The organism is Mariniradius saccharolyticus AK6 (genome assembly GCF_000330725.2).
GTDB lineage: Bacteria > Bacteroidota > Bacteroidia > Cytophagales > Cyclobacteriaceae > Mariniradius > Mariniradius saccharolyticus.
On the sequence record NZ_AMZY02000005.1, the window covers coordinates 1 to 115,343 of the forward strand.

A 115,343-nucleotide genomic window follows, 5' to 3' on the forward strand; every position below is an offset into this window, starting at 1 on the left:
GGGGGGGTACGGCTAAGTCTCGGAAATTACCACCAATTTTTCCGTTGATTGGCTTTGATATTCTCCGATAACTTAGTTTATTGTGCTTGGATTAATTCGGTCGATATGCGAAGTAGCGTGGTAGTTTTTTTGATGACGGTTTTACTTTATTCCTGTGAAAAACCTGCGGAGGACTCCCAAGACATCCCCCTCGAATCTTTCCGTGCCGAGGTCACTGCCACGCCGGTTAAGGTGGGGCAGGCGGAGCGGAAGTCCTTTGACTACCTGATCCAAGCCTCCGGCAAGATGGAAGCACTCGAGCAGGTAGCTGTCGTGGCCGAACGCGCGGGATTTCTCGAATGGCTCAGCGTCAAGGAAGGAGACTATGTCGAAAAAGGGAATACCATCGCCCGATTGGATGCGGCCGACGCGGCACTGAAGCTGGAAAAGGCAAAAATCCAAGTCAAAAATGCCAAGGCCAACTTTGACTCGGACCTGCTGAGCTTCGAAACCCTCCTCAAAAGCGGGGACCAAGACAAGATCGCCCAAGTCACAGATCAGCTCAAGGCAAAAACGGGCCTGTACGCGGCAGAGATCGAGCTCAAGGAAGCGGAGCGGGACTTGGAGAAGACAGCCATCAAAGCTCCGATCTCCGGACGGGTTGCGGACCTGAAACCCAAGCAGGGGAGTCTGGTGAATGGCGGCGACGTGCTTTTCGAGATCATCAATACCTCCTCCCTCGAACTCAAAGTCAAAGTGCTCGAATCCGATATCGAATGGCTGAGTTTGGGCCAAAAAGCCGAGATCACCGCGATCGGTTCCTCCCAAGTGCTCACGGGAAGCATCCGCAGCACCAATCCCAAAGTGGATGAAAACGGCCTCGTGCAAGTGGGTATTTTGGTAAGCGGCGCCAAGGGACTACTTCCCGGGATGAATGCACGCGCCATCATCCGTGCCCCGCAAAGCAATAGCCTTGTCGTCCCCAAGCAGGCTTTGGTCTACCGCTCCGGCAGGCCGGTGGTCTTCACCGTGGAAAAGGAGGAATCCAAATGGAACTACGTCGAAGTCGGCAAAGACAACGGCGAAGAGGTTGAAATCCTTTCCGGCATCGAGCCCGGATCGACGGTCATCACTTCCAACAATCTCCAACTGGCCCATCAGGCTCCCGTCCAAATCGTCAAAGAATAGGCCATGGTGAGGTTTTTGCTACAGCGGCCGGTCGGCGTCTTGATGACCTTTATTGCCTTGATGGTTTTTTCGGTCATTGTGATTCGGAGTCTGCCCGTGGCTTTGCTACCACCGATCGACGTGCCTCAGATTTTGGTCAAAGTCCAATACCCCAACGCCTCTCCTGAGGCAATCGAACAAAACGTCCTCGCTCCCATTCGGGAAAGCATGCTGACGATGGCTGGGCTCGAAAACATCGAGAGCCAGGCGGGTTCCGAGACAGGTACTATCCGGCTCACCTTTGATTTCGGGACCAAAATGGAGCTCGCCTACATCGAAGCCAACGAAAAGATCGACCGCCTGAGCAACAGCCTTCCGCAAGATCTTCCCCGTCCCCAAGTCCTTCGCATCAATACCAACGACATCCCGGTGATACGCGTGCAGGTCATTCCCAAGGCGGGCATTGACTTGGCGGAAATCAGTCTGCTGACCGAAAATTTACTCAAAAAGCGCCTCGAACAGTTGGAGGGTGTCGCACTCGTGGATATCAACGGCAAGCAGGAAAAAATCATCTCCGTCGCGCCGGACCTGCCTGTCTTACGGGCATTGAATATGACCGAGGAAAACCTCATCCAAGCCATTCGCTTCGGCAATGAAGAACTGCCCGGCATCAGCGTGGAGGACGGTCAATTCAGGTTTTACCTCCGCTTGGCGACACGGGTAAGCAGTCCCGAGGATATCCTGGGCCTTCCGGTTCGATCCAAAGACGGGGTCACGGTCGACTTGTCGAGAGTGGCCAAAGTACAATATGAAACGAAGGAACCCTTGGGATTCCATCTTTTTGGGAATCAGGAAGCGCTGGTGATTACCGTCCACAAGCAGGCTACCGCCAAAATGAATGACTTGGTGCCACAGGTCTATGCAGCCGTGGACCGATTCCGTGGGGACTATCCCCAAGTGGATTTTGACTTCAGTCAGGACCAATCCATCTTACTCAAGGCCGGCATCAGCAACCTCCAAGGCAGTTTGCTGTTTGGGGGGATTTTTGCCTTTGCGGTACTTTTCCTTTTTATGGGCGACTACCGGACGCCGATCATCATCGGTTTGAGTCTCCCGATTTCCTTGCTGATCAGCTTTTTGGTCTTCTATGCGGCTGGCATTTCCATCAATATCATTTCGCTCTCGGGTCTGGCTTTGGGTCTCGGAATGCTGATCGACAACGCCATCATCGTATTGGACAATATCGTCCAAAAGCGTACCGAGGGTATTTCCTTGTTTGAAGCCTGCGTACAGGGCGTCAATGAAGTCATGTCCGCTTTGATAAGTTCGGTGCTGACGACACTCGCGGTATTCGTGCCATTGGTATTCCTGAGTGGGATAGCGGGGGCACTATTCCTGGACCAAGCCTTGGCGGTAACCGCCATCTTGGGCGTTTCGCTACTGGTGGCTTTTATCTTTTTGCCAATGCTCTACCTGTTTTTTTTCAAAGGAAAAAGTCAAATTATCAACCACTTGGAAGGCGATAGTAAGATCTTCATTTGGATCAAAAAACAATACAAAAAGCTGTATTCCCCAATTTTTAGCCATCCCAAGTTGAGCATGGCTGTCTTTCTGCTCCTTATTCCAGTCAGCCTTTTGTTGGTGAAGTTTGTCAATGTAGAAGGTATGCCAAAGGTGGAAAAGCTTGACGCCGTCGTCACGATCAATTGGAATGAACCGATCCCTGCGAGCGTCAATAAATCCCGGACGCTTGATTTGTTGCAAAACTTGGAAAAAACCTATTCGAAAGCAGAGGCAGATGTGGGCGTCCGACAGTTTTTGCTCTTTGATGGAGAAGGTTCGATCCAGGAATCCAACTTGTATTTTCTTTTTGAAGAGGCTACTTCGAAAGAAGCATTCCTGAGCGCATTTCGCCAAAACCTCCAAACCCAATACCCTCGGGCGATTGTAGAGACCATGGACGCGCCCAATGCTTTCGATCAATTGTTTGCCAGCGATATGCCCTACTTTGAGGTCAGGTGGCGGGATTTGGTGGGCAAAAAACCGATTCCAGTGGGCCAAATGGAAACATGGCTCAAGGATTTCCCTGTGAAGGATTACAGCCTGGGCTTGGGATTGCAACAGGAGCCTTCGGTCGTTTTCGAGCTGGATGCGGCGAAGATGGCGCTTTACGGAATCGCGCCTGAGTCGCTGATGCAGAAAGTCAGGCAGCTTTTTGGTACTTATACGATCACCGATATCCGGCAATTTGGGGAGATCACGCCCATCACGTTGCGACAAGACCAAAAGCAGGTCGACGAGCTTTTGACCTCAAATGCCGTGGAAGGCAAGGATGGGCAATCGTATCCCCTTTCGCAGTTTATCCGCATCAATTACCAAAACCACTACAAATACGTGACTGCCGACAAAGGCGGATTGTACCAATCTGTCGCATTGGAATCGGATAATCCGACGGGTCACACGAACACCATCAGGGAATGGGCTTTGGACAAAAACCTGGGGGTCGCTTTTGTAGGGCAATTTTTCAAAGACCAAGAAACGATCCGCGAGTTGACAGGAATTCTGCTGGTGGCCGTGCTCCTGCTCTATTTCATTTTAGCTGCCCAGTTTGAAAATTTCGTCCAACCGATGATCATCATTTTCACTTTGCCTTTGGGAATCGGCGGTGTTTGGATACTGCTCTTACTGACAGGAAGCAGTCTGAATATCATGTCCGCCATCGGGATGGTGGTGATGCTTGGCATCATGGTCAATGATGCCATCCTTAAGATCGACACCATCAACCGCCTCAGGCAGCAGTATGCAGCGGATTTGGATCCAACAATTGCACTTCGCAAAGCACTGGATGTTGCCGGTGAGATTCGGCTCAAGCCGATCCTGATGACCTCCCTGACGACGATTTTGGCCTTGCTGCCGGTCATCTTCAGTGGTGGGATAGGGGCGGATTTGCAGCGGCCATTGGTATATGCCGTCATCGGTGGATTGACGATAGGCACATTTACCGCGCTGTATTTTGTGCCTTTGGCATATTGGTTTTTGGCGAAAAGGGGGAGGTAAGATAGGAGATAGGAGATATGAGACACAAGACACAAGAGGCGAGAGACGAGAAGCGAGAGACGAGATTCCTAGCTATGGGCTATGGTCTATCTACTCAATAACCAATTTACTGAGACACAAGACGCAAGAACCAAGAGACGAGAAGCGAGAAGCGAGATTCATAGCTATGGGCTATGGTCTATCGACTCAATAACCAATTTACTGAGACACAAGACGCAAGAAACAAGAGACGAGAAGCGAGAAGCGAGAAGCGAGAGACGAGATTCCTAGCTATGGGCTATGGTCTATCGACTATCAACCTAACAACCAGTAACTCAATAACCAATAACTCAATAACTATTAACCAATAGCCCGCTATCGACCATGGTCTATCAACTATTAACTCAATAACCAATAACTCAATAACTAATATGCACCACTATGGACTATCGACTCAATAACAAACAACCAACAGCCACTCTCCAATTCATACTTCTAATTTCTTACTTCTAACCTCATTTGTCTCCCTTCCGCATCATCATATCGTTCATTGTGCTGGCGATCATCGGGTTTGCCCTGGTGCCGCAGCTTTCGGTGGATTTGAATCCTCGGGAGCGGGAGCCTGTGTTGACGATCAGCTATGGAATACCGAGGTCTTCGCCTGATTTGGTGGAAAAACTCGCCACGGCACCGCTGGAGGGTGCTTTTTCACAGCTTGCGGAGCTGAAGAAAATCCAGTCCGTTTCCAATTACGACCGCGGATCAATTACGCTGCGGTTTGACAAGAAGACCGATTTGGAATACAAGAAGTTTGAAGTATCCGCGATCATCCGGCAGGTCTATTCCTCGCTGGACAGTCGGGTATCCTACCCCTTGGTCACCCAATCCCCCCAACGCCGCAATGAGCAAAAGACGCCGATTCTCACCTATTCGGTCAATGGGCCTTTCGCCTCCTTTGAAATCAAAAAAACCACCGAGGATGTCCTGAAATCAGCCCTCAGCAGATTGGAAGAAGTCGAGGAAATCCTCGTCCGTGGCGCCAACGACCTGCAGCTGTACATTACCTACGACCTGCTGAAAATGCAGGCGCACCAGCTTTCCAAAAGCGATATCGAAAACGTCCTGCTGAGCTCCTTTGGGCAAAGCTATCCGGGTATGGCGATCACTGACCGGGGAGAAACGCTGTTTATCCAAGTGGACCGCTCGCTCCGAGATATCCGCCAACTCGAAAATCTGCCCATCACTACCCAGGCGGGCAAAGAAGTCTACCTCAGAGACCTGGCCAAAGTCACCTTGGAAGAGGAAGAGCCAAGCTCCCTTTACCGAATCAACGGCAACAATTCCGTCACGCTTTCGGTCCTCAGCAGGGACGGCGTCAACAAAGTCCTATTGGCACAAAAAATCAAGGCCCTCGTCGATGAATCCAAAACGCTGCTGCCTGCTGGCATGGAGGTGCGATTAGAGAACGACGATACGGAATTTTTGGCCGAAGAACTCTCCAAAATCTACAAGCGCTCAGGGCTCTCGGTGTTGATTTTGATCCTGTTCATTTTCCTCGTCAACCGCAACTTAAGGTATCTTTTTACCCTGTTTTTGGGGATTGTCGTCAACGTCAGCCTAACCGCAATTGTTCTCTATGCCCTCGGCGTGGACATACACCTGTACACCTTGGCGGGATTGACGATTTCATTTGGGCTAATCGTGGACAATGCCATCGTGATGATGGACCATTTGCACAAGCAGGGTAACCGGAAGGTGTTTCTGGCGCTTTTTGCGGCTTCCCTGACCACGATCGCAGCATTGATGATCGTGTTTTTCCTGCCCGACGAAGACCGGAAAAACCTGACGGAGTTTTCGGTGGTAGTGGCTACGATGCTGGCAGTGTCCTTGGTCGTCGCGCTTTGGTTTACACCGGCGATGTACGCCATGTTGTTTGGCAAATCAGAAAAGGGATATCGGTCACTTGGCATCCGCCAACTCAGGACCCGGGTAAAGGCATTTGATCGCTTTCACGGCTTTATTGGCTTTCTGGCTAGGTACCGAAAATCAATGGCAACATTTTTTATCCTGCTATTTGGCTTGCCGGTCTTTTTCCTGCCAACCAAGTGGGAAGGTCAAGATTGGTACAACAAAACCATTGGCAGTGATACTTATCAAGAGAGTATCCGCCCACATGTAGATCGCTGGTTGGGTGGCTCTTTGCGGATGTTTGTCCGGGGCGTGTTTGAGAAATCCTCCTACCGCGAGGCGGAAAAAACCCGCCTTTATGTCTCCGCCCAACTTCCCTATGGCAACACTTTGGAGCAGATGGATTTCCTGATGAGGGAATTCGAGGGCTTTCTCAAAGGCGTGGAAGGAATAGACCAATTCGTCACTTGGGTACAGTCCGGGCAATATGCCCAAATCACCATTACCTTCAAGGAAGCCTATGAAAAGTCCGCGCTTCCCTACCAACTCAAGGGCCGCCTTTCCGTCAAATCCACCGACTGGTCGGGCGCCCGATGGAATATCTACGGGGTTGGTCAGGGATTTTACACCGGGGCAGGCGGAGAGGGAATACCCTCATTTCGGGTGACGATGAAAGGCTATAATTACCAAGAACTCGAAAGGCAATCGGAAGTATTGGCGGAAAAACTTCTCAGACACAAGCGCATCCAGGAAGTCAACACCAACGAACGCCTAGGCTGGGACGAGCAGAAAAACGAGGAATTTGTCCTCAGACTCCGGCAAAAGGACATGGCATTGTCACAGACCAACCAATTTGAGGTACTGACAGCCCTTCAAAATGTCACCAAACCTACCGGCATCGACGCTTCCCTCACCCTTGGGGACAAGTACTATGGTGTAGTCGTACAAGAGCGGAATTCGGGAAAATATTCGAAGTTTGATCTGGAAGAAAGAAGCCTTGCGACGGGGCCGGAGCGACTGGTGAAGGTGCAGGATTTTGGCAGCCTGTCCAAAGAAACCACCACCAATGCCCTCCACAAGGAAGACCGTCAGTATATCCGCATGGTGGCCTTCGAATACTTGGGTTCTCAAAAGTTTGGCAATGAATACCTCGACGAGGTGCTGGCGGAACTGAAAACGACGATGCCGATCGGCTATTCCGCGAGCAAGGAAACCTGGTCTTGGGATTTTGGCAAAACCAAGAGGCAGTACAGCCTCATCCTCGGGCTGATTTTGGGGATATTCTTCATTACAGCGGTTTTGTTCGAAAACCTCAAGCAGCCGCTGTACATTATCTCCGTGATCCCGATTTCATTCATCGGGCTTTTTCTGATCTTTTCGCTGTTTGATTTTTATTTCGACCAAGGGGGATATGCCGCCTTCGTGCTGTTGGGCGGGCTATCGGTCAATGCGGGGATTTTTATCGTCAATGACCTCAACAACAAGACCCGCGGCTCCTACAACCTGAACATCATCAAGGCACTTGGCGGGAAAGCAATTCCGATCCTGCTGACCGTGCTATCGACCTGCTTTGGCTTGGTGCCATTTATTATGGAAGGGCAAAATGAGATTTTTTGGTTTTCCCTCGCGATCGGTACCATCGGAGGATTGGTGTTCAGTTTGGTAGGGGTGTTTGTGGTGCTTCCAGTGCTGTTGTGGAAGAGGGGCAAAGGACTTAAACCGTGAAAAATCTTCCAAATCTCCGTTTAAATACTCTTGGACCATAAAAACAAAAAAAGCCCGCATCACTGCGAGCTTTTCGTACCCAGGGCCGGAATACAACCCGGCTTTTAATCCCTTGATTGTCAGCATAATTTTTTGGACGTGTGAAAAATCGGACTTAGAGGCCTTGATTTTGTAGGCGTTCCATCAGCAGCTTATTGTGGATCTCGAGTAGCCGGTAATACTTTTCCCGCCACTGGTCCCGCTCCAGGACCACCTCAGAAAGTGTCTGCGTGTAGTTGCCATACTTTTCCGTAGGCTCTGACCAAGCAGCCATTTCCTCCTCCATTTCGGGATACTCCATGCGGAAGTCATGCCCCATGGCCTTCCCGTACTTTCGGATGATGTGGAAAGGCAAATCCTCCTTTTCGAAGTGCCGGTAGATCGTCGCTTGATTGTAACCTGCCTTTTGGGCCACAGCCGAAATCGTGCTGCCTTGTGCTGCGCAGTACTTATCGACTACCTCCCTCAATATTTTTCCTCTGTGTGTCAACATGTTACAAATCACTCCAAAAAAATTATTGCAAAATGCAGTAACTACTATTGCATGAATACTGCATTTACTGTAATATTACTGCATAAATACTGCACATGCAGCAAAAGCACAATACCAGAAAACTAGTATGCTGAAACCGGAAGAGTTGACAAGGTTAAAAAAAAGGCTTCCAAGGGGATATTTCAAGAAAACCCTGGAGAAAGTGGATCTGAGCGAGCGGAGCGTGGCCAAGTTTTTCTCAGGCGAAGCCTATAACATCGAAATCCACCAAGCTGCACTCGACGTGGTCCAGGAGTACGAAGCGCAGAAGCAAGCAGTGATCAAGCGACAAAAAGAACTCACCGATGCGAAAATCTAGCCTCATTTCCGCCATGAAAACATCCGTGGCCGGCAAGCTTCCGGCAGGGATACAGGACCGAAACGTCGAATTCTTCGCCGGGGAGTCAGAAGTTTTCGCACTCGTGCAAGGAAAAATGCTGCAACAGCACGAGTGGCCGCAGTGGCTAATCGATGCCGTGCTAGCGGACATGGAGATTCATCCCAAGGCCGTCGAGTGTCTCGTAGATGCGGACATCGTCAAAGAATCCGACATGATCAGCCAGTATGTGCGCTGCCGATACAGCGCCCTGGACAACGAGGCCGACGTGATCGACGGCAAGCTGCAGCAAACCGAATTTGTAGACTGTGCCCTGCGTGGCACTTGCCCTTATGAGGGCCGACTTTGCGAGTTGCTTAAGGCGCCCTTCGGGACGCTCACCCACAGGGAGATTGAAGTGCTCAGGCTGATCCCGGAGGGATTGCTGGACAAGGAGATAGCGGATCGCCTGGGCATATCTCCCCTGACCGTCGGGGTCTACATGAAAAGTCTCAGAGAAAAGACAGGGTATAAAAACAAGGCAGAGCTCGTCCGCTTCGCCTACCAAAAGAACCTGATATGACATTCCCGGTACGTTCCCCATGCATTTAGATCGACTATGATTGAGGACAGGTCCCCCTCTGCCGGGAGGGGGGATTTTTCAAAAACCTTTAACCCCTTACCCATGAACACCGAAATCGCAAAACTCCACGCCCAGGCGCTTTCCAACAAGCGGAAATGGCTACAGGAAAGAAAAAACCTGGGAATGCTACTCGCGCTCCGGACTGATTGGATGGTGCTCAAGTTTACCAGGCTAGAGCAATCCCTTCGGGAACAGATGTACCTCATTGCCGATACCGAGATATCCAATAATCAGCTTTACCATGATCTTGATCTTATCCAACAGCAGGGCGCATGAGTACCTCGCCACCATCCAGTTTATCCAGGATGAAATGATGGCCAGCCGCAAGGAACTGGCGGAAGAGAAAGGGAAGGATCCTGAGCTCCAAGATGCCAAAAAGATCCAAACCCTAGAGCACGAGATCGAGCTGCTCGAAATCGGCGTCGATCGCTACCAAAGCAAAGTAAACCTCCTCAAGTAAGATGCAGGCAACAATCAAAAAAGGCACCACCCACGACCAGATAGGGTGTAGCCAAGAGTACTTCGACAGATACCTCAAAGGCAAAAAACTCAACATCGTCTATGAAAGCAATTCAGGTTACATCCGGGTCATCGACCAAAAAGGCGAAGAATGGGGCCTCTTCAAAGCCCAATACGTCAGGGAAAAGCAGAAAGGAAAAGCGCTACCAAAAAGCGAAATACCTCAAAAGCAGACTGGTTCACCTGGTTCGGGTCGACATCCCAAACCGGACTATTCATGGGCCATTCCGGTCGATAGAGGAAGTGCCGACGCCTGAGCGGTACTACTTCCGCCAACTGATCAAAATGGGCTTCAACAGCCAGCTATCACTTTTTGACTGACCGATTAACCCCTTACCCGAATGTTCATAGACCAGCAGCGCCTTCTCGATGAAACGGATGGCGGACTCAAAATTATCCTCTATTACTATCCCCAGGCTGCAGTGGCCATTGACAACCACCGCAAGAAATTCAAGCTGCGGGATACGGAGAAAACCGCTTCGGCCACTCTCAAGCGCCTACCTGACGGCACCTATGTCGTCACTGACTTTGGCGGAGACCAAAAGCCCAAAAACGGCATCCACATCTGCATGGAGGAAGAGGCGCTGGAATTCAAGGATGCACTGCAGGTGCTGGGCTCACGATATGGGATTTCCGGGGAAGACAACAGTTTTGAGCTGCTCAAGCCGCTGATCAGCAAGAGACCGGCTGAGACCAACGAAAATGAAGGCGAGTGGTTCTTCGAGGTACGCGAGGGATTCACCGAGCTGGAGATCAAGACCGTGCTGGCTGAAAAGGCGATCCCGATGAAGTCTACACCTGCCGGCAAGATCATCGATGAGGACAAAATCCAGAAGGTATTCCGGAAGTATAATTTTTACTCGCTGATCAGCTACAGCATTGTGAAAAACCGCGAGGTGATCACGATAGCAGCGACCGACACCTATCCCATCATGATGTGGGACGAAGGCAAATTCAAAAAAATCTACCAGCCACTCAGTCCGGACAAGAGCCGCCGATTCATGTACTACGGCAAGCGGGATGCGGAATTCCTGCACGGCTATGAAGCCTGCCTGCAGGCGCATGCCAAGCTCAATGAAGGCGGAGAAGATATTGATACCGACACCGGGGAAATCAAAAACAGCAAGGAAAACAAGTTGCCTGAGATCATCTACTGCTCAGGCGGATCGGACGGGATGAACCTCGCCATGATCGGCTATGAGGTAGTCTGGGGCAATTCGGAGACCGCTACGCTATCCAAAAAGCAATTCAATGCATTGGCCAAGTTGGCGGACCGGGTGATGAACATGCCCGACATCGACACGACGGGCAAAAAGGAAGCGCACCGCCTGGCCATGGAGCATCTCGAGCTCTACACGATCGTTCTACCCGAGGAGCTGAAGGATAAGCCCGACCGCCGCGGCAATCCCTCCAAGGATGTGCGCGACTACCTGAAATGGCACGGGCCATGGGATTTCAAAAACCTTGTCGCCACAGCGCTGCCCTACCAGTTTTGGGAGGCCTACTACACCGAGACAAAGTCCGGCTCCATCAAAAAGGCCTATAACGTCAAGAATACCAGGATGTACAATTTCCTGGGCAAAAATGGATTCTATCGCCTGCAGTCGGACAACGACAAGACGGGATGGATCTACATCAAGGTCACGCACAACATCGTCCAAGAGATAAAAGCCAACGAGGTCAAGTCCTATATCAACGACTTTTTCAGAGACCGCTACATGGACGAGGAGCTGCGGGATACATTTTACCGCAGCACGCAAGTCAATGAAAGCTCGATGTCCAACCTGCCTTTAGTCGATATCGACTTCACCGATTACGACAAGCATACCCAGTATTTCTTTTTCCGAAACAGGACCGTGGAAGTCCGCGCCAACAGCATCCGGGATTACAAGCTCGGGGAGATCGACAAGTTTGTCTGGGAGGAGGAAGTGATCAAGCACCAGTTCAAGCTGCAGGAGCCGCATTTCCGCACTTCGAAGCGTGCCGATGGCAGCCTTGATATCGAGGTGCTGAAGCATGACAACATCTTCTTCAACTTCCTGATCAATACCGCCCGGGTGCATTGGCGCAAGGAACTCGAGGAGGCTTTCGAAGGAGCTTCCGCACTCGAGGAAGCTGAGTACTTCAAGAAGCACCAATGGGATATCGCGGGGCCTAACTTGGACGAAGGGGAGATCCGTGAGCAAAAGAACCACTTGCTCAACCGCATCTATACCATCGGCTACCTGCTGCACCGGTACAAGGATCCATCACGGCCTTGGGCTGTCTTTGCCATGGACCACAGGATCGGCGGCGATGGAGAGTCGCACGGCGGATCCGGCAAGTCGCTTGCCTACAAGGCTGTCCGGCTCTTTATGAAAGCCGTGTCGCTGGATGGACGCAATCCCAAGCTTACCGATGACCAATTCATCTACTCCAACGTCACGAAGCATACCGACTTGATCCTGGTTGATGACTGTAATCAGTACCTCAACTTCCAGTTCTTCTTCGCGCCGCTAACTGGTGATCTGACCGTGAACCCGAAGCAGACACAGCGCTACGAGATCCCGTTCAAGGACGTGCCAAAATTTGTACTCACCTCCAATTTTGTCGTGCGCAACCTGGACAGCTCGACCGAGCGCCGCCTGATCTACTCGGTATTTTCCGACTACTACCACGAGAATTCCAACAACTTCTACAAGCAAGCCCGACAGCCCAAGGATGACTTTGGGAAGAATATCCTGGGCAATGAATTCACCCAGGACGAGTGGAACGACTTCTACAACTTCATGCTGCAGTGCTGCCAGTTCTACATGCAGCATGAGAAGATCAATCCGCCGATGAACAATGTGGTGCAGCGAAACCTCATCAGCATCATGACAGAGCCTTTCCTAGAGTGGGCCGAGGTGTATTTCCACGAGGAAAACAACGGGCTCAACAACCTGGTCGTGAAGGCCGACGCCTTTGAGGATTACAAGAAGTACGCTAAGGTAACTTGGCAGATGCAGAAGTTCAGCAAGGCACTGAAGGCCTTCTGCGAGCTGAAGGGCTACGTGCTGGATCCCGAGGACTTGAAGAATTCCGACAAGCGCATCATCCGCAAGGTGACCCGTCCGGACGGCAGCTCCAAGTCCATGGAAATGATCTTCATCAAGACTCACGGCCACTCGATCCCAGAGACAGCGGCCGCCCCTGAAGTACAGCCTCCCGGTGGGACTTTTGACTGGGAAAGCCACATGAACGAAGAGGACCTCGAAGCCAAATTCTAAGCATATGATCATCGAAACCGAAGTCAAAAAAGCACAAAGCATGCGCGAGCTGATGGATCCCATCACGATGCGCAGGAGGCTGGGGCTGGTGTACTACCAGCAACTCGAAGGCGGGGGCATCATCCCCAGGACTGTGTCGGCTGATACCGATGCGGAGCATGTCAAGACACTGATCTCCCAAGGGAGACTGTATATACCAATTCAAACAATAATCGCTGAAACAAAATGAATGACAAAAACCTCGTGACCGTGGAGCTGTCGCTGATCAAGATGATCAAAGACCTCCGTGATGAGCAGAAGAGATTCTTCCAGCTCACCGTCGATGCCAAAAAGACCAATCTGGCCCCACTGTGGGCAGAGCGGAAAAAGTGTCTGGAAACCTGCCGGCAGCTCGAAGGTGCCGTTGACCAGCACCTGGACAATATCCTGTCCGGACACGGCCTGCCGGCCGACCAAGCCCTCGAGCTGATGAAAGCACAGTTGGGTCTCTTTTCAGGAGAAACCAGGAAGGAGGTGAATCATGGCTAAGTATATAATGTGGAGAGCAAAAGACTTCAAATTCACCGTTTGCGATAGCCATGAAAAGCATGCGGCAATTTTGATTGAATTTGATAACAAAGAAATGGAAATGGGATTTTCCGTGGACCTCGAAGACCTAAAAGGAATAATTGAAGTCCTCAACGATGTCAGGTTCGAAATGCAAACAAATGAAGAAGACAATTTCAAGGGAAAGGAGGATAACCGTGCTTAGTTACATCGAGATTTTAGTAAGCCTCATTTTGATGGCTGTGTTTTTCTTCGGGGTACAACGTTTGGTCAATGCCGTAAAAGATGAAGTTGAATCGAATAAAAAACTGTCTCACTCATTGGATCAGCTCTCCGAAGAGCTGAAAAAAAACAGTAAAGACTATTCTGAGCCTACGGGATGGAAGGAACTAGAAGACTTCGAGACCTCAGAGATATTTGAGGAGTTGAAGGATCGCTGGATTTCAGCCCAAGCCAACTCGGATAAAAGCGTCCCATTTCTTGAATGGATTGCGAAGGAGGTGAATCATGGCTAAGCGACTAGTAATGACTATCAAGGTCCATATTGATACCAGGCGGGACAACAGGTTCACCATGGATATTCAGGGGAATAGGCAGATGCCAGCCCGGCAGCTATCAGAGGTTCTCTCTACACTATGCTCCGGTCTGGATCGAGAAGGCACCGTCTTCGAAGTACTGAAAATCAAATCAGAAAAGGAGGTGGTCAATGGCTAAGCTAACCTACACCAAGATTTGCAACAACGGTACCGGACGCTATGACCTGATGGTCAATCACAAGGTAAAGGAGCTGATCGACGGCCTTGGCATTGCATCTCTGCTGGTATTTCAGCATGAATGGAACCACTGGAGCGCCGCCCAACCCAAGCGCAATGCCTTTCATTTTTGGAACGCATACCGGCTGAAGGTTGAGAAAGGCGTCGGTCAGATATGGAAGCACTTCTCGGGATCCGACCGTGACCCGGTCCTTATCTACGAAATCAGGGAGGAGGTGAGTAATGTGTAGCAAACCAAAAATTCACCGATTAAAAGTATGGCCGCTCTATTTTGACGACATCGATTGTGAAAACAAGGGTTTCGAATTGAGGATCAACGATCGTGGATTTGAAATCGGTGATTACCTAGTCCTTCTAGAGTATCAACCAGCAAATGACGAATACACCGGCCGCGTAGCTGTGAGAACTGTGGACTATGTACTTGATAATCATCCGGGACTGGTTGATGGATACGTCGTCATGTCTATATCCCGTCTCTACGGGGAAATGGATGAATGCCTCATTTGTGGGTGCACCGAGAACGATTGCCATCAGTGTATCGAAGAAACCGGCCAAGCTTGTTCCTGGGCTGATGATGATCACACTATTTGTTCGGCCTGTTTATTCAGCGATGAGGGAAAGGAGGTCACGAATGTTTGAATCAATCGCCATCATCAACGTGATCCTTATGATCGTCCTGATCCGGAGGCAGAACAGGCAGGGCCGCAATCTGCGGTATGTATCGGGGCGCATGCGTGAACTGATCAATCATTTCAGAAAGGAGGCAGGCCATGGAGGATCGTAGCCATCAAGTCTTCATTAAGGTGACTATCGTTGTGATAGTCATCTTTTGGGTATCTGTGTATCTACTCTTGACCGCCTGAGCCATGCATACAGACACACTGATCCACATCGTCCTCGCATCCCAGGTACTGGCCAGTTTCGGCCTTCTGGCTTGCGTCATCATCTACCTGAGATTTGTAATCAAGACAGATCGAAAAAGAGACAAATCATGAAAAACACATATCTCACAGCCACAGACCAATTTTGCGGAGCGGGAGGAAGCTCCCAAGGTGCCCGCAAAGCTGGCGTGGAAGTCAAGCTCGCCCTGAATCATTGGAAGCTTGCCATCGAGACGCACAACAGCAACTTTCCTGATACCCTACATGATTGCACGGATATCAGCGCCTGCGATCCGAGGCGCTATCCCAGCACCAATATCCTTATCACTTCACCAGAATGCACGACACACAGCCCTGCAGGCGGCAATCGCCATCGAAAGGTGAAAGAAACGCTGGACCTATTTGACAAGGGATTGATCGATCCGGCCACTGAACGAAGCAGAGCTACAATGTGGGACGTATGCCGATTTGCAGAATACCACAATTATGAGATCGTGGTTGCAGAAAACGTGGTCGAGGCCCGTACGCAGTGGGTACTTTTTGATGTATGGCTCGCGGCGATGCACCGCCTGGGATACAACCATAGGTGCCTATATCTGAACTCCATGCACTTCTGGCCTACACCACAGAGCCGGGATCGGATGTATGTCGTCTTTTGGAAGAAAGGCAACAAGGCACCCGATCTGGATTACAGGCCGCTTGCCTATTGTCCGTGCTGCGGGAAGAATATACATGCCGTGCAGACTTGGAAGAATCCCGGAAAGAAGTTTGGAAAATACCGCTTCCAGTACGTCTATTCCTGCCCGGCAGATGGAACCGTCGTCGAGCCCTACTACTACGCAGCATTCAATGCGATCGATTGGAGCGACCTTGGTCAGCGCATCGGAGACCGAAAGAAATCCCTTTCCCCCAATACCATCAAGCGCATCCAATGGGGCCTTGATCGGTACGGTGTGGATCCGCTCCTGATCCAAACCCGACAAGTCAGCGGAATCTCCGGCAGGGTGAGATCCGTTATGGACAATCCGATAGGCACCCAATGCACGGATGTGAGCCACTCGCTTGCCACGCCATTTGTGGTCAAGGGGGAGCATACTTCGCTACCAGGCTATGCCCGAAAGGTGACGGAGCCATTTATGACGCAGACGGTCCGACAGACTTCCGCCTTGGTAAGCCCTTGGATCATCGAGATGAATAAGACCGGCGAAGCCAAGCCAGCCACCGACCCTATGTCGACGATCACCGCAGGAGGTATCAACCATGCTATGATGGGAGTGCCGCTCATCGTGCAGAACAAAGGCAATTCAATGTCAAAACCAGCTACTTATGCAATGCCCGCCCAAACCAGTATGATCAACAATGGCATCGTGAGCCATGAGGCTTGGAGCAGCTTTATCCAGTATTACTACGGCCATCATCAAGCGTCCAAGTTGACAGAACCGATAGGGACTGTGAACACCCGCGACCGTTCCTACCTGGTCAACTACCAAAAACCGCGCTTGGAGGACTGCTTCTACCGCATGATCAAGGCCCATGAGGTCAAAGCTTCAATGGCATTCGAAAAGGACTACATCATCCTAGGGAGCCAGAAGGACCAAGTGAAACAGTGTGGCAACGCAGTCACGCCTCCCGTGCAGGAGTGGATCATCGGTCAATGTGTCAAATCTTTAACCTAAACAACAATACAATGAAATTAAAACCAATCATTCCACTAAAAAAAGGTCCCAGCCCACAAAGCCCTTCAATCACTATCAATGGAAGCGGCACACTCACCATCAATACGGCTGCAGTCGAGCGATATGGATTCAAAGAAGGATCGCATATTGCTATCCTGCAGGACGAAGACAAACCGAATGACTTCTATCTGATTGAGACCAAGGATGCAAACTTCCCAAAACTCAAAAAAGCTGGCAAAGTTTCCCTCAAAACAGGATACAGTGCGGCCAAGGAAGCAATCGACACCCATTTTGGCATTGAAAACAAAGCGATCCGGCTCAATTTGGCAGGACAGGTCAAGACAGAGCTTGGTACGGCGATCGTCCTGATCACCACATCACTCAAAGATCTAGCCCATGCCAAAGCTCAATAAATTCTTTACCTTGGAAGTCACCGTGGAGCAGTTCGTTAATGCCTGCTCCGCGGCAGAGCTTCATGAGCTTGAGATCCTACTGGCCAGTCCAAGGGTGCAAGCTAAGATGAAGCAGGAAGATAAGTTCAAGTACCCAGAGGTTACGACGGAATTTCAAAAGACCTTTGCCAAAGCACTAGAGCAAGTAAAAAACAACTTGGAACCATGACCAACCCCAACTGCGCCGACTGCGGGAAATACGCCCGTAAAAAAGATGAGTTTTACATGCTCAAAGACGAGCTGTGGCAGGCGCATGGCGTGGGGAAAGGTCTCTTGTGCATCCCATGCATGGAGCGGCGCCTTGGCCGTCCACTGCAGCCGGATGACCTCCAGGACGTGCCGGCCAATACCCTTGGCAATCCATACACCAGAAAGATCCTTGGCCTTCCCCCCTTGCCCCCAAAGAAGCCCAGGGATCTGTAACACTGTACCCATGTAACTGTCTCGCAAGACGCGCTAGAATCGCCTGTACGCTTCCAAGTACGGGCGATTTTGTTTTATGCGATTCTCAGGGCCTTCATTTACGTCACTCTGAACGCAGTGAAGAGTCTCCTCAATAGGAGATTCTTCGGTCGTCCCTCCCTCTGAATGACGCTCCCATCCATCGTACTGCAGACACAAATGCCCCCGATCCTCAGGTCGGGAGCGCCGCTTACTCATACCCAAGCCTTGGCGGCTTTTCTTCTCCGTTTCCTCTCCCTAAAATCTTACTAAATTTTTGTAACTCTGTAACTGAAAAGAAAAACTATGATTAAAACCCCTGAAAATCAACTGTTTGGAAGGTTACAAAATCAAAATTTCATTTGTAACCAAATAGCCTCGGTTACAAAGTTTTTGTAACCCAATTTTTTGACCTTCTCCGGTTACAAAATCTGTAACCAAGAGTTACACTTTTTTTGAAGATTTTGTAACCAAATAACTATTTGAAAATCAATAGATTAGAGTTATAAAGTTACGAGGTTACACGGTTACACTTTTTCTCCAAAAAAATTGAGTCACAACTTCATGCGATAGAAAGGCAGTAATCTTGCAGCATTCATGCGAAAGGATTAATTTGTGGAAAAATACCTGCCATGAAACTATTGCTCAACGTCACCAATCCCTTGTACCGGGATTATTTCCGCTACCTCTTTGAGGAGCAGTCGGACGGCATCTTCCGTATCAGCCGGGAGTCGGACGTCGGAAAGTTCATCTGCTCATTTGTCCGCTACTCGGACCGTCCGGTCCAGCAGCCCAAGACAGAGGAAACCCTCGTGCTCTTACTACCCAATACCGATGTCTTGAAGGATGCACTCTACAATCACGTATATCTCAGCAAGACGGACCAGGCGCAGATCAATGACTTCCTCCATGTGTTTTTCAACATCGATCTGGATCGCTACTATCTGAAAGGCATCAAGCAGCGCATGCGGCAGAAGGATATCATCGAGTCCTTCATCGTGTCGCGGAAGCTGACCAACTTACTCCAGGATAATGAGACGCTGAAGAAGCGGCTGTATCGGGAGGAGCTTGCGGTATTGCAGGAGAGGTTTGAGTCCCTGCGGAAGCGGACTTGGTACCGCAACCAGAAAATCGAGTTTGACCCGGAAAAATATCTGGTAAAATAATTTCAAAAATCGTTTCGTAAGATTTTCCAAAACACGTCAAAAATTACGATGGACAGCAAGATCAATTCGATATGCAAGGTAGAGTTTGCGAGGCTGGGTGAGATATCCGACTACCAGGAGTCTCCCAATGGGACGGTACTGGTGACGGCGGCATGGCAGGTGCTTCCGATCGCCAGGCCTCCCCGCCTTTCGGTGTCGGAGTCGCTCACCAAGGGTGGGAGGGTGTTCGAATCCAACTTTTCGGCGCAGCTCAATTATAAGGTGATGAACAAAGACCTGCTGATCGTCCGCATTTCCTTCAGTGATGGCGGCCAGCCGCTGATCATTGGCAACCGTGACCTGCCGGTAAGGTTCCAGGAAAGCCATGAGCTTGCCGCCAAAACGCTTACTTTTTCGCATTCTTCCTGGCACTACCCCTACCGCGAGGCTGATATATAGTCCTTTCTATGGCATGATGGCCTAATTATCATTGTATTGAGGTTTTAGTACCAAACCAAAACACAATGACCAAGCTCGCGGCCAACTGGCCATATTTGTTGATTTCCCAGATCGTCAAAGGCAAATTTTTCCTGAGGCCTGAAATCGCCTTGGCGATGGGTCCGCAGGTAGGCCGATTGCTCTCCGAATCCGGAGGCAGTACCGGCGCCGTCGAAGAACGGGAAATCCAAATCCTCTGCATCGATCCCCAGGGAAAGGAGATCGCAATGATGAGGGAAGACGGGCAGGATCCAAACGAAACCATTTCTTCACTTTATGATGAGGCTCCTGAAGGCAGCGTGGCTTTGATTCCGATCAAGGGCACCATGCTGAAGTACGGGACCATGTGCGATTACGGCGCCACGGAGCTGGCGGAGTTCATCTCCGGGGCGGCCAATCACAAAAACATCGGCTCCATCGTCCTCGACATCGACAGCGGTGGCGGGGCGGTGGATGCCGTTGCTCCACTTATCCAGGCTATCGGAAGGTCGCGCACCAAAATGCGCAAGCCGGTAGTGGCATCGGTCGACATGGCATGCTCGGCGGCCTACTGGGTCGCATCGGCCACCGATCAGATCATCGCGGACAACAATATATCCTCCGAAGTAGGATCCATCGGTGTGATGATGAGCTTCTACGACGTGCGAGGATACTATGAAAAGGAAGGAGTGAAGTTCCACACCATCTACAGCAACGAATCCCCCGACAAAAACCTGGCATTCCAGAAGGCGCTCGATGGCGACTATGACATGATCAGGGAGGAGGAACTCGATCCGCTGGCGAGGAGCTTCCAAGCCGCCATCCGGGAAAACAGGAAAGGCAAGCTGCTGGACAAGACGCCAGGCATCCTGAGTGGAAAAACCTTCTTTGCCGATCAGGCAAAGGCAGTCGGTCTGATCGATCAGATCGGCGACAACACGCGGGCCATTGAGTTCGCGCTACAACTGTCTCACGCAAGAAAATCAATATTTAACCTCTAAAAACGCAAGCAGAGATGAAAAAAATGATGTCTGTTGTCTTGGCGATGCTCGGGATTCAATCCTTTGCTCAAAAAGATGGCAAACCATCCCTGACAGATGAGCAGAAGACTCAGCTGCAAGGGCTTCTCGGGGAAGACTTCACGGCCAAGTTCGAGAAGTTCCTATCCGAAGGAGAAGGAGAATCCGATGCGAATGCCGGCGTGCAGTTGGTCACCAACCTGCAAAGCCAGCATCAAGCAACGGTCGCGGATCTGCAGTCGCAGCTACAGCAGAGGGAGCGGGAAAAACAGCAGCTACAGGCGCAAATCCTGAAGCTTGCCAATGAGCCCGAACCTGAGCCGGCTGCGACTGTGGTACAAATGCCCCGCAAGGAAGGCAAGAAGTCCATCATGAAGGTGGATCTCAACAAGCCACATTACAAGGCGGTGCAGCATTTTATGCAAAACGGAGTGATGGCATCAGGTGCCACGATCGACGTGGCCGACCTCTTGCAGGAATTCGGCACCTACCTCAGCCAAGGTCCAAACAACTTTGCGATGTTGGATACCATTTTCAATGGATTCACATCCGCCAAGTACTTTACCGAGGCACCGGCAGTGACGGAGAGAAGGGCAGTGCAGGCGCTGATCACTTCGGTATCGCAGCAGTTCAGCAACAAGTGGACGCCATCCGGCAAGACTCAGTTCAGACCGCTGACGATCCCCAACAGGAGACACAAGATCAACGTGCCGATCGTGCCATCCGAAGTCTTGACTTCGTATGTGTTTGACTTGTACCGGGAGAATCTCGCCGTCGATCAGATGCCGATCTTCTTCTACATCTGGCAAAACCTCATCTATCCACAATTGATGCAGGACATCGAATTGAGGATGGCATGGAAAGGTAGCTTCACTGAGCTCAACTGGGGCGGTGTGAACAATGGCGACCCCGGACAGGCTCCGGAGCTTTCCATGGATGGTATCGAAGTGCAGGTTTCCAAGAACCTGGCAGCGGGCAACCCGAACAACTTCAGGTACTTCGATGGTGGCAACTTCAATTATGAAACTGCCACAGACCAGGAGATCTTGAACTTCGTCCGTGACTTCGTGAAGTGGATGGCACCTGTATTCAGGACCATGCAGTTCCCGATCCTGACTTCTTACGAATTCAGGATGAGGTACCGCGAAGCGTATAAGAACAAGTGGGGTGCCGGTAGCGGTACAGAAAACCATGAGTTCGGGTCAGACCGCATCGACTACTCCAATAAGATGTTGGCAGAAGTGGACGGTATGTATGGATCTCCGATCCTTTTGGCTACGCCAGCTTCCAACCTGCGCAAGTTGAGGCATATCAATGCCGCACCTCAGGTGATCAACGACGTGCAGAAGCAGGATTACGAAGCCAGGATCTTCGGTGAATACTGGATGGGTGTTGGGTTTGACTTTGGCGAGGCCGTGTTTGCCTTCTGCCCTGCAAACTACAATCCACACGCTTTGGTGACTTCTGTGTACGGTGCCCACACCGACTACCAGCAGTTTAAGGGAACTAACCCTAACAAGTCGGTTGAGTTTGGCAGCGGTAGCGCAGGAGGAGGACTTTAATCTAAAAGGAGCAAGCTATGAGCTATACGCAAGTATCCATTCCAAAAATTAAGACGGGGGCAGGAGCCCCCCGTCCTAAGAAACCAAACGTGCACTTCATCCTGGCATCGGATGTAGAGACTATGCCCACTACCAACGGTGTGGTATCTACTACCAACTTGGTATTAAAGGCCAACAAAAAGGCCGTTTCTGTGTACCTGACGCCAAAATCCATCAATCGCTTTGATGCTTCCGAAGGGGAGACTTCCAACGAGATGGGTGGCTGGCTCAGCAACTTCACAGGTACCAGACCAGGTGATGACGAGTTCTTCGCAGCATGGCTTCAGGAGCACCTCAATGAGGGATTCCTGATCATCAGTGAAGAATGTGGCGACAACAAAGGCACAAGGCTGCAGGGAACCCCTTGCAATCCTTTGTACATGAGCGTGGAAGCGCAGGACAACGAAGAGGGCATCATGAGCAACCTGACTTTTGTCTCAAGCCAAAGGTCTGCCAACAAGATGATCCATTATCGTGGTACGCTACCGACCGCATATGACCCGGCAAGTGTGGTCGAAGGATCAGCCGGAGGAGGAATCTAATCCATTTGAAAAATGGCAAAAACAGCCAAGAAAACAGTCTCGGAGCAATCCGGGACTGTTTCTTCTACTACCAAATCCAAAAAGGCCGCTGCAATAGCCCCAGCGGAAGCACCCGCAAAACCATCCACCCAGGAAACTGCCGAAGTGAAAGGCATCCAGGATATCATCGCAGAGCAAATCACGGAAATGCCTGATCCCGGCATCACTGTAGTGATCCCGTTCAAGGCATCAGCCGCCAAAGGCAACGAGCTGCAGTATGCGCTACGTGCCTGGGACAAACATTTTCCCGGCTGCCGGATTGCGATCATCGGCGATAGCTTGCCGTGGTTTGGCAAGGAAATCCTGCACATCCCAATGGATACCGTCAGTGACAATCCACAGATCGATGTCGCGCACAAGATGGCCGCAGCCATCGCCTCCGATCTGATCCCGCAGGATTTTATCTGGTCCAATGATGATATCTACACCCTGTGCCCAATCACCTTGGCTGATATCGTCACGCTGAAAGCGCATGGCAAGCTCAGTGCAAAAGGCTTGGCGGAGGGTCTATATCGAAAAAATGCCGATCGTACGCTGAAGGCGCTGAAGGAAGCAGGGATCGATGAACCCTACGACTTCGCGACGCATACTCCGGTCGCCCTGGGTAAGAATCTGCTCAGCGAAGTGCTGCACAAATTCAAGTGTCTCGATGAGGGTCATTTGGTGTACAGCCTCTATGCCAACTACTTCTTTGTACAGGCAGGCTACCGGCCGACCATCACCTACAATGATGCCCGCGGATCGATCGTAGCCGCCGTCTATCGGGCAAATCCTGACGCGGATCTTCTGAAGAAAGCCTTTGAAACCCGAAAGTGGATCAACAACAATGATGGCGGATGGAAAGCCGTGGAACCTTACCTGCAGAAGTTGTTTCCAGATAAGTGCAGGTTCGAAAAATAAGATTCAAGACACAAGACGCAAGACGCAAGACAAAAGAGCGTATGCAAGAAGAAACGGCCAAATGGCTTAAGTCGGGTGCACCTGTACAGGAAGGCATCCGGCTTTTTTGTTTGCGATCGGGTGATAAGCATCCCTTCGTCAGGCTGGCCAATGCTTTTCCCAGGCATACACAGCCAATCCTGATCCAAGAGCTGTGCCGGCGCGCCGGTATCAGTGAGACTGAGAAAAACAGGCTGATGGATAAGCGCGGCGCGTTTCGGGACAATTGGCCGTTTCTCCAGGATCCCACTTGCCCACCTGAGCTGAAGATCCTTGCAGCCAACAAGATCACAGCGTACTGGAACTATGTGAATGCCCACAGGCGGCTTTTTGACTGCCGCAATCCCGAGGAGCAACTGGCGACCGTCAAGGAGGTAGTCGAAAACTACATCGAGAACAGGATGATCATCGCTGAGTTTCTGCACTTCCAGCGGCACGGGCATGTGCTTGGTCAGCATCCGATATTCCAGGAATTCAAGAATTACCGCAACCTGCGCAAGATGAATCCGATCGAGCTGATCAAGCGCAAGACAGCACTCGAACACAATATCTGGCGGATAGAATCCGAGCTGCGGAAAAAGGGCAAGGAACACTTGAAAGTTGACCGGGAGCGGAGACTGCAGCGGAAAAGAAACGAGCTCTCCGAAGTGGACAGAATCATCGCATCAATCAAATAAGCTATGAGTGAAGATCATATTGTTATATCTATAATCGGGGGTTTTTGCGCTCTCTGGCTTGGCGTGTGGTCCTACTTGGTCTACCGGTATGACATGGCCAATTGGAGAAAAATACCCTATCCTCCAGGCGTGCCCCGCATGAGCAATCCTCCATCTCCGCCTAGAAAACGCAAAAAACGGAATAAATGAAGCTGTTTAGCCTGCGGGAGCTTTCACAGGCGAGCCAAGAGCCTGAAGGGAATCCGGACAAGTCGGAAATCCTCAGGACAAAATTTGTCCAGGCACACTGCGAAAAAGTCGTCTCCCTCAAAAACCTGATGGGCAGCTACCCGATGCCAGGTGAAGCCTTTTTCCTCTTTACCCTCAGCAGCTTCAATGCCTTCACCTTTATCGTGTACATCATCAAGCATGTGGGCACAATCGATGAACTGACCTTCTCCACCTACTCACTAAATGAGCGGATCCTCAACAGCCTGGTCAAGTGGTATGACAAAGGCGAGATCAAGCAAGTCAACCTATCGATATCCGATTCGATCCGGCACCGCATGCCCAAGGTCTATGATCAGATCGAGATCCATCGCAAGGAGCGGAGATTTGGCGTGCGCTACTGCTGGAACCACAGCAAGGTCACGCTGATCAGCGCGGGAGGGCACTACTTCACCATCGAGGGATCGGGCAACTTTTCAGAGAATGCCATGCATGAGCAGTACCTATTCATGAATGACAAGACCGTCTATGAGTTCCGCCGTCGCTGCCTCCTGTCCTTAGATTGAGGTGTAAATATTCTGAAATTTGGATATATGGAAAGCCTGACATTTACCTTGGATGATGAGCGCAGCCAAGAGCTCGAGCGGCTCTCGGCGCTTGGCTATACCCATGAGGAAATGGCCGTATATTTCGATGTGGACAAGCGGGTTTTCCTGCAGCTCGCACTCGATGTGGAATCCGAGGTCTACTACCGCATCCAGCGCGGCAAACTGATGTCGGCAGCCAAGGAGCAATTGAAGCTCCTCGAAGCTGCCGAAGGAGGCAATATCTCTGCAGGGGAGCGCCTGTCGGATATCCGCCGCAATCGAGGCTGGGAAACCAGCAAGCTGGATATTTTCGGGGCCTTTGAGGATAAGCGCCTGATCGAGCGCCTGCAGGACTATCTCGAGGGTGGCAGCGTCAATAAGCTGTCTGCCGAAGAAGCGATCTACATCGATGCGCTGACGCTTTTCAATTCACTCGGTCGGAAACTAGGTCGACGCAATACTGTAGCCTTCTTCACCAAGGCACCTTTCAGCCTCTCCTACAGCCGTGCCTCGGAGATGTATGATGAGGCCATCAACCTATTCTATCGTGATCGTGGTGTCGAAAAAAAGGCCATGAGGCACCTGTTTGCCGACGAACTGCAGGAAGCTGCACGGATCGTCAAGGATAACGCCATCACCGCCAGGGATTGGGAGGTGTTTGGTGACCTCAAGATGAAGGCGGCCAAGCTGCTGGAACTGGATAGGGAAGATCCGCCGAAATTGCCCGCCGATGCCTACCAAAAACCCGTGCGCGTCTACAGCCTCGAGATTGAGAGCCTTGGGCTCCCATCGATCAACCGGCAACTGGTCGCCTCGCAGATCGAGGAACTCGATATCCCTGAGCGTGACAAGATCCGCTTGAAGCAGGATTCGCGTCTGCTACCCATCAACCTGGAAGAAAAACTGCATGAGCTGGAGGAAGAAAGTAAAGGAGAACAGTAAAGGCGTACAGACGGTTTTTGCCAACTGGCTCAGTCAGCTCACGATGCTGCTGATGCCGCGATTCCTGTACCTGGTATCCGGCAGGGCATCTGCCAAGACTACCGATATCCTCGTGGAGCGACTGATCGAGATGGTCTATGACATGCCCGGTGCACCGGTCGTATGGGTAGCGGATACGTACAGCAACCTGCAGAAAAACGTCTTGCGGACGGTTTCAGAGGGATTGAAGGCCAAAGGCATGGTTGAGGGTATCCACTACGTCGTGGGACGCAAGCCGCCCGAATACACGGCCGCACAGAAGGCCGATCTGCCGCCTGAGATCCGGGAGCATTTTTGGCAGCCCTACAACAACATCGTGAGCTATCAGCACACGATGGTATTTTTCACGGGATTCAACATCACCTTTGGATCACTCGACCGGCCGGCATCGCTGGCAGGTGGTAACTATGTGCATGTCTTCGGGGATGAGGCAAAGTATTTCCGCGAGGATCGGATCAGCAACCTACTGAAGGCCATCCGGGGATACAGGACCAAGTATGGCAACTCGGTATTCTACCGCGGCCACACCTTCACGACGGATATGCCCAATCCCGGGCAGATCGGTCAATATGACTGGATACTGGACCGTGGCAAGAAGATGAAGACAAAAGGCCTGCTGCTCGTGCTGAAGGCCGCCATCATCGTGAATGAATCCCTGCAGGAATACCTCGCAGCATGCCAGGAAGGCAATACCGAGGAGCGGATCAAAAAGAAGCGCGTCTGGCAACGCTGGGTAGAGCGCTGGATCGCTGCCAGGATGCATGCGGATGCGCATACCTTTTTCTACATCGCTTCCTCGTATGTCAATGTGGATGTACTGACTCCGGAGTGGTTTGAGGATGCGTTCAAGGACGATTTCAGCGACGTGAAGACCGCTATCCTATCGATGTATCCAAAGCTGGAAAAAGGGCAGCTATTCTATGCCAACCTGTCTGAGCGGCACTTCTACATGAATGGAAACGATCCCGTATGGGCCGAACGCTTTGGACTCAATGAGGATGAGGACTGTCGTATCCTGAAATACCATGACCTCGCCAAGGCCATCGATGCCGGGGCTGACTTCGGCAACATGATCAGTCTAAGCTTGGCACAGGATATCCAGGGATATTATCGGGTCAATAACTTTATATATACCCTCAGTCCCGAGTGGATCCGCGAGCTGGCGGATAAGTTTCTGGCATTCTACAAGCCACAGAAGGAGAAGACGCTGAATCTATACTATGACCGCGCGGCCAACAACTACAAGAAAGCCAAACAGGATCTGGCCTCTCAGCTGAAGCATGCCATCGAGAAGGATGCGGATGGCAAGCCGACCGGCTGGAAGGTGCTGCTGATGTCGGAGGGTCAGGGCAATATCCCGATGAATGAGGAGTATGGATTTATGATGGAGCTGCTGGGTGGCGGGAATAAGCGCATGCCGAAAGTATTGATCGACTTCTACCGCTGCAAGCCGCTGCGCTGCTCCCTAGAGCTGGCACCTGCCAAGATCAAGGAATCCGGCAACAAAACGATAGTGGTGAAGAATAAAAAGTCCGAGAGTCTTCCGATACATCGCCTACCGCTCGAGTCCACCAATCCCAGCGACAGTTTCAAATACCTGATGATGCGCAATGCCTGGCGAAAGCTCGTGCACCGCAGGGAAGTGTTTACGGGCAGTGCGAGCGTGAGGGGTTAGGGAAAACTTTTTTTGAAATCAATGCGTTCTTGATGTGTAATACCGTTAGAAAAAAATATTATTGAAAATATTTATAGTTGATTGTGTTTCAGAAATGAACCAGATATAATTGTAAATATTTTTACTGTCAGCTCAACCCTCAATATGTCTAATCTGTCATTCAAAGGTGACCTCCGTACTGGTGGCACCGGGATCAAAACCCAATTATCTCTAATTCATTTTATTGAGGACAACGTTCACATCATTTATTCTCCTGCCTTGGATTTGACGGGATACGGGAACAATGAGGTCGAAGCGAAAGATTCCTTCCAAGTTGTTTTGGGTGAATTTATGACGTATGGCCTTAATAAAAAGTGCCTTTTTGAAGAGTTGAAAAAATTAGGCTGGAAAGTGAGAGGCAGCAAGAAAAAACCCAAAGTGGAAAGTCCTGACATCTCAGATATGATGAAAGTGAATGCTGATCTGGGTGAAGTGATCAACAAAAAGGATTATACTAAATATCATCAGGAGGTACTGATCCCTGCCTATTAACTTTTTTTGATGTCGACCAATAGGCTGTCAAACGTATCCCTAGCAGATTACATATTGTTCCTCAACAAAGCTGGCTGCAAGGAAATCAGGAGAAATGGGGGGCATATAATCTTCTCAAAAAAGGAGCTTACCCGACCGATCGTCGTCCAATCCCACATAGATCCTGTTCCCGAATTCATCATCAAAAATGCCCTGAGGGCGCTAGGATTGACAAAAAAGGATTTTTTCGAGATTCTGTTTAATCAGTAGCCATAACCTAAAAAACTCGAGCGAAAGATCGCGTACCAAAAAGAAGAATTCACAGGCAGTTCTAGTATGAATGAGACTAGTTATTCGGGAAAAAATCTTTAGGAATCTGGTATTTTTCAGACGGGTAAGTGTTTCCAAGTGTGTCGGTTAGTTCAAAATAAAATTTGAAAGACGGTATCTCTTCTATACTCAGACCTGACAAATCAACATAGATAGTTTTCTTTTTTTTCTCTCCTGGAGGGTAATTGAACCTACAGTCTGAATCAAAAATTGCGCTCTCTTTGCGCCTTATCAATTGATTGGGACCAGTTTCAATGACAATTTCAAGTCTTTCGAGAATAATCAGGTTATCTGATACATTCGTAATCGAAAAGTCAAACGGAACCTTGTCTATTTTCCTAACCAGCTGATCATAACCAAATCTTTGATTAAGCTCCAATTTTAGTTTAAAATCCCTTTTTTCTTTTTTGGCTTCAAGGTCCTTTTGAAAATTCAAAGCTTCTTGCGCGATCCTGGCTGATTTTTCAGCAATTTCATTTGACTTCACTGCAATCCTGGCTGATTTTTCAGCAATTTCATTTGACTTCACTGCAATCCTGTTGGCAGTATCACTTTTCCGGTTTGCCCTAATCGCGACCACCAAAGCCACAATAGCAATTAATACAGTGACAACTTTATCCCAGGAATTAGTAAGCCAGTTAACTATTTCAATTGTTTCCATTTTCGAATATACGAATTAGTTTATAATCCTGTCCTTTCCCTCTTTCTACTGGCTTGCGAAATTGGTACCATGAGCCAATTGACTGTTTTTGAAGCCATCAACGAGATGCGGAAGCTGTCTGCTGATGGGCTTTCTTTTTCTTTTTCATTCATGTCGTACGAGCGCAGCAAGCAGACTACGCATGGCATCGTGGAAGTGAGGAATGCCCGTCTGCGCAACAAGTCGCCCATGGTAGCCTTCGAAAACTCGGAAATGATCGAGCCCTACTATGACCTGGACACCAACGAGCCCAGGCGATTCTATCAGCCTACATTGATGACATTCAACGGCCGGCAGGTCACCTTGATATGACGGACACCTTGCAAAAAACCAAGTTGGGAGATACCCGCATCCTGCAGCTGGACGCGACGGCTTTTGTCGTCGGCAGCAATCCCTTCCAATCCTTCGATTCCTTTATCGGACTGCAAAAGAACATCGACTGGGAAGCGGATCCCACAGTCGTGCAGGGCGTGAAGCTCGTGCCGCATGGTCTCAACAATGACCTGCCCGTGATCATCCGCGACATCATGGACAAAAACAACCTCGCGCCCGGCATCGTCGAGCGTGAGATTGGCCTGCTCTATGGGGATGGTCCACACCTGTACAAGTTGGTATTTGAAAACGGATTTGCGAAGCGCGAATACGTAACGGATCCCGAAGTGCAGGCTTGGCTGGATACCTGGGACTACAAGCGGTACATCGACATGGCCATGGTCGAGTTCAAGTACATGAAGGGAGTCTATACCAAGGTTATCCGCAACCGTGGCCCAAGGATCGGCAATGCCGGCAGGATCAATTACCTGCAGGTCGTGCCATCTACTGATGCCAGGCTCGAATGGCCCGAAACGGGCCCCAAGCGTCTTGAATCCGTGAAGCGGATATATGTAGGTGACTTCCAAAACCACTGCCTCTATACCGGTCTGACGGGATACCCTGTCTTTGATCCTTATGATCCATTCAAGTATCCGATCAGTATCGGGTATGACAACAAGTACAGCTTTGGCCGCAACTTCTACAGCGTGCCGAGCTACTACGGTTCGCTGAACTGGATCATGCGCTCCTCCGATATCCCGGACGTGCTCAAGTACCTGAGTGAAAACGGGATCACCTCGGCATTCCATATCCACAGTCCCGCCGACTACTGGAAGGATAAGTCCGATAAGCTGAAGGAAATGTATCCGTCCGAGACAGACCAGGAGCTGCAGAAGCGACTGGAAAAGTTGAAGGATGACACCTTTGACCAAATGTCCAAGGTGCTGACCGGCAAACGCAACGCGGGCAAATTCATCGAGACGGTCGACTTCTACGATGTAGATGGAAATCTCTGCGCCTGGAAGGTGGAAGCGATCGATCAGAAGGTAAAGGACTTCATCGAGAGCCAACTGAAGATCAGCGAAAAGGCGGACAGTGCCACTACCTCCGGGATGGGATTGCATCCTTCCCTCTCCAATATCATCGTCAACGGACAGCTCTCCAGCGGCTCTCAGATGCTCTACGCACTGAAGCTCTACATGGCTTCGGATACGACAATCCCAGAAGAAGTGGTATTCCAGAAGCTGAACCAGGCGATCCGCGCCAACTTCCCCAATAAAGGCCTCAGGATGGGTTTCTACCATCACAGTGTAGCCAGGGAAGAAGACGTCAATCCGGAGGGAAGGGTGATGAATTCGGCGGCGGAGGAAAGGTAGAAAGAGACACAGGACACAAGACGCAAGACACAAGATGTTGTTCAACAAATCAAATAACGGCGCTGAGGAACTGCGGGAGCGGACCGGGAGCTACTATGCCAACAATGACTTTGCGCGGATCTCCACGGATGTAATGCTGGCTGAGGAGGAAATGATCAAGCTGGTGGGCAAAGCTGTCTACAACAAAGCCCTCGACCACTACAAGAGCAGCTCTTACAATCTGGCCAACCCGAGCGCCGATCAGGCGAAGCTTGACAAGCTTGTCAAGCTGCTGCAGATGCCGATCGCCTACAAAGCGACTTTCAACTACTACCAATCGAACTTGGTCAGCCACCAGGACAGCGGCCGCAAGGTCTCCATCGACAACGAAAACGAGAAGATGGCTTGGGAGTGGATGCTCGACCGGGACGATGAGGCGCAGCTGCGCAAGGTCAATCAGACCACCGATCTCCTGATCAACTGGCTGGAATCGGAAAAACTGGCGGAATGGATGGACTCCGACAATAGACGGACAGCCAGGAAGCTATTCGTCAATTCGGAAACGATCTTCCAAGATGGCTATCCGATTGACCAATCACCAAGGTTTTTCTATACCGTGCTGCCCTTCAACAAGGAGATTCAGCAGCGTACGATCAAGAAGGCCCTTGGTGCCCAATACGAACATCTTCTCAACTACTGGATAGCTCTGCAGTCAGATGCGGGCGAAGCCGGCAGCGGATCCGGAAGTACTAACGGCGGCATCCCATCCGCTCCAGGGGATGCCACACTGGAAGCGATCCTGCCACTTGTGCAAAAAGCCATCCCGCTTTTGGTAATGTCCATGGCTGTAAAGCGACTGGCACTGCAGGTGCTCCCTGAGGGCGTGGTCCAGCAGTACAAGTCCGACCGGGCAGCCAGGGCAGGATCCAAGCCGATCGAGCTGCGCGAAATCATCGACTGGCATGTGAAAAAGCTGCAGGACGATGCCGATACACACCTCAACGACATCAAGGAAATTCTCCGGGCATCCAATCCCGAGGCTTCCACCTATCAGCTATTGCCCAACAACAGTGAGAGCAACAAGTATTTCCGTACATGAACACCGTCGAGATACCCGAAAAATCCATCAAGCTCGAAATCCCCTCCCACTGGGATGAGATGAGCGACAGCCAGCGCCGCTACTGCCTCAAGCAGGCGGTATGGGCGAGCCTTGGGATTATCGGCGTACAGGAGGCTAAGGTGCGCTGTCTGTACCATCTGATGGATATCGAGCGCGACAGCCGGTCGGTGATGTGGGACCGGATCAGGTCTGAGGCGCAGGTCAGCGATAAGTACAGCAGGATTTTTCTCCTGTGCGAGGAGCTGGTGACCTTCCTCTTTGCGGCCAATGAAAAGGGCGAGTTGGAAATCAATTACGATACGGTGTACAATCATTTCCCTGAGTTGCGCGCGAGCAAAGTCACACTCTACGGCCCTGCGCACCTCTGCGCTGATCTGACATTTGGGGAGTTTCGCGCTGCCATCGAGTACATGGAATCGAGCTTCCAGTCCAGGGATGATATGGACATCTGCAGGATGATCGCCTGCCTGTATCGACCTGAGCGGCAGGACTACGATATGGTAGCGCATTCGGAAAGTTGGGATGGACAGCGAAAGCAGCCCTTCAATCGTGCCTTGGTACCTGTTAATGCCGGGCTTGTGGCCAAAATCGGCACCGTGTACCGGACGGCTGTGCTGCTGTGGTTCAGCTACGTGGTCAAATACATACAGACCGAAGACCTGCAGATCGGTGGTGTGACGGTCAATTTCTCCCCGCTCTTTGGCGGTAAGCGCAAGGCCATGGACGATGATGCGCCCCGATCGGGATCCGGCTACGGCTGGATATCGGTACTCAACGCGATCGCCAAGGAAGGTCCCTATGGAGATATGGACAAGACGGAGAAAGCGGGGCTTTTTGACGTGCTGCTCTACATGCTCGAGATGCATGAGCAAAACGAAAAACTCAAACAAAAATCCAAAAAGAAATGATCGGGATCAGGGAATATGCCATCTACATGCAGCAAGTCGTGGACGAGATCCCGGCGCTGAAGGAAATGATCATGGTGGCCGAAGACAATCACGCTATCAACAGGCTGAAGGATAAGCCTGGGATGATCCTCGCGGCCGTCATCCCCAACAGCCAGGGCACTGGCGATGTGGGCATGTCCTCCGATAAGCAGACCGGGTATCTATTTGTAATCGAAAAACGCAGCAACGATGCTACACAGCAGAAAGAAATCGATCAATACGGCCGCACGCAGGATGCGATGCTGGCGGTCAGGTCCAAGATCGAGGAGGACGCCGAGGATGGGTGCTCGCCATTTACCAGACTCGAGATCAGCTCCATCGGCATCGAGCCCGAGTTCAACATCTTCGGCGGATGGAACGGGTGGAGCATGCTGTTCACATTCTAAGACCGGCAGATACAAGAGCATCAGCCCATGGAGTGGCTTTGTGACCGAGGTCTGGTGTACCAAATGCAAACGGGTGATATTTTTTGAGATAGATTGAAAGGCACCGGCAGGAAGGGTAATCCTGCCGGATTTTTTATTTATATGTAAATATTCCAAAATATTTATATAAAAAATTTGCAAAGCTGGCGAATGATCCTGAAATTGGCTCCTGCTAAAACATCAAATGGATATGGAAACTATCATCACACTTGCCAAAAGAAAGTCGCTCAACGAGCGTGCCATCGCAAAAGGTCTATTTGCAGACCTGGAAAAACCCTTCAAATTAATCATTGCTTCAAATGATCCTTCGGACATCTTCCGGACTGTTCATCTCAAGAATGACAAAGTAGTATTGGAGCTGATTATCGAGGATCCAAAATTGGGAGATCAAATCCGTACCCAGGAAATGGGTAAGGAATCATTTTGGGCGGCTCTTGCCGTGGATCCCATGGAGCATATCGCCTCTAACAGAGAAGTTTGGTTCGAATTTACGGGAGGATTTCCCGAAGGAGATTACGAGCTCGAGCGCGAAGGCTACGTGATCGGCAACAAGTACAAGGGGATACTGCATCCCGAGGCGGCAGGCGGTGCCGGTCAGGTCTGGACCGTGGCAGCATCCGGTAATGACTGTGTGTTTTATGTGGGGGAAAATTGTAAAGTGCTTTAGTGATGGGATCTCGGGTCAAGAAAAAAAGGCACGTGCCCTATCTGCTGACACTTTACATCAGGATGGATGTGCATCAGCGGATCGCCTTCAAGGCATATCTGCGCTGGTATGGTAGGCAACGGATCACACTCCAGGAATACCTGAAGGGATGGAGTATCGTCCAGGAATATCACGGTCCACTTACAGTGTCATCTATCACAGAGCGAGGATTGCAGCTATCAGGAAAGGAATGGTCAGTTTGAATGGTCGATAACGCGGAGACTGGGGATGGTCGCGATCTCCCCAGTCGGACGTTATCGGGCGTTTGTTATCTTTAAAGAAAAATCATGGCGGCAGCACTGAACAATATCATTATACTTACCTGCGGGGATTTGCGGGAATTCTGGACCAGCCTGGTGCTGCTGTGCGAGGCGCATCCGGAGTTCTCGTACCACTACATCAAGAAAAACAAGTTTCCCTTTGAGTACAAGGGATGGACCTTTGAAAAAGAACCTGTAAACGTAAAGAAAGGCAATGGGGAGTAAGAAGCAAATCAAGGAAGCCAGGGAAAAGATCGCCGTGGCCGGCAAGCGAGTAGGTCAAATGGCCAGTGTGGTCCAGGGGATCAACTTTCTGATCGACAAGAAAGCGGTCGTCATCGATGGCAATACCGTGTATCTGTATCGGGAGCTGTGGGGATCCGATCCGAAGACGCCAGATGCCTGGATGAAGAATATGTATATCTATATGCGGCTGCAGCAGCTCTGCGAGGAAGGCCAGACGATCTACTTCCGAAATATCGAGACCGATGAGCTGATTGGGAGGTATGAAAGTGTTTAGTAGGTATTTGATTTTTTGACATCGATTGATATCTTAGTGGAAACTAATCGTCGATCGAATGAAAAGGATATTTTTTATCATCTTTTTGGTAGTGGTACATGTTGCCCAAAGCCAAGCCCAGGAAAAGTATGCGACCTATTTTAATTCCTTTCTCGAAAAGGATCTGGAAATCGAAGCAACTTTTGATGACCCAAAAATGACTCTATACATCAATGGGTATTCACTAGAGCGAGCCTCCGAAAGAGGTGGATTTATGGTTTCTGAAAAAATGCACGCCGGATTTCTTCATGACCTCAAAGTTGCGAGAGATAAGTATGTCGAATGGAGAAATGTAGCGATAGAGAATGATGTTCGGGATCTTAGGAAAGATGTCGAACTACAGCCTCAACGAATAAACGGGTACTTCAATTCTGGGTCAAAATGGTACTTTGATTTTTCTGTAGTTCCAACGTTTAGATTTTTGATCTCCGAAGATGAAGGTAAAGTCACCTACCGAATGTTTATGATGTCGGGTAAACTTCAGGCTTCAACAAATGAGTATATCGATACCGATGGATTCATTATTCCATTTTCGACGATCGAAGAGTTTGATGAATTCATTGACTTGGTGACTATGGAAAAGATAGAGGAGTTTAAGCGGCAGAAAAAAGACAAGTCAAGCCTTTTCAAAAATTAGTATCTATGAACCAAAAGGAAAAACTAGCGTCCCTATCGGACCGTGAGATTCAGGAGAGAATCCTTGTCAACCTGGAAAAGATCAGCCAAAAGACCGGCACAATTTCCACGATTGTCACGATTTATTTTGTTGTTTCTCTCCTTGGCGTCATTCTCTATTTGGTTGCTGTTATGCCTCGTGTGTAAGGGATTAACATTTTCACTGCTTCCCTGGTATCGTATTTTTAGTGTGTGCCGGAAGCAGTGAAAAAGTAGACAAACAACTGATTTTTTCAGGTGCGCCGGATGGGAAGACGGTTTTTGAGCAGCAAAAATACCCGGAACGGGTGACGCACGTGAAAAAATGCCGCTTCGAGCGCGCGGAAACCACTACCAAAGTAGTAGTTTCCTTGCTGGGCATCAGCTCCCAAGGCTACCCCTTTTCGCTGGGGTCTCGGCGTTCTCTTTCAGATTGTACTCGGGCGCATTCTCAAAGGAACTTGCAAACGAAAACTAAGCCCTGCGCATTGTCTTTAGTCTATTTCCACTGGTTTGAGGGCTGCCAGTTTGGCCTCTTTTGTCTCTCTCTCCTGCTTTTCGGTTTCCTTCCGCTGCTTCTCCGCTTCGAGTTCCTCGGCTGTGATTACCTGCTTATCTGAAAACAGGTAACAGATGGGGAAATACTCGTATTCGCTGTCGTCCTCTGCTGGCTCCCCTTTGGCCTTGGCTTCCTCTGCCTTTTGTCGGCCGACCGGCTGCCCCCAAACCAAAAAGGCGGTGGATCCTTTCTTGATCGTGGCTCCCTTCGCTTTCCACTGGTGGAAGGTGTTAAACTCGGTCGCTCCGTCCGTGTTGTGTATGTGGTTTAGCAGCATGTAATTTATCGTCCTACTCGACCAAAAAAGGGCTTCATCGAGCGTTTCCGCTCCCTCTGCCATATCATCCCGCAGCTTTTTGGCCATGTTGGAAAGGTTTACCAAGAAATCCCTTTTGGGATTCCTTGGCTTCTTTGGGGTTGTGTCCTGCTTTTCCATGGCTTAGGCGTTGATTTGGTTTTGGAGTTCGTGTCTTTTGGTGTCGATGCTACCTAGCGCAAAGCGGATTACCTCGGCGATCACCTTGGGATTACGCATTTTAAGGACGTCATTTTCTGAGCTGTACCCCTGTTTTTTGGTGACCTTGAGGGTAAAGTTTTCAGTCTGGAAGGGGTCCGCATCGCTTTCTTTGTCGACCTCCGTCACTATGGTAGCCAGCGAATCGGCGTACTCGTCAAGTGTTGCCAGGCGTTTCATTAGTACCTGCTTGTTTTTGAAATACTCGATTTTCTCCTCTAGGCTTTTTGGCTGCGCCTCGATCAGGGCTTGCAATGCTGCGACCTGGTCTTTGAGAATTTGGATTTCTGCAGATTCGGGCGTCTGCTCGGCTGTTTTTTTGGCTTGCTCTTTCATGATGTTTTAGCGTTTTATTGAATTATTTATATATAAATATACTAGTATATTTATATAAAATCAAGCCCTTTTCATTTGTAAATCACTCATAATCAGGCGTTTTGATCATAGATTTTAGATTTTTCACAGGTTTTTTGGTGCCATTCAAGCGAAAAATTTTTTTACCTCGTTTTTCTCAAAAAAACCCGTTTCGAGCCTTAAAAAGGCTAAAATCAAGCCCGCTATTTAGAATGAAAATAAATTAATCATCTCAAAATCAGTGGTTTATCTGTTTTGGGTTTGTTCAGGCTTTGCCTTCACTGAAGATTGACCCCGACTCCGCCCTCCGCCTAAGATGCAATTGCAATCCCTGCACCTGACATGGATATATGATAGACTATTTAGTTTTAAATGATCAACTACAAAAAATCACACCACTCCACAGCTAATCCCCTGGGATTAGGCCATTGATTTTTTTACTACCTTAGCAGTGCTAAAACATCAAATGAATACCTGTATTTGTCATATCATTCATGGTCGGAGTCGGTTACCCGTAAGGGCCCGGGGTTTTATCATTCATTTGATGTACCTAGCAGCTCCGGCCACCATACCTATATTACAATGCCAGCTAAAACATCAAATGAAAAGTTCTATCTCGTCTTTGAGGTAAGGGAGGTAGATCGGGAGGGTCTTAAAAAACTACTCCTTGAGATTGAGTCCGTGATGGGCATGGTTCCCCTGACCATCTTGGACGAAAGCGAAAAGCCGATTCAAATGGACTGAAGGTAAAAGCTCTATCCCCACAGGATAGGGCTTTTTTCATGTCCTTTCTCCAGGTATGCTCCGCAATTAGCTTCGTATCAATTAGCTGCGAAGCCTGTGAGCATTATCAAAAAAGAGTTTGTCAGAAGGATTTTGAAAGACGAGGCTGAAAGGTTTGAGAAGAATCAGGCCTTGCAGATGCGTCGTGTGCTTACTTTTCACACCGGTACGCTCGAACGCGAGCGATTCTTTTCCGTCACCTCAGACGATTCCATGGATGGTAAGCTCACATTGAAGCACAAAGCCTACCAACGTTTCCTTGATATCAAGAAGAAAGTAAGGAGTAAGAACTCTCGCAGGCTCAAGCAGCGCAGGCTTAACATCCATAATCGATTCGTGTTTGGACACTTTTTCAGCATAGCCAATAGGCTTATGTACGGCTTCACCGAAGAGGTGGCAGAGGGCATCAAACGTGATCTTCAAAATTAACGGCCATGGGAAAAAAACTCAGGGAAGAAGATCTCATTCTCAACATCATCGTCAATGGTGACCGTGGTAAAAAAGAAATGGGCGAACTCGAGCGCGCCATCAAGGACACTAACAATGAGCTTCGATCGCTGGAAAAGCAGCAGAAACAAATGCTTCTGGCTGGAAAAAAGGAAACTGAAGAATACAAAGCAGTAACCCAAGCCATCAAGCAAAAGAATGAAGCCCTGGTAATGGCGGAATCCCGGTTGAAGCACCTCAGATCCCAAGTTGATATCAGTAAGATGTCCCTTTCGGACCTCAGGCGGGAAATGACCCGTGTCAAAGGTCTCCGGGATATCGCCGCCCCCCTATCTGAGGAATGGCGAAAGCACGACGAAAGACTAACTGCTGTCACGACCAGATATAGGGCTCTCTCCGGACAGGCGCAAGCCACAGGCGCTTCAATCCAAAATCTTGCCTCAAAATTCAACCATTACATTGGGGTTATCACCGCGGGATTTGCGACGGCCTTCGCTGCTATTTCAGGCGTGAGGAAAGCAATCAGTGATTTTGCGGAATTCGATGACAAAGTGGCTGATGTAATGAAAACCACTGGCCTCTATCGGGAGCAAGTAATTGAGCTCAATAATGAGTTCAAAAAGATCGATACCCGCACCGCTCAAAATGATCTTCTTGGCCTTGCTCGTGTTGCGGGTAAGCTAGGTATCGAGGGCCAGGAGGACATTCTTGGATTTGTCCGCGCCTCTGATCAGATCGGGGTAGCGCTATCTGAAGACCTTGGAGGCAACGTCGAAGATGCAATTACGGCTGTAGGTAAACTCGTCGATATCTTCAAGCTTTCCGAAGATCTTCCGCTCGAGCAAGCTCTTTTGAAAGTCGGATCCACCATCAACGAGCTCGGCGCCTCGTCCACAGCCAATGAAGCCTACATAGTCGAATTCACCCGTAGGATGGCTGGTGTAGGTCCATTGGCCAAAATGACCATCACCGACCTGATGGGGATGGCAGCGACACTCGATAGCCTTGGCCAGACTTCCGAGGTTTCTACCACCGCACTGAGCAAGCTATTCCTGGAGATGGCCAAAAACACGGATGTGTTTGCCAAGTATGCAAACATGGATGTGGAATCATTCCGCCGATTGCTTGATTCGGACGCAAACGAAGCCTTTTTGAAGGTACTCGAAGGCGTTGGTAATAGCTCTGAGGGACTTACTTCCTTGGCCGACACATTGGGCGATCTCGGCCAAGATGGCGGCCGGGTGATCGGCGTTTTGGGTTCTCTTGCAAACAACGTGGAGAAACTCCGCGAACAACAAAAGCTGGCGAACACAGCATTTCAGGAAGGAACTTCGCTTGCCGTAGAATTTGGAACCAAAAACGAATCTGCTCAAGCCAAATTGGAAAAGGCTCGCAAAGGGCTTCAAAACATGACCGTGGAACTCGGTGAAAAGCTCATGCCGGTCATGGAGCATTCGATATCTGGCTTCTCGCTTTTTGTCCGGATTCTTAGTGTATTGCTCGACTTTTTCTCAAGAAACTGGAAAGGTATCACCGTCCTCACGGGTGCGCTTTTAGCCTACAATGCGGCTCTTTTCATTAGCAATATCAACCTGAAAGAAAACATCGTCCTCAGCAAAGCCAAGGTATTTTGGGACAATGCGTCTCTCATGGCTACTCAGTTACTTGCTGCAGCGCAAATGCTCCTGGCCGGCAACCTGAAAGGCGCAGCACAGGCCATGCGGGTGTTTAATTCGGTTGCGATGGCCAATCCATGGGGATTGATTGCGGCCGCTGCGGTTGCAGCCGGAATAGCCATCTATCACTATACAAGAAATCTAACCGCTGCCCAGAAAGCGCAAAAGGCTCTTGCAGATGTCCAAGGCGAAGCGCTTCGAAACGTGATCGATGAGCGTCTGGAAGTCGAGCGGCTTTTGGCTTTCGCCCGTGATGTGAATAATAGTTATGAGGACCGGCAGGCGGCCATCAAAAAGCTCAACGAGATTTCTCCCGAATACCTGGGGAATCTCAACATGGAAAACATCCGCACGGAGGATGCTACCAAAGCCACAGACGCTTACATCGAAGCATTGCTGCGCAAAGCCAAAATGGAAGCGGCATACAACAAAGTGGCCGAGATCGAGCGCAAGCGTCTTGACCTGATCATGGAGGGCAAAGGCTCCGAATTGACTTGGACACAGTGGTTAGAGACTAGTTTTTTCAAAGCCATTGGAGCCCATGACAAGGCGCTCGCTGCCTTTGCGATCAGTCGGGATAAAAATTCCAAGGCACTCAATGAAGACCTCGATGCCCAGCGTGCCGCACTGGAACAGTTCATCAAGGATAATCAGCTCATCGAGCAGCAGGTGAAAGGTACCTCAGGATCCGGCACTCCCGATGCTGCTGGCACCCCAAGTGGGTTAACGACAATTGAAGACCTGAAAAATCAACTCAAGGCTCTCCAAGATGAACGAGAAAAAATTGACATTCGAAATAAAGCCAAGCTCCTTGAAAATGAAAAGGCTCAGATCGAAATTCAAAAGCGTTTAGCCGAACTGGATATCAAGTCTCATTCAGACAAAAACAATCGGGCAAAAACCCAAGCGGACAAAGACGAAGAGGCACGAGAAAAAGAACTCGAGCGTCAAAAAGAATTCCGCCAAAAAGTCCTCGAATCCAACCTTTCCCTGATCAACCAAGAAAAACTTGCCTATCAAAAACGGCTTCAGGAAGCTGGAATTTTTGGCAAGGAACGGGCACAGATGACGGAAGAGGAACTTCAAGTCCTCGCAATCCTCCAAAAACAACACTACGCCAATCTCGATAAACTGGATGCTGACGCTATCAGTAAAGCCATCCAGGATGATCAGAAGGCATTCGACGATCGTCTGCGTGATCTTCGCATTCGTCAAAACGAAGAATTTAAATCCATCAAGACTTTCGAGCAAGCCAAAGCGGTCCTTCAAGGTGAATTGTCGGATGAAGCCTTGCTGGGTCTCCGCGATATGCGGGATGCACAGCGTGAGCTGGACAAAAAATACCGCCGAGAAGAAGAGGCGATGGTGCGCGACCATTTGATGGCACTGCAGGCACAACTTGAAGCCGCCATTCAGTCAGGATCCTTTGCGGGTGTCAATCTCGCTGATGAAGTGCTGTCCGAGGAAGAAAGAGCGGTTCTAGAAGAACGCCTGGCAAGTATCAAACAATTGCTTTCCGAACTCGGCCTTGGTACTGGCACAGAGATCGCCGAAGATAGAGGCCTCCGGACTTCCAATGTTGACCTGCTCGGCTTTGCCAAATCGGATTGGGATGTCTTTTTCGACAACCTCGAGAACGGTCGCCTCGGTATCGAGGAAATGGTATTCGCTGCCCAGGCATTAAGCCAAATGTGGTCGCAATACAATGCCCTCGTGGCTGCCGGTGAACGTCGCAAGCTTCAAGAAGCTGAGCGGACTTCAAGACTGCAGCAGTCACAACTCAAATCCCAACTAGACGCCAACCTGATCACTCAGGATATGTACAATCAGCAAGTTGATAAACTCAATGCTGATCTGGACCGCAAGAGGGCAGTATATGAGCGCAACCAAGCGAAGCGTGAGCGCAACGTTGCTCTTATGTCTGCCATCGTCAACACGGCAGCTGCTGTCGCCAAGGCGCTGCCCAATCTCATTTTGGCCAAAATCGTCGGTATCGCAGGCGGCCTGCAGATCGGCACTATCCTCTCTACTCCCCTCCCCGACATTCCAGGTGCCGAGGACGGCGGCCAGCTTGCCAATGTGGTCCGCTCCCAAGATGGCAGAATGTTCCGCGCCAAGGTAAACCCTACCCGTCGCGGCTATGTCGACCGGCCGACAGTGATCGTGGGCGAGGATGGCTCCGAGTTTGTCGCCAATAACAGGGCCGTACGAAATCCCACCATCCGCCCGGTACTCGACGCCATCGACACTGCCCAGCGAAACGGTAGCATCGATACACTCAACCTATTCAAGGTACTTGAGCAAAACCGCATGCTCCGCGCAGCCATGCCCGGGAGACAGCGGGGCGGAAGGCTCTCGAGAAATGCAACACCGGCAGCGGCCACAGCTCCCACATCCGGCAATACGCCTGATGACTTGCGTGGCCTGCTGCAGCAAAATCTCCGTGTCATGGCTCTCCTTACCGAGCAGCTATCCCAACCGATCAGCGCCGAAGTAGTCCTGACCGGCCGCCGTGGACTGAACGAGCGCCAGCGTGAATTATCCGATATCGAAAAATCAGCAAGCCTCTAATGTTCTGGATCAAAATCAATAAGCAGAAGCTGCAGCTTCCAGATGACTTCAAGGTGGACTTGATCATCGAGCAACCGCTGACAATGCAGGACAGGATTCCCGTGCCCTACACGACCTCTTTCGATATCGCGCCCACCCCCTACAATCGCAAGCTGCTTGGGCATCCCGAGCGCGTCAACAAGCGCAATACAAAGTACCTGTTCGAAGATGCGGAAATCGGATATGGTGCCGTGCGCATCTACCGTGGATCACTTCAGGTGAAGGAAGTCGCCGGGCGGATATCTGCCTTTTTCCAGGCATCGGATGACCTGGACAAAATCCGCCAAAACATGAACGAGATAGACCTCGGTCGAATCGAGTTTGGGGTACCGGTGACCTTACTGCGGACATACTACGAGATCAGGACCAATCCCTATTGGGAGATAGACCAGCCCAATGCGTTGGTTTTCGATGCCGTAGCCAAAGCCTACAAGGACGAGTGGCTGGCCGCACACGACAACCTCCGGGAGTACGCCGCCGCGCCGATCAGGGTCGAAGGATCCTGGCCGACACAGTTTTTTGATGGGGATTTGTTCCATATGAACACCCAGGCAGCCACCAACCTGTTTTTCAATGGTAACCTGTCCCCGATCAAACTGAACATCGACGGGATTACCATCGATGAGTGGGCTCATGCGGTAATGTTTCCCCAGATCCGGGCTTCCTACTTTATCGAGAAGATCCTCGGCATCGAGTCAGCGGACAATCCCTTCCGTGTCGGTGAACTTAATAAGATCGTCATCACTTCCTATCATCATCCCAATTTCCGCCAAGACATTATCAGCAAGTGGAAAGGGATGTTGCTGGAAAACACCTACCCGGTAGAATCCACTCCTGCAGAGCTGCTTTACCTCGATCTCAAATCCTACCAACCTGCCATCCCTGCCAATGAGATGCTGAAATCATTGCTCAACCTCGTGTGTGGCACCATGTTCCGCATCCGGGACAGCTATGTTTTGAAGTTGAATAAGGATGTCTTCGCAGACAGCAGCTTCGAGGATTGGGATAAAATACTCGGATCCCGTCTGCAGCTAGGTCGGGAGGATGCGCAAGCCTACATCTACGGATACAGCGATATGAATGAGGACGAGCCAAAGATTGATACCAATATCACTTTGGCCGATATCGAGGCATTGCATGCTGCAGACGTTGATGAGGTCACCGGTGAGCAATTGTACTACGTCACATCCACCAACCAGATCATTCTCAAAAAACTCGCTCCCAAAGCCTCCGGCTCTGATCCTGATGAATTCATCTATGAGGTCAAAGGCAACGGAGTTTCCAAAAATGATTCTTCCAGCGGCTATACCGTAATCCCACAGTTTGGACCACTCAAGATGGCGCCGGTACTGGATATCGGGACCTTCCGTATCGTCCAGCCTCGGCCCACACAGTTCAAGTACATGCCAATCTGGAACGGTACCCGCGATTCCAATTTCAGACCGCACCTGATGATCTACTGGGGACTGATCGAGAACCCGCTGATAGTAGGATTTGAGCAATACCCATACCTCAGCTATCACAACTACGGACCGGATGGGACGCGCCTCGGCGATCTGTCCCTCGCTTGGGATGGCGATGATGGACTGATCCCCAATTACCACCAGGCCTTCAAAGACTGGATCGAGACCGACAAGCTCACTGCCTACGGGGAATTCATCCTTTCGCCGAACAGACTGAAGGATCTTGACCTCAGCAAAAAGGTCAATGTCCGCAACAAGCTCTGGTACATCAAGAAAATGACCGTACCCCTTACCAAAAAGAAAATCGAGCCTGCCCTCGTGGATCTCGTCGAAGCGGATCCATTCAGGCCTACAGGAGTATTTGACAGCACGTTTGACAACACATTTGAATAGCCATGACATTTGAAGATCTTTTAGCCCTTGCTACCGTCGTCCGGGATGAGTCCACGGACGAAGCAAACACCGCCCTGCGGATCGGATCACTCTTGCTGAACATCATCAACAAGATGAGCGAGATCGAGACTACACCTGGTGAAAGTCCAGAGCTGCGGACCAGTGGCGAATTTGTACAGACCAAACTCCCCAGCGGCGTATCATGGATCAATCTCTACAATAAGAATGTCGCCTTCCAAAAAACCGACACCTATATCCAGTGGAAGTTTGGGGATGGATCTTGGGTGAATTTGGTGGCGTTGAGTGAGATTACAGGTTCAAATGGACTATCAGCCTACCAGATCGCGCTGCTCAATGGCTTTGTGGGAACTTCCGAGGAGTGGTTGGAAAGTTTGCAGGGTCAAGACGGCAGTCCGGACACTGCCGCGCAGATTCGCGACAAGATCAATACGCTCACCGGAGAGGATCGTCTTGCGGTGGCCGTACTGAAGGACTTTGTGACGGCGGTGCTGGGGCAGATACAAACGGAGGTTCCCGCAAGAAGTTCACAATTTTCATCAGGTCCTATTGCTGAACTTGAAACTTTATATCTGAACTCGACGCAATTCACGATTACTTTTGAAAAGCATAGAATATATGGTTCTAGAAACCTTCCAATCTACGCTCTTTTGAATATCGTCTTTACCGACGCAAAGCCAACTATCAAAACAATAGTCACACACTCAGGCCCGTGGTCACCATCCATTTTTGCAGACGTGTATGCAACATCTTCCGGCAACTATTCAAGTACATCAGCAATGTTGGCGGATCAAGCAAGCCAGACAGTCAATTTGATCTATCGTGTCGGAACTACTTATTGGAAGTATAGGGGCACTACTACGGGTATTCTTGAAACTGACTACAAACAAATAAGAATCGTTTATAAAGGATCAGCATATCTCACAGGACTAGACAATGTAAATGTCCTCACATTTGAATACAAAGACACACATCAGGAAGGAGGTGAAGTAATTACAGACGTGGTCGTGGTGGAAAACATAGCTATCACAAACGGGAACCTAGACCCCGCAAAGCCAGATCTTGATAATATAATTAGGCTCGGATTTAACGATAATCTTAACAATACTTCATGGTGGGCAAGTCATATCAATCTTGAAATAACTGATGATGCTAGTTCTGATTTCATAGACTTGGGCGGTGGGGACTTTTCTTTTAGGACCTGCACAAATAACAATAACTCTACTGGAGGAGTAATTATTGCTACAATAAGTGATCAGCTAAGAGAGGCAATGGCTAACGCATCAAGGATCACTGTGCTTCTACGGGTCAGGAGGGTGAGTCCTACTTCCGCTACAACTGTTTTTCATTTTGGTATTATGAGCCCAGATGGTTCCTTGGGGCTGCGAACGGAATTTGACATTACCAATTCACGCCTTGGCACAAGAATCAAAGGAGGTAATTACAGGTCTGCCTCATCGTCTCTTGTCTTTCAACAAGCAGAGTGGATAGAAGTGGCTTTTCAATACGACCCAACTCTTGGCAGTAATCACATGAAATTTTTCGCAAGGGCGGCCGGTTACAGCCCAGCGATACCGATGAGCTTGATTGGTCAAGTTAATGTCACACAGCCACGGCCATTTTTTGAATCTGGTGTAACCAATATTTATTTCAATGTCGAAGCAAACGGAATAGGGCGTAGAAACAACGTCGAATACGATTGGTGTGACGTTATCCTGAACAAAACGATGGCATTGGCTGACATTGAAGCAAGATTTGACGCAAATAATTCAATCTAATGGAGGCTATTAAAATCACGCCAAAAGCGCAGGGATACGGAGCGTTTGCCACGAAAGCAGGCAGGGAGGGTGCTGTGTACATCGCAGATAGAACTATTCCCGGCAATACAGGAAACGAAACGACTCGAGTAGGTTCTTTGGAGTGGTGCTTGCGAAGGCCAGGCCCAAAGATAATTTTTTTTCTGACTGGCGGCGAGTTTGACATGACGCACACATCACTTGTAAGTCTTTCTCAAACTTGGCAGCAAGGGTTCACCGTGTTGGGCCAAAGTGCTAACGGCGATGGTGTCACAATTAAGGGGGCTATCAGGTTGACTTCTGGATTTTCTGACTTTTCCTTCCAGCACGTAAGAATTAGGGCGGGTCAAAATGCAACCAGCAGGGATTGCCTATCTGTGACAAATGACTCCAGAAGATACTATATCGGAAATTGTTCTTTTTCGTGGGGAACTGATGAAACAGCCTCCTTTGACGGGACGGAAGCATCGGTAGTCAATTGCATAATTGCGGAATGCCTCAATAATGATGACAGCGCAGAATCGTCACCCAACACAAGTTATGGAACCCTTACATCTGGCAGGCAATTGTCCTACTACGGTAATTTATGGATCAACAACAACGACCGTAACCCAAGGCTAGGAGACACTAACACTGCTGGGGTACTTGGACCTAACATTCTTGATATTACCAACTGTGTGATGGTTAACTGGGGTACAGGTAGTATAAGTGCATCTGGTATTCTGCCCGACAGGGAAGACTTGTATCTTCAAGTAAGAAATTCATTATTCATCCAAGGGCCAGCTACATGGTTTCGATCTGCCGTGCCAGACCATACTATCTACGTTGGAGGCAGGATTGATTCGACAAGGCGATATCACAGGATCCACCTATCGGGCAATAGGCTGATAAGGAGGGATGGCACATATAGTTCAATTGTTGATGGGAATAATTTCAATGCATTCAATCTGATTAACATTCCAACTGGAAGTAATCTAGCGGCTGAAAAGGCCAACGTTTGGTCCGCAACACCATTTCCACAACCACAACCTAGCTACGATGAGATACGAACCGCAGACCAAGCCTTGACCTACATTGTAGCTAATTGCGGAGCAAATATTTTTCGGGACTCAGTCGATGATCGACTGATCAATGAAGCAGTTACAAGGCAATGGACAAGGCTTCTATTCAGCGGTGATACACCTCTTTTTGGCGGCGTTCCACAGTTACTTAACAACACCGCTGTCTATACGACCCAAAAAACTGGTTCACATCCAACTGACGGCACCTATGGCGGTCACATAGATGATGAGAGCGATGTTGGCGGGTCTCCTACAATTGCAACAGGATCAGCAAATGTATCAACTGCCGGAGATGGATTGCCTGATTCATGGAAAGCGTCTAAGGGGCTAGATATTAACGTTGATTACGGAATCGCCGGAACGCCAACTTCTCACCCATACCTTTATCACCCGAGCGGGTATAGGTGGCATGAAATATACTGCCACGAAAGATCAGGTGAGTGGGTAGAGTTAGAAATTCACTCTCTGTCAATAGTAATACCAACCAACGGAACGGTCTCAAATGCAGCTGGAAATTATGAAGCAAGCACACTGATACCTTTGACGGCTCAAGCAAATGAGGGATATGAATTTAAAAAATGGATCAACAACGAAACGGGCCAGACGGTATCCCTGATTCCTGATTTCAACTTCATTATGCCATCGGCGGACATTACGTTGAGTGCTGTTTTTGAATTGATTCCAGCACCACCAATAGACCCCATAGAGGGGCCAAGAGCCCCATTTACAATATCAACAATATCAGAACCACTTGTCTAGCCCATGTCCCGCCAAACTTTCGCCGAAGACCTTTAGGCTCAGGGATAGAAGCGGTATCCTCCGTAGCCTGCGGAGGAGATACAAGCGGATAGCCCGACCGAGGAACGAGGGGAGCCCCAAAAAATCCTCCATCAAATAGGCTTCCCTTCCCTGTCCTTTCTGCCTCTTTACCCTAAAGTATTTTTGGGTATTGTTCACGGCAACCACAATGCATATCCGCATGCACCATCTTGATTCATTTGATTGGACGGTCATTCTATCGATCGGCGCCTTCGCTATGTCCAACGTCGCTATTTTCCTCGTCGACCGCACGGCTATGGAGCTTATCTCCGCGGTATCTGCTATCCTGCTTTGCCTGACGGCTTTCGTGAAGTTCGTCGACCTTCTCTATGACAAGTTCCAAAAGTGGGGCGTCGCCAAGATCCCCGGTAAATTCATCAAACTATGGCAGAGTCTACGAAACAAAAAATAGTCCGCATGACGGTCTATGCGGCCTTTTTCGCTGGCCTCGGAACTTTCCTGGCATTCGTCCTGCCGCCGGAGCCGCTCCGTGAACTCTTTGCGCTCTTCCGTGACATCATCATCAACCTACTGGCCACATCATGAGACTTTCCGAAAACTTCCTCTTAAGTGAATTTGCCTCCAAGGATGGGGCGGATTTCCCACCTGCAGTAATCGAAAATCTCCGCAGGCTCGCACAGGCACTGGAGGTGATACGCGCCACGATCAGGACACCAATCACCATTACATCAGGCTATCGGTCCCCCGCCCACAACAAAGCCGTCAAAGGCGCTCCAAACTCCACCCATATCGAAGGCATTGCCGCTGACTTTCGCGCCGTAGGCATGGCTCCCAACGCTGTCGCAGCCATCATCGAGCGTTTGATTTCTGAAGGAAAAATTCCCCAAGGTGGACTGAAAGCCTACGCCACTTGGGTCCACTACGATATCCGCGGTACCCGGGCAAGATGGTAACCAACACAGCTATGAAAAGAATCTCTGAACCTCTCCTCTACCTCACACTGCTGCTTTTCGCCTGCAGTTGCGGATCCAAAAAAACACTCGTCACGAATGATCGCTCCACGGTCGACTGTGTCTATGTCGTCGAGCGGCCTGTGATGGTCAATGTCCCTGGCGCAGTCGTGCAGACCCAGTCGATCAATATCGACAGCTTGGCGACGCTCCTCAAGTCCGGTGTACCTCCCCAGGTGATCAACCGCACGCTAGTCAAGGAAGATCCAGAGACAGGCCTGCGGCTTGGGGTTATCATTGACGAGCTGGGAAATCTTTCCGCCCTCTGCGAGCAACAGGACCGCATGATCCAAATGATGCAAACCGAGATAAACCGGCTACGGCTGGAGCTATCCGAGACTACTACCGAAGTGGTCAAGACTAGGCTTCCGAATTGGTTCATCGTGGCGTGCATCATCGCCGGGCTAGCCTTGATTGTTTACGTAGCCCTCAAAATTTACCCATTCCCGCGCTTCTAGATGGATATCCTGCAGCAGCCTTCCGCGCTTTCCTTTTCTGGGAACCTCCCTGATATCATCATCGAGACGGAGGAGCCCAAGATTCGTTTCTTCCTATCGGTAGAGAGTACGCAGATATTTTCTGAGACTTACATCCCTGATTCGGATGGTCGCGTCAGGATCCCGATCAAGGACCTGATCGAGGAATACCTCGAGATCGTGATCCCCAATACGGAGCTCTTTGAGCAAGTCAAGGGCGCGCGGGACTTTACGGCCACTATCGAGGATGATGTCAACGATCCGGAGATTATCAGCTTCACAGCGATCAAAGGCGGTGTGGATAGGAAGGATCTGGTTACCGCTGATTTTGTGGCCGCCAATTTGCTTACCTGGCAGCCGCAAGTCAAGACGGTCAAGTGGAACGATCTGAACTACCTCAGCTACTACGCTCAGGAAGTTTCCAGCATCAAGGTCAAGGCATACTTCCCCGGTGGCATCGATGAGGAAATCACGCTACACAATATTGGCACTGCAGGTCTCTATTCTTTCGAAACCACTTTCTCCAAGATCAGGGAAGAGTTTGAAGACCAGCCCATCTACTTTGATATTTGGGCACAAAACGAGCCGACACTTCCCGAGGACATTGTCGAAACCTTCCGGCAGCGCTACATTTTGACGGACAAGGTTTACGAATATGACGATCATTTTGTCTTTGAAAATAGCCTCGGCGGATTGGATTCGGTACGCTTTACAGGTGAAAAGAAACTCGTCAATTCGGCCAAGTTCGACCTTGCACTCTACTTCGATCAGATCTCCGACGAGTATCAAGTCAATCCCAACAAGGCCTTTGAAAAGAATACTGGCTATTTCCAGTCCAAGGCGCATTTGCTGTGGGCGCAGGACTTTTTCAACAGCCGGCAAAAGTACCTGCAGGCTGGCGAGTTGCTGACCAGGATACTCACACGGGATCCGGAGTTGACCGGCACCGATTACCAGCTCACGGCATTTGATTTTGAGTTTTTGTTTACGGAGCAGACACGCTTCCTCGACATCGATCGAAGTGTGGATCTCGCAGATATTCTAGTCATCATCGGTCCGGATGAGGAGCAATACTACCTCGTCCCCAGGTTGTACCTCTTTCCGGAAATTACCGATCCTACCAAAGCCATCTTCCCCGTCCAGGAAGAAGGGCAGCCGGGTTGGAAGATCCTTAGTTTCCAGACTTTGATGGCATTGTTTGTGGGTGGGTCATCACCATACATCAATGTCGATGATTTTGGAGCTATCGGAGACGGAACCACAGATGATACCACTGCATGGAATGCAGCTGTGACCGCAGCTCCAGCCGGTTCGGTCATTGTCGGCACTAAGGGTAAAACCTATTTGGTAACCACAGTGGCGACGGATAAGGAAATCACTTTTGATCTGACTGGAATTACGGTTCGACGCAGTACCAATATCGCGGTGGGAATGGAAAGCCATATTTTCACAAGTTCAACTGGTGCCTTTCCCGTCACTGTAAGGGGCGGGAAGGTTGAATTCACAGGAAGTATGGATGATGCCGTTAACGGTAAAATCAACGGCCTGAATTTTCAAAATGACCGTGTTTTTGTCTTGGGTACGGAAATTACCGGTTGCTCATGGTGTGGGATTCAGGCTGCATTGACTGTAAAGGATGCCACGTTCATTGCGGTAGAATCCCACGATAATGGCTATGCAGGAATCTGGGGTAAAGGAAACAGGGTTATCGGCGTCGCTTGCCTTACCCATCGAAACGGAGGGTACAATGGCATTGACGGTTATGGTTTTGTCGTTACCCATCAGACGGAATCCGAAGATGAATACGTCAGCATGACCGCATGCCAGGCCTTTGGCAACATGACAAGAGGTCTCGACTCACACAGCTCAAGGGGATCAGTAATCATCACCGCAAGTCACGCCGTCAACAACGGCGCGCCTGATCCAAAATGGGGTAACGTTGTGGCCCCCGCAGCAAGGCAAATACATTGCGTGAATCGCTTCAATGCCTGTCAAATCAAGGATAATTATGTCCGGTCAGAATATGCAACTGGCGCACTGATCAACGTCACTGCTGAGGAATCATTTACTTTTGGTCTGAAAAAACTGGATATCCAAGGCAACATCTGCGACGTAGTTAATTCAAATTCGACCTGCTACGGCATATCCGTGCAGTTCAAAAAAACCGAAAAGCTTGTTATTTCAAACAACACAATCAACCACATCGGTACCGATCAAGTGTATTCGATTGTGGTGGAGAGCGTCCCAGGTGCTGATGGTTGGTTTAAGGATGCCATTATTTTCAATAATATCTGCGATCGTGGAATATTCTTCCGCTGTGAGCAACCTGTGTCTGGAGGTCATCGGCTTTTGTTTTCAAATGGCACTTACTCGACTGGCATAATTCGGTTTTCCTCTTCGACTGCGGTTGCCAGTATCAAGATCAAAGATATCATCATCAAGGAAAGACAGCTTTCAATCCATGGTCATTCCAACCTGCTGAGCTCAGTGGAATGCGATGGTGTAGATGTTGATTCTATTGCTGATAGCAGCGCGTTTGAAGCCGGGATACACTTGCTCAACCTTAATGGAACGATCCGAAACAGTGTTTCAAAAAATGCCTGGGCACAGGGGATTATCGGTACCGGTGGCCGAATCGATGCCTTTGGCTGTCAAGTAATCAAGCCTAATCGAGGCAAACTTTCCGCATCCCATGCCGGTATCGATACCACTGGATCCATCGATAATTGCTACGTCGACAATGAGGATGTCGATATTCCTGGGTCTGCCTATGGTTTTGGATTTAGGATTTCCGCTTACGACTTGAGCAAATCGTTTTCAGGAAACTCAATAAAGATTTCAACGTCGAATTTCCTGCGCGCGAATATGTCGGCGATTGGCTTAGGTACAAATGATATTTTTACCCAAGGTATATTGTTGACCCCTGCAGATCGAAGGTTTAGGTTTGACTACACACTCAATCCACGCGGCATCTTCAGATTCCTCGATGAGGTTCAGGATGACAGTCCCAACCTTACGGATGGGCACAGCAATGTTTGTGTGTTAGCTATTGATCGAACGCTAACGAGTATATCAAACGCCGGTTCCACCAATGTAAACGTGTCTTCCACGAGTTTGGCAGTGGGTGACCGAGTGGGATTGCTTTTGGATGACAACACCTATCATTGGACCTGGATCACCGCCATTCCTGACGGATCAAACATCACGATCCAAGATGCGATACCGGTAGATCGCTCAGCGAACGGAGCGGTGTACTTACGCAGATGGAGGGGGTATGGCTTCAGTAGGAATAATTTTCCAAACCTCACCGCATTGCTCAGTATCACGGGTGAAGCCGGAACTGGCAATGCCTTGCCTACTGGCGTGAATTACGTCAATGTAGTCGATGGTCTTTCCAACAACTATCCATCTGCAATCGGCACATCGCTGATTGTAAAGATTAACAACAACCGAACCTTTGAGATTTTCGCGAACACAGAAGGTGTATTCTGGATGCGCTCGCTTCATGGAGATGCGACTGACAACGTCTGGCACAAGTTGCTTCGCGACGGAGATCCTCCATCCGCCCACACCCACACTTGGGATAACATAACTGGCAAACCAACGCAATTTACCCCAACGGCCCATAGTCACGCTATTTCAGACATCACTGGTCTTGAAGCGGCTTTGAAAAAAATCCTCCGCGTAACTTTCCACGCCGATGCAGGCGCAAACGGTACATTGACCAATGCCGCCAGCACCGACCAATTCCTTGCAAACTCGAATAGAAATATCACGCTGACTGACTTGGCTGGATATACCCAAGTGCGATTTATTGTAAGGGTAGTGACCAATTCAGCGTCCGTCAATACACCACGGCTTGAATTGGCGTACAAGACGGGCGCATTCAGCACCACGGTCGGCGATTACCTGCAGATAGGCACATCCGCAGTTGAGTGCTCACTCGCCGCTACCGGATTGATCAATTCAGGTTGGATCGATCTAGCAGCTGGCGCTATTGCCGACAACATCCTTTTGACCGTCAAACAAAAAGGCGGAGATGGAGCTGCGGATCCTGCAGTGGGTATCGTCGTTGCGGAATTTAGATAGACCTTAGATTTCAAAGACAACTTGCGAGATAGATTTATTGTCTTTATTGACTGAATAAGAACTTTTAACCCTTGACGACTAAAAATACCCTAAACAGGTTATTTTGGTCGTCTATTTTTTGTTGTATATATGCATTATTCTACGTTTCACCCAATTCAACTATTATGAGCAACCTAGTAATTGTACTTCCAAAGGGGAAGGCTGCCCACGTGTCCCCTATTCTTTCATTCTTTGAGCGCAATCCGGACTATGATCCTGAAACGATCGCAATCGAATTGCAGCATCTTCGTGAGTGTCTGGTGCTTCATGCCCCAGATGATTGCTCGATCAAGGATATCCAAGGTACTTACAAGTTGCTTACCGAGCTGATGGTCACCTTCCGGGAAATGTAGCTACTCCATGAGTGCCATTTGCTGTCGAAGCCTGGATATATCGACATGAGCATAGATCATCGTCGTGCTGATCTTGGAGTGCCCCAGCAGCTTCTGCAGCACCTCGATGTGTCCGCCTCTCCGGAGAAACTCCGTCGCAAACGAATGCCTGGCCACATGTGTGGTCAGGTTTTTTCGTATGCCGCACCGGAGCGCGATATCCTTTAGGATCCTGTTGGTCGGCTGCTCTTTCATGCAGTTAAATAACAAGCCCTTTTGGTTCTCGATGTAGGAAAAAGCCTTTGCGGTCAGCGGCACACTCACGCGCTTCTCAATGTTGCGGGTTTTGTGGGGCTCAAAGTCCAGGATATCATCCACGATCTCTTTCCAGCTCACGCGCTGGATATCCGAAAACCGCAGCCCGGTGTTGCAGGCAAATAGAAACTGCCCCAATACACGCCGATGGCTGGGGATGATATCCTCTTGTCTATAGTAATGCTCGAGAGCCTGCAGCTCACGCGGATTGAGGAAGATGATCCGCGCCCGTGTGGATGGTAGTCTGTAGGCTGCCAGACTGGTCGTATCTACGGCGATTCCCTGTTTTGCGGCACGCTTCGCAAAAGCCTTCACCATCTTGAGGATGCTCCAGGCGGAATTGATCTTAAGGCCTTGCCGTGAACGCAGCCAAGCCTCCATATTTTCCATGAGCTCCTGGTTGATCTCGGAAAATCGGATTTCCTCTTTCCAGGCTGCAAGTTTCCGCAGTTGGCTTTTGGTGTTTTTATAGGTCTGCAGTTCGACTTTGCCAGCCTGATAGCGTTCGTCGTTTTCGGTATCGGCCCAAACCAAAAAATCCTTTTTGGCACCGTATCGGGAGTATTCCTTGTGAAACTGCTCCACCGTCAGCTCGAAGTCAGAGTGCCGGTAGAACATGAAGATGTCATTCACCTTCGCTTTTTCCTTTTGGACGAGCATGTTGAAGTCCTGCGCTTCCTGGTCATGCTTTTGGCGTGGAAGAAAAATCCCCGACTTGTTGTCAAAGGAATCCACCGGCCAGCTCACCTTGAGTGGGATTGTTGTCCGCTGGGAATTGATGATGATTTGAAGGTATACGGCCGCCATCCCGCCGTTGGTCTTGCGGTCGGTGCGGATCCTGGCTTCGACGCTAGCGCGCATCTTTCCTCCTTTCCTTGTGTGAAAAATCGGAGACATACGCCCGCTGCCAGGCTTGTCTGGAAACAAATAATGCATGGTGTTCTGATTTCGTGTGAAATAGAACCCATGCATTTAGATCGAATTTGGGGCATTTCTGCCCGATTTCGTACCCAGGGCCGGAGTCGAACCGGCACGAGTGTAACCTCATTGGTGTTTGAGACCAACGCGTCTACCGATTCCGCCACCTGGGCATGGTACGCGCCTGCCTACCGCAGGCAGGCCTGATGTGATCAGACTTGGTTTTTTCCGTCGCTTTTCGAACGGGATGCAAATATGGACAAAGATTTAATTCCCCGCAAGGGCAATCAAGGCAGTTCCTCGATTTTTTTGGCACTGAAAGCCATGGGTTTTGCAGCAAACAAGGTCTTGGTATAGCCCCAAACCGTTTTAAATAATTCAGAATCACGGTATTGGTTGAGAGCTTCCTCCGATTCCCAATGGCTGTAGGTGATAAAAATATTTTTGTGGTGCTCATCCTGCCACAGCTCCAGATACCGACATCCGGGAAAATTTCTGATTTTCTCCTTGTTTGATTTGAAATTTTGCAGGAAATCATTTACCCGATCTTGCTGGAAAGTCATCCGTACCACACGTAAGATCATGCTGTCGGGCTATCAAAATGAATAAACACGGGGCTATCATGCCGAAGCCCCAACAGATCCGCTCCATGGCCTTGGTTGATACCTATTTCGAGCAAATCAACGCTGTTAAAAAACGCGAAGCAATCCCCCGCCTCCACATTGTCGTAAGTTTGGTGCAGGGTTTGAAGGCTTTCACGTCCAAATTCCAAGGAAAACTTTCCCGGATTGAGTTTTTCGAAAACATCCCTAGTAATGTTGGTGATCAGGTTTCCGTAATTGTCCACTCTGATTACATGCCCGATGATTTGCTTGCGACTGGCTTTGAATTGCCGTGGGATCATCTTTTTCAGTTGTGGAAGCGGGCTACCAAAGTCATGCAGATCCATCCCGGAGGCAACTTTGGCTGCAATCGGGGCCAAAACGTCCTTGACGGGAAATGTACTTGCCCTCACGTGGGCTTCCGAAAACCGAACCACAATCCCGGGATCGACATCCGAAAGTAGGCTCAACACGCCATTGTTTGGACCGAGGAAGATATGCTCATCGAGTTTGATCCCCACATAGCCATCGGTATTTGCACTTGTGCTGTTCATCGCCAAGAGGTGCACTGTACCCTTCGGAAATTCCTTGTATACTGACTTGAGTACAAAGGCAGCGTGGGCAAGATCGTAGGGGTCTATCTGGTGACTGACGTCCACGACGTTTAATTGCGGATTGATGGACAAAATCCTTGCTTTGACCGCCGGCACATAAAAATCCCCAAGTCCAAAATCCGAGGTGAATGTGATCAGCGCCATGGAAGCAAGTCTGTTAAAATTTTGTATTTTTGCGATAGGTGTGAACAAAAATAGGAATTTTATCCTTTCACCTTCATCAGGCTTCACAATTCAACTCCAACAGATTGGTAGAAAAGGTCATAACTTTAGAAAATATTCCGCTTCTCGATTTTTTGGGTACCGAGAATGAAAACATCCGCCAGGTGGCCGCTGCTTTTCCCCAGTGCAAAGTGGTGTCCCGAGGCAATGAAATCCGCATCCAAGGACGCGCTCCCGAGATTTTACGGATCAACGACGTGATCAATATGCTGCTGCAGCATGTGCACCGATTTGGGCATATTACCCCAGACCAGATCAAAGAATATATCAATCTTGAAAATGCGCCCTTTGTCGAAAGCCAAAATGATGACGTGATTCTTTTTGGCAACAAAGGATTGGTCATCAAACCAAAATCCGCCAACCAAAAAAAGTTGGTAGACGCAGCGTTCAAAAACGATTTGGTATTCGCCTTGGGTCCTGCAGGAACTGGTAAGACTTATATCGCAGTGGCTTTAGCCGTGAGATCTTTGAAAAACAGGGAGGTAAAGCGCATCATCATCACCCGACCTGCCGTGGAAGCGGGAGAAAACCTCGGATTCCTTCCAGGTGATCTTCAGGAAAAACTCGACCCATACTTGCGGCCGATTTATGATGCCCTTTCGGATATGGTGCCGCCGGAAAAACTGAAATTTTACCAAGAAACCCGCGTGATCGAAATCGCCCCCTTGGCCTACATGCGCGGCAGAACGCTTCATGATGCTTTTGTGCTCTTGGATGAAGCTCAAAACACTACAAGTGAGCAGATCAAAATGTTTTTGACCCGGATGGGCCCTAATTCAAAAGTGATCATCACCGGCGACCAAACACAGGTTGACTTGCCCAAAAGACAAAAATCCGGGTTGCGCGAATCCCTCCACGTCCTCCGTGATGTCAAAGGAATTGGAATCGTCAACCTCAGCGGCAAAGACGTCATCCGACACAAACTGGTCAAATCCATCATCGAAGCGTACGATAGGCATGATGCCCAAAAAGATGAAAAACGAGAAAACAATCCAAGTCCAGAAAATCAATAACCCGGAGCAATTGCAGACAGCATTTGCAATCCGGGAAGAAGTCTTTGTCATCGAGCAGGAGGTGGACCCAAGCGAAGAGTATGACGAATTTGAGGAAATTTCCGTGCATTTTCTGGCGACTGTAGATGGGAAGCCGGCAGGTACGGCCCGATGGAGGTTTACGGACAAAGGCGTGAAGCTGGAGCGATTTGCAGTCCTGAAGGCGATGCGGGGAATTGGGGTTGGATATGCGTTGGTAAAGTCAGTAGTCGAGGATATCGCGGAGCACCCAGAAAGTAATGGCAAGAAACTGTATATGCATGCACAATTGGACGCCATGCCACTTTATGCGAAGTTCGGGTTCCAAAAAGTTGGCGAAATGTTTGAGGAATGTAACATCCAGCATTACAAAATGGAGCTATATTTGTGAGTTAAATTTAGTTTTAAAATAGATTCCGTATGAAAAAAATTGTTTTAGGATTGTTCTTTTTCCTAGCGTTTCAATTCTCGACACAGGCACAGGCCCTCGAAGACCCAAAAGGGGAAGTTAGACTTAACTTTCTGAATTTAATTCTGCTGGGTTCAGTCGAACTTGGGTATGAGTACTTCACCAACCATGACCAATCTATTGGTGTTGAATTGCATCTCAACGACCGATTTGGATATAACTTCCCAGACGACAACCAAGACTTCTCTGCCACGTCCCTCCTGTTTTCCTATAATTTCTATTTCGCTGGCAACGAAGCAGGGAAACTCTACATTTCACCCTATTTCAAATATCGATTTGGGGAATTCACAGAAGTGGAAAACAATAGAACAGTGACCACCAGCATGAACGGGGCATCTATCGGTCTTATCGGCGGATACCGTTGGAATTACAACAATTTTGCCTTTGGTCCATTTGCAGGAATCGGCAGAGGCTTCAACCAAACCGTCAATGACCGATTCTCCCCTGTGGAATTCAAGGCCGGATTTAACGTCGGCTACAGATTCTAAGCCGTTTGAAACGCTTAATGTCTTTTAAGAAGGGGCCCACAAGCCCCTTTTTGTGTTTTTGTGCATAGATTCAGAGAAAAGCATTGCCACATGGTTTTTTCTGAATTTCCATTTGTTCGTTATACCCTGTTCATGATTCTCGGGATTTGCAGCTACCCGATTTTTCGAAAAATAGAATTGCATTGGCTGGTATTAGCGGTATCTATCCTTTATCTGGTCTATGCGTTATCAGTGATCGTCAACTGGTATCGGCATCGATTTCAATTCCGGGTTTTGATTCCAATATTGGCGTATGCGCAACTGTTCGGAGTCGGCATCCTGGCCTGCCACCTGAGCGACATTGGTCAATCTGAAAAAAACTTGATCAATCAAACTGGCAAGCCATCCTATTTCCTCGGTACAACCCTTGAATGGGATGAGCCAAAGCCTCGGTCAAAAATGAACAGAATCGCGTTGAGGCAAGGAATCAACGACGAAATGGGCGAAGCCCAAGGCGAAATCGTGATTTATCATCAATTCGACAGTCTTCTGCGACCAGGACAAGTCATACTTATCTCCGGCAATCCAAGCCTGATAGAGCCTCCAGTAAACCCGGGGCAATTCGACTACCAGACCTTCATGCGCCGCCAAGGCATCTCCCATAGCCATTTTGCTGGAAAAAACATCCATATCCTAGGAGAAGTCAGCAGCCAACCGATCATGGATTTTTTCTCAGCCATTCGGATGACTTTACTCAAAAAGATCGAAGAATACATCCCCGACCCCAATTCAAAGCAAATTGCCAAAGCACTACTCCTTGGCTACAAAAAACAAATGGATCCAGAAATCAGCCAAGCCTATTCTGCTACTGGAGCAATGCACATTTTGGCCGTTTCGGGTTTACATGTCGGGATTATTTACGGATTCTTTTTCCTATTTGTGAAGCCTTATCACCTCAAACGGAGGGCCAGGGTAGCCTACCTTCTACTGCTCATTCTGGTGATTTGGAGCTATGCTTGTATCACGGGCCTTTCCCCCTCAGTTCTCCGTGCCGCGACGATGTTTACCTTCATTGCTTTCGCACAAATGCAATCCAGAAGCCCTTCCATTTTCAATCCGATCGCGTTGTCCGCAATGATCTTGCTACTTTTTGATCCCTTTTTGCTTTATGCGGTTGGTTTCCAATTGTCCTATTTGGCACTGCTGGGCATCCTGCTGATCCAGCCGCTTTTGGTCCGGATCTGGCTTCCGCCCTATCGCTGGCTGGAATACTGTTGGCAAATCAGTACTGTCGGGATCGCTGCACAGATCGCAACATTTCCCGTTTCCGCCTATTACTTTCACCAGTTCCCAAGCTATTTTATCCTGTCAAACCTCGTCGCGATTCCAGCCGCTTTCTTGATCATGGCGGTTGGCATTCCATTCTTGTTGCTGTCTCCCGTACCGATTGTTTCCTCGATTTTAGCTTGGTTGACCGATTGGCTGATTCGGGTGATGAACTTCCTGATCTTTTGGATGGAGTCGCTACCGGGTGCCAGCGTGAAAGACATCCATTTTGATCCTTCGGAAATCGGCTTGTATGCCTTGACGGTCGCAGTCGGGATTTACCTTTGGAATTATCCGAAAAAAACAACCGCCTGGGCCTTTGTCTGCCTTCTGGGAATCATGGGCGGTGCACGAGTCGTCAATCTCTTTATCAGAAGCCAAAACAACGAAGTCACCTGGTACGCGCTTCAAAAAGGAAAAGCCATCGACATCAGTGTTTCCGGCCAACTTTGGACCTGGGACACCGGCAATGCCAAGGAAATCGAATTCAACGTCAAACCCAACAGAAGCCGAACCGTCGGCGGCACTGTGTATCCCCTTTTGAGCTTTGAAAAAGATGGAAAATCATACCTCTTCGGCCCAAATGGCATGGGAATGATTGAACCTAGTCCCGATTTTGTGCGGAAAAAGAACAAAATTTTCATTTGGGAAAATGGTGCTTGGGTCCCGTTTCGGGCAGACTCGGGAACAAAACCCCATGCTGCCCTCAAGGCCCAACTTTGAGGCTAGTTTTGGTGGTAAGCGATGAGTCCTCTATCTTACCTTTGCTTTTGAAAACGCTCATTTGGACCCATGGAACAGCAACCAGTTTTGATCAAGATCGACAAGCGCATCGGCTATATCACCCTCAATCGACCGGAAAAACGCAATGCCCTCAATGAAGAAATGGTCGATTCGATCAAAGTGGCATTAAACATGTTCGAAAAGGACGAAAGCGTAAAAGTCATCATCCTGAGGGCAGAAGGAAAGGCATTTTGTGCCGGGGCAGATTTGGCTTATTTGCAGCAATTGCAGCAGAACTCCTACGAAGACAATCTTGCCGACAGCCGAAGCCTGAAGGATTTGTTCCAAAAAATCTACACCTATCCCAAAATCATCATCGCCCAAGTTCAGGGTCATGCCCTTGCGGGCGGCTGTGGATTGGCTTCAGCCTGCGATTTTTCCTTTGCGGTCCCCGAAGCCAAATTTGGCTACACCGAAGTGAGGATCGGTTTTATCCCCGCGATCGTATTGGTTCTGCTGCTCCGCAAATTAGGAGAAGGAAAAGCAAAACAGCTGTTGCTGTCCGGCGAGACCATCACCGCGGCGGAAGCCAGGGAAATGGGCCTGATCAATTGGATTGTCGAAGAATCCAACCTGTCCGCCACCGTAGAAGCATTTGCCCAAAATCTGATCACCCAAAACTCCGGCGAAGCCATGGCCCTCACCAAGGAAATGATCGGTCGGGTACAGGACCGTGACCTAGAAGATGCATTGGAGTACGCTGCCTCCATGAATGCCAAGGCGCGGGGTTCCGAGGATTGCCAAAAGGGTATCGCCGCATTTCTGAACAAGCAACCGATCCAATGGTAAGTTGAAAGAACAAGCACTCCATATTCTCCAGTCCGTTTTTGGCTATCCGGAGTTCCGGCCCGGGCAGTTGGACATCGTCCTTTCGGTCTTGGAGGGAAAAGACACCTTGGCCCTATTGCCCACCGGTGGCGGAAAGTCGATCTGTTTTCAGGTACCTGCTTTGGCCAAAGAGGGAATTTGTTTGGTTATCAGCCCGCTGATTGCCCTGATGAAAGACCAGGTGGACAATCTGAAAAAGCGACGAATATTGGCAGCAGCGATCTATTCGGGGATGGGCAAACGGGAAATCGACACCATCCTGGACAATTGCATTTATGGAAACTACAAATTTCTGTACGTTTCCCCCGAACGTCTAAAGACCGAGATTTTCATCGAGCGCTTTAAGAAGATGAAGGTCAACCTCATTGCTGTCGACGAGGCACATTGCATTTCCCAATGGGGCTACGACTTTCGCCCACCCTATCTCGAAATAGCAGAAATACGGACGCACCATCCCGCCGTCCCCTGCTTGGCGCTGACGGCTTCCGCCACGCTGATGGTAAAACAGGATATCATCGACAGGCTCAAACTACAGAAGCCCTCTGTTTTTGTAAGATCATTTACGCGAAAAAATCTCAGCTACGCCGTCCGTATGGCGGAAAACAAACTCGAGAAAGCCATTGATATCCTCCGAAGAATCCCTGGATCGGCGATCGTATACGTCCGAAGCAGAAAGGGCACCAAGGAAATCGCGACCACCTTGCAGCAGATGGGCATTTCGGCGACTTTTTACCATGCAGGCCTCGACAATGCCAGCCGTGAAGAACGGCAAGCGACGTGGAAAGCCAACAAAGTCCGCGTCATGGTGGCCACAAATGCTTTTGGAATGGGGATCGACAAGCCCGATGTGCGCATGGTTATCCACATCGATGTTCCCGAAAATTTGGAAAATTACTACCAAGAAGCGGGGCGTGCCGGCAGGGACGAAAAAAAGGCCTATGCAGTACTGTTGACCAACAAACAGGACCTGGAAGTCCTGGACGAACGGGCACAGAAAGCCTACCCGCCCATAGAATATCTCAGACGCGTCTACCAATCCCTTGCCAACCACTACCGAATGGCCGTAGGCAGCGGCGAAATGGCGAGTTTCGATTTTGACCTTCCCCAATTTGCGGACCAATACAAACTGGAGCCTGTGACGACTTACAACGCCCTGAAAGTCCTGCAGGAAAATGACTTCGTGGAACTCTCCGAGAGTTTTTTTGCCCCTTCTACCATCCACTTTTTGGTCAATCAAAGCAAGCTGTACGAATTCCAAATCAGCAATGAAAAGCTCGATCCCTTGATCAAAACCCTGTTGAGAACCTTTGGCGGTGAACTATTTGTCGAATACATCTCTATCCAAGAATCCAAATTGGCCAAATATGCCGGAATCCCCGAATCAGAGTTGGTCAAACAACTCAAATACCTTGACCAAGTAGGTATTTTGGCCTATCACCCAAGGAAGGATACTCCGCAAATCACCTTCCTGACACCAAGGTACGATGCAGGAAAGCTGCCACTCGATGTGGCCTGGATCGAATCGAGGAAGAAAAACCACTTAGACAAAGGCAAGGCCATTCAGGACTACGTCGCCAACTTGGTCCTTTGCAGATCCCTGCAAATCGCGGCCTATTTTGGGGAAGAAAACGATAAAGCCTGTGGCATCTGTGACGTCTGCCTATCCAAAAAATCCAAAACGGCACTGCAGCAGGAAAAGATCAGGAAAAGAATTCTCGAAACCTTGGGCATGGGAAAGGTGTTTACCTTGCACAATGTCTCCGAGGTATGTGGCATCAAACCCGACCCGCTGATAGGTACGCTGCTGAGGGAGTTGGAGGATGAAGGAATTGTGGCTACGCTGCCCGACGGGACAATCAAAATTCAACATTGATGGCTTCATTTATCGAGGATCTGTTCAGTAAACTGTTTCCGAAAAAGTCCCTGCCGTTTTCCCACAAAGAAAACTTCAACCAAACCACGGCAGATTCCGAGGAATTGGAAAATTGGCTGAAGGGCGATGAAGCGAAGGATTTATTGGGAATGATTTCCAAAAACTACCATTTCAAAAAATCCGGAATCCAAGCCCATCCTGAAATCCATATTCTCAACTCGCCTTACGCCAACGGATTTGCTGTCAGTTTTGAAAATCCGCTGACTTCCAAAACTTTTTCCCAACTTTTCTTTGCTTTTGGACTGCGAATGTTAGATTTGGGATACCATCGCGTCAGTCTTGACCGGAAGATGGAGGAAATCAACGAACAGGTCAAGACCACCGAAAAACAGTACTTCAAACCGCCTTTGTCAAGTGCTGATTTTTCCCAGAAAATTGACCAACTCTATGGAAACGTCAGCATAGAAAAGGTCAGCATCAACGATAAACCCAGCTTTTTGAAGGTTTTGGTAACTGTCTACTCAGATCACCTGTACCAAAAAGCCAAACCATTTGACGAGTTTATCGAAGCATTATTCCAACATTAATCCGCTATGGACCGCAAATCACTCAGAGAATCACTCGAAAATTACCGTACGCCTTTCGAAGAAGAAGCCACTTTCCTGGAAGACTTCATCCAATTGACTTATGACGAGAAAGCCTACCTTCGGGAAAGATTACAAGGCCACTTCACTGCCTCTGCTTGGATTGTCAACAAGACGCGGACACATACCCTCCTCACGCTTCACCGCAAACTGAATCGCTGGCTGCAGTTGGGTGGACATGCGGATGGTAACGAAAACCTGCTTGAAGTCGCCATGTTGGAAGCCCAGGAGGAAAGTGGCCTCAGTTCGCTCAGGTTTGTGGATCGACGGATTTTTGACATCGACAGACACATGATACCCCAGCGCGGTGATGTACCCGAGCATTTTCACTACGACGTTCGGTTTTTGATCGAAGCAGAGAGTGATGAGCCCTTGCAGATTTCTTCCGAAAGTATGGATTTGGCTTGGATGCCATTTGATGCAGTAGAGGACTTGGTCGGCAACAGTCCTTCCATCCTGCGTATGCTGGAAAAAACCAGCAAATCAGAAATCCTCATGTAGTTGGTACAATCCATGAAAAAATATTCCCCAGAAGAGGTTCAGGCCTCTTTTTCTTTTTCCGTCCCCATCCAAGTCCGTCTGTCGGACATCGATGGCTATATGCATGTCAACAATGGAATTTACTTCAACTATTTGGAACACGCCCGGGCAATGTACCTGTACCAAGCCTGTGGTTGGGATGTGATGGATATCGGGACCGTAGTAGCCAATATCCAAATCAATTACCGGAAGCCAATCCACGCCGAAGACAGTCCGATTGTCTTCGTGACCTGCACGGAGATTGGGCGAAGTTCATTCGTATTGGAACAGGTAATTATGGGGAAAGATAAGGAAGGAAATCAGGTGGTCTTCGCAGAGTCGACGACGACTATGGTTGCCGTGGATATGAAGACCATGCGCCCAGTTCCTGTCCCGGAAGCTTACGCCGCCAAATTGCGGTCCAGCTAATTTCCCTATCTTTGCGCAAAAATCCCCATACCGTGCGCAAATCCGTCTTATTTGTTTTCCTTTTCGCGATGATCTTCGCTTGCAGTCCTTCCGAACAGGAGCTGATGGACGAGGGCATCAAACTATTGGAAGCCTCCGAACTCGAGAAGTCAATAGAATTTTTTGATCGAGTCCTAGAGAAAAACGCCAACAATACGACTGCCCTCAACGCCAAAGGTGTGGCACTTTACCAATTGAAAAAATACGATGCTGCGATCGAAGCATTCACACTTTCCATATCTGCCGACAGCACATCCTACAAGCCTTTCTTCAACCGTGGCAACGCCTACCTTGAAAAAAAATCATTCAAGGAAGCCGTGATGGATTACAACCAAGCCAATGGACTGGATCCGAGCGTACTCGATGTCAATTACAACCGCGGGCTCGCACTTCTCGGCATGGAATCCTACGAAGACGCCATCTTTGATTTTGACCAAGTGATCCAACAAGACCCGAATCGCGCTTTGGCTCATTTCAACAAAGCCAAGGCCCTATTGGGCAACAACGACCCCGTGGCCGCCGCCAACTCGCTCGTGGCGACCGTAAACCTGGACAAGCAAAATGGCCCGGCATACTATCTGCTTGGTGTCACGCAGATGAGCGCTTTTGGGCAAAAGGAAGAAGGCTGCGCCAACCTGAAAATGGCATTGAGCTTGGGCTTCTCCGAGGCCAAAACTTGGATCGATGATTTTTGCAAATAATAATGGCTCAAATCGGAACGGATATAGAAAAGGCAAAAGCTTTGCTCGAATCGGGGGAGTTGGTTGCCATCCCGACTGAAACGGTATACGGACTGGCTGGCAACGCATTGAATCCTGATGCGGTTGCCAAAATTTTCTCCGTGAAAAACCGCCCGAGTTTTGACCCCCTGATTATCCATACCGACAGCCTCGAGAAAGTCCGCAAATTCACACTCGATATTCCAGCGCCACTGGACAGATTGGCAGCACATTTTTGGCCGGGACCTTTGACGCTTCTTTTGCCAAAAAAAACCATTGTGCCCGATCTCGTCACGAGCGGCTTGGATACCGTGGCCGTCCGAATTCCGCAACATACACTCACGCTGCGCCTATTGGAAGCACTTGATTTTCCCTTGGCTGCACCGAGTGCAAATCCCTTTGGCTATATCAGTCCCACCACGGCAGCACACGTGCAAGACCAATTAGGTGACAAAATCCCCTACATTCTAGACGGCGGACCCAGCCAAGTCGGCCTCGAAAGTACGATTGTAGGTTTGGAGAACGGTGAAGTTACCGTTTATCGCTTGGGGGGATTGGAAGTTGCAGCCATTGAAACAATAGTCGGTCCCGTCAAAATCATGGCCCACTCCAGCAGCAATCCCAAATCTCCCGGAATGCTGAAAAGCCATTATGCCCCAAAGGCTTCCTTTGTCTTGGGGGATTTGAAAACACTAGTCCCGATGTATCAGAAAAGCGAAATGCCATTTGGTATTCTTTCATTCTCGAGGAAGTTCAAAGACATGCCTGAGCAGTTCCAAAAGCAATTGAGCAAAAAGGGTGATCTTGCTGAGGCGGCGAAAAATCTTTTTGCCCACATGAGGGCTTTGGATAGCGTGGATGTTTCCGTAATTTTAGCGGAGCTTTTGCCGGACGATGGTTTGGGGAAAGCGATCAACGATCGATTGAAAAGGGCTGCGGCGGGGGAAGACTAGACTTAATCGTACGAAGTACCAAGTACAATGTACCAAGAATTTCCCCTTCGCAATTGGACAGAGTCATGAAAATCTAAGGCACTAACTGTGGACTATTGACCATAGACTCCCCAATAACTCAATAACCTATAACCAATTTACCAATTCCGCTTTCAACCTTTTAAACATAATAAACCATGAGTCAACGCATCAAGAGTGTGGCGCAGATCAATTTTAAGGGAAAAAGAGCCCTCATTCGGGTGGATTTCAACGTTCCTTTGGACGAGAATCTTCAAGTCTCGGACGATACCCGGATTTCCGCAGCCATGCCAACCATCCAGAAAATCCTCCAAGATGGAGGTTCGGTCATTTTGATGTCCCATTTGGGCAGGCCAAAAGACGGGCCGACCGATAAGTATTCCCTTCGGCATGTCATCAGCAACCTTGAAAAACTTGTGGGCACCAAAGTCAAATTTGCCACGGATTGCATCGGAGAAGATGCCAAGTCTTTGGCTGCAGGACTTCAGCCTGGAGAGGTACTTTTGCTGGAAAACCTGCGATTCTACAAGGAGGAAGAAAAAGGTGATGAGGCCTTTGCGGAGAAACTCTCCAAACTCGGAGATATCTACGTCAATGATGCGTTTGGTACTGCCCACCGTGCGCACGCATCCACAGCAGTAATCGCGAAATATTTCGATACCAAAGCCACGGGCTACCTGATGCTTTCCGAATTGGAAAATGCGGACAAAGTCCTTGAGCATCCAGAAAGACCTTACACCGCCATCATGGGCGGCGCGAAGATTTCCGACAAGATTTTGATTATCGAACGCCTCTTGGACAAGGTGGACAACCTCATCATCGGCGGAGGTATGTCCTACACGTTCTCAAAGGCACAAGGCGGAACGATTGGTGATTCACTTTGCGAGGCAGATAAACTCGATTACGTATTGGAATTGATGGCAAAAGCCAAAGAGAAAGGTGTGAACCTGATTTTGCCATTGGATACCGTGATTTCCACCAAGTTTGCCAACGATGCAGAGCAGGGATTGGCCAAAGCCGGGCAAATCCCTGACGGATGGATGGGCTTGGATATCGGGCCTGAGACCAGGAAGCTTTTCGCCGATGTGGTCAAAGCCTCCAAAACCATTCTTTGGAATGGCCCAATGGGCGTATTCGAAATGTCGAGTTTCGTACACGGCACGATCGCCGTGGCGGAGGCTATTGCCGAAGCAACAGAAAAAGGCGCCTTTTCCCTCATCGGTGGCGGCGACTCCGCAGCAGCAGTCAACAAGTTTGGATTCGGGGAAAAAGTATCCTATGTATCGACAGGCGGCGGTGCTTTGCTCGAACACATGGAAGGCAAAGTCCTCCCCGGTGTAGCAGCTTTGGCTGAATAAAAATTTGGGAATGTTCATAAACGAAAAAGGACCGGGAGATCGGTCCTTTTTTGTTTATAAGAATCTTAATTAAGCTGGGGCTTCTTGTATAAATACCTCAACTCGGGAGATACTGCTTGATATACATTTTTCTTTCAACCAATACCTTCTTTTTTCCTTTAAAAAGCATATCGATGTGATCCTCATACCCTGTGTTTTCATTGTAGATTATCGAGAGCATCAAGGTGGGATTTGATAGGTCGGGGTTGAAATCCAAGACAGACAGAATTTGAGGAGGAATTTCCAAAATCTTAAAGTTACGTTCCTTTGAGAGTACCTCCCAATAAATCCTCCTGTACCCAGGTAGGCCAGGATTTATCTTGAACTCAAAATTCTGTTGCTGATATGTAAATGCCGTCGGTTGAATGATTTGAAAGTCTGTTAATTTTTTGCTGCCAACCTCTATCTCCCAATCATACGTCAATTCGATCATTTCTGGTGCTTTGTTCCAGTTTTCATAGCTATAACTTTTTACTGTACCGCCGGGTGCCAGACCCTCCATTTTGATTCTCCCTCCTATATACCAATAGAAATAATCAAATGCCTTCGGAAAAGGAATTGTTATCGTGCTTGTTGTTTCCTCACCATTATGGATTAGAAAAGTCTTCCTGAAGTCAGATTCACCCATTTTTTCCAGTGCATACACCGAACTTACTATCGAACCTTCTTTTGGTGGGTCGACTTTCAAAACCCTATCAAGAGGTCCGGAGTATTGCGGAGGGTACTCTTGTTGATCCCCTTTGTGTTCAAGTTCCCATGTACTATTAGGGTCAATTCCCGTATAGGTTATAAACGAATGGTTCATATTCCACACAGACCATGCGAAAGTGACATTTACGAGTTCATTTTTCGGTAAAACAAACTCAGTGATGGAATTGACAGATGATTGTTTGAAATCAACCAAGCTGCCGTCCATCTTGTGAATCATGATCCAGAATTTCCCACTACCAAAAACAGCATAGTTCTTGTTAATAAATTTAAATACAGTTTCATTTGGTCCGATTAGGGGGCCCTGTTCTTTAGGTTCATCTTCTTTTGGTTTTTCAGGGATAGGCTCTTCCTTTTTTGGATCTTCCAGTATAGGGTCCTCAATCGCGGGCTCTTCAGTGGATTGGCAAGAAAGAGCAAATGCAAAGAAAAAAATGAGTAGAATCTTTATTGGAGAACCTTTCATAATCTAATTGTTTATCCAAATTAAGACAAAACTAGGTAATGAATCAACTAATGATGCCTATATTTTTTTGGATATTTTTACCTCATCGTTTGATGTTAACGAAGGCATGCTTCTAATTGACTTTTTCGCTTGTTGACCTCTTAACTCACCCACAACACGTATTCTTTCACCCGTTCCCACGATCCTTGTTTGTTCACATAAAGCACGATTTCTTCCTTCGCACACAAAGGACCACAGAAATAGTAATGCTGGATTAAAGCATACTTTCTTTCCGTATCGAAAACCGGTTTTGAAAACTGGTGAAAGCTGTTCGGCAGCTCAGCTGGCAATTCATTTTCAATTTGGGACACCACTTCCTCCCAAGCAGAATGTATTTCAGAGATCTCTCTTGGAGTAAGGCAATTGTACTTCGGTAGTTTTTCAGAATCCCAAAGCCAGGTTTTGAATACAATTCCCTCAAGAAGCTCATTCCGTTTGGAACTAGGCAGTATCGACTCATCGACCGATCCTAGAAAGGCGTCAACATCGCTATGGAACTTTCTTGTATTGATCTGAAGATGTGGAAGAGTTTCGCTTTCGGCAATTTCGGGCTTTATCTCCATCAGAAAATCATACGCTATCTTATCATCGATTACTTCAAACCTAGCATGCGTGAGGACTTCAAAAGCCTCATCGTCAAGGCGACTCTCCCAAAAATTCCCATAAACAAAAACAGCTGCAGCGATCAGAACCAAGAAAACAGCACCGATAAGGGAAAAACTCCTGCCATGAAGGGCGCTTTGGCTTCTCGACATTCGTTTAATTCTTTTTGTCATAGGAGAAATCGGGAAACACGATACCTAAATATATAAAAATGATTGTATACATTTCTCCTCATAGAAAAAATCCCTCTCAAAATCCTGCCATGACAAAAAAATTTACATAACATCACGTACTACAAACCTTCACGAAGCTCTGAAAAAAGTCAACCTGATGTAAATGGTCTCCGTCACATTTCCAATTCTTTCTGTTTGAGAATACCTAAAATTGCTAACTTTGACCGACTTACATCTAATTCAATGAAAAAGTTACTGATTCTCATTGTCGTCATCGCATTGTCTTCTTGCTCGGACATAGACGAGATCAGCGAACCCTGTATCGTCAAATTGAGGGACGGCTCCTCGATCGTGATTGAAACCGATATCCGTATAAATCAACGCACTGGCACCATTACCTATCGCAATGCGGACGGAGACTTGAGGTCCATTTTCCAGGAAGACTATGAAGACTATCGTTGTGGCGCCAATTAAGCACAATAGGCGATTTGAAAAATAAAAAAAAGGCGGGAGTTCCCGCCTTTTCTATTTTGTTTGCCCCGGCCTTTTGAATTTTTCGGTCCGGGAATCATTGATAACTCCTTTCCAATTGAGTCCAAAACCAAAATCATACGTGTTGCCCGCCTCATCCACATGGCAGACCATATCATGCGGCACGTCTTCCATTTGGACTTCCACGGTAAACATGTCCGCAGGCATCTGTACGGGCAATAGGGCGCTTGGCTCAGCTTTTCCCGTAAGAATATCCATCACCGCCTGATCCTGTACCCCAAAGTGGAGCAGAATGCCATCGACGGATTTTTCAAATTCATTGAAAACCATGCTATTCCCGGCTGTCACCACCACGATGACCGGCTTGCCGGCCATTGCTTTTCGGGTTTCCAAAATGATCTCCAACTCTTTCTGGTTAGCTGTAATAGCTGTTTTGCCCTTGTAAGATCTATTGGTAACAGTTGGCGCGATTACAGGATCGCCTGCCGCGATACTTTGTTCACGGGCGTCCTTGGCAAGGTAGGGTCCATATTGCAAGCTGATCGGCACGTAGCCATTTCCACCCGATTCGCGGTCTGAGGGCTCATATCCTGTCCCCGGCATCGGTGCTGATACGAAAACAATCCCAACCTCTGCCGCTTCCGGGCTATCCACCACTTCGAAATATTTACTGGCAATTCCTAAGTTGATAGGGTCTACCCATTTTTCCTCGGACTTGACACCCCACCAGTTTGTGGTGGACGGAATAAATTTCTTGGGCAAATAGACTTTGGTTTTCTCTTTCAGCGGCAATACCTGCGCCTTGTTTTTCAACATTACGATCGACTTCAACTGTGCTTGGTAACCTTCCTCCATAAAAGCGGGATTCCCGACTGTTTCTTTGGTTTTTACAGGATCTAGATAGGGGTTTTCAAAAAGCCCGGTTTGGAAAATATTGCGCAGCAATCTTACGCCCGATTGCTCGAAGCGCTTCCGCATCCATTCTTCCCCATGTTCCTTCACGCCCATTTGGTAGGCCTCCAATACTGGTTTGATGTCATTGTTGCCACCAAACTGATCTCCACCAGCCATCAGCACTTGGTAGTGCCTTTCGGCAATGGTCTTTGTTTCCATACCCCATGGCTTGCCCCTGAATACTTCCGGAGTGGGACCTTCGTCGCCGGTGACGCCCCAATCAGTACACACTACACCATCATAGCCATACTTCTCGCGAAGCAAATCTGTGATGAGGTATTTGCTGTAGGCATTTGCCACATTTTCGTTATTGACCAAATCCTGCCCGTAGGAAATTGTATAGTAAGGCATGACCGCAGATGCGGACTTTGTTTTGCCTGAAAGCTTAAATGCCCCCTCGGTAAACGGCATCAGGTGGTAATCAAACAATCCACCCGGATACACGCCAAACTTGCCATAGGCAAAATGCGCATCACGTCCGCCTTCACCCGTGCCTCCCCCCGGCCAATGTTTTACCATGGCATTGACGCTGTGGAAGCCCCAGCCTGATTGGATTTCGTTTTCACCACCAGAGGTTTGAAAACCATCCACGTACGCACGCGCCATCTCCGTAGAGAGTTTCGGATCTTCCCCAAAGGTGCCTCTCACCCGATTCCAACGTGGATCCGTTCCCAAATCAATTTGAGGAGAAAGTGCAGTCGTCAGACCCAAAGCCCGATATTCGATCGATGCCACTTCTCCGAACCGCTGCACCAAAGCAGGGTCAAAGGTTGCTGCAAGACCAAGGGATTCCGGCCACATGGAAATCGTACCTCCCGCACCGGCATTGTATTCAGCGCTCGCGACTGCGCCGTGCCGCGGATCAGAGGAATTATTGGCGGGAATACCAAACCCAATTCCCTCCACAAATGCCTGGGCCTCGTTGTTCCACTTGGCTGCGACCTCGGGGCTTTCTACACGCGTAATCAAAACATGGCGCAGGTTATCGGTTTCGAGAAACTTCTTTTGCTGATCACTGAGCGAATGGCTAGGGAGACCACTTTCGGCCAGGGGTTTGCCCCCATAAGTGCCCGCACCGAATCCACCCGGATTGGCTGGGATGGACTGGTGGGAACTGTATAGCATGAGTCCCGCGATATGTTCTACCGAAACCTTCGATGCCAAGTCTTTAGCCCGTTCATCGACGGAAAGCCGCCAATCCTCATACGGATCAAGCGAACCATTTTTGTTGAGATCTTTGAATTTCAGCCCACCTTCGTCCAGAATGCTGATTCCCGAGGCTTTGGAGTAGCCCAATGTAGGACCCTTGGATTGCTTGAGGATGACGATCTGCTCATCAATCGCCGTTTCCGTTACCTCGTTTTTTTCACAGGAGAAAAACATACTGGCTGCAAACAGCAATAGTACTGTGGAGATTTGATTCTTTTTCATAACCGTATTTTGAAGTAATCTTGACTTTCAAATAGAAAAAACAAAAGTTGGACGGAGGGGATAATCCTGCCCTAGCCCGATTTGCCGCATTGCTCTAGGCAAAGACCGGATAATCTTTCTCCAATTTCGGTCGATTTTTCCCGAATACATATCAAAGATACCCCAAATTGTAAAAAATACACAATGAGTTTTTTTTCTGCTTTGAAAAGCCAATTTTTGGAAAATATTTCCCTAAATGCCAGTCCTAAGGAGTATTTTCCATTGCTGTGAATCTGAACTAATTATAAACCACAATTCCTTATCTTCCCCGAAATTCTACAACCTATGATGACCAAAAAGTACCTGACAAGGTCTTTGATGACGGCCTTGGCTTTAGTGTTAGTATTTGCTTCCTGTAACAAGAGGAGCGGCAATCCAAAAGTTTTGGTATTTAGCAAGACGGCTGGGTTTTACCATGAATCCATCCCGGATGGCATCGCGGCCATCATGAAGATGGGGGCAGAAAACGGCTTTGAAGTGGATACTACCACCAATGCAGAGCTAATCAAGGAGGAAAACCTCCAGCAATATTCCGCAGTAATCTGGCTGAGCACGACTGGAGATGTGCTCAATCATTACCAAGAGGCGGATTTTGAGAGATATATCCAAGCGGGAGGTGGCTTTGTAGGCATACATGCCGCGAGCGATACCGAATACGAATGGGGATGGTACAACCGATTGGTTGGCGGGTATTTTTCCTACCATCCAGGAATCGGCGACCCGCATCCTAATGTGCAGGACGGCAAGCTGAACGTCACAGATCGAAAGCACCAAACAACCCGCTTCCTGCCGGAAATTTGGAACAGAAGGGACGAGTGGTACCATTTCAAAAAATTGAATCCAGACGTCAACGTGCTGATGGACATAGACGAATCCAGCTATCAGCATACGAAACCAATGGGCTTCCACCCAATGGCATGGTACCACGAGTATGATGGCGGACGTGCCTTCTATACAGCAGGTGGCCATACCAAAGAATCCTACCAAGAGGAGCTTTTCTTGCAGCATGTATTGGAAGGGATAAAATATGCCATTGGGGACAATAAAAAGTTAGACTACGCAAAGGCCAAGACACAAAGAGTTCCCGAAGAAAATAGGTTTGAGAAAACAACATTGGTACTCGGCGAATTCACCGAGCCCACGGAAATGACCATCCTCCCCAATTTGGACATCTTGATAGCACAGAGAAGGGGTGAAATACTGTTGTATAAAAATGGTGACTCCACCGTTCGTGAGGTGGCCAAGCTTGATGTCTACTGGAAAACCGACATTGCCGGCGTAAACGCCGAGGAAGGTGTGATGGGTCTCCAAAAAGATCCGAATTATGCCAAGAACGGCTGGGTCTATGCTTTTTACAGTCCTACAGGCGACAAGGAAATCAACAGGCTGTCTCGATTCAAATTCCAAAACGACACCTGGGATATGGCCTCGGAGCAAATCATATTGGAACTGTATTCCCAAAGAAATATCTGTTGTCATACAGGTGGCTCCATCGCTTTTGACAAGGACGGCTTACTTTATCTTTCTACAGGCGACAACTCCACGCCGTTTGACCAATCCAACAGCAAATTTGTGAATCGGGGCTATTCGCCCGTTGACAACAGGGCTGGAATGGAGCAATACGATGCCAGAAGAAGCTCCGGAAACGCCAATGATCTGAGGGGAAAAATCCTCCGCATCAAAGTCAATGAAGATGGAAGCTATGAAATCCCCGACGGAAACCTGTATCCAAAAGGCACTGAAGGCACACGACCGGAAATCTACGTCCAAGGACTCCGAAACCCGTACAGAATCTCCGTTGACCAAAAAACAAACTTCCTTTATTGGGGTGAGGTCGGACCGGACGCCAGTACGGACAGCCTCGAAACACGGGGGCCACGTGGCTACGACGAAGTCAACCAAGCGAGAAAAGCAGGACATTTCGGCTGGCCGTATACCATCGGCAACAACTTCGCTTATGCGCAGTTCGACTACGAAACTGGAAAAGCTGATTTCATCTTTGACCCTGCCAAGCCAGTCAATAACTCGAAAAACAACACGGGCATCAAGGAATTGCCTGCCGTCGAGCCTGCATTTATCTACTATCCGTACGCAAAATCCAATGAATTCCCACAATTGGGAACAGGAGGACGAAACGCAATGGCAGGTCCGGTTTATTATGGAGACATGTTCCCGAAAGATACCCGCTATCCAGCGTATTATGACGGCAAGTTGTTTATCTACGATTGGGTAAGGGGCTGGATCAAAGCCGTGACCATGACCCCAGCAGGTGACTATGACAAGATGGAGCCTTTCATGTCGACGACGAAGTTCAACGCACTGATGGACATGGAAGTGGGTCCTGACGGCAAGTTTTACATCTTGGAATATGGCAATGGCTGGTTCACCAAGAATCCTGATGCCGCACTTTCCAGAATCGACTTCAATGCTGGAAACAGGACGCCTGTTGTTAAGTCAATCAAAACTGACAAAACCTCCGGTGCATTGCCTTTCAAAGTCAAATTCACGGTAGATGCTGCCGATCCGGAAAAAGATCCGCTTACGTTCATTTGGGATTTGGGAAATGGAGAAACGGTCACAACGAATGAACCGGTATTGGAACACACCTTCAATAAAATAGGGGACTATGACGTACGTGTAGCGGTAAGCGACCCTGGTAAATTGACTGCCAAAAGCGGTATTGCTTCGGTCTATGCGGGCAATATTGCTCCAGAAGTCACCATTGCGGTAATGGGCAACCAGTCCTTTTATTTCCCTGGGAAAAAGGTAGCCTACGAAATCACGGTCAACGATCCAGATGATGTTGAAGCAGGCAAAGACCTTTCCTCGCTTTTTGTAACTGCCAATTACATTTCGGGATTTGATCAGGCCGAAGCCGCAAAAGGGCACTTGGTCATGACCGAGGCAATGGCCGGAAAGAGCATTATCAGCTCATTGACCTGCAAGACCTGCCACAAGGAAAATGAAGCTTCAATTGGCCCGGCCTACACGGAAGTAGCCAGAAGGTACAGAAGAAATCCCGACGCCGCTGCTTATCTGGTCAATAAGATCCAAAAGGGTGGCAGTGGCGTATGGGGCGAAACGGCCATGCCTGCCAATCCGGATTTGAAAAATGATGATGCACGTAAAGTCGTCGCTTATATCCTTTCGCTCGGCCGAAGACAAGAGGATGTGCCGACCCTTCCTGCGTCCGGTACTGTAGATCCGACGTTCGGCAAGCAGCCTTCCAACAACGGTGCATTTGTACTCTCGGCCAGCTTTACCGACCGTGGTGGCGAAAACATCAAGCCACTCGTGGGCAGCAGTTCACTTGCATTGAGGCATCCTGTTGTCGGCATGGACCAAGCCCGCGAACTCAATGGCTATACGACCATGGTATTCAACGGGCAAACTTTGGCCTTGATTCCAAGTAGCGAAGCCACCTTTGGGTTCAAAGGAATCGATCTAACGGATATTGGATCGCTGATGCTGATGGGGGGTGCACAAGAACCTACCAAAGACGGCTTTATCGTAGAAGTGAGACTTGATTCACCGACCGGAACCAAGATCGGCGAGTCGGTATTCCAAGTCCAAGGACAAGCCCAAGGTGGATTTATCTTTGGTATGGGCATGGTGGGAATCACACCTGTCACAGATGGCAAGAAGCATGATGTCTATTTTGTGACACGTCCAAAAGCAGGTGAAGAACCCAATGCGGCGATCTTCTCCGTAGAGTTCAAAGCCAAGTAATCATTCCGAATGATATGTAAAAAACCCCAAGCCCTGATGAGGGCTTGGGGTTTTTGTTTTGGGGAAAACTTGGTTTCAACTTCCTGAGATACAACGGTGTAACTTTTCTTTCACCTAATAACAGTGATTATTCAATTATGAGCTATTTTCACTTTAGTTATACCCGCCAATACGAGTTGTACAGCACCTGCGAATTCCGAGCTGGTGAGGCGTCATTGACAGAAGCCCTTTGACGAGACAGTTTAGTTGGCGCTGATTTCTTGGTTTTTGGCTTCTGATAAGAACCTATGAATTCTGAATAAATGAAATAGAAATATGGCAAGAAACAAGATACTTGACGTAAAGGGAACGGAGATCACAATTTACACAGGTGATACTGAAGACTACTTGTCGCTTACAGATATTGCTCGGTATAAGGATGTTACCAATACGGATGATATTATCAAAAACTGGCTGCGGAACCGAAATACTATTGAATTGCTGGGCTTTTGGGAACAATTATATAATCCGAATTTTAAACCCGTCGAATTCGACGGGTTTAGAAAACAAGCTGGCCTCAACAGCTTTGTATTGACACCTAAGCGATGGATCGAAACCACCAATGCCAATGGAATTACTTCAAAGTCAGGGCGGTATGGCGGTACGTTTGCACACAAAGACATCGCATTTGAGTTTGCCTCATGGATATCCATAGAGTTCAAACTATACATGATCAAGGAGTTCCAGCGCCTCAAAGAAGAAGAAAGCAAGCGCCAAAAACTTGACTGGAACCTGCAACGTACCCTCGCAAAGGTCAATTATACGATTCACACCGATGCGATCAAGGAAAAACTAATCCCCGATAAGCTCACTTCCAAGCAATTCTCATTGGTTTACGCCTCTGAAGCAGACTTGCTTAACATGGCTCTTTTTGGGAAAACCGCTGCCGAATGGCGAGCTGCAAATCCAGATTCCAAGGGAAACATGCGGGATGATGCCACACTCGAACAGCTTGTGGTTCTGTCAAATTTAGAAAGTATCAATGCCCTGATGATTCGGCAGGGACTTGTTCAATCAGATCGTTTGGAACAATTGAACCAAATTGCCATTACCCAGATGACTTCTCTGGTCAATAACGCAAAGCTGAAAAGACTCAAATAACTGCTGGAAGAAAAACCGTTTAGGCCAACACCTGCTTAATCTTCAAGTTGATTTGTTCTAGATTCCTGCGGATGATCTCACGTGCCAAAGCGTCTGCGGGAGAAAGTGGGGGTGCCAAATGGGGCTCGCAGACTTGGAAATGGTAGAGGCTTTCCTTAATTCCGGCGATGTAGCCTGAGTGTTTGGGATGGACTGCGAATATTCGCTGAGAAATCTCCTGTACCAAGGGCTGCATTTGGTTGACGCGCTCTACAAAACCCTTCTTGGCAGCTTCGTACAATTTGACATAAAACTTTGGGAAAATATTCCCCCCGGCATTCATACCGCCGTCCGCACCTGCCATCACCACTTGTGACATCAATTCATCAGGTCCCATCATCACGGAGAAATTTGGAAATTCCCGCTTCACATACATCAGTTTCTGAAAATACACTCCATTGCCCGAACTGTCCTTGATGCCGATGATATTGGAATGCTTTGCCAACTTCATCACGGTATCCATTTCGAGGTTGCACTTGGTCATCGCTGGGAAATTGTAGAGGAAAACCGGTAGCGGGCTTTGGTCGGCGAGTTTGATGAAATATTTGTACAAATCCTCCTGATCCAGCGGATAAAAGTAGGGCGGTGCCGCCACGATAGCAGTTGCCCCATTTTCCTTCGCCTGCCTTGCCAGCTTCAGGCTGATATCAAAACAGCTGTGGGTCACACCCACCAAAACCGCCGTATGCCCCGCTGCTTCTGTGCAGGTAATTTCGATCAATTCCTTTTTCGTCGAAGGCTTCAGGCTCGTGGCCTCACCTGTAGTCCCCAGGATAAAAATCCCCTGCACACCACCATCCATCATGTGATGTACCAGCCTTTCGGTTCCTTTCTTATCGATTTCGACATGTGAAAGCAGTGGCGTGGCCATGGGGACAATGATTCCCTCGAGTCGCATTTCGTTGATTTCCATTTTTCAGAATATTGGTCGTGCAATATAAGGCAAAGCAGCAAAAAACATGAATCAATCCGCTATTCGCAGACTATCGTTTTGCGGCTTGCATCAAATCCTCGATCTCCTCAGCCTCCACGGGAATATTTCCCATCAGGTCAAAATACCCCGACTCTTGGATCAAAATGTTGTTTTCCAACCGAACGCCCATGTTTTCCTCAGGAATGTAGATCCCTGGTTCCACGGTGAAAACCATCCCCACTTTGATCGGTTCGTGCATCGTACCCACGTCATGTACATCCAACCCTAAATGATGGGAAGTTCCATGCATAAAGTATTTCTTATACGCAGGCCATTTCGGGTCCTGGTTTTTGACATCTGTCTGATCGATTAGGCCCAGCCCCAAAAGCTCCGACTGCATAATCAGCCCTACTTCTTTGTGGTAATCTTGAATGGTCACTCCCGGCCTCAGCATCTTCGATGCTTCCCTTTTCACCCTCAAGACAGCATCGTACACTGCGCGCTGCCGGGTACTGAATCGGCCATTGACCGGAATCGTCCGGGTCATGTCGGCATTGTAGTTGCCATACTCGGCAGCGACATCCAGCAAAAGTAGATCACCGTCCAAGCAGGTATCCTTGTTTTCGATGTAATGAAGGACGCAAGCGTTCCGTCCAGTTGCAATTATGGGCTCGTAAGCGAAACCCTTGCTTCTGTTTCTTACAAACTCATGGATCAACTCCGCCTCGATTTCATATTCTGTCACGCCGGGCTTTACAAATGACAAGAGCCTTCTGAATCCCTTTTCGGTGATATCGCAGGCAATCTGCATTTGGCCGATCTCCTCAGATTCTTTGACAGCACGAAGGTCATGCATCAAAGGCGCCACCCGGCGGTATTGATGGAGCGGGAACCTCTCCTTGCAGTACCGAATAAAGCGCGCGTCCCGAGTCTCCACATGGATATCGGCACGTAAATGCTCGTTGCTATTGAGGAAAACTTGCTCGCTGAGCGCCATCACAGTATGAAGCGTCTTGTCAAAATCCTTCAACCATTTGATGTTTTGAATTCCTGAGGCTTCCAAGGCTTCTCCCATGGTGTATTTGTGGCCTTCCCAAATGGCGATATGCTCGCTTGTCTCACGGAGAAAAAGGACCTCACGCATGGCAGGATCAGGAAAATCCGGGCAAACAAGCAAAATCGTCTCTTCCTGATCGATTCCCGAAAGGTAAAAAAGGTCATTGTTTTGCCTGAAACGCATCGTGCCATCCGCATTGGTCGGCATGATGTCATTGGCATGGAAGATGCAAAGCGACTTTGGTGGAAGCTTCTTTACTAGCTTTTCCCTGTTTTTGATGTAAAACGAGGAAGGTAGAGGTTGGTATTTCATAGGGTTTTGGAAATTTTCTCGATAAATCAATTACTTATGGAACCTTGAATAGGCAATAAAGCCAAATCATTTGCTGCTTAGATCGTCAAGACAAAAAACACCAAAGCAACTGCCAAAACCACAATCATTTTCTTGGCCTTGTCCTGAATCTCTTCGGGATTTTTTCGCTTGCGCAGGACCATCACTGCGATACTCAACCCAAACATCTGAAACAGCAGGCCCACGCCTTGAAGAGGAACCATCGGTGCCTGCAAAAACTGAAAATAGGCGTTTACGATTGGAATCAAGCAAAGAACAATGCCGGTGATGCCAAACAAAAACGAGCGCTTCAATAGAATACTGTTGTCTTTATCGCTCCAACTCATGATTTTTTGATTGAATTTTTTCGTTGCTGGAGGTAAGTCTCCATTTCCTTTAATGACAGCGCGTTGAAAGTCATATCCTTGGTCAAGCCGCCTTTTCGTCCTGCAATTACTCCATATCGCATATCGGCGTATCCCTCCATTTCATGCGCGTCGGGATTGATGGAAAGCTTGACGCCCTTGTCCATTGCCTCTTGAACCCACCTCCAGTCCAAATCCAGCCTCCAGGGATTGGCATTGATTTCAATCACGACACCGTGGTCGGCACAGGCCTGAATAATCGCCTTGTGGTCGATTGGATAACCGCCCCGGCGCAGCAATAATCTTCCCGTCGGATGCCCGAGGATGGTCGTGTACGGACTTTCTATTGCTTTTAAAAGGCGCTGGGTTGCTTTTTTGACATCCATATTGAGGCTGGAATGGACAGAAGCAACGACAAAATCAAAAGTCGAAAGCACGTCCTCCGGATAATCCAAGCTGCCATCGATGAGGATATCACTTTCGATGCCCTTGAAAATTCGGAAAGGCGCTAGTTCCTGGTTGAGCAAATCGATTTCGCGGTGCTGCTGCTGTACCCGCTCGATCTCCAATCCACCTGCGTAAAACGCGGTCCGCGAATGGTCCGAAATTCCCAGGTACTCATATCCCAAATCCCGACAATGCTCGGCCATCTGCCGCAGTGTATGCTTGCCGTCACTGTAAGTGGAGTGGTTGTGGAGGATTCCTCTCAGGTCGTTATCAACGACCAGATGATCTATTTTACCGGACTTCGCCAGATCAAATTCTATCAGGCCTTCCCGAATTTCCGCCGGAATCAGCGGAAGACCAGCCTTTTGGTATGCTTCGGACTCATCGTAATAATGAGGTTCCTCGCGAATAATCTCCACCAGTGATTTATCTCCTTCCACATGATGTAAAAGGTGGGCTTTGGAGGCAGTCCGAACGATCTTTTCCAAAACCAAATCCGCAGGATCTGTAAAGTGAAACGCCATCTTGACCTCGGGTGACTTCAACTTGCCCCGCCAAGTAAATGGGCTGGAGATTTTGCGATCTTGAAGCAGCGAATCAATATCACTCAGCGCACGGATAACCTGTTTCCGGTCATCGGTGGCAATGAGCCATTCTACCTGTTCGATAATTTCCATTTTTCGCCCATACTCACCTACAGGAAAAATGTCTACCACCTTGGAGTGCTTCTTTATGACTTCAGCCAATTCATCCATGGACAGTTCCAAATCGGCATACAGCCACTTTCCTTGGTTGGCTTCCTTGAACTGAAGGGATTGGATGATGCTTTCCTGTGTTTTTTCGCCAAAGCCTTTGATTTTCGCAACTTGCCCAGATTGGCAGGCTTCCATCAGTTCATGCGTAGAGGTGATGTTGAGTTCCTCCCAAAGTGCCTTCACTTTCTTGGGCCCCAGGCCTTTGATTTCAAGGACTTCCAAAATCCCACTGGGAGTCTTGGCCAGGAGTTCATCCAATCCGGGAAAACTTCCTGTCGCTTGCAAAGAAACAATGGTATCGGCTAGGCTTTTGCCGATACCATGCAGGTTTTGGAGTTCTTGGGGACTTTTACCTTCGATATCTATCTCGCCTCGGTCGATGTTATTGACAGCAGACTGGAGGCTTCTGATCTTGAAGGGATTTTCATCATGAAGCTCCATCAGCTTGATGGTAAGCTTCAGTTGGCGTAAAATGTGATCTGCGTCCAAAATATTTAGATTCTTTGCTCCTGACTAGGACAAATGTCAACAATAATTGTTTTATAATAAAACACGAAGCCTTAACTTAAACATTCTAAACAACAGGCGATGATGAATTATTGGCTGGTTAAATCCGAACCTTCAGAATACGGATGGGAAGACTTGGTTGCAAAACAGGAAGACATTTGGGACGGCATCCGCAACATCCAGGCAAGAAACTACCTGAAGGAAATGCGCCTTGGGGATCAAGTCCTATTTTACCATAGTGGGAAAAACAAAGAAATCGTAGGTGTGGCGGAAGTCTCATCCGAAGCATTCCCTGATGCCAAAGATACCGAAAACCAAGGCTGGGTCGCAGTAAGCCTAAAGGCTTCAAAAGCATTGTCCAAGCCTGTGAGTCTCGAAATCATCAAGGCCGACGACAGATTGGGCAGCCTTCCTTTGCTAAGGCAATCACGGCTTTCGGTCATGCCGGTAGAGAAAAACGTATTCGATCTGATCATCAAAATGGGGTCATGAAAAAAATCATCCCTCTTTTTGTTTTGCTGCTGTTTAGCTTGGCAAGCCAGGCCCAAGTGATGTTTGTGAACCGTTTTGAAATTGAGAGTAAATTTCAGGACAACAATTTTACCATTGTCAAGCGTCCGGGAGGTTTGGTGGGTTTTCGGGTGCAGCCGGACAAGGGTTTCAACCTCAAATCAAAGTTGCAGTATTTTTTGACGGACTACGAATTGGCTTCGGACACCTTTCGGGAAATCGCAGTCAAGGACTTTTATGATCTTTTGGGGTATGACTTGGAGGGCGATTTTCTTTACATTCTACTGCAAAAAGGGGAAGCCATCAGCGATCGGTACATGATCGAAATTGACCTCGAAAACGATCTTGCCAAGGAAATCGATTTGACCAACATCTATACGCTTGAATTAAAGGAGTTTTTTGTTGTCAATCGCAACGCTGTGTTCATGGGGCTCTCAGATCTCAGGCCGGTGGTGCAAATTCTCGACATCGAAGCCAACAATGTGTTTACGGTTCAGGGAATCTATTTCAAAGACACCAATATCCTCCAAATCAAAAAAGAGAGTGAGCTGGGGACGATTGATGTATTGGTAAGCCGCCGTGATAGGCTTAAAAACAAACAGTTGGTACTCAATACCTATGACGAGCAAGGCAATAAAGTCAGGGAGGTCGTAATCGATCAACTACAAGACCCCACATTCGAGTTGGTAGAAGGTCTGATGACCCCAATCGAACAATACCAGCAATCCCTCGTGGGTACCTATGGCTATCGCAAACGGGAAGCCTATCAAGGTATCTACCAAGCCTTTATCAATGAATTTGGCGAATACGATATCCGATACTACACCTTGGAGAACTTCCCTAACTTTTTCAATTACCTTAATGAAAAACAACGGGAAAAGAAACTGGTCGAGTTGGAAAGGTCTTTTTCAAAAGGAAAGATCCTTTCCATCAAGCCGGTTTTCTCCGCCAGGGAAGTCATCCCGACAGGCAATGGGTACCTTATTTACAGCGACCACTTTCTTGCCAACAATCCTCGATACATTCCAAGGGACGGTGTGTATGCAAACGAATCCTACCGCAACAACATGAATCGGATGTACATGGACGGCATGGGCTACATGCCCGGATATGGGATGCCCGGCTATCCATTCAATCGATATGGAACCACTGGCTGGCAACAAGGAGAGTACAAGTTTGTGTCTGCGCATATGCTTTACTTATCCAAGGAAGGGGAAGTTATCTGGGACAATGCATTGGATCTTAACAACAGGCTCCTTTCCTACTCAAGCAAATACGGAGAAATCAGTTTTGACGGAGAAAAACTCCACTACCTCTATCTGGATGGGCTAAACATCTACCTAAGCTATATCAAAAACGGGGATAAGGTCTTTGAAAACCAATCTTATGAAATCAAGCTTGTCAACGAAGACGAACGGCTTCGCGAAACACAGGAAAATAGCCTGAATCTAACTTGGTGGTTTATGGATTATTTCCTCCTGTCAGGCAAGCAGAAGGTAAGGTATGTGGGAGAAGACGGCAAGGAAGCCATCAAGGAGGTTTTTTTCCTGACAAAAATCAAAGTCGACGGAGATCAATTTGACCCCGAGGAGGGGGAAACTGATAAATGAGAACCTACACGGCTTTTCAATTAGATGACTTGAATCACCAATCCAACATCCAAATCATGCAGCTTTGGTTGGCAACGGTATGAGATGGAAACTTTTGCCCATGAATCATACGAGGCGTCTGAATAATTTCTATTTTGGTATCGCTAACTCCTACACTGGCACCCATGAAAACATTCTCAAAGTATTTCTTTGGCTTTTGGTTTTTTGCCTTTCTGCTCTTTGCCTATTGGCAAATCAACGATCCCGATCCGGAAATCTGGGTTACACTCTACATCGGCGCGGCGATTTTCTCAGCCTTGGCCTTTAGGGGAAAATATCCTTTGATACCCTTAGCGGTTGTCATTTTGGTATGCCTTGCGGGGGCAATTTACTTTTACCCCGACTCGGTATCCGAATGGGTAAATTATGAGCTAGAAAACAAGGACCTCACCATGAAAACCCAAGAATCCGAGGAAGCGAGGGAGACTTTTGGTTTCCTGATTATTGCGGTAGTATTGTCAGTCGCAGCTTTTATCGGCTGGCGAAAAGGTAAATAAGTCTTCACATCTTCTTAAATCCATGAAAACCATCAAACTCTTATCGCTCACATTACTTGCCTTCCTTTGTTTGGAGGCTGGCGCACAGGATATGCGCTATTTTGAAATGCGAACCTACACTGCACATGAGGGAAAAAGACCCGATTTGGTCAAGCGTTTCCAAGACCATACCCTGAGGCTTTTTGCAAAAGCAGGGATTGAAAATATCGGGTATTTCATCCCCACCGATCCCAACGACAACCGGCTGGTTTTTATTTTAGCCTATCCACATCAGGCGATGCGTGACATGCTTTGGGAAAAATTCGCCACCGATCCCGAATGGCTGGAAGTAAGGGCTGCGAGCGAAGCCAACGGTCCATTGGTTGCCAAAGTCGAGCAAACATTTTTGGAGATTGCAGATGACCTCAATCCGGAAATCGTCCGTGATACCAACGAGGGTAACCGGGTATTTGAACTGAGAACCTACACAATGTTTCCCGGGAAAATCGATGCCATCCACGCCAGATTCCGCGATTATACCCGCGAACTTTTCCAAAAACACGGTATGATCAACGTGATGTATTGGTACACGGTGGAAGCGGATGAATCCGTTCAGCCAAAATTGGTGTACCTATTGGCGCACAAAAGCGAGAAGGCTGGGAAGGATTCCTTCGCAAAATTCGGCAAGGATCCGGTTTGGATCACCGTGCGTGACGCTTCCGAGCAAAACGGCAAAATCGTGGAAAAAGTCGAATCACTTTACTTGCAGCCACTCCCTTTCTCTCCTATGAAATAAAGCATCCGAGACTATCTACGCAGATAAGCTGGCATTCAATCAAAATTAAGTGTCTATAAAACAAAAAAAGGGGCCTTTTGGCCCCCTTTTTTGTTCTGGAAAATTTGAAAATCAAGCTTCTGCCTGAACATATTCTTCCACCGGAATACAGCTACATACCAAATTCCTGTCTCCATAGGCTGAATCTATCCGCCGGACAGAAGGCCAGAATTTGTTTGCTTTGACGTAAGACAGCGGATAAACGGCCTTTTCCCTGCTGTATGGCAAGGACCAAGCATCTGAAAGTGCCAAAACAGCAGTATGTGGAGCGTTTTTCAACACATTGTTTTCACGGTCCGCCTGACCATCATAAACTTCTTGGATTTCGGCACGAATGGCAATCATCGCGTCACAGAACCTGTCAAGTTCAGCCATGGTTTCGGACTCAGTCGGCTCGATCATCAGCGTACCTGCGACAGGGAAGGAAACCGTTGGCGCGTGGAAGCCATAATCCATTAGTCGCTTGGCAATATCTTCCACCTCGATGCCAACCTCCTTGAATGCCCTGCAATCCAAGATCATCTCATGCGCTGCGCGTCCCTGAGTCCCTGTGTATAGAATCGGATAGTGGCTCTCCAGTCTCGCCTTGATATAGTTGGCATTCAAAATCGCGATCTTGGTCGCATTGGTCAGTCCATCCCCACCCATCATGGCAATGTAGGCATAGGAAATTGGCAAAATGCTGGCTGAGCCAAAAGGTGCAGCTGAAATCGCCGTGATGGCTTGCGTGCCGCCCGTTTGTACGAGCGGGTTTCCGGGAAGGAATGGCACGAGGTGTTTCGCCACACAAATCGGACCCATGCCAGGACCACCTCCACCGTGGGGGATGCAGAAGGTCTTATGCAAGTTGAGGTGGCATACATCCGCACCTATAATGCCCGGGCTCGTCAATCCGACTTGGGCATTCATATTGGCACCATCCATATATACCTGACCGCCATTGTCATGGATGATCTGGCAGATCTCCTGAATCGCCTCCTCAAATACGCCGTGTGTAGATGGATAAGTGACCATGAGGCAAGAAAGATCAGCTTTGTGCTCTTCCGCCTTGGCTTTCAAATCCGCTACATCAATATTTCCTCGTTCATCACATTTCACCAAAACCACTTTCATACCGGCCATTACCGCAGACGCGGGATTGGTACCATGGGCAGAGGTTGGGATAAGGGCTACATTTCTGTGGTGATCGCCGCGGCTCATGTGGTAAGCCCGGATAACCATCAGGCCGGCATACTCTCCTTGAGCACCTGAATTTGGCTGAAGGGACGTATCCGCAAAACCCGTGATCTCGCTGAGCCATCTCCTGAGGTTTTGGAAGAGTTCGAAGTATCCGGCTGCTTGGTCCTGTGGCGCAAATGGATGCATTTGTCCAAATTCAGGCCAAGTCACCGGAATCATTTCTGTGGTTGCATTCAACTTCATAGTGCAGGAACCCAATGAAATCATGGAATGCACCAATGACAAATCTTTGTTTTCCAAGCGCTTGATATAGCGCAACATCTCGTGCTCGGAGTGGTATTGGTTGAAAACGGGATGTGTCAAGTATGCTGACTTCCTGTTCAAGCTTTCGGGAAGATTCAATTCTAATCCTTCCACCAAGTTTTCCCAATCGATTTGGGCTTTTTCAGTTGTTGACTTAGAGAAGATATCCACGATCGCCTTTACGTCGCTAATGGTCTTGGCTTGGTCAAATGATAGGAAAACAAAGCCTGGCTCATAGCGGAAATTCATCTCCGATGACAAAGCAAAAGCCTTGATCTTGGATTGCTGTACCGCATCGGTCTTTATTTGGATTGTATCAAAGAAATGCGCATTTACTTGCTCAAAGCCATATTTGCGAAGGGCTTTGGCAGTCAACTGCGCCAATCCATGCGTCCTTGCTGCGATTTCCTTTAGACTTTTTGGGCCATGATAGACAGCATACATTCCGGCCATCACCGCCAAAAGTACCTGAGCGGTACAGATATTGGAAGTTGCCTTTTCGCGCTTGATATGTTGCTCGCGTGTCTGAAGAGCCATCCTGTAGGCTTTGTTGCCATCCTTGTCGACAGAAACACCAATAATCCTTCCCGGAACTTGGCGCTTGTATGCGTCACGGGTAGCAAAAAATGCCGCATGCGGACCACCATAGCCCATTGGCACTCCAAAACGCTGACTGGTTCCGACCACTACATCTGCACCGAATTCACCCGGAGGTGTCAACAATGTCAAGCTCAACAAGTCGGTCGCAAAGGCAGTCAACACGTGGCTTTCTTTCGCCGATGCCACCAAGGCGCTGTGGTCCACCACCTCTCCATCGGCGTTTGGATATTGAAGTAAGATTCCAAATAAATCCGGGTTGGTCAAATCCAGTTTGGAAAGCGACGCAATCTCCAATTCGATCCCGATAGGCGCAGCACGTGTAATCAGCAGATCCTTTGTTTGTGGAAACACCTTCTCATCCACAAAAAACTTGTGTGCGTTCTTTTTTTCCTTCGGCTTGGACGCGTACAACATCGTCATCGCTTCGGCGGCTGCTGTAGCTTCATCGAGCAAAGAAGCGTTGGCCATTTCCATACCTGTCAGGTCCATCACCATTGTTTGGTAATTGATCAAAGCTTCTAAGCGTCCTTGCGCGATTTCTGCCTGATAGGGTGTGTATGCGGTATACCATCCTGGGTTTTCGAGGATATTCCTCAAAATCACCCCGGGAACAATCGTATCATAATATCCCAAACCGATAAAGGATTTGAAAATCCGGTTTTTGGAAGCGAGCTTCTTAAACTCCCTCAAGAAAGATGCTTCAGTCTTGGCTTTTGGCAGATCCATAGGCCTGCCCAATTGGATGGATTTCGGTATTGTTTGGTCGATCAATTCGTCCAAGGACGCCGCGCCGATCTTTTCGAGCATGATGGCGATCTCAGAGGCGGATGGCCCATTGTGCCTGCTCTCGAACCTGGTGGAGGGATTAAGACTGATTTTCATAGGGAGGAAAATTGGATAGGATTTGGGTTATATTCTCCTGATTTTTTGAATGTGCAAAGGTAGAAATTATTGGAAGACAAAGCCCGCAACGAGCCGAAGAAATCTACCTACCTAACACCGAAAATGACGGACGGTTTCAGAGAATAAGGAATATTTTTCTATGTTTAACGGCTTAAAAATGACAACCCTCAACGATAACTTATGAAAAAGAGATGGATGCTGGTAGCCATGCTTATCTTGGGCATTAGCCTCACAGGTAGCGCACAGGATGCCACGGCACTGAAATACGCAGCGACGATCAATGCGCAGGATTTGGAAAAACACCTTACCTACCTCGCCTCAGATGAATTGGAGGGCAGGGACACAGGGGAAAAGGGCCAAAAACTTGCCGCCGAATACCTCGCAAATTTTTACCAAAACCTCGGTCTCAAAGGCCCTGTGGATGGCACCTATTTCCAAAAATTCAACTTGGCTTCGACCTCCTTCCCTGAAGTAACCTTGACTGTGGGCAAGCAAAAACTCGTCAACAACGAGGATTTCGTCTTTATTGGCGACGGCTCGATGAAAAAAGCCGCTAAGGCTGACCTCGTATTTCTGGGCCTCGCCTCTGAGGAAAACATGAAAAAGGTTGACGTTAAAGGTAAACTCGTTGGCCTTTGGGCAATCGGTGCCCGCGCACAAAACGTAGTGTCAGACATCATGAAAGCTGGGGCGGTCGGCGTAATCGTGGTGACTATGGAGGGCCAAGCAAACTTTGACAGACTTGCAGGCAGATATAAGTCACTGAGTGGTCGCGGAAGGCTAGGTTTCGAGGAGCCCACCAAGCAAGAGCCGATTTTCCTGGTTTCCAGCGATAAAATGGCGGCTTTGTTTGCAACGCCTGTCGAGGTTTTGAAAGAAGCTGCCAAAAACAATCCCGAATCCATCAAAGCGCAAAAGGCTTCCTACTTCGTAAAAAAGGAAACCAAGATCGTCCCAACCGAAAACGTCATGGCATTTTTGGAGGGAACGGACAAAAAGGATGAAATACTCGTCATCTCCTCGCACTACGACCATGTCGGCATCAACAGCAAAGGAGAAATCAACAACGGCGCGGACGATGACGGCTCGGGTACGGTATCTGTGATGGAAATCGCCGAGGCATTTGCCTTGGCAGCAAAAGATGGAAAAAAACCTAGAAGAAGTATCCTTTTTCTTAACGTAACCGGTGAGGAAAAAGGACTTCTGGGATCGGAATACTATTCAAACAATCCGATTTTCCCCTTGGCAAACACGGTCAACAATATCAACATCGACATGGTTGGCAGGATTGATTACGAATACCAAAATGCTCCAAACAAGGACTATGTCTACGTGATTGGTTCCGAGATGCTTTCTTCACATTTGAAAGTCATCAACGAATACAACAACATCACCTATACCAACCTCATCCTTGATTACCGCTATGATGCAGAGGATGATCCAAACAGGTTCTATTACCGCTCCGATCACTATAACTTCGCGAAGCACAATATTCCTGTGATCTTCTTCTTCAATGGCGTGCACGACGATTACCACCAGCCAACCGACACAGTAGACAAGATAGAATTCCCCCTCATGACCAAAAGGGCCAAACTCATTTTCCATACGGCCTGGGATCTGTCCAACCGGGAAAATCGCACGCCTGTAGACGGAACCAATACCCGCACGGAGCGTTAACCGAAACAACAATAGCCATGAGGTCATCTATTTTAATTGCCGCCCTGCTCCTGCCATTCAGCCTTTTTGCCCAAAAACAAAAAGTGTGGCTGGACTCCGATACCGGCAATGAAATGGATGACCTCTATGCCATAGTGCGCTTGTTGAAAGCGGAAAGTATCGAAGTCGTCGGCTTGAGTTCCGCGCATTTCAACAATCCGGATCTATTGGTTTTTGAAAAGTGGAATGCCTACGAAACAAAAAATTTGCGTACGCTCGAAGACAGTCAAAGACTGAACGAGGAAATCCTTGCCGCCATGGGTCTCAGGCAGCTTCCGCATCCCAAAGGAGCCGATAGGCAGATTGGCCGGGCTTGGGGCGGACAGGAACCCCGGGATTCCCCGGCTGCCCAAGCCATCATAGCTCTGGTAAAATCACTTCCCGATGGCGAGAAACTCGATGTCCTGACCTTGGGTGCGCTGACCAACATCGCCTCGGCGATCATTCTTGCTCCGGAAATCTTACCTAAGATTCGGGTCTTTTCACTTGGCGCTAAATACAACCTCGGCACCCGTGCCTGGAGCAAAAATGAGTTCAATATCCGCAATGACCTCAATGCGTTTGATTACTTGTTGGATCTGCAGGGACTCGATTTCACTGTCATGCCCCTGGAAACGGCATTCCCGCTTCAATATGATCGTGACGACACCTACGCGCGCTTAAATGAAAAAATACCCGTAGAGCATATTCTGGAAAACCGCTGGAGAGAACAAAATCCCCAAGACAAAACCCGCGTCATGTGGGATTTGGCCCTAGTGCAAGCATATCTTTTGCCCCAATTTGCCGAGGTCCTTACAGTCAACAGCCCACCGGAGAACAAAACGATCACGGTAAAAATCTTTTCCAAAATCAATAAAGAAGCCCTCGTCGACGATTTTTGGACCAGTTTGAGAAAGTGAATTAATGACTCTCGAGATTGAGGTTTGCCGCGTAACCGATCAAACCATTTTTTTTACAGCAACCTTAAAAGCCTATCCCATCCGCCCGAGCAATTGAATCCGGTGTGAATCCAATTTGATGAAGATGAAAAGCAAAATGGTAAAGGACCACAGGGAAGACCCACCATAGCTGAAAAAAGGAAGCGGGATTCCAACAACAGGAAACAGGCCAATCGTCATGGCGATATTGATCATAAAATGAAAAAACAATATCGAGACCACACAATAGCCATAAACACGCGAAAAACGGTTTTTCTGCCGCTCGGCCAACATAACCAAGCGCATTAATAATCCACAGAAAAGCCCAATCACCACCAAACTCCCAACCCAGCCGAACTCTTCGCCCAGCGTGCAGAAGATAAAGTCCGTATGTTGCTCGGGCACAAAGTCAAACTTGGTCTGCGTCCCTTCCAAATAACCCTTGCCCAAAAATCCACCGGACCCGATTGCAATCTTGGATTGTGTCACGTTCCACCCGACTCCCAAGGGATCGATATTGGGGTTGAACAAGACCATGATACGGTTCTGTTGATGCTCTGGAAGTTTGGCAACAACGTAATCCAAACTGTAAGTATAGCCTACGATCAGCAAGCCCAAAACCACCAAACCCACAATCCGCGTCCATCTTTTCTTTCCCAACAAAATCAAAACAGCAATCACTACACCCACGCCAATGGCCAGATAGAGGTTGTTTTCAATTCCTAGTGCCAAAAGTGAAATTGCCACAAAGGTCAGCCCCAATACGTAATACCACTGCGGCATCCCCTCACGGTAGAGCATAATAAAAAAAGCCGCGAATACCATCGCTGTCCCTGTATCCGGCTGCAACATGATAAATAGTGCCGGTAGGAAAATAATGAACATGACCTGAGCCTGGTACTTGGGCTGGGAAAGATCGATACTGGGGCGTTCCATGAATTTCGCCAAGGCCAAGGCGGTCGTGAATTTGGCAAACTCAGACGGCTGGATCCGAAATGCGCCGAATCCGATGGACAGGGTTTGGCCATTCACTTCCTTTCCGATAAAAGGCGTCACCAAGAGTAAAACGAGAAACACCAGGTACAAAACCCAGGACAAGTTTTCGAAAAGTCGGTAATCCGCAACCATAATCAACAAAATGATCAATACGGCGGTACCGATCCTTACTAATTGTTGTCCGGAATTGATGGACAAGTCGAAAATGCTTTTGATGTTTTGCTCGTCATACACGGCCGCATAAATATTGAACCACCCTATAATCACCAGGGCGGCATAGATCGCGATTGTGATCCAATCGATCTTGTTGATATAAAGGTCGTCCTGTCTCAAAGCTTACATGAATTTTCCAGCCAGCACATATTCTTCCAGTGCTAGCCTTGTGATTGATCCTCTGATGTATTTTTCGATCATTAAGCTTGCGGTAGAAGCAGCTGCGCGGCCTCCCCAGCCAGCGTTTTCGACATAGACTGCGATGGCGATTTTCGGATCATCCTTGGGTGCAAAGGCAATGAATACGGAGTGGTCTTCTCCCTGCGGGTTTTGTGCTGTACCTGTTTTACCTGCGATCTGGATATCGGAGATTGCAGCCCTGGCTGCGGTTCCGTAAATGGCCTCAGCCATTGCATCCTGAATCAGGTCAAAATGGTGGGCATCTACACCGACGTCCATTTTTGTACGAAATTGAACTGGGATTTTCTCATAATCTCCATCAACAGCCTTGATAAGGTGGGGTGGGTAATAGTACCCTTTGTTGGCAAAAATCGCCGCAAGGTTGGCCATTTGAAGTGGGGTCACAAGCATCTCACCCTGTCCGATCGAAAGTGAATAGATTGTCGAATACTTCCATCTCCCCTCTCCATAAACACGGTCATAATATTTACTTGAGGGAATGGATCCGCCTTTTTCATTTTTCATATCGATACCAAGCGGACCACCCAACCCAAACTTCAATACAGACTCTCGCCAAGCATTTAAGCCAATTTCTGTATCCTTGAAAGTGTTGGTGGAAACCTCCCGGTTGATCATCATCCTGTAGGCCTGATGGTAGTAGGGATTGCAGGAATTTCGGATAGCTCCAAAAAGATTGACTGGATTGGGGTGGTTGTGGCAAGCCACCAAAGACCTATTGCAACCAAATGTTGTGTTGGGTGTAAGTACCCCCATTTGCAGACCGATCAGCGATTGGACAATCTTAAAGATTGATCCTGGAGGATACATCGCCATGATTGGTCTATTAAATAGCGGCTTATCTTGATCTCTATTGAGCAAAAGGTAGTTGGCTCCAAACTGGGCACCTGTAAGTAAATTGGGATCATAAGTTGGTGCCGATATCATAGCTAGGATTTCACCCGTTTTCGGCTCAATTGCCACAACTGATCCACGCTTGCCAGCCATCAACATTTCACCGTATTGCTGCAAATCGAGGTCCAGCGTCGATGTAAGGTTTTTCCCAGCAACGGAAGCTGTATCGAATTCTCCGTTTTTGAACGGCCCTTTGTCGACTCCCCGCACGTTGACAAGCTTGTACTTCACGCCCTTGACCCCACGGAGTTCATTTTCATAATATCCCTCTATGCCACTGAGGCCCACATAGTCTCCTTGACGGTAGTACTTGGTTGTATCCTTCTCAAGCTGCGGACCTGATATCTCTCCTATGTACCCCAAAGCATTGGCGGCACTAGCCTGGGGATAGGACCTTACCGAGCGCGTCATGACAAACAAGCCAGGGTAGTCAATCAAATAATCCTGTATCCTGGCAAAATCGGTCGTCGAAATCTGTTTGATTAGCGGCGAAGGCTTGACCGGTGAGTATTTTCTCGCGGCTGTATAGGTTTCCTTGAGGTATTCCTTGCTTATTTTGAAGATTTCGCAAAATCGGGTGGTGTCTTTGACCTGAAATTCCCTCGGAATTACCATCAAGTCAAAAATGGGATAGTTATAAACCAAGATTTTTCCATTCCGGTCATACACCAATCCCCGATAAGGGTGGTCTACCACTCGCTGGATAGCATTGCTTTCTGCTTTTTTCAAAAAACTATCATCCGCCACTTGGATCAAAAAAAGCTTGGTCAAAAGCACCAAACCAACAATGGCAATCACAATGATGATGACAAGCGGTCTTTGGTCGTTCATTAAATTCCCCTCCTTCTCCGGTAAAACAACAGTTGAACAATTATACTCATTATAGTAACAAAAATAACGCTTGCAATAATTTTTTGCAGCGAATCAAAAAACAAACCTGTGCCTAGGCTTTCTACATAAAAAAACACCACATGGTGGATCAAAACCAAAGGTAGGCTGTAGGATAGAAACCATTGCAGGCCCATATTTACCACCGTCGGCTGCATGTCTTCGTCAAAAGTCCCAGAAGATACCAGCATACGTAGCCAGCGGCTCCGTACAAAACCCACTGCCAACAACGCCGAGGTATGGATCCCCATCGTGTCATAAAACATGTCAACCCCCAGTCCCAGGACAAAGGAAATCAGGAGCGAAGGAATTGTCTTTACCTCCATCGGCAGCAGGATGATGAACATCAGGTAAAGGAAACAGAATGCCACACCAAAAAGGACAAGGTTCTTGAGAATCAGCACCTGTGCCAAAAAATACAGGATACCTGCAACTGCCAATGATATGATCCTGATACTAGTCATTTGGCAAACCGCTAGATTGATACAAGGAATCAAGTTCCGCTTGTTGGAGGTTTTCTACAAGGTACACGTAGGAAATTCTGGAAAAATCGGTGGATAATTTGATGGTGATGTCCAGATAATTGGTATCTGTACCCGGCTTTACCTCCGTAACAGCACCAATCGGAATACCCGCTGGAAATACCGCGTTGTATCCTGATGTCACTACCAAGTCTCCTTCTTTGACCACCACATGCCGAGGTACGTACATCAGCTTTGCAAACCCGGGATCACCACCATCCCATTTGGTCGAACCGAAAACATCATTGGTTGTGATCTTGGAGGAAATCAAAAGCTCCGAATGCAAAAGGGAAATGATCGTAGCATAATTGCGGCTGACATCCTTGACCCTTCCTACCACGCCTTCTTCATTAAACACGCCCATCCCGGGCTTGATCCCGTGATTGGAGCCTTTGTTGATGGTCAAGTGGTTTTGGGTGAGGTTCAGCGAGTTATTGATGACCTTTGCTCCGCGAAAGGAGAAATTCGCCTCCAAGGCGGAATCCAAAGCGATATACGCACTATCAGCCGGCCTTCGGAGAGACTCCAGCTCTGTGAGAAGAACAGCATTTTTCTCCACCAGTCCTTTGTTGACGGATGCGAGCGAAAAATATTCCAAGATATCACTTTGGGTACTAAGTACGTTGCCCACAATTTGGTTGGAACTATTAAAAATGGCGGAGCCTTGTTGGGAGTTGTTAGAGGCAATCAGCCAAATCGCGACTGCTTCCAACGCAACAAACAACAAAAAGGCCCTTATCTTATAGAGAAAAAGAAAAATCCGCTGCATCCACCTATCAACTCATCAACACGGTTCGGAAATTATTGATATTCTTCAAGGCGGTTCCTGTTCCCCTTACTACTGCCCTTAGCGGATCCTCGGCAATATGGATCGGAAGCTTGGTCTTCTGATGGAGTCTTTTATCCAATCCCTTGAGCAGGGCTCCGCCCCCAGTGAGGTGGATACCGTTGTCATAGATATCTGCCGACAGTTCCGGCGGAGCAATTTCGAGTGCTTTCAAGACCGCTTCTTCGATTTTGGACACTGATTTATCCAATGCGAAAGCAATTTCGGAATAAGATACCTTGATTACTTTTGGAATACCGGTCATCAAGTCCCTACCGCGAATCTCATAGTCCTCTGGAGCATCGTCCAATTCAGTCAATGCAGATCCAATCGCAATTTTCACTTTCTCGGCAGAGCGCTCACCAATCAAAAGGTTATGCTGCCGTCTCATGTAATCCAGAATATCTTTCGTGAATGTATCACCTGCCACCCTGATAGATTGGTCAGCGACGATCCCTGACAGGGCAATCAGTGCGATTTCCGTTGTACCACCACCAATATCTACAATCATGGAGCCCATCGGCTTTTCGATATCTATCCCAATTCCGATGGCAGCGGCAATCGGCTCATAGATCATGTATACTTCCTTCGCGCCTGCATGTTCTGCGGAGTCGCGTACCGCACGTTTCTCCACCTCGGTGATGCCAGATGGTATGCAGATTACCATCCGGTGGGATTTTGGAAACATTCCTTTTTTGTGCCCAGGGATCATTTTGATCATTCCCCGGATCATCTGCTCCGCTGCGTAAAAATCCGCAATCACCCCATCCTTCAATGGCCTGATGGTCTTTATGTTCTCATGGGTCTTCTCGTGCATGTTCATCGCGTCTTTTCCAACCGCGAGGACCCTGTTTGAGGTCCTGTCTATCGCAATGATCGAAGGCTCGTCCACGACGATTTTGTCCTTGTGTATGATCAGTGTATTAGCGGTACCTAAGTCTATAGCGATGTCACTTGAGAAAAAATCAAATAAAGCCATTGTGTTTTATTGAGGAGTTGATGATAGATAATTGTGTTAAATTTAACAATGTTGGGGACAACATATTATGCGGGCGGACAAAATTATCATGGAAATCTCAATTTAATACAAGTTTCCGGCTTTTTTTTAATTCGATAAAATTATTACATTTGCAACGTTTTACCATACTCAGCGGAGGGGACGTCGGTCCCCTCTTTTGTTTCATAGCCGAAAAAACGCCATGAGCCTGAAGAACACATTAGAGGAAATCGTAGCAAAGCACCTTCCGGATGACAACCACTTTGTAGTGGACATTGTCGTCGCCGGAATCGGCAATAAATCCCAAGTCAGAATCCTGATCGATTCGGATGAGGGAGTCAGTATTGATGCCTGTGCCAGGGTAAGCCGTGCGGTAGGAGACGAAATCGAAGCCAAGGATTTGATGCCGGAGGCTTTTGTGCTTGAAGTATCCTCACCAGGATTGGACCACCCACTTTCTTCAAGGAGGCAATACCTCAAAAATGTCGGAAGAAAGCTCAAGGTCAGCCTGTCGGATGGCAAAGATATCGAGGGCCAACTGTCAGAGGTCGGCAGCACGGACATCAAGATCCTTACCAAAGTAAAGGAAAAGGGCAAAAAGGCACAGGAAGTGATACTCGCCATTCCTTTCGAACAAATCAAGAAATCAATTGTGTTAGTCTCATTCAAATAAAAAACATGGACGCTAAAGTGCTCATAGAGTCGTTTGCAGAATTTGCAAAGTCTAAAAATGTGGATCGACCTACCATGATCCGAATCCTGGAAGATGTATTTAGGGCGATGATTCGAAAGAAATTCGAAACAGACGAAAACTTCGACGTCACCATCAATGCCGACAAGGGAGACCTCGAAATCCTCCGCATCCGGGAAATCGTCGACGATAATTCGGAAGATATTTGGGATTTCGACAAAATCAGCCTGACCGACGCCCGTAAAATAGAACCTGATTTTGAGGTGGGGGAAGAAGTATATGAGAAAATCGAATTAGAAGAATTCGGACGCAGGGCCGTGCAGATGGCCCGTCAAACTTTGATCCAAAAAATCAAGGACCTTGAGAAGGACTTGCTTTTCAACCAATATGAGGATTTGGTAGGTGAAATCATATCGGCAGAGGTTTACCAAATCCTTGGCCGGGAAGTCCTCTTGATCGACGGTGAAGGCAACGAATTGATCCTTCCAAAGAGTGAACAGATTTCCAAAGACCGATTCCGCAAAGGCGACAGCGTTCGAGCCATCGTCCACAAAGTAGAGATGGTCAACGGCAATCCACGCATCATCCTTTCCCGAACCTCGCCGATTTTCTTGGAAAGATTATTTGAAAACGAGGTCCCTGAGGTATTCGACGGCCTGATCACCATCAGAAAAATCGTGAGGGAACCAGGAGAAAGAGCAAAAGTCGCCGTTGAATCCTATGATGACCGGATCGATCCAGTGGGCGCATGTGTGGGCATGAAAGGAAGCAGGATTCACGCAATTGTCCGCGAACTCCAAAACGAGAACATCGACGTCATCAACTACACTGACAACCTTGAGCTATATGTGGCCAGGGCACTGAGTCCAGCCAAAGTGACTTCGCTCCAAATTGATAGAGAAAACAAGAGAATCTCCGTTTACCTCAAGCCTGACCAAGTTTCGATGGCAATCGGTAAGGGTGGATTCAATATCCGTTTGGCTTCACGATTGGTCGGATACGAAATCGATGTTTTCAGGGAATTGAGCGATTACGAAGAAGAGGATGTGGATTTGGAAGAATTCGCAGACGAGATCGACGGATGGGTAATCGACGAATTGAAGAAGACCGGGTTGGATACTGCGAAGAGTGTTTTGTCACTTACCAAAGAAGACCTTATTCGCAGAACTGAACTGGAAGAAGAGACGATCGACGAAGTATTTAGAATATTGAAACAGGAATTTGAGCAATAACCAAAGCCTCAATAACCCAATAAATGGCCTATATTTGCCAACAGATTTAGAAAGTGCACAAAATATTATATGTCAGAAGATAGAACACAGCGACTTGGGCAAGTAGCCAGAAAACTCAACGTAGGGATCTCTACGGTAGTGGATTTTCTGACTAAAAAAGGCTTTGAAGTCGAAAACAATCCAAACTTCAAAATCATCGGGGAGCAAATCGACCTGTTGGCCAAGGAGTTTAAATCCTCTGCACTCGAAAAGGAGGAGGCCTCGCATCTTTCCATTGGGAAGAGGCACCACGAGACCTTTACCATAGAGGCGGAATCCGAAGCCAAGGAGGAGAAAAAGCAGGAGCCGGTTATTGAAACCAAAAAACCCGAACCTGCTAAACCTGCCGTGATTGCTAAGGAAGAACCAAGCGCGGACAAAGTATCCGTGGAAGCGCCCGTACTTCCCGGAATCAAGGTTTTGGGGAAAATCGACCTAAACGCTCCAAAGCCCGCTCCAAAGAAAGAGGAAACAAAACCCCAAGTAGCTGACGAGCCCAAGCCAGCTGCGGAACAGCCTTCCACTCCAGCACCACAGGCTCCGAAGCAACAAGTAGCAGAAGAACCTGTCGCCCAACCGCTTGCGGAAGCTCCATCTGACGCCAAAGAAACTTCTAAATCTGCTGGAATCACCTCGGAAACCATTCAACCAAAGGCTGAGGCTGAAAAGGAAAAAGTACCTGAGGCTCCCGAAGACCAAGTTATCGCAGCAAAGGCAGACGCACTTAAAGGCTTGACCGTTTTGGGCAAAATCGAATTGCCTGACGATAGGTTCAAAAAACGGGATAAGCCCGTTGCTTCCTCTGATGAGCGCAACAAGGACAAAAAGAAAAGGCTACGCAAGCGTATTGATAAAAAAGGCCCTGAAATTCAGGATCCAAATCGTCCAAAACCAGCCGACCAAGCTGCCGGAGGAAGAGGACGAGCACAGGGACAACCTTTCCAAGGAAAAGGGAGGCCTGCTTCCCCTCAGGTCGCACGAACACAAAAGGCCGAACCTACCCAAAAGGAGATACAGGACCAAATCAAGCAAACTTTGGCAAGGCTACAGGGTGGCAAATCCGGGGGCAAATCCAAGCGTAGAGACAAGAAATCAGATAGATTTAAAGAAGAGGCGGAAGGTGTCGACGATACCAAAGTCCTCCGGGTTACCGAATTTATCTCTGCCAATGACTTGGCATCTCTCATGGATGTCTCTGTGAATGAAGTAATCTCTACCTGCCTTTCTTTGGGTATGTTCGTATCCATCAACCAAAGGCTGGATGCTGAGGCAATCACCATCATTGCTGATGAATTTGGTTATGAAATCGAATTCTCTAAGCCTGACGAGGAAATTGAACCTGAAGAGCTTGCAGACGATGAAGAAGATTTGCAGCCAAGAGCGCCAATTGTTACCATCATGGGGCACGTAGATCATGGTAAAACATCACTTTTGGACTATATAAGGAGAACAAAAGTGACCGCAGGCGAAGCAGGGGGAATCACCCAGCATATCGGTGCCTATGATGTCACTACGGCTGATGGGCAAAAAATCGCTTTTTTGGATACGCCAGGTCACGAGGCCTTTACGGCGATGCGTGCCCGTGGTGCCAAAATCACCGACGTCGCCATCATCGTGATCGCTGCGGACGATAGCATCATGCCGCAAACCAAAGAAGCAATCAACCATGCACAAGTCGCAGGCGTGCCGATGATTTTCGCAATCAACAAAATCGACAAGCCAAACGCCAACCCGAACAAAATCAAAGAGGAATTGGCCAATATGAACCTGTTGGTGGAAGAATGGGGTGGAAAATACCAATCCCAAGACATCTCTGCCAAAACCGGTGTCGGCGTGGATGAGCTTTTGGAAAAAGTACTGCTTGAAGCAGAAATCCTCGAACTGAAAGCCAACCCCGACCGAAATGCCCTAGGTACCGTCATAGAAGCTTCCTTGGATAAAGGACGCGGGTATGTGACTACCGTAATGGTGCAGGCAGGAACCCTTGAAGTCGGCAATATCATGCTTGCAGGCCCACATTATGGCAGGGTCAAGGCGATGTTTGACCACACAGGCAAAAAGCTCAAAAAAGCCGGACCTTCTACACCGGTCTTGGTGCTGGGACTTGCCGGAGCTCCACAAGCTGGTGATACCTTCAAAGTAGTGGAAACTGAAAGGGAAGCGCGTGAAATCGCCAACTCAAGGGAGCAAATCCTACGAGAGCAAACCATGCGGACCAAGAAACACATCACTTTGGATGAAATCGGAAGACGTTTGGCGATCGGAAGCTTCAAGGAACTCAATATCATCATCAAAGGTGACGTGGACGGTTCTGTCGAAGCGCTTTCCGACTCCTTGCTCAAACTTTCCAAAGAAGAGGTATCCGTAAACATCATCCACAAGGGTGTGGGTCAAATCTCAGAATCGGATGTACTCTTGGCATCAGCCTCTGACGCCATTATCCTCGGATTCAACGTACGTCCTTCTCCAAATGCCAAAAAATTGGCGGAGCAGGAGGAAATCGAAATCCGTCACTACTCCATCATCTACGATGCCATCAACCAAATCAAGGATGCCATCGAAGGGATGCTTGAGCCGGAATTTGAAGAGATCATCACTGGTAACGTGCAGATCAGGGAAGTATTCAAAATATCCAAGATCGGTACCGTGGCGGGATGTTATGTCACTGAAGGACACATCACACGGAAGAACAAAATCCGCATCATCAGGGATGGCATCGTTGTGCATGATGGTGAAATCGACCAACTCAAGCGATTCAAGGATGATGTCTCAGAGGTCAAGGCGGGTTACGAATGTGGTATCTCGATCAAGAACTTCAACAACATCCAAGTGGATGATACGATCGAAGGCTACATGATGCAGGAGATCAAGAAGAAAAAGTAATCAATCTAAAAGTTGATATCAAAAAGGGGCCTCAGCGCCCCTTTTTTTGTGTCCTTTGGTTCCTGTAGGCAGTTGGGGAACTCGATTTTTGCAAAAAACCCTGAGTTGTTCTCAGGGCTGATGGGGTTCTAGCGCATTTGCCTTGCTTTCAATTCTCCTTCCAAATCCATCAAAAAAGAATCTATCGTTCCCTGCTTGACGTGCGGCATCACCACGATTTTATACCAAGTTGGCTCAAATTCATAAGAATTGGCCACGAGATAATACTTGTGTGCCAATTCACTTGAAATATATTTCGCCTTGATAGAGATAATGTTGAGGTAGGGATTTCGGAAAAATTCTACACCCATGCCTGTCAGGCGCTTACAGATCCGCTCGGTATGGTCGCAAAGGGTTTCCATTTTGTATTTCCAACCCTCCGAACCGTGAATTTGGAGGATCATCCACATAGAAATAGCATTGGCACCAGACCGACTTCCGCTTACAGTGTAATCCTTACCCGGGATATACTGTGCTTCATCAGTTTTCACGAAATCAAAATATCCTTTGCGGATGAGGAACAAGCCTGTCCCATACGGAGTCTGAAGCATCTTGTGCCCATCGCTCGTGATCGAATTGAGATAGGGATTTTGAAAGGTGAACCTACTGGTAGGATTGGTGAAAGGATATATGAAACCGCCGTATGCCGCATCCACGTGTATTTTAAAGGGTGCGTTCATGTTGGTAAAGAAATCCCCCAACATGTCAATGTCATCCACTGAACCAAACATCGTAGTCGATAAGTTTGCGATGACGATGAAGTATTTGATTCCTTCATCCATTGCAGTCTTGATTTTGGATTCCAAAGAATGGGGCAAAATCTCCCTCGTATCTTTATCCACCTCCAAGATGATGCTTGTCAAATTGAGTATATTGGCTCCTTTTGGCATGGAATAATGCGAGTCCTCCGAATAGACCAGCCCGATTTCCCCGATTCTCGCACCAAATTCTTTCCGGAAAAAATTGCGATAAATCCACATTGCCTGGATATTGGCTTCAGTGCCTCCTGTCGCCACATAGCCATCCTGTTGCCCTGGGTCTCCGTTGAAAATTTCCTCGGCACACAACCTGATGAGATCCTTTTCGATTTTTTGTGTCCCTTCAAATATCTCCAGCACCGATTTTTCACTCAGCGTGTGGACCCCAATATGGTTTGGATTCCGCACCATAGCGGACATATAGGGCGCGTCTTTGAGAAATGGAGCATCGGGATAAAACTCGGCTGTGTCTAGGTAGGTGCCAGGGATACCCAGGATAGGATGTTCACCACGATAATCCAAGTTTTGGGACAATGCGGCAAATATGGTTTCTTTGATCTGTTCGTGTGTTTGTTTTTTCCAGTACATAGTTTGATTGGTTTAAATGGCAATGGATTTAATTCCAAATCTTCCAAGCCGCTTCGGCCTGAAGTTCCAGCATTTCCAAACCATTTTTCACCAATGCTCCCCGCGCCTCCAGAGACCTCATCAAAAATGTCTTTTCGGGATTGTAGACCAAATCATACACATGATGGCCCTCGCTCACTTGATCGGGATCAATATCGGGCATTTCATCTGTATTTGGATAGGTACCCAACGGCGTGGTATTGATGATGAGCTTGTGGTTCTGCAATATCGCGGGATTGTCTTTTAGGTCCTGATAGGAAAAAGTATGGTCCGCATTCTTCCGTGACACCATATGGAAGTTTATTCCCAAATCCTTCAAGGCCTGCACCACTGCTTTCGAAGCACCACCGGTACCAAGGACTAGTGCAGATGGTCTTTTTCCCGCCAAAAAACCTTCCAATGACTCCTTGAATCCAATGCAGTCCGTATTGAATCCCTTCAATTTCCCATTTTTGATTTGGATACAATTGACCGCACCGATGGCCGCACAAGCAGGATCCAGTTCATCCAGAAAGGGGATGACCTTTTCTTTGTAGGGAATTGTCACGTTGATTCCCTCCAATTCGGGATTTTCCTTGAGTATATCTGGCAAAAAGGATATGTCGGAAATTTCATAGAGATCGTATTGGCACCCAACAATCTTTTCCCTTTCGAATTTTGCAGTAAAATACTTCTTCGAAAAAGAATGGGTCAAAGGAAATCCGATCAGACCGAACTTTCTCATCTTCTCTTCAGATATTCAGCAGTCCTTTCGATCCCAAAAACGAGCAAAATCCCAAAAGCGAATGCCAACACAGCACCGAAAACCTGAGGATCCTGACCCGTACCCTCCATAAAAGTAGCGGGCATGACATTGTCAGTCAAAAACGGAACTTCCTCTCCTTTTGAATTGATACGGTAGGAAAGGATGTTTTTCCATGGCCAAAGCTTGTTGATAGAGCCCAACATAAAACCAGCAAGAAGCGCGATCGTCATTGATGGAAACTTATGCAAAAGCCAAGAAACGACTCTGGCGAAAGACAAAATACCGACTATACAGCCCAATCCAAATAGAGTGAGCAAGAAAATATCCTTTTCGTTTACCGCGGCGAGGATGCGTTCATATTGCCCCAAAATCAATAATACAAAGCTTCCTGAAATCCCAGGAAGGATCATCGCACAGATCGCAATCGCACCTGCCACAAACGTAAACCACCAGGTATCGGGAGTCCCTGTCGGTGGTAGTCCAGTAATCCAATAGGCTCCTACCGTCCCTATGAGCAAGGCAATAAAGACGCTCAGATTCCAACGTTGGATATCTTTCAAAACCAAAACCGCGGAAATCAAAATCAGGCCACAGAAAAATGACCATAGCAGAATGGGATGCTCTTCCATCAGGTGGGTTATCAACCTGGACATCGAAAATATACTCGTCATGATGCCGAGCACGAGTACCAAGAGAAACGTACCATTGATATGGGTCCAAAAATCCCCTATTTTTCCCCGAAATAGCAATGTCAAAGCCTGTTTGTCAACAGACTTGATGCTGTCGAGCAGCTTGGTATATATGCCCGTGATAAACGCAATCGAGCCGCCGGAAACACCGGGAACGATGTCTGCAGCGCCCATCGCTACACCCTTGGCATAGAGCAGAAGATAATCTTTTAGGTTGGTCATAGGTAAAGAAAAAAGACTGCCATAAGCAGTCCAAAATGGGTGTTAGAAAGAATGATCTCCCAGAAAGTGGTCAAATGTATCTCCGCGCAAGCCAAGTCTGATTGTCTCGAGAGGTATTACCTCATTGGGAGCGATATTGCCGAGGTTGACATTGGCGCCGAGAAGCTTTACAAACCAAACTTGTTGTTCTTTTTGTGGCGCTTCCCAGATGATGCGGTCTTCTGGAATTTTAGTGAGAATTTCTTCAACCAAGCCTTGCCGTACTTCACCAGAATCCCTGAACAAACCAACGGTCCCTCCTTCTCTGGCTTCTCCGATCACTTTCCAGCTACCCGCATCCAGTTCACTTTGCATTTGCTCGATCCACTTGTAAGGTGGGATGATTTTGGCGGCGTCCTTGGATCCAACCTCAGAAAGCACCGTCACATCTTTGGCAAGGATGCGGATAAATTCACATTTTTTGTCATGGGGAAGGCTGATAGAACCATCAGAAACTTCGGCAAAACGGATCCCATATTTGTCGATTACCTTTCTGTAATCCTCGAATTGGTCCCGAATCACAAAAGCTTCGAACAATGTCCCTCCAAAATAAACCGGAATGCCAGCGTCTCGGTAAATTTCAATTTTCTCGGCAAGTCTGTTGGTAAGGTAAGATGTTGCCCAACCTAATTTTACAATGTCAACGTACTCGGCATTTGCGTCGACAAAATTCTCGACCTCCCTGATGCTGAGACCCTTATCCATAACCATAGTGAAACCTGTTGTACGTGGTTTTTGGGTACGTACAGGTAGGTTCTTAAGCAGGTAATTCATCCGATTTGAATTCTTGGTGGTTAATTGTTTTGATCACGGGAAGGAGCGCTCCCGTCCTTGTATTGGGAAATGAGTTTGAAAATGGCCTTTTGTTTCTTGATCTCTGGCATCAATTCGTACAATATCACATGCTTCCCAAAGTCCAAAGTTAATGCATTTTCCAAATATGAAAAGGCCTCGGTGTATTTGGCCGTTTTGAGCAGAAAAACCACCATGCGATAATACAGCTCCGCTTCCCCCGGTAATTCCTCGATCCCCTCTTTCATAACATCCACAGCCTCTTCAAATCTATTTTGGTCAAAATAGATAATAGCGAGATTCACATAAGTCTCCATAATACCCGGCTCAAGATTGATGGCCTCTTCGTAGGCTTCAGAACTTGCCTGCAAGTTGCCAAGTTGATATTCCGCATCGGCAAGCCCAACCCAGTAATTCGGATTCTCCTTCGTTATATTGAGCGCTTTTCTGAAATAGTGTATGGCTTCGAAATATTTCTCCTTCTTCAGCATGCACATCCCCAAGCCAAACCACGCATCGTCATATTCCGGATCGATCTTCGCGGATTTCTTGAAGTATTTGAAAGCCTGATCGATATTCTCCAATTTCTCATAGGCTGCGCCCAAATAGCAGCAGTTTTCTGCATTTGCGCCCTCGCAATTGATCGTATTCTGATAGGCTTCCAATGCAAGTTCATACTGCTGCGTATTCATATAGGCATTACCTAGATTGAAATACGCCGAAGCGAAGGCATCATCGATAATCAGGGCATAATCATAGGCTTTGATTGCCTCCTCGAACCTTCCGAGGCGGTTGTAAACGACGCCAAGGTTGTACCAAGCCCCGGCGCTGTAGGGGTCTTGATCTATAAATTCCTGATAAAACTCCAATATCTCATTGAAGGAACCTTCCTCCTCAGTAATCATGGCGAGTTGGAAAAGGGCATCTTCGTGGTTGATTCGGATTTTCACGCATTCCTTGAAAAAATGGATCGCCTTCTCGTTATTTTCACTCGCCTTGTAAAGATTGCCCAGAGAATAGTAGACCTCTGCCTTGTCTTCCGCCAAGGGCAGAAAATCTTCCAGCAGCTCGATGGCTTCTTTATTGTTGCCATTGATCATCAACGCCTGACTCAGCGCGAGGATGATGTCTTCATTGTTGGGTGATAGATTATTGAGGTTCTCCAAAATCTCCAGTCCTTCTTCCAATTCATCGTTGAAAATCAAGCATTGCGCCTTGAACAACTTGATTTCTACACTGAATGGAAACTTACCCAAGGCGTGCTCGGCGGCTTTTAGCGCCTTGACGAATTTTTGTTGATCAAAATAAAACCGGATGATGTTTTCAAATTCCTCCTCCTCAAAGTACAGATCCAAGTTGGATTTCAATGAGTTTTCAAACCTTTCTACCAATTCTCTATCTTCTTCCCAGTCGTTTTCGAAATCTCCGGTCATGTGCTCTCATTAAATGGTTTATAAAAGATACCAAAAATTATCCCGAGACAAAATCCTATTCCATGATTTTTTCGAGAAAGTTTTTTGGGGTGATTTTGGGTCTTTTCAGATGTTTAACGACCGCTTAGCGCTTTTCGTTCGAAAGAGCCCATTGGAATGATTCCCGAAGCGGTCTGTAAGTAGGCCCAAGAATACGCTGCACCTTGTCGTTTAGCATAGTTATATCCAACTTGGACAGCATGGCTGTCTGTTTGTTGAGCGGGTTTTTGGAAAAACCCATTGCCCTCGCAATGCCGACGGCCAAAATCGCAAGGGTAAGTTGGAAGTCGCTTACCGGCTTTGTAGGTGGTTTCTTCCCTGCTACCTCAGCCATTTGGACAAAAAAATCCCGGTAGGATATCGATGCCGCATTGAGGATGAATTTTTCTCCCCAAAGACCTTTTTCAAAAAGTCCGTAGGTGATCTCAACAGCGTCGCGGATATCGATGTAATTGATGGAACCTGGAGGATAATACTTACTCCCCTCCAACACATATTGATACACCTGTGTGCTGCTGCGCGCATCCGATAATTTGCCCAAAATGACCGAAGGCAAAAGCACCATGACCTGCAAACCTTCCATTGCCCCTCTCCAAACCTCCAATTCTGCTTGGTATTTGGAAACTGCATAGGGCGTGTTCAAGTTAGACTCAACCCAAGCCGTTTCTTCGTTACAAGTTTTTCCTTCGGCGGTTCTGCCGAGGGCGGAAACCGAACTCACATGAATCAACTTGCCGACTCCCTTTCCGAGCATTGCATTTACCACATTGGTGGTTCCTTCCACATTGACCTTGTTCAAGTCTTCGGAATCTTTGGGATGAAAGGAGACTTTTCCCGCGGCATGAATAACCACATCTATTTCATCCAAGGCTTCCTCTATCGAAATTGGATCCAACACGTCTCCTTCCCGCCACTGCACCTGCTCTTTGAAATCGTCCAATAGTCCATATCCTTGCCCTTGCCGTTTCAGGCAAAAAACCTCATGCTGCAGGGCAAACTTTCGCGCCAAATAACTCCCAAATAGTCCAGTTGCTCCCGTGATCAGAATTTTCATAGCTCATGGTTCAATAGTGGAAGCCGCCGAAGTTTGGCATAAATCCGATTCTCTGGCAATCGTTGCAAGGCATCCAGATACCGCTCATTGTGGCAGTCAGTCCCAAGGTACCGAATCTTGCCTTTTTCCAAAAGCATTTCGGCAAACTCCTTTACCTGTTTGGAATAAAACCCAGTGAATGAGAGAAGGTTTGCCTGAAAGTAAATATCTCTGTCGAGCAATTCATCCAAGAGCTTTCGGTCCATCATCAGGTATTGGTACCTCTCGGGATGTGCCAAAATGGGCTTGTAACCCTGCATTTCCATATCGAAGAAAATCTCCTTGAGCATCAGCGGCTTTGCTACAAAACCCGTTTCCACCAAGACTTGGTTTTCGGAAACTGTCAGCAATTTCTCTCCCTTTTTTACTTTCTCGAGAAAAAACTCATCTATGTAATACTCGGCCGCTGCAGAAATCTCAATCCGAATCTGTTGCCTCGCGAGCTCCTTCCGCAACACATCCAAGCCATTCAATATGATCTCGGGAGTATTTCGATAATATTCAGACATGATGTGTGGCGTCGTAATGATCTTCCGCAGGCCATAATCTTGAAGCCTTTTTACCAATAATATGGACTCCTCCAAAGACTTTGAACCATCGTCAATCCCAGGTATCAGGTGGGAATGCATGTCGACCTGAAGCCAATCCAAGCTGAATTTTGCAGGGATTAGCTCATGCCGCTTCGGTTTCAAAAAATCAAGCCAACCCATCTACAATTCTCCGTACCTTTCTATGAATTCCCTCAAAGTGGGCAGTTCCAAGTCTTTTTCAGAAAGAATCGGATGCTTCACTTCCCAATCAATACCCAAGTCAGGGTCGTTCCAAAGAACCCCTCCCTCACTCTCTTTGTTGTAAACATTGGAACATTTATAAGTAAATACCGAATCCTCGAGCGCTGAGAACCCATGGGCAAAGCCCTCCGGTATCAGCAGCATGTTGTGCAATTCGGCATCTAGCTCGATCGCAAAATAGGAACCAAAGGTCTTGGAACCCTTCCGTAAATCCACCGCCACATCCAAAACGCGTCCGCTTATAACCCGCACCAGTTTGGCTTGCGCAAACGGCGCCCGCTGGAAATGCAGTCCTCTTACCGTACCTGCCTTGGAGAATGACTGGTTTTCCTGCATCCATTGAATATCCATACCATGGTCGGCTAGCCAATCATTTCGATATGACTCAAAAAAATACCCTCTACTGTCTTTCCATACTTTGGGATAAATTTCCAAAAGGCCTTCCAAAGGCGTGGTTTTGATATTCATTATGGTAAAGTCGCTTGATTTGGTTTTCAGACCATATTTGCCGATCTCGATCGGGCTCAACGAATATTTTTCTAGAATCAACCCTTTAAAAAAAGGTATCAGTCTGAAATCGAGCCCAAATATAAGGCTATTTGCCTCGAGGTTGGTAACTTTGATGCACAATCCGATGGGAACTTATACGCGATTTTCTTCCTTTCATGTTCAACTCTCTTACTGATTCATGAGCAAACTCTCCAGAAAACTCCAAAAATTGTACGATACCGCGCCTCTGCAGGAAACAGCCGTATTGGTTGCCCTGATACGGCAAGGGCAAACCGAGCAGCAGGCCAATGAGTATCTGGATGAATTGGCGTTTTTGACGGAGACTTTGGGAGCCAAAACGGTTTACAAATTTACCCAAAGACTGGAGCGGCCAGATGTGCGAACCTTCGTCGGGTCGGGAAAACTGGAGGAAATCCAGTCGTACGTGGAGCACTTTGCCGTGGACATGGTCATCTTTGACGATGACCTGAGCCCGTCCCAAATGAGAAACCTCGAAAACGAACTGAAAGTAAAGGTATACGACCGATCACTGTTGATCTTGGATATATTCCTAAAACGCGCCCAAACCGCCCAAGCAAAAACCCAGGTTGAATTGGCAAGATTCCAATACCTGCTGCCTCGATTGACCCGGATGTGGACACACTTGGAACGTCAACGAGGCGGTACCGGAACCCGCGGCGGTGCAGGTGAAAAAGAAATCGAAACCGATAAGCGAGATATCCGAAACAAGATCGCACTTCTCAAGACCAAGCTGAAAGAAATCGAAAAACAAGGCTTGACGCAGCGCAAAAGTAGAAAAGGCATCGTTCGCGTCGCTTTGGTCGGTTATACCAATGTGGGCAAGAGCACACTCATGAACCTGATTACCAAATCGGACATTCTGGCCGAAAACAAGCTCTTTGCCACCGTCGATTCCACAGTCAGAAAGGTCGTGTTGGAAAACATCCCTTTCCTGCTTTCCGATACGGTGGGCTTTATCCGAAAACTTCCCACCCACCTCATAGAATCCTTCAAGTCGACTTTGGACGAAATCAGGGAAGCCGACCTGTTGATCCATGTGGTGGATATTTCCCACCCAAATTTCGAAGACCATATTTCGGTCGTCAATGAAACACTCAATGAGATCGGTGCGGGTGATAAGCCGATTTTCCTCGTATTCAACAAGATGGATTTGGTGCCGCCGAAGCCTTCGGAGGAAGAAATGATGCACATGACCGAGCATGAGCTTCAGGAAAAAAGGTACCTGGATTTCGAGCAGTTGGCTACAGCCTATGGCAAGAAAACCGGTATTGCACCCATATTCATGTCAGCCCACAACGGCGGCAATGTGGAACTGTTTCGCCAAGGTTTGATCAAGGAAGTGAAAAAGCAGCATTTGAAGATTTATCCCCACTATTTGGAAAACGAAGTGGTGGATTTTTCAGCTTTTGAAAATCTCGACTAGGCATCCTCACCGCCCTGCATCCGTATCCGCCATTCCTTGGGATAGTAATTATTGATCCGATTGCCGAGGTTTTTGATCCAACCCAAGGGTAGATTCGCATATGTGATCAGAATCCAACCTTCGGGCAAATCCCCAGTCAAGGAAAACTCCTCCCTACGCAAAAATTGAAGGGCCTGCTTGATATCAAGATCCAAGGTCGGAAAACCGGGTTCGGGAAAAATGCTCATCGCCCATTCATGGCTTGGAATCAACTGGCTTTTGGAAAATTGCCCGAGTTCCACACCAAAATATTTGATGTTGAGATACCGGGACAAAAATTCAAAATGCTGGCGAAAATTCGAGTTCAACCAGAAGACTGATTCTTGCAGCTTGTAAAAAATACTGTTTTCGGGCAAATCGACCTGCGATTGGATCAGCGCAGCCTCGGCGTTGGAAACGGATTTGAGAAAGGGATGCTTGAAATCCTTCACCCTTCGCGGCTCCAATACCTCGGCATCCTCGGATCTTTTGAGGACCGTCACAAACAATCCCTCTCCTGGTACTAAATGGGGGAAAAAACGATATCCAAAGAATTGCCCTTCGTCAGTCTCGACTTTACTTTCAATGATATTCCATTCCGGTAGCAATGGAATCCGCACCGGTTCATACGCAAATTCAGAAACAACATATTTGACGATTTCCTCATTTTCACGCTCGTTGAAGGTACAAGTGCTATAGACCAAATACCCGCCTGCCTTCACCAATGCTGCGGCTTGGTCCATGATCCGCTCCTGACGGAGGGCACATAGCTGCACATGGTCCAATGACCATTCGTCCCTTGCCTCGGGATCTTTTCGAAACATCCCCTCGCCCGAACAGGGTGCATCGACCAAAACCAAATCAAAAAATCCATGAAGTTCCCCAAAATGCTCCGGGTCGTTTTGGGTCACCATCGTATTGCCCAGACCCCATTTGATGATGTTTTCCTTGAGGATATTCGCGCGGGCCTTGATCACTTCATTGGCCACCAAGAAGCCCTCGTCCCCCAAATAGCTGCCCAACAAAGTAGCCTTTCCACCTGGCGCGGCAGATAGGTCCAGATAGATGCCGTCTTTTGGAGCACAGACGCTTTCGAGAATATGCCCAAGAAACATCGAAGAGGACTCCTGTACATAATAAGCCCCTGCATGAAAAAGTGGATCCAGAGTGAAAATCGGCCTTTTTTCCAAAACCCGTCCCTCTGGATTCCAAGCCACCGAAGGGAGATTACTGAAAGCTTCGCATGGTTTGAAGGGATTGAGTCGGATCGAAGTTTTGGTATCCGCGTCCAAGGCTTTCTCGAATACCGCATATGTCTCCGACCCAAAATAGGCTTTCATTTGCTGGGAGAATGCGTCGGGAATCTGAAAAGCGGCCATTGGTTTTTCCCCAAAAATAGAAAAATCGACCGTAAGTGTCTCCCTAATCCTGTTCTACAACCGCGACCTTCTTGATTTCCGCTTCGAATTTCCGGATCAAGCCCTTGATTTCCTGTACAAGATCCTGTTGGGCATTTCTGATGAGCGTGCTATTCTTGACCGAAGCTCCATGGTTGTAAATATACAGGTAGGTTCGGTGCAGGTCATGCCAGGCGCCAATCTTGCCTTGCAGAAATTCGAGGTACCCCCAATTCACTTGAAACTCGGGAAAAATCTCACTCAAATGTTGGATGGTCTTGATGGACTTTCGAGACTCATGGAGCGTTCCTAGAAAATAGACCCGGTGACAATTTTTACCCACAGCCCGCAAGTGGTGAAATAAAAAAGATTCAGCGAGTTCGTCATCCAACGGGACAAGCTGATCCTTAATCTTTGACAATGAAGATTCGATCAACTGGGAGTACCAGCGGCGTTTCAGCTCGAATTTAGCAGTCTGATAAGTGATGGTTTCCTGCAATGTGCTCTTAATACTTGCATCCTTAATCTGCAGTGCTTCCATATTTGCAAGATGGAGTTGGGCTTCCCGGATTTTTCCGGCATGCTTGAAAATCTCCCGCACATCCTTAAATTCGGAGAGACCTGACTTCCCTTCCTCAAGGACGCATTGGAGCTTTAACAATGAATGGATTTTCTTCGTAGCAACTCTGAATTGATGGAGCGCCTCGGCGTCCCGCTCTTCGCAAAATCGGTCAAATTGGGTTTCCAGATTTTCCCAGTGCTGAACTAAGTACTGCTTTTGAATGGATTTTTTAAGCATGGCCCAGTAAGGTTAAATTAAAATATATTGAAAATAATCTGATTTTCTGCCAAAAAACACTCAGGAGTCCTACGAACGCCCTTGATCTATTTTTTCCTAACTGAAAAACCTAGACCAACATGAAACCTTACTTGTTTCAACTCTAAACTGGTCAGGCTTGTACCCACACGGACATTCAAACCCTTGAAATCCCCCATCAAACCTGTCTCCAGAGTGGGCTGATTGAGGTTGGACTGCTGATTTCTTGCCCAAACGTTGCCGATGTTGTTACTGTTTTCGTCCAGAATCTCCATCTCCCAGTATTCTCGGGAATGGTTCAGCCCAACACCTCCATACATCCATACCGGTGCAAAAAGCTTCCAAGTAAGCCCCATCACCAGCTCCACCATTCCAGACTTTACCTGGCCAGTCGCCTCTGTCTTGGCATAGGGACTTCCATAAACGGTGCCTGAATTGTTGACTGTAAACTCTGCTTTGTTTTGCAGGAATGCTTGATTGGTACGAATGAGAAAATAGGTCCCAATCCCGTGCGTATTCAGGCTGCCCAAATGAAAACCAAAAGGCATATCTGGGCTGTAGGTCAAGGCGTAATAGAACCTATCCATTGACCGGATTGGGATAAACCCACTTTGGCTCGACTTTTTCTTTTTGTCCCAAAGCGATTCTTCCAAAGCCGCTATTTGAGTTTCCAGTTCACCATCGTCCAACCTTTTTGCCTCAGATAGAAAAGGCTTCGCCATCTTGCTATTTCCAATTTCCATGTGGGCAAGTGCCGAATAATAATACCCCGCAGCCTTGTCCACATCCAGCCAGATTTGGGTCCTTGCCAGTTCCAGCACCCTAGCCCAATTCCTATCCACAATCTCGGCGGCGATTTGCATTTCCAAATCCTCCGCTGAAAATTTCTGTGCAAACGATTGGGTTGGATTGCCCAACCAAATGTGTGTAATTATTACAAAAGCCAAAGCAAAAGGTGCCTTGACCCTACTGAAACCAAACGACATAAAATCCAGAAAAATGGGGTGATTAACTGGTGATAAGTGATTGAATTTGAGTAAAATAATCCAATTATCAAAATAAATTTTCAGCCTGAAAAAAGCCGATTTTGAACACTTTTTTATGTCGGTTTTAGCAAAAAACTCACCTATCCATTAGTTCTCCTTTTTCGATGGGAGCGGCGCAAATGTCCCCAGTTCTTCGATTTGGTAGCCTTCCGGGTAGGTTGGGCGTCGCCGTTTGGTTCCCAACAGCGGTTCTTTCCTTTCGGGAAAATAGCGGAGAATCCTAGCCCTGAGTTTCAAAAACGAAGAAACTACGGCCCCAAAGATACCTGCAGGTTTTGGGAAGCCCATCGCCGCCCGCAGGGGTTCATCCATCAGTGCATAGACAAACGGACGCCCGAGGCCATGAAAGAATTTTGGAAGGTAAAAACCTAAAAGCAAGGACACCGTCTTGTCGCCAATTAGCTTGTTGCTCTGCGCAAATACAAAATGCCGAGTTTCATAATCTTTATTGAATTGCTCAAACTCCTCGAGCGAATTGGGTATATCCCGAATCTGCATCCGCTCGCCCAGCCTGCGGTAATTGATATAAATCGACTGCCTTTCCAAGTCGGTAAAAGGCCTCCACCCGTATTTGTCCATCCATCGAATCGGCTCAAAAATGAAAGTGGACAGGACGTACAGGAAATCACCATTGGAAATCTTGAACCGCGCGTGCATGTCGTTCATACGGTGAATGGCGCGCTTGCCCCGGAGGCTGTCCATGCCATGCTCGAGGATTTCATAGAGAATCAGCTCCGTATCATCATAACGCTTCCTTGGTCTCGCTGTAAACTCCCCGGTCCCCGCCAAAATCTTGGAAATCGAGGGCACAGCAAAGGTGCGAAAAAGCGCAAACTCCAAGGCCCTTTCCATGTCCCAAGGGAAGCAATGACAAGTCAGCAAAAAGGCGATTTCCCGATGATCCTTTTCCGGATCAAGCGCGGCGATTTTGGACGAAAAGGGTTTGTTGTTCATCTTATGGAAAAATTAGCTCGGTC

114 protein-coding genes, 1 tRNA gene and 1 pseudogene are annotated in these 115,343 nt (G+C 48.2%); 82 read left to right on the forward strand and 34 right to left on the reverse strand.

From position 1 onward, the window contains the following. Positions 1–105 precede the first annotated feature (105 nt). The 3 genes from C943_RS02985 to C943_RS02995 all read left to right on the forward strand — a co-directional run bounded on the left by C943_RS02985 (position 106) and on the right by C943_RS02995 (position 7,815). Complete coding sequence (locus C943_RS02985; protein ID WP_040478838.1) at positions 106–1,167, forward strand: efflux RND transporter periplasmic adaptor subunit; 1,062 nt, start codon at positions 106–108, stop codon at positions 1,165–1,167. Between the two features lie 3 nt (positions 1,168–1,170). After that, positions 1,171–4,203, forward strand: a complete 3,033-nt coding sequence (locus tag C943_RS02990) for an efflux RND transporter permease subunit (protein ID WP_008624069.1) — start codon at positions 1,171–1,173, stop codon at positions 4,201–4,203. Between the two features lie 498 nt (positions 4,204–4,701). Continuing rightward, the gene (locus tag C943_RS02995) at positions 4,702–7,815 is read left to right on the forward strand and encodes an efflux RND transporter permease subunit (protein ID WP_040478842.1); all 3,114 of its coding nucleotides are present in this window, start codon (positions 4,702–4,704) and stop codon (positions 7,813–7,815) included. A gap of 154 nt (positions 7,816–7,969) precedes the next feature. Here C943_RS02995 and C943_RS03000 read toward each other — a convergent pair whose 3' ends face one another. Continuing rightward, positions 7,970–8,347 carry a TetR/AcrR family transcriptional regulator gene (locus C943_RS03000; protein WP_040478844.1) on the reverse strand — a complete coding sequence of 126 codons (378 nt, stop codon included), beginning with the start codon at positions 8,345–8,347 and terminating at the stop codon, positions 7,970–7,972. A gap of 127 nt (positions 8,348–8,474) precedes the next feature. On the opposite strand from C943_RS03000, the gene C943_RS03005 reads away from it, so the two are divergent. From C943_RS03005 to C943_RS03145, 31 genes and pseudogenes are all read left to right on the forward strand, one after another. Further along, complete coding sequence (locus tag C943_RS03005; protein WP_008624073.1) at positions 8,475–8,705, forward strand: hypothetical protein; 231 nt, start codon at positions 8,475–8,477, stop codon at positions 8,703–8,705. Continuing rightward, positions 8,692–9,285, forward strand: coding sequence for a helix-turn-helix transcriptional regulator (locus tag C943_RS21245; RefSeq protein WP_008624075.1), 594 nt, complete (start codon positions 8,692–8,694; stop codon positions 9,283–9,285). Before C943_RS03005 ends, C943_RS21245 begins: the two co-directional genes overlap by 14 nt. Positions 9,286–9,387: 102 nt before the next feature. Further along, the gene (locus C943_RS03015; protein WP_040478846.1) at positions 9,388–9,621 is read left to right on the forward strand and encodes a hypothetical protein; all 234 of its coding nucleotides are present in this window, start codon (positions 9,388–9,390) and stop codon (positions 9,619–9,621) included. Then, a complete protein-coding gene (locus C943_RS03020) occupies positions 9,587–9,805 on the forward strand; it encodes a hypothetical protein (protein ID WP_008624080.1) in 219 nt (72 codons plus the stop codon). Before C943_RS03015 ends, C943_RS03020 begins: the two co-directional genes overlap by 35 nt. 1 nt (position 9,806) lies before the next feature. After that, positions 9,807–10,121: a hypothetical protein gene (locus tag C943_RS03025; RefSeq protein ID WP_008624082.1), complete on the forward strand. Its 315-nt coding sequence runs from the start codon at positions 9,807–9,809 to the stop codon at positions 10,119–10,121. An 84-nt stretch (positions 10,122–10,205) separates the two neighbouring features. Beyond that, positions 10,206–13,112, forward strand: coding sequence for a hypothetical protein (locus tag C943_RS03030; RefSeq protein WP_008624084.1), 2,907 nt, complete (start codon positions 10,206–10,208; stop codon positions 13,110–13,112). Between the two features lie 4 nt (positions 13,113–13,116). Further along, positions 13,117–13,341 carry a hypothetical protein gene (locus C943_RS03035; RefSeq protein WP_008624086.1) on the forward strand — a complete coding sequence of 75 codons (225 nt, stop codon included), beginning with the start codon at positions 13,117–13,119 and terminating at the stop codon, positions 13,339–13,341. Beyond that, entirely contained in the window at positions 13,338–13,640 is a 303-nt protein-coding gene (locus tag C943_RS03040) for a hypothetical protein (RefSeq protein ID WP_008624087.1), read from the forward strand. The genes C943_RS03035 and C943_RS03040 overlap by 4 nt, the downstream gene beginning before the upstream one ends. Next, on the forward strand, positions 13,633–13,863 hold the full coding sequence (locus tag C943_RS03045) for a hypothetical protein (RefSeq protein WP_040478847.1): 231 nt from the start codon (positions 13,633–13,635) through the stop codon (positions 13,861–13,863). Before C943_RS03040 ends, C943_RS03045 begins: the two co-directional genes overlap by 8 nt. Further along, positions 13,820–14,173, forward strand: a complete 354-nt coding sequence (locus C943_RS03050; protein ID WP_157198412.1) for a hypothetical protein — start codon at positions 13,820–13,822, stop codon at positions 14,171–14,173. The genes C943_RS03045 and C943_RS03050 overlap by 44 nt, the downstream gene beginning before the upstream one ends. Then, positions 14,166–14,372 (forward strand): hypothetical protein, encoded by a 207-nt coding sequence (locus C943_RS03055; RefSeq protein WP_040478849.1) that lies wholly within the window; start codon positions 14,166–14,168, stop codon positions 14,370–14,372. Before C943_RS03050 ends, C943_RS03055 begins: the two co-directional genes overlap by 8 nt. Further along, on the forward strand, positions 14,365–14,661 hold the full coding sequence (locus tag C943_RS03060; RefSeq protein ID WP_008624095.1) for a hypothetical protein: 297 nt from the start codon (positions 14,365–14,367) through the stop codon (positions 14,659–14,661). The genes C943_RS03055 and C943_RS03060 overlap by 8 nt, the downstream gene beginning before the upstream one ends. Beyond that, positions 14,654–14,839: pseudogene (locus C943_RS22605) on the forward strand (DUF3850 domain-containing protein); the annotation flags it as partial. The gene C943_RS03060 and the pseudogene C943_RS22605, both read left to right, overlap by 8 nt. 7 nt (positions 14,840–14,846) lie before the next feature. Then, a complete protein-coding gene (locus tag C943_RS22465) occupies positions 14,847–15,215 on the forward strand; it encodes a hypothetical protein (protein ID WP_245545501.1) in 369 nt (122 codons plus the stop codon). A gap of 82 nt (positions 15,216–15,297) precedes the next feature. After that, positions 15,298–15,426 (forward strand): hypothetical protein, encoded by a 129-nt coding sequence (locus C943_RS22565; RefSeq protein ID WP_008624100.1) that lies wholly within the window; start codon positions 15,298–15,300, stop codon positions 15,424–15,426. Continuing rightward, positions 15,423–16,988: a DNA cytosine methyltransferase gene (locus C943_RS03070; RefSeq protein ID WP_008624101.1), complete on the forward strand. Its 1,566-nt coding sequence runs from the start codon at positions 15,423–15,425 to the stop codon at positions 16,986–16,988. Before C943_RS22565 ends, C943_RS03070 begins: the two co-directional genes overlap by 4 nt. 11 nt (positions 16,989–16,999) lie before the next feature. Further along, complete coding sequence (locus C943_RS03075; protein WP_040478852.1) at positions 17,000–17,401, forward strand: hypothetical protein; 402 nt, start codon at positions 17,000–17,002, stop codon at positions 17,399–17,401. Further along, complete coding sequence (locus tag C943_RS03080; protein ID WP_008624113.1) at positions 17,385–17,609, forward strand: hypothetical protein; 225 nt, start codon at positions 17,385–17,387, stop codon at positions 17,607–17,609. Before C943_RS03075 ends, C943_RS03080 begins: the two co-directional genes overlap by 17 nt. Continuing rightward, positions 17,606–17,863, forward strand: coding sequence for a hypothetical protein (locus C943_RS03085; protein ID WP_040478854.1), 258 nt, complete (start codon positions 17,606–17,608; stop codon positions 17,861–17,863). The genes C943_RS03080 and C943_RS03085 overlap by 4 nt, the downstream gene beginning before the upstream one ends. 650 nt (positions 17,864–18,513) lie before the next feature. After that, a complete protein-coding gene (locus C943_RS03090; RefSeq protein WP_008624115.1) occupies positions 18,514–19,047 on the forward strand; it encodes a hypothetical protein in 534 nt (177 codons plus the stop codon). A 48-nt stretch (positions 19,048–19,095) separates the two neighbouring features. After that, a complete protein-coding gene (locus C943_RS03095; protein ID WP_008624117.1) occupies positions 19,096–19,485 on the forward strand; it encodes a hypothetical protein in 390 nt (129 codons plus the stop codon). Positions 19,486–19,550: 65 nt separating this feature from the next. After that, positions 19,551–20,504, forward strand: a complete 954-nt coding sequence (locus tag C943_RS03100; protein WP_008624118.1) for a S49 family peptidase — start codon at positions 19,551–19,553, stop codon at positions 20,502–20,504. Between the two features lie 14 nt (positions 20,505–20,518). Beyond that, complete coding sequence (locus C943_RS03105) at positions 20,519–22,084, forward strand: hypothetical protein (RefSeq protein ID WP_008624119.1); 1,566 nt, start codon at positions 20,519–20,521, stop codon at positions 22,082–22,084. Positions 22,085–22,101: 17 nt separating this feature from the next. Next, complete coding sequence (locus tag C943_RS03110; RefSeq protein WP_040478856.1) at positions 22,102–22,665, forward strand: hypothetical protein; 564 nt, start codon at positions 22,102–22,104, stop codon at positions 22,663–22,665. 12 nt (positions 22,666–22,677) lie between these two features. Further along, positions 22,678–23,604, forward strand: a complete 927-nt coding sequence (locus C943_RS03115; protein ID WP_040478857.1) for a hypothetical protein — start codon at positions 22,678–22,680, stop codon at positions 23,602–23,604. Between the two features lie 41 nt (positions 23,605–23,645). Continuing rightward, positions 23,646–24,320: a hypothetical protein gene (locus tag C943_RS21255; protein WP_157198413.1), complete on the forward strand. Its 675-nt coding sequence runs from the start codon at positions 23,646–23,648 to the stop codon at positions 24,318–24,320. Positions 24,321–24,505: 185 nt separating this feature from the next. Beyond that, entirely contained in the window at positions 24,506–25,093 is a 588-nt protein-coding gene (locus tag C943_RS03125; protein ID WP_008624126.1) for a phospholipase D-like domain-containing protein, read from the forward strand. A gap of 27 nt (positions 25,094–25,120) precedes the next feature. Then, complete coding sequence (locus C943_RS03130) at positions 25,121–26,056, forward strand: hypothetical protein (protein WP_008624127.1); 936 nt, start codon at positions 25,121–25,123, stop codon at positions 26,054–26,056. Next, positions 26,022–27,770 carry a hypothetical protein gene (locus tag C943_RS03135; RefSeq protein ID WP_008624128.1) on the forward strand — a complete coding sequence of 583 codons (1,749 nt, stop codon included), beginning with the start codon at positions 26,022–26,024 and terminating at the stop codon, positions 27,768–27,770. The genes C943_RS03130 and C943_RS03135 overlap by 35 nt, the downstream gene beginning before the upstream one ends. Positions 27,771–27,914: 144 nt before the next feature. After that, a complete protein-coding gene (locus C943_RS03140; RefSeq protein WP_008624130.1) occupies positions 27,915–28,301 on the forward strand; it encodes a hypothetical protein in 387 nt (128 codons plus the stop codon). A gap of 9 nt (positions 28,302–28,310) precedes the next feature. Beyond that, the gene (locus C943_RS03145; protein ID WP_040478859.1) at positions 28,311–28,550 is read left to right on the forward strand and encodes a type II toxin-antitoxin system HicA family toxin; all 240 of its coding nucleotides are present in this window, start codon (positions 28,311–28,313) and stop codon (positions 28,548–28,550) included. Between the two features lie 76 nt (positions 28,551–28,626). Here the strand turns inward: C943_RS03145 and C943_RS03150 are convergent, their stop codons facing one another. After that, entirely contained in the window at positions 28,627–29,271 is a 645-nt protein-coding gene (locus tag C943_RS03150; RefSeq protein ID WP_157198414.1) for a hypothetical protein, read from the reverse strand. A 69-nt stretch (positions 29,272–29,340) separates the two neighbouring features. Between C943_RS03150 and C943_RS03155 the strand changes: the two genes are divergently transcribed. The 11 genes from C943_RS03155 (at position 29,341) to C943_RS03205 (ending at position 35,816) form a co-directional block, all read left to right on the forward strand. Further along, positions 29,341–29,622, forward strand: coding sequence for a hypothetical protein (locus tag C943_RS03155; RefSeq protein ID WP_008624139.1), 282 nt, complete (start codon positions 29,341–29,343; stop codon positions 29,620–29,622). Next, positions 29,619–30,998 (forward strand): hypothetical protein, encoded by a 1,380-nt coding sequence (locus C943_RS03160; protein ID WP_040478861.1) that lies wholly within the window; start codon positions 29,619–29,621, stop codon positions 30,996–30,998. The genes C943_RS03155 and C943_RS03160 overlap by 4 nt, the downstream gene beginning before the upstream one ends. Positions 30,999–31,032: 34 nt before the next feature. After that, positions 31,033–32,076, forward strand: coding sequence for a DUF6712 family protein (locus tag C943_RS03165; protein ID WP_008624144.1), 1,044 nt, complete (start codon positions 31,033–31,035; stop codon positions 32,074–32,076). Next, positions 32,073–33,005, forward strand: a complete 933-nt coding sequence (locus tag C943_RS03170; protein ID WP_008624146.1) for a hypothetical protein — start codon at positions 32,073–32,075, stop codon at positions 33,003–33,005. The genes C943_RS03165 and C943_RS03170 overlap by 4 nt, the downstream gene beginning before the upstream one ends. Then, positions 33,002–33,430, forward strand: a complete 429-nt coding sequence (locus tag C943_RS03175; RefSeq protein ID WP_008624149.1) for a hypothetical protein — start codon at positions 33,002–33,004, stop codon at positions 33,428–33,430. Before C943_RS03170 ends, C943_RS03175 begins: the two co-directional genes overlap by 4 nt. Before the next feature lie 229 nt (positions 33,431–33,659). Next, positions 33,660–34,136, forward strand: coding sequence for a hypothetical protein (locus tag C943_RS03180; protein ID WP_157198415.1), 477 nt, complete (start codon positions 33,660–33,662; stop codon positions 34,134–34,136). Between the two features lie 2 nt (positions 34,137–34,138). After that, positions 34,139–34,378, forward strand: a complete 240-nt coding sequence (locus C943_RS03185) for a hypothetical protein (protein WP_040478863.1) — start codon at positions 34,139–34,141, stop codon at positions 34,376–34,378. A gap of 84 nt (positions 34,379–34,462) precedes the next feature. After that, the gene (locus tag C943_RS03190; RefSeq protein WP_008624156.1) at positions 34,463–34,660 is read left to right on the forward strand and encodes a hypothetical protein; all 198 of its coding nucleotides are present in this window, start codon (positions 34,463–34,465) and stop codon (positions 34,658–34,660) included. Continuing rightward, on the forward strand, positions 34,650–34,955 hold the full coding sequence (locus C943_RS03195) for a hypothetical protein (RefSeq protein WP_008624158.1): 306 nt from the start codon (positions 34,650–34,652) through the stop codon (positions 34,953–34,955). Before C943_RS03190 ends, C943_RS03195 begins: the two co-directional genes overlap by 11 nt. Positions 34,956–35,013: 58 nt before the next feature. After that, positions 35,014–35,631: a hypothetical protein gene (locus C943_RS03200; protein WP_008624159.1), complete on the forward strand. Its 618-nt coding sequence runs from the start codon at positions 35,014–35,016 to the stop codon at positions 35,629–35,631. A 5-nt stretch (positions 35,632–35,636) separates the two neighbouring features. Then, positions 35,637–35,816 carry a hypothetical protein gene (locus C943_RS03205; RefSeq protein WP_008624161.1) on the forward strand — a complete coding sequence of 60 codons (180 nt, stop codon included), beginning with the start codon at positions 35,637–35,639 and terminating at the stop codon, positions 35,814–35,816. A gap of 326 nt (positions 35,817–36,142) precedes the next feature. On the opposite strand, the gene C943_RS03210 is transcribed toward C943_RS03205, so the two are convergent. Both C943_RS03210 and C943_RS03215 read right to left on the reverse strand, forming a co-directional pair. Then, the gene (locus C943_RS03210) at positions 36,143–36,643 is read right to left on the reverse strand and encodes an ArdC-like ssDNA-binding domain-containing protein (RefSeq protein ID WP_008624162.1); all 501 of its coding nucleotides are present in this window, start codon (positions 36,641–36,643) and stop codon (positions 36,143–36,145) included. 3 nt (positions 36,644–36,646) lie between these two features. Then, positions 36,647–37,057: a hypothetical protein gene (locus tag C943_RS03215; RefSeq protein WP_008624163.1), complete on the reverse strand. Its 411-nt coding sequence runs from the start codon at positions 37,055–37,057 to the stop codon at positions 36,647–36,649. Positions 37,058–37,657: 600 nt separating this feature from the next. Here C943_RS03215 and C943_RS21935 point away from each other — a divergent pair. From C943_RS21935 to C943_RS03240, 6 genes are all read left to right on the forward strand, one after another. Next, a complete protein-coding gene (locus C943_RS21935) occupies positions 37,658–37,819 on the forward strand; it encodes a hypothetical protein (RefSeq protein ID WP_008624164.1) in 162 nt (53 codons plus the stop codon). 96 nt (positions 37,820–37,915) lie between these two features. Next, positions 37,916–38,287, forward strand: coding sequence for a hypothetical protein (locus C943_RS03220; protein WP_008624165.1), 372 nt, complete (start codon positions 37,916–37,918; stop codon positions 38,285–38,287). A 5-nt stretch (positions 38,288–38,292) separates the two neighbouring features. Continuing rightward, positions 38,293–42,552, forward strand: coding sequence for a phage tail tape measure protein (locus C943_RS03225; RefSeq protein ID WP_008624173.1), 4,260 nt, complete (start codon positions 38,293–38,295; stop codon positions 42,550–42,552). Further along, positions 42,552–44,447, forward strand: coding sequence for a hypothetical protein (locus tag C943_RS03230; protein ID WP_008624186.1), 1,896 nt, complete (start codon positions 42,552–42,554; stop codon positions 44,445–44,447). The genes C943_RS03225 and C943_RS03230 overlap by 1 nt, the downstream gene beginning before the upstream one ends. A 2-nt stretch (positions 44,448–44,449) precedes the next feature. Beyond that, complete coding sequence (locus tag C943_RS03235) at positions 44,450–46,243, forward strand: hypothetical protein (protein WP_008624187.1); 1,794 nt, start codon at positions 44,450–44,452, stop codon at positions 46,241–46,243. Beyond that, complete coding sequence (locus C943_RS03240; RefSeq protein ID WP_008624188.1) at positions 46,243–48,081, forward strand: InlB B-repeat-containing protein; 1,839 nt, start codon at positions 46,243–46,245, stop codon at positions 48,079–48,081. Before C943_RS03235 ends, C943_RS03240 begins: the two co-directional genes overlap by 1 nt. Here the strand turns inward: C943_RS03240 and C943_RS21940 are convergent. Then, complete coding sequence (locus C943_RS21940) at positions 48,064–48,303, reverse strand: hypothetical protein (RefSeq protein ID WP_008624189.1); 240 nt, start codon at positions 48,301–48,303, stop codon at positions 48,064–48,066. The genes C943_RS03240 and C943_RS21940 overlap by 18 nt on opposite strands. Between C943_RS21940 and C943_RS03245 the strand changes: the two genes are divergently transcribed. From C943_RS03245 to C943_RS03265, 6 genes are all read left to right on the forward strand, one after another. Further along, a complete protein-coding gene (locus tag C943_RS03245; RefSeq protein ID WP_008624190.1) occupies positions 48,302–48,553 on the forward strand; it encodes a hypothetical protein in 252 nt (83 codons plus the stop codon). The two genes, C943_RS21940 and C943_RS03245, sit on opposite strands and share 2 nt — an antisense overlap. Next, positions 48,526–48,687 (forward strand): hypothetical protein, encoded by a 162-nt coding sequence (locus C943_RS21945; RefSeq protein ID WP_157198416.1) that lies wholly within the window; start codon positions 48,526–48,528, stop codon positions 48,685–48,687. The genes C943_RS03245 and C943_RS21945 overlap by 28 nt, the downstream gene beginning before the upstream one ends. Continuing rightward, positions 48,684–49,055: a YcbK family protein gene (locus C943_RS03250; protein WP_008624192.1), complete on the forward strand. Its 372-nt coding sequence runs from the start codon at positions 48,684–48,686 to the stop codon at positions 49,053–49,055. The genes C943_RS21945 and C943_RS03250 overlap by 4 nt, the downstream gene beginning before the upstream one ends. 11 nt (positions 49,056–49,066) lie before the next feature. Next, a complete protein-coding gene (locus tag C943_RS03255; protein WP_008624193.1) occupies positions 49,067–49,570 on the forward strand; it encodes a hypothetical protein in 504 nt (167 codons plus the stop codon). Further along, positions 49,571–53,677 (forward strand): hypothetical protein, encoded by a 4,107-nt coding sequence (locus C943_RS03260; protein ID WP_008624194.1) that lies wholly within the window; start codon positions 49,571–49,573, stop codon positions 53,675–53,677. Between the two features lie 164 nt (positions 53,678–53,841). After that, positions 53,842–54,069 carry a hypothetical protein gene (locus C943_RS03265; RefSeq protein WP_008624195.1) on the forward strand — a complete coding sequence of 76 codons (228 nt, stop codon included), beginning with the start codon at positions 53,842–53,844 and terminating at the stop codon, positions 54,067–54,069. On the opposite strand, the gene C943_RS21260 is transcribed toward C943_RS03265, so the two are convergent. From C943_RS21260 to C943_RS03285, 4 genes are all read right to left on the reverse strand, one after another. After that, on the reverse strand, positions 54,070–55,299 hold the full coding sequence (locus tag C943_RS21260; RefSeq protein ID WP_008624196.1) for a site-specific integrase: 1,230 nt from the start codon (positions 55,297–55,299) through the stop codon (positions 54,070–54,072). It lies immediately after the preceding gene. Positions 55,300–55,370: 71 nt separating this feature from the next. Further along, positions 55,371–55,454, reverse strand: a tRNA-Leu gene (locus tag C943_RS03275). A 114-nt stretch (positions 55,455–55,568) separates the two neighbouring features. Beyond that, complete coding sequence (locus C943_RS03280) at positions 55,569–55,865, reverse strand: putative quinol monooxygenase (RefSeq protein WP_040478872.1); 297 nt, start codon at positions 55,863–55,865, stop codon at positions 55,569–55,571. Then, on the reverse strand, positions 55,862–56,641 hold the full coding sequence (locus C943_RS03285; RefSeq protein ID WP_040478927.1) for an SAM hydrolase/SAM-dependent halogenase family protein: 780 nt from the start codon (positions 56,639–56,641) through the stop codon (positions 55,862–55,864). Before C943_RS03285 ends, C943_RS03280 begins: the two co-directional genes overlap by 4 nt. 104 nt (positions 56,642–56,745) lie before the next feature. On the opposite strand from C943_RS03285, the gene C943_RS03290 reads away from it, so the two are divergent. The 12 genes from C943_RS03290 to C943_RS03345 all read left to right on the forward strand — a co-directional run bounded on the left by C943_RS03290 (position 56,746) and on the right by C943_RS03345 (position 68,175). Beyond that, complete coding sequence (locus tag C943_RS03290; protein WP_040478874.1) at positions 56,746–57,732, forward strand: PhoH family protein; 987 nt, start codon at positions 56,746–56,748, stop codon at positions 57,730–57,732. Next, positions 57,692–58,141: a GNAT family N-acetyltransferase gene (locus C943_RS03295; protein WP_008624201.1), complete on the forward strand. Its 450-nt coding sequence runs from the start codon at positions 57,692–57,694 to the stop codon at positions 58,139–58,141. The genes C943_RS03290 and C943_RS03295 overlap by 41 nt, the downstream gene beginning before the upstream one ends. Before the next feature lie 29 nt (positions 58,142–58,170). Further along, positions 58,171–58,707: a DUF3575 domain-containing protein gene (locus C943_RS03300; RefSeq protein ID WP_008624202.1), complete on the forward strand. Its 537-nt coding sequence runs from the start codon at positions 58,171–58,173 to the stop codon at positions 58,705–58,707. A gap of 132 nt (positions 58,708–58,839) precedes the next feature. After that, positions 58,840–60,735, forward strand: coding sequence for a ComEC/Rec2 family competence protein (locus tag C943_RS03305; protein WP_211208858.1), 1,896 nt, complete (start codon positions 58,840–58,842; stop codon positions 60,733–60,735). A gap of 69 nt (positions 60,736–60,804) precedes the next feature. After that, positions 60,805–61,584 (forward strand): enoyl-CoA hydratase/isomerase family protein, encoded by a 780-nt coding sequence (locus C943_RS03310; protein WP_008624208.1) that lies wholly within the window; start codon positions 60,805–60,807, stop codon positions 61,582–61,584. Between the two features lies 1 nt (position 61,585). Continuing rightward, positions 61,586–63,496, forward strand: a complete 1,911-nt coding sequence (locus tag C943_RS03315; protein WP_008624211.1) for a RecQ family ATP-dependent DNA helicase — start codon at positions 61,586–61,588, stop codon at positions 63,494–63,496. Continuing rightward, entirely contained in the window at positions 63,496–64,083 is a 588-nt protein-coding gene (locus C943_RS03320) for a hypothetical protein (protein ID WP_008624214.1), read from the forward strand. The genes C943_RS03315 and C943_RS03320 overlap by 1 nt, the downstream gene beginning before the upstream one ends. Before the next feature lie 6 nt (positions 64,084–64,089). Continuing rightward, a complete protein-coding gene (locus C943_RS03325) occupies positions 64,090–64,641 on the forward strand; it encodes an NUDIX hydrolase (protein WP_008624216.1) in 552 nt (183 codons plus the stop codon). A 12-nt stretch (positions 64,642–64,653) separates the two neighbouring features. Next, on the forward strand, positions 64,654–65,088 hold the full coding sequence (locus tag C943_RS03330) for an acyl-CoA thioesterase (protein WP_040478876.1): 435 nt from the start codon (positions 64,654–64,656) through the stop codon (positions 65,086–65,088). 32 nt (positions 65,089–65,120) lie between these two features. Beyond that, on the forward strand, positions 65,121–65,828 hold the full coding sequence (locus C943_RS03335; protein ID WP_008624218.1) for a tetratricopeptide repeat protein: 708 nt from the start codon (positions 65,121–65,123) through the stop codon (positions 65,826–65,828). Between the two features lie 2 nt (positions 65,829–65,830). Continuing rightward, positions 65,831–66,799: an L-threonylcarbamoyladenylate synthase gene (locus tag C943_RS03340; RefSeq protein ID WP_008624226.1), complete on the forward strand. Its 969-nt coding sequence runs from the start codon at positions 65,831–65,833 to the stop codon at positions 66,797–66,799. Positions 66,800–66,975: 176 nt separating this feature from the next. Beyond that, a complete protein-coding gene (locus C943_RS03345) occupies positions 66,976–68,175 on the forward strand; it encodes a phosphoglycerate kinase (protein WP_008624228.1) in 1,200 nt (399 codons plus the stop codon). Between the two features lie 97 nt (positions 68,176–68,272). Here the strand turns inward: C943_RS03345 and C943_RS03350 are convergent, their stop codons facing one another. Then, on the reverse strand, positions 68,273–69,388 hold the full coding sequence (locus C943_RS03350; protein WP_008624230.1) for a hypothetical protein: 1,116 nt from the start codon (positions 69,386–69,388) through the stop codon (positions 68,273–68,275). Between the two features lie 140 nt (positions 69,389–69,528). Beyond that, entirely contained in the window at positions 69,529–70,182 is a 654-nt protein-coding gene (locus C943_RS03355) for a hypothetical protein (protein WP_008624232.1), read from the reverse strand. Between the two features lie 264 nt (positions 70,183–70,446). Here C943_RS03355 and C943_RS03360 point away from each other — a divergent pair, with 264 nt between their 5' ends. After that, entirely contained in the window at positions 70,447–70,677 is a 231-nt protein-coding gene (locus C943_RS03360) for a YgdI/YgdR family lipoprotein (protein WP_008624233.1), read from the forward strand. A 51-nt stretch (positions 70,678–70,728) separates the two neighbouring features. Here the strand turns inward: C943_RS03360 and C943_RS03365 are convergent, their stop codons facing one another. Next, a complete protein-coding gene (locus C943_RS03365; RefSeq protein ID WP_008624234.1) occupies positions 70,729–73,080 on the reverse strand; it encodes a glycoside hydrolase family 3 protein in 2,352 nt (783 codons plus the stop codon). A gap of 324 nt (positions 73,081–73,404) precedes the next feature. On the opposite strand from C943_RS03365, the gene C943_RS03370 reads away from it, so the two are divergent. Beyond that, positions 73,405–76,848 carry a ThuA domain-containing protein gene (locus C943_RS03370; protein ID WP_008624236.1) on the forward strand — a complete coding sequence of 1,148 codons (3,444 nt, stop codon included), beginning with the start codon at positions 73,405–73,407 and terminating at the stop codon, positions 76,846–76,848. Between the two features lie 315 nt (positions 76,849–77,163). Beyond that, complete coding sequence (locus tag C943_RS03375; protein ID WP_008624237.1) at positions 77,164–77,988, forward strand: KilA-N domain-containing protein; 825 nt, start codon at positions 77,164–77,166, stop codon at positions 77,986–77,988. 19 nt (positions 77,989–78,007) lie between these two features. Here C943_RS03375 and C943_RS03380 read toward each other — a convergent pair whose 3' ends face one another. From C943_RS03380 to C943_RS03395, 4 genes are all read right to left on the reverse strand, one after another. Then, positions 78,008–78,940: a dihydrodipicolinate synthase family protein gene (locus C943_RS03380; RefSeq protein WP_008624238.1), complete on the reverse strand. Its 933-nt coding sequence runs from the start codon at positions 78,938–78,940 to the stop codon at positions 78,008–78,010. 70 nt (positions 78,941–79,010) lie between these two features. Beyond that, entirely contained in the window at positions 79,011–80,309 is a 1,299-nt protein-coding gene (locus C943_RS03385) for an aminopeptidase P family protein (protein WP_008624239.1), read from the reverse strand. Between the two features lie 77 nt (positions 80,310–80,386). Then, a complete protein-coding gene (locus C943_RS03390) occupies positions 80,387–80,674 on the reverse strand; it encodes a hypothetical protein (protein WP_008624241.1) in 288 nt (95 codons plus the stop codon). Continuing rightward, positions 80,671–82,383 (reverse strand): DNA polymerase/3'-5' exonuclease PolX, encoded by a 1,713-nt coding sequence (locus C943_RS03395; protein WP_008624242.1) that lies wholly within the window; start codon positions 82,381–82,383, stop codon positions 80,671–80,673. Before C943_RS03395 ends, C943_RS03390 begins: the two co-directional genes overlap by 4 nt. 102 nt (positions 82,384–82,485) lie before the next feature. On the opposite strand from C943_RS03395, the gene C943_RS03400 reads away from it, so the two are divergent. The 4 genes from C943_RS03400 to C943_RS03415 all read left to right on the forward strand — a co-directional run bounded on the left by C943_RS03400 (position 82,486) and on the right by C943_RS03415 (position 85,832). Continuing rightward, positions 82,486–82,893: an EVE domain-containing protein gene (locus C943_RS03400; protein ID WP_040478881.1), complete on the forward strand. Its 408-nt coding sequence runs from the start codon at positions 82,486–82,488 to the stop codon at positions 82,891–82,893. Continuing rightward, positions 82,890–84,521: a hypothetical protein gene (locus C943_RS03405; RefSeq protein WP_008624245.1), complete on the forward strand. Its 1,632-nt coding sequence runs from the start codon at positions 82,890–82,892 to the stop codon at positions 84,519–84,521. Before C943_RS03400 ends, C943_RS03405 begins: the two co-directional genes overlap by 4 nt. A gap of 164 nt (positions 84,522–84,685) precedes the next feature. Beyond that, entirely contained in the window at positions 84,686–85,057 is a 372-nt protein-coding gene (locus C943_RS03410) for a transmembrane 220 family protein (protein WP_008624246.1), read from the forward strand. A 22-nt stretch (positions 85,058–85,079) separates the two neighbouring features. Then, positions 85,080–85,832: an NIPSNAP family protein gene (locus C943_RS03415; RefSeq protein ID WP_008624247.1), complete on the forward strand. Its 753-nt coding sequence runs from the start codon at positions 85,080–85,082 to the stop codon at positions 85,830–85,832. Positions 85,833–85,943: 111 nt separating this feature from the next. Here C943_RS03415 and gcvP read toward each other — a convergent pair whose 3' ends face one another. After that, positions 85,944–88,835, reverse strand: a complete 2,892-nt coding sequence (gene gcvP, locus C943_RS03420) for an aminomethyl-transferring glycine dehydrogenase (RefSeq protein WP_008624248.1) — start codon at positions 88,833–88,835, stop codon at positions 85,944–85,946. 201 nt (positions 88,836–89,036) lie between these two features. Between gcvP and C943_RS03425 the strand changes: the two genes are divergently transcribed. Together C943_RS03425 and C943_RS03430 are read left to right on the forward strand one after the other, a co-directional pair. Continuing rightward, entirely contained in the window at positions 89,037–90,533 is a 1,497-nt protein-coding gene (locus C943_RS03425; RefSeq protein ID WP_040478883.1) for a M28 family peptidase, read from the forward strand. 17 nt (positions 90,534–90,550) lie between these two features. Further along, a complete protein-coding gene (locus C943_RS03430) occupies positions 90,551–91,471 on the forward strand; it encodes a nucleoside hydrolase (protein WP_008624250.1) in 921 nt (306 codons plus the stop codon). Between the two features lie 72 nt (positions 91,472–91,543). Here C943_RS03430 and rodA read toward each other — a convergent pair whose 3' ends face one another. From rodA to C943_RS03455, 5 genes are read right to left on the reverse strand one after another with little or no spacing between them, the layout of a single operon-like run. Next, positions 91,544–92,818, reverse strand: a complete 1,275-nt coding sequence (gene rodA, locus C943_RS03435; RefSeq protein WP_008624252.1) for a rod shape-determining protein RodA — start codon at positions 92,816–92,818, stop codon at positions 91,544–91,546. Between the two features lie 3 nt (positions 92,819–92,821). Beyond that, positions 92,822–94,621, reverse strand: a complete 1,800-nt coding sequence (gene mrdA / locus C943_RS03440; RefSeq protein ID WP_008624253.1) for a penicillin-binding protein 2 — start codon at positions 94,619–94,621, stop codon at positions 92,822–92,824. Continuing rightward, positions 94,621–95,142, reverse strand: a complete 522-nt coding sequence (locus tag C943_RS03445; protein WP_040478885.1) for a hypothetical protein — start codon at positions 95,140–95,142, stop codon at positions 94,621–94,623. Before C943_RS03445 ends, mrdA begins: the two co-directional genes overlap by 1 nt. After that, complete coding sequence (gene mreC, locus C943_RS03450) at positions 95,135–95,968, reverse strand: rod shape-determining protein MreC (RefSeq protein WP_008624255.1); 834 nt, start codon at positions 95,966–95,968, stop codon at positions 95,135–95,137. Before mreC ends, C943_RS03445 begins: the two co-directional genes overlap by 8 nt. Positions 95,969–95,975: 7 nt before the next feature. Further along, positions 95,976–97,004, reverse strand: a complete 1,029-nt coding sequence (locus C943_RS03455) for a rod shape-determining protein (protein ID WP_008624256.1) — start codon at positions 97,002–97,004, stop codon at positions 95,976–95,978. A 220-nt stretch (positions 97,005–97,224) separates the two neighbouring features. Between C943_RS03455 and C943_RS03460 the strand changes: the two genes are divergently transcribed. The 3 genes from C943_RS03460 to infB all read left to right on the forward strand — a co-directional run bounded on the left by C943_RS03460 (position 97,225) and on the right by infB (position 101,867). Continuing rightward, the gene (locus tag C943_RS03460; protein ID WP_008624257.1) at positions 97,225–97,695 is read left to right on the forward strand and encodes a ribosome maturation factor RimP; all 471 of its coding nucleotides are present in this window, start codon (positions 97,225–97,227) and stop codon (positions 97,693–97,695) included. A gap of 5 nt (positions 97,696–97,700) precedes the next feature. After that, complete coding sequence (gene nusA, locus C943_RS03465; RefSeq protein WP_008624258.1) at positions 97,701–98,945, forward strand: transcription termination factor NusA; 1,245 nt, start codon at positions 97,701–97,703, stop codon at positions 98,943–98,945. A 69-nt stretch (positions 98,946–99,014) separates the two neighbouring features. Continuing rightward, the gene (infB, locus tag C943_RS03470; protein ID WP_008624260.1) at positions 99,015–101,867 is read left to right on the forward strand and encodes a translation initiation factor IF-2; all 2,853 of its coding nucleotides are present in this window, start codon (positions 99,015–99,017) and stop codon (positions 101,865–101,867) included. Between the two features lie 128 nt (positions 101,868–101,995). Here infB and C943_RS03475 read toward each other — a convergent pair whose 3' ends face one another. The 8 genes from C943_RS03475 to rfbC all read right to left on the reverse strand — a co-directional run bounded on the left by C943_RS03475 (position 101,996) and on the right by rfbC (position 109,602). Then, a complete protein-coding gene (locus C943_RS03475; RefSeq protein ID WP_008624261.1) occupies positions 101,996–103,252 on the reverse strand; it encodes a pyridoxal-dependent decarboxylase in 1,257 nt (418 codons plus the stop codon). 28 nt (positions 103,253–103,280) lie between these two features. Next, on the reverse strand, positions 103,281–104,015 hold the full coding sequence (locus C943_RS03480; RefSeq protein ID WP_008624262.1) for a shikimate dehydrogenase family protein: 735 nt from the start codon (positions 104,013–104,015) through the stop codon (positions 103,281–103,283). Further along, positions 104,012–104,947 carry a polyprenyl-phosphate transporter gene (locus C943_RS03485; protein WP_008624263.1) on the reverse strand — a complete coding sequence of 312 codons (936 nt, stop codon included), beginning with the start codon at positions 104,945–104,947 and terminating at the stop codon, positions 104,012–104,014. The genes C943_RS03480 and C943_RS03485 overlap by 4 nt, the downstream gene beginning before the upstream one ends. Positions 104,948–104,989: 42 nt before the next feature. Then, a complete protein-coding gene (locus C943_RS03490; RefSeq protein WP_008624264.1) occupies positions 104,990–105,760 on the reverse strand; it encodes a phosphosulfolactate synthase in 771 nt (256 codons plus the stop codon). Positions 105,761–105,780: 20 nt separating this feature from the next. After that, positions 105,781–107,211, reverse strand: coding sequence for a tetratricopeptide repeat protein (locus C943_RS03495; RefSeq protein WP_008624265.1), 1,431 nt, complete (start codon positions 107,209–107,211; stop codon positions 105,781–105,783). Between the two features lie 124 nt (positions 107,212–107,335). After that, a complete protein-coding gene (locus tag C943_RS03500; protein ID WP_008624267.1) occupies positions 107,336–108,304 on the reverse strand; it encodes an NAD-dependent epimerase/dehydratase family protein in 969 nt (322 codons plus the stop codon). Further along, positions 108,301–109,053: a tyrosine-protein phosphatase gene (locus tag C943_RS03505; protein WP_008624268.1), complete on the reverse strand. Its 753-nt coding sequence runs from the start codon at positions 109,051–109,053 to the stop codon at positions 108,301–108,303. The genes C943_RS03500 and C943_RS03505 overlap by 4 nt, the downstream gene beginning before the upstream one ends. Further along, positions 109,054–109,602, reverse strand: coding sequence for a dTDP-4-dehydrorhamnose 3,5-epimerase (rfbC, locus tag C943_RS03510; RefSeq protein ID WP_040478931.1), 549 nt, complete (start codon positions 109,600–109,602; stop codon positions 109,054–109,056). A 220-nt stretch (positions 109,603–109,822) separates the two neighbouring features. Between rfbC and hflX the strand changes: the two genes are divergently transcribed. Beyond that, complete coding sequence (hflX, locus tag C943_RS03515; RefSeq protein WP_008624297.1) at positions 109,823–111,088, forward strand: GTPase HflX; 1,266 nt, start codon at positions 109,823–109,825, stop codon at positions 111,086–111,088. On the opposite strand, the gene C943_RS03520 is transcribed toward hflX, so the two are convergent. The 4 genes from C943_RS03520 to C943_RS03535 form a co-directional block, all read right to left on the reverse strand. After that, complete coding sequence (locus C943_RS03520; RefSeq protein WP_008624298.1) at positions 111,085–112,485, reverse strand: methyltransferase RsmF C-terminal domain-like protein; 1,401 nt, start codon at positions 112,483–112,485, stop codon at positions 111,085–111,087. The two genes, hflX and C943_RS03520, sit on opposite strands and share 4 nt — an antisense overlap. Before the next feature lie 43 nt (positions 112,486–112,528). Then, positions 112,529–113,302 carry a CHAD domain-containing protein gene (locus tag C943_RS03525; RefSeq protein ID WP_008624299.1) on the reverse strand — a complete coding sequence of 258 codons (774 nt, stop codon included), beginning with the start codon at positions 113,300–113,302 and terminating at the stop codon, positions 112,529–112,531. Between the two features lie 86 nt (positions 113,303–113,388). Continuing rightward, positions 113,389–114,306, reverse strand: coding sequence for a hypothetical protein (locus C943_RS03530; protein WP_008624300.1), 918 nt, complete (start codon positions 114,304–114,306; stop codon positions 113,389–113,391). A gap of 147 nt (positions 114,307–114,453) precedes the next feature. Next, positions 114,454–115,320 (reverse strand): oxygenase MpaB family protein, encoded by an 867-nt coding sequence (locus C943_RS03535; protein WP_008624301.1) that lies wholly within the window; start codon positions 115,318–115,320, stop codon positions 114,454–114,456. Positions 115,321–115,343 lie beyond the last annotated feature (23 nt).

Coding starts and splice junctions, on each gene's coding strand:
- C943_RS03035 (WP_008624086.1), top strand. CDS start 13,117: ATGATCATCGAAACCGAAGTCAAAAAAGCACAAAGCATGCGCGAGCTG.
- C943_RS03410 (WP_008624246.1), top strand. CDS start 84,686: ATGAAAACATTCTCAAAGTATTTCTTTGGCTTTTGGTTTTTTGCCTTT.
- C943_RS03200 (WP_008624159.1), top strand. CDS start 35,014: ATGAAAAGGATATTTTTTATCATCTTTTTGGTAGTGGTACATGTTGCC.
- C943_RS21260 (WP_008624196.1), bottom strand. CDS start 55,299: ATGCATTATTTGTTTCCAGACAAGCCTGGCAGCGGGCGTATGTCTCCG.
- C943_RS03500 (WP_008624267.1), bottom strand. CDS start 108,304: ATGAAAATTCTGATCACGGGAGCAACTGGACTATTTGGGAGTTATTTG.
- C943_RS03125 (WP_008624126.1), top strand. CDS start 24,506: ATGAAGCTGTTTAGCCTGCGGGAGCTTTCACAGGCGAGCCAAGAGCCT.
- C943_RS03265 (WP_008624195.1), top strand. CDS start 53,842: ATGAGCAACCTAGTAATTGTACTTCCAAAGGGGAAGGCTGCCCACGTG.
- C943_RS03245 (WP_008624190.1), top strand. CDS start 48,302: ATGCACCATCTTGATTCATTTGATTGGACGGTCATTCTATCGATCGGC.
- C943_RS03180 (WP_157198415.1), top strand. CDS start 33,660: ATGGAAACTATCATCACACTTGCCAAAAGAAAGTCGCTCAACGAGCGT.
- C943_RS03205 (WP_008624161.1), top strand. CDS start 35,637: ATGAACCAAAAGGAAAAACTAGCGTCCCTATCGGACCGTGAGATTCAG.
- C943_RS03365 (WP_008624234.1), bottom strand. CDS start 73,080: ATGAAAAAGAATCAAATCTCCACAGTACTATTGCTGTTTGCAGCCAGT.
- C943_RS02985 (WP_040478838.1), top strand. CDS start 106: ATGCGAAGTAGCGTGGTAGTTTTTTTGATGACGGTTTTACTTTATTCC.
- C943_RS03385 (WP_008624239.1), bottom strand. CDS start 80,309: ATGAAATACCAACCTCTACCTTCCTCGTTTTACATCAAAAACAGGGAA.
- C943_RS03485 (WP_008624263.1), bottom strand. CDS start 104,947: ATGACCAACCTAAAAGATTATCTTCTGCTCTATGCCAAGGGTGTAGCG.
- C943_RS03355 (WP_008624232.1), bottom strand. CDS start 70,182: ATGTCGAGAAGCCAAAGCGCCCTTCATGGCAGGAGTTTTTCCCTTATC.
- C943_RS03050 (WP_157198412.1), top strand. CDS start 13,820: ATGAAGAAGACAATTTCAAGGGAAAGGAGGATAACCGTGCTTAGTTAC.
- C943_RS03255 (WP_008624193.1), top strand. CDS start 49,067: ATGAAAAGAATCTCTGAACCTCTCCTCTACCTCACACTGCTGCTTTTC.
- C943_RS03525 (WP_008624299.1), bottom strand. CDS start 113,302: ATGCTTAAAAAATCCATTCAAAAGCAGTACTTAGTTCAGCACTGGGAA.
- C943_RS03020 (WP_008624080.1), top strand. CDS start 9,587: ATGATCTTGATCTTATCCAACAGCAGGGCGCATGAGTACCTCGCCACC.
- C943_RS03425 (WP_040478883.1), top strand. CDS start 89,037: ATGAAAAAGAGATGGATGCTGGTAGCCATGCTTATCTTGGGCATTAGC.
- C943_RS03360 (WP_008624233.1), top strand. CDS start 70,447: ATGAAAAAGTTACTGATTCTCATTGTCGTCATCGCATTGTCTTCTTGC.
- C943_RS03350 (WP_008624230.1), bottom strand. CDS start 69,388: ATGAAAGGTTCTCCAATAAAGATTCTACTCATTTTTTTCTTTGCATTT.
- C943_RS03150 (WP_157198414.1), bottom strand. CDS start 29,271: ATGGAAACAATTGAAATAGTTAACTGGCTTACTAATTCCTGGGATAAA.
- C943_RS03305 (WP_211208858.1), top strand. CDS start 58,840: ATGATTCTCGGGATTTGCAGCTACCCGATTTTTCGAAAAATAGAATTG.
- C943_RS03140 (WP_008624130.1), top strand. CDS start 27,915: ATGTCTAATCTGTCATTCAAAGGTGACCTCCGTACTGGTGGCACCGGG.
- C943_RS03190 (WP_008624156.1), top strand. CDS start 34,463: ATGGCGGCAGCACTGAACAATATCATTATACTTACCTGCGGGGATTTG.
- C943_RS03045 (WP_040478847.1), top strand. CDS start 13,633: ATGGCTAAGTATATAATGTGGAGAGCAAAAGACTTCAAATTCACCGTT.
- C943_RS03170 (WP_008624146.1), top strand. CDS start 32,073: ATGAACACCGTCGAGATACCCGAAAAATCCATCAAGCTCGAAATCCCC.
- C943_RS03165 (WP_008624144.1), top strand. CDS start 31,033: ATGTTGTTCAACAAATCAAATAACGGCGCTGAGGAACTGCGGGAGCGG.
- C943_RS21945 (WP_157198416.1), top strand. CDS start 48,526: ATGGCAGAGTCTACGAAACAAAAAATAGTCCGCATGACGGTCTATGCG.
- C943_RS03115 (WP_040478857.1), top strand. CDS start 22,678: ATGGCAAAAACAGCCAAGAAAACAGTCTCGGAGCAATCCGGGACTGTT.
- C943_RS03300 (WP_008624202.1), top strand. CDS start 58,171: ATGAAAAAAATTGTTTTAGGATTGTTCTTTTTCCTAGCGTTTCAATTC.
- C943_RS03215 (WP_008624163.1), bottom strand. CDS start 37,057: ATGAAAGAGCAAGCCAAAAAAACAGCCGAGCAGACGCCCGAATCTGCA.
- C943_RS03230 (WP_008624186.1), top strand. CDS start 42,552: ATGTTCTGGATCAAAATCAATAAGCAGAAGCTGCAGCTTCCAGATGAC.
- C943_RS03250 (WP_008624192.1), top strand. CDS start 48,684: ATGAGACTTTCCGAAAACTTCCTCTTAAGTGAATTTGCCTCCAAGGAT.
- C943_RS03400 (WP_040478881.1), top strand. CDS start 82,486: ATGAATTATTGGCTGGTTAAATCCGAACCTTCAGAATACGGATGGGAA.
- C943_RS03105 (WP_008624119.1), top strand. CDS start 20,519: ATGAAAAAAATGATGTCTGTTGTCTTGGCGATGCTCGGGATTCAATCC.
- C943_RS03405 (WP_008624245.1), top strand. CDS start 82,890: ATGAAAAAAATCATCCCTCTTTTTGTTTTGCTGCTGTTTAGCTTGGCA.
- infB (WP_008624260.1), top strand. CDS start 99,015: ATGTCAGAAGATAGAACACAGCGACTTGGGCAAGTAGCCAGAAAACTC.
- C943_RS22465 (WP_245545501.1), top strand. CDS start 14,847: ATGTACTTGATAATCATCCGGGACTGGTTGATGGATACGTCGTCATGT.
- C943_RS21935 (WP_008624164.1), top strand. CDS start 37,658: ATGCCAGCTAAAACATCAAATGAAAAGTTCTATCTCGTCTTTGAGGTA.
- C943_RS02990 (WP_008624069.1), top strand. CDS start 1,171: ATGGTGAGGTTTTTGCTACAGCGGCCGGTCGGCGTCTTGATGACCTTT.
- C943_RS03090 (WP_008624115.1), top strand. CDS start 18,514: ATGAAACTATTGCTCAACGTCACCAATCCCTTGTACCGGGATTATTTC.
- mreC (WP_008624255.1), bottom strand. CDS start 95,968: ATGCAGCGGATTTTTCTTTTTCTCTATAAGATAAGGGCCTTTTTGTTG.
- C943_RS03110 (WP_040478856.1), top strand. CDS start 22,102: ATGAGCTATACGCAAGTATCCATTCCAAAAATTAAGACGGGGGCAGGA.
- C943_RS03370 (WP_008624236.1), top strand. CDS start 73,405: ATGATGACCAAAAAGTACCTGACAAGGTCTTTGATGACGGCCTTGGCT.
- C943_RS03005 (WP_008624073.1), top strand. CDS start 8,475: ATGCTGAAACCGGAAGAGTTGACAAGGTTAAAAAAAAGGCTTCCAAGG.
- C943_RS03375 (WP_008624237.1), top strand. CDS start 77,164: ATGGCAAGAAACAAGATACTTGACGTAAAGGGAACGGAGATCACAATT.
- C943_RS03225 (WP_008624173.1), top strand. CDS start 38,293: ATGGGAAAAAAACTCAGGGAAGAAGATCTCATTCTCAACATCATCGTC.
- C943_RS03210 (WP_008624162.1), bottom strand. CDS start 36,643: ATGGAAAAGCAGGACACAACCCCAAAGAAGCCAAGGAATCCCAAAAGG.
- C943_RS03030 (WP_008624084.1), top strand. CDS start 10,206: ATGTTCATAGACCAGCAGCGCCTTCTCGATGAAACGGATGGCGGACTC.
- gcvP (WP_008624248.1), bottom strand. CDS start 88,835: ATGAAAATCAGTCTTAATCCCTCCACCAGGTTCGAGAGCAGGCACAAT.
- C943_RS03520 (WP_008624298.1), bottom strand. CDS start 112,485: ATGGCCGCTTTTCAGATTCCCGACGCATTCTCCCAGCAAATGAAAGCC.
- hflX (WP_008624297.1), top strand. CDS start 109,823: ATGAGCAAACTCTCCAGAAAACTCCAAAAATTGTACGATACCGCGCCT.
- C943_RS03080 (WP_008624113.1), top strand. CDS start 17,385: ATGCCAAAGCTCAATAAATTCTTTACCTTGGAAGTCACCGTGGAGCAG.
- C943_RS03055 (WP_040478849.1), top strand. CDS start 14,166: ATGGCTAAGCGACTAGTAATGACTATCAAGGTCCATATTGATACCAGG.
- C943_RS03475 (WP_008624261.1), bottom strand. CDS start 103,252: ATGTACTGGAAAAAACAAACACACGAACAGATCAAAGAAACCATATTT.
- C943_RS03345 (WP_008624228.1), top strand. CDS start 66,976: ATGAGTCAACGCATCAAGAGTGTGGCGCAGATCAATTTTAAGGGAAAA.
- C943_RS03495 (WP_008624265.1), bottom strand. CDS start 107,211: ATGACCGGAGATTTCGAAAACGACTGGGAAGAAGATAGAGAATTGGTA.
- nusA (WP_008624258.1), top strand. CDS start 97,701: ATGGACGCTAAAGTGCTCATAGAGTCGTTTGCAGAATTTGCAAAGTCT.
- C943_RS03325 (WP_008624216.1), top strand. CDS start 64,090: ATGGACCGCAAATCACTCAGAGAATCACTCGAAAATTACCGTACGCCT.
- C943_RS22565 (WP_008624100.1), top strand. CDS start 15,298: ATGCATACAGACACACTGATCCACATCGTCCTCGCATCCCAGGTACTG.
- C943_RS03280 (WP_040478872.1), bottom strand. CDS start 55,865: ATGATCTTACGTGTGGTACGGATGACTTTCCAGCAAGATCGGGTAAAT.
- C943_RS03380 (WP_008624238.1), bottom strand. CDS start 78,940: ATGGAAATCAACGAAATGCGACTCGAGGGAATCATTGTCCCCATGGCC.
- C943_RS03445 (WP_040478885.1), bottom strand. CDS start 95,142: ATGACTAGTATCAGGATCATATCATTGGCAGTTGCAGGTATCCTGTAT.
- C943_RS03455 (WP_008624256.1), bottom strand. CDS start 97,004: ATGGCTTTATTTGATTTTTTCTCAAGTGACATCGCTATAGACTTAGGT.
- C943_RS03015 (WP_040478846.1), top strand. CDS start 9,388: ATGAACACCGAAATCGCAAAACTCCACGCCCAGGCGCTTTCCAACAAG.
- C943_RS03145 (WP_040478859.1), top strand. CDS start 28,311: ATGTCGACCAATAGGCTGTCAAACGTATCCCTAGCAGATTACATATTG.
- C943_RS03195 (WP_008624158.1), top strand. CDS start 34,650: ATGGGGAGTAAGAAGCAAATCAAGGAAGCCAGGGAAAAGATCGCCGTG.
- C943_RS03530 (WP_008624300.1), bottom strand. CDS start 114,306: ATGTCGTTTGGTTTCAGTAGGGTCAAGGCACCTTTTGCTTTGGCTTTT.
- C943_RS03295 (WP_008624201.1), top strand. CDS start 57,692: ATGAAAAACGAGAAAACAATCCAAGTCCAGAAAATCAATAACCCGGAG.
- C943_RS03260 (WP_008624194.1), top strand. CDS start 49,571: ATGGATATCCTGCAGCAGCCTTCCGCGCTTTCCTTTTCTGGGAACCTC.
- C943_RS21255 (WP_157198413.1), top strand. CDS start 23,646: ATGCAAGAAGAAACGGCCAAATGGCTTAAGTCGGGTGCACCTGTACAG.
- C943_RS03095 (WP_008624117.1), top strand. CDS start 19,096: ATGGACAGCAAGATCAATTCGATATGCAAGGTAGAGTTTGCGAGGCTG.
- C943_RS03100 (WP_008624118.1), top strand. CDS start 19,551: ATGACCAAGCTCGCGGCCAACTGGCCATATTTGTTGATTTCCCAGATC.
- C943_RS03085 (WP_040478854.1), top strand. CDS start 17,606: ATGACCAACCCCAACTGCGCCGACTGCGGGAAATACGCCCGTAAAAAA.
- C943_RS03075 (WP_040478852.1), top strand. CDS start 17,000: ATGAAATTAAAACCAATCATTCCACTAAAAAAAGGTCCCAGCCCACAA.
- C943_RS03240 (WP_008624188.1), top strand. CDS start 46,243: ATGGAGGCTATTAAAATCACGCCAAAAGCGCAGGGATACGGAGCGTTT.
- C943_RS03175 (WP_008624149.1), top strand. CDS start 33,002: ATGATCGGGATCAGGGAATATGCCATCTACATGCAGCAAGTCGTGGAC.
- C943_RS03390 (WP_008624241.1), bottom strand. CDS start 80,674: ATGAGTTGGAGCGATAAAGACAACAGTATTCTATTGAAGCGCTCGTTT.
- C943_RS03310 (WP_008624208.1), top strand. CDS start 60,805: ATGGAACAGCAACCAGTTTTGATCAAGATCGACAAGCGCATCGGCTAT.
- C943_RS03025 (WP_008624082.1), top strand. CDS start 9,807: ATGCAGGCAACAATCAAAAAAGGCACCACCCACGACCAGATAGGGTGT.
- C943_RS03415 (WP_008624247.1), top strand. CDS start 85,080: ATGAAAACCATCAAACTCTTATCGCTCACATTACTTGCCTTCCTTTGT.
- C943_RS03130 (WP_008624127.1), top strand. CDS start 25,121: ATGGAAAGCCTGACATTTACCTTGGATGATGAGCGCAGCCAAGAGCTC.
- C943_RS03340 (WP_008624226.1), top strand. CDS start 65,831: ATGGCTCAAATCGGAACGGATATAGAAAAGGCAAAAGCTTTGCTCGAA.
- C943_RS03160 (WP_040478861.1), top strand. CDS start 29,619: ATGACGGACACCTTGCAAAAAACCAAGTTGGGAGATACCCGCATCCTG.
- C943_RS03460 (WP_008624257.1), top strand. CDS start 97,225: ATGAGCCTGAAGAACACATTAGAGGAAATCGTAGCAAAGCACCTTCCG.
- C943_RS03330 (WP_040478876.1), top strand. CDS start 64,654: ATGAAAAAATATTCCCCAGAAGAGGTTCAGGCCTCTTTTTCTTTTTCC.
- C943_RS03070 (WP_008624101.1), top strand. CDS start 15,423: ATGAAAAACACATATCTCACAGCCACAGACCAATTTTGCGGAGCGGGA.
- C943_RS03505 (WP_008624268.1), bottom strand. CDS start 109,053: ATGGGTTGGCTTGATTTTTTGAAACCGAAGCGGCATGAGCTAATCCCT.
- C943_RS03480 (WP_008624262.1), bottom strand. CDS start 104,015: ATGAGAAAGTTCGGTCTGATCGGATTTCCTTTGACCCATTCTTTTTCG.
- C943_RS03235 (WP_008624187.1), top strand. CDS start 44,450: ATGACATTTGAAGATCTTTTAGCCCTTGCTACCGTCGTCCGGGATGAG.
- C943_RS21245 (WP_008624075.1), top strand. CDS start 8,692: ATGCGAAAATCTAGCCTCATTTCCGCCATGAAAACATCCGTGGCCGGC.
- C943_RS03040 (WP_008624087.1), top strand. CDS start 13,338: ATGAATGACAAAAACCTCGTGACCGTGGAGCTGTCGCTGATCAAGATG.
- C943_RS03285 (WP_040478927.1), bottom strand. CDS start 56,641: ATGGCGCTGATCACATTCACCTCGGATTTTGGACTTGGGGATTTTTAT.
- C943_RS03430 (WP_008624250.1), top strand. CDS start 90,551: ATGAGGTCATCTATTTTAATTGCCGCCCTGCTCCTGCCATTCAGCCTT.
- C943_RS03155 (WP_008624139.1), top strand. CDS start 29,341: ATGAGCCAATTGACTGTTTTTGAAGCCATCAACGAGATGCGGAAGCTG.
- mrdA (WP_008624253.1), bottom strand. CDS start 94,621: ATGAACGACCAAAGACCGCTTGTCATCATCATTGTGATTGCCATTGTT.
- C943_RS03535 (WP_008624301.1), bottom strand. CDS start 115,320: ATGAACAACAAACCCTTTTCGTCCAAAATCGCCGCGCTTGATCCGGAA.
- C943_RS03185 (WP_040478863.1), top strand. CDS start 34,139: ATGGGATCTCGGGTCAAGAAAAAAAGGCACGTGCCCTATCTGCTGACA.
- C943_RS03490 (WP_008624264.1), bottom strand. CDS start 105,760: ATGAATTACCTGCTTAAGAACCTACCTGTACGTACCCAAAAACCACGT.
- C943_RS03135 (WP_008624128.1), top strand. CDS start 26,022: ATGAGCTGGAGGAAGAAAGTAAAGGAGAACAGTAAAGGCGTACAGACG.
- C943_RS21940 (WP_008624189.1), bottom strand. CDS start 48,303: ATGCGGATATGCATTGTGGTTGCCGTGAACAATACCCAAAAATACTTT.
- C943_RS03060 (WP_008624095.1), top strand. CDS start 14,365: ATGGCTAAGCTAACCTACACCAAGATTTGCAACAACGGTACCGGACGC.
- C943_RS03000 (WP_040478844.1), bottom strand. CDS start 8,347: ATGTTGACACACAGAGGAAAAATATTGAGGGAGGTAGTCGATAAGTAC.
- C943_RS03320 (WP_008624214.1), top strand. CDS start 63,496: ATGGCTTCATTTATCGAGGATCTGTTCAGTAAACTGTTTCCGAAAAAG.
- rfbC (WP_040478931.1), bottom strand. CDS start 109,602: ATGAATATCAAAACCACGCCTTTGGAAGGCCTTTTGGAAATTTATCCC.